Origin of the sequence: Lactiplantibacillus sp. YT640, from assembly GCF_049745435.1 — a bacterium.
In the GTDB taxonomy this organism is placed as follows: Bacteria; Bacillota; Bacilli; order Lactobacillales; family Lactobacillaceae; genus Lactiplantibacillus; species Lactiplantibacillus plantarum.
In genome coordinates this window covers 1-84,533 of sequence record NZ_JBMNVY010000009.1, presented here as the reverse complement: position 1 = coordinate 84,533, position 84,533 = coordinate 1, and the positions used below count along the sequence as shown (strand labels likewise).

73 protein-coding genes, 1 riboswitch and 1 other annotated feature are annotated in these 84,533 nt (G+C 45.2%); of the genes, 11 read left to right on the top strand and 62 right to left on the bottom strand.

Features of this window, described 5'->3' with window-relative positions; translation table 11 throughout:
* Positions 1 to 626: 626 nt before the first annotated feature.
* The 12 genes from lysS to pth all read right to left on the bottom strand — a co-directional run bounded on the left by lysS (position 627) and on the right by pth (position 16,132).
* Positions 627 to 2,126 carry a lysine--tRNA ligase gene (gene lysS / locus ACOV1R_RS08275; protein WP_003642090.1) on the bottom strand — a complete coding sequence of 500 codons (1,500 nt, stop codon included), beginning with the start codon at positions 2,124 to 2,126 and terminating at the stop codon, positions 627 to 629.
* Between the two features lie 103 nt (positions 2,127 to 2,229).
* Complete coding sequence (dusB, locus tag ACOV1R_RS08270) at positions 2,230 to 3,237, bottom strand: tRNA dihydrouridine synthase DusB (RefSeq protein ID WP_003642089.1); 1,008 nt, start codon at positions 3,235 to 3,237, stop codon at positions 2,230 to 2,232.
* On the bottom strand, positions 3,237 to 4,124 hold the full coding sequence (hslO, locus tag ACOV1R_RS08265) for an Hsp33 family molecular chaperone HslO (RefSeq protein WP_003642088.1): 888 nt from the start codon (positions 4,122 to 4,124) through the stop codon (positions 3,237 to 3,239). The genes dusB and hslO overlap by 1 nt, the downstream gene beginning before the upstream one ends.
* 148 nt (positions 4,125 to 4,272) lie before the next feature.
* Positions 4,273 to 6,510 carry an ATP-dependent zinc metalloprotease FtsH gene (gene ftsH / locus ACOV1R_RS08260; RefSeq protein WP_003643854.1) on the bottom strand — a complete coding sequence of 746 codons (2,238 nt, stop codon included), beginning with the start codon at positions 6,508 to 6,510 and terminating at the stop codon, positions 4,273 to 4,275.
* A gap of 79 nt (positions 6,511 to 6,589) precedes the next feature.
* Complete coding sequence (hpt, locus tag ACOV1R_RS08255) at positions 6,590 to 7,132, bottom strand: hypoxanthine phosphoribosyltransferase (protein WP_003642086.1); 543 nt, start codon at positions 7,130 to 7,132, stop codon at positions 6,590 to 6,592.
* Positions 7,133 to 7,151: 19 nt separating this feature from the next.
* A complete protein-coding gene (tilS, locus tag ACOV1R_RS08250) occupies positions 7,152 to 8,498 on the bottom strand; it encodes a tRNA lysidine(34) synthetase TilS (RefSeq protein WP_003642085.1) in 1,347 nt (448 codons plus the stop codon).
* Positions 8,499 to 8,781: 283 nt separating this feature from the next.
* Complete coding sequence (locus tag ACOV1R_RS08245; protein WP_003642084.1) at positions 8,782 to 9,321, bottom strand: S1 domain-containing RNA-binding protein; 540 nt, start codon at positions 9,319 to 9,321, stop codon at positions 8,782 to 8,784.
* Positions 9,322 to 9,445: 124 nt separating this feature from the next.
* On the bottom strand, positions 9,446 to 9,844 hold the full coding sequence (locus tag ACOV1R_RS08240) for an FtsB family cell division protein (RefSeq protein ID WP_003642083.1): 399 nt from the start codon (positions 9,842 to 9,844) through the stop codon (positions 9,446 to 9,448).
* Between the two features lie 120 nt (positions 9,845 to 9,964).
* The gene (locus ACOV1R_RS08235) at positions 9,965 to 10,246 is read right to left on the bottom strand and encodes an RNA-binding S4 domain-containing protein (RefSeq protein WP_024272511.1); all 282 of its coding nucleotides are present in this window, start codon (positions 10,244 to 10,246) and stop codon (positions 9,965 to 9,967) included.
* Between the two features lie 2 nt (positions 10,247 to 10,248).
* Positions 10,249 to 11,853, bottom strand: coding sequence for a putative polysaccharide biosynthesis protein (locus ACOV1R_RS08230; protein WP_003642081.1), 1,605 nt, complete (start codon positions 11,851 to 11,853; stop codon positions 10,249 to 10,251).
* Between the two features lie 174 nt (positions 11,854 to 12,027).
* Positions 12,028 to 15,555 (bottom strand): transcription-repair coupling factor, encoded by a 3,528-nt coding sequence (gene mfd, locus ACOV1R_RS08225; protein ID WP_097557995.1) that lies wholly within the window; start codon positions 15,553 to 15,555, stop codon positions 12,028 to 12,030.
* Positions 15,556 to 15,574: 19 nt separating this feature from the next.
* The gene (gene pth, locus ACOV1R_RS08220; RefSeq protein ID WP_003642079.1) at positions 15,575 to 16,132 is read right to left on the bottom strand and encodes an aminoacyl-tRNA hydrolase; all 558 of its coding nucleotides are present in this window, start codon (positions 16,130 to 16,132) and stop codon (positions 15,575 to 15,577) included.
* Between the two features lie 331 nt (positions 16,133 to 16,463).
* Here pth and ACOV1R_RS08215 point away from each other — a divergent pair, with 331 nt between their 5' ends.
* The 5 genes from ACOV1R_RS08215 (at position 16,464) to ACOV1R_RS08195 (ending at position 23,144) form a co-directional block, all read left to right on the top strand.
* Positions 16,464 to 17,426, top strand: coding sequence for an L-lactate dehydrogenase (locus tag ACOV1R_RS08215; RefSeq protein ID WP_021357235.1), 963 nt, complete (start codon positions 16,464 to 16,466; stop codon positions 17,424 to 17,426).
* Positions 17,427 to 17,644: 218 nt separating this feature from the next.
* Entirely contained in the window at positions 17,645 to 19,039 is a 1,395-nt protein-coding gene (locus tag ACOV1R_RS08210; RefSeq protein WP_022638510.1) for a L,D-transpeptidase family protein, read from the top strand.
* Positions 19,040 to 19,193: 154 nt separating this feature from the next.
* Positions 19,194 to 19,832, top strand: coding sequence for a cyclic di-AMP binding protein CbpA (gene cbpA / locus ACOV1R_RS08205; RefSeq protein WP_003643849.1), 639 nt, complete (start codon positions 19,194 to 19,196; stop codon positions 19,830 to 19,832).
* A gap of 764 nt (positions 19,833 to 20,596) precedes the next feature.
* Positions 20,597 to 21,502, top strand: a complete 906-nt coding sequence (locus ACOV1R_RS08200; protein WP_013355206.1) for a proline iminopeptidase-family hydrolase — start codon at positions 20,597 to 20,599, stop codon at positions 21,500 to 21,502.
* A gap of 16 nt (positions 21,503 to 21,518) precedes the next feature.
* Positions 21,519 to 23,144 (top strand): peptide ABC transporter substrate-binding protein, encoded by a 1,626-nt coding sequence (locus tag ACOV1R_RS08195; protein ID WP_013355205.1) that lies wholly within the window; start codon positions 21,519 to 21,521, stop codon positions 23,142 to 23,144.
* 199 nt (positions 23,145 to 23,343) lie between these two features.
* Here the strand turns inward: ACOV1R_RS08195 and ACOV1R_RS08190 are convergent, their stop codons facing one another.
* The 6 genes from ACOV1R_RS08190 to argC form a co-directional block, all read right to left on the bottom strand.
* Positions 23,344 to 23,850: a QueT transporter family protein gene (locus ACOV1R_RS08190; protein WP_003642074.1), complete on the bottom strand. Its 507-nt coding sequence runs from the start codon at positions 23,848 to 23,850 to the stop codon at positions 23,344 to 23,346.
* Between the two features lie 8 nt (positions 23,851 to 23,858).
* A riboswitch (PreQ1 riboswitch) is annotated at positions 23,859 to 23,904 on the bottom strand.
* Between the two features lie 54 nt (positions 23,905 to 23,958).
* A complete protein-coding gene (gene argF, locus ACOV1R_RS08185) occupies positions 23,959 to 24,981 on the bottom strand; it encodes an ornithine carbamoyltransferase (protein WP_021356429.1) in 1,023 nt (340 codons plus the stop codon).
* Positions 24,974 to 26,143: an acetylornithine transaminase gene (locus ACOV1R_RS08180; protein WP_128485124.1), complete on the bottom strand. Its 1,170-nt coding sequence runs from the start codon at positions 26,141 to 26,143 to the stop codon at positions 24,974 to 24,976. The genes argF and ACOV1R_RS08180 overlap by 8 nt, the downstream gene beginning before the upstream one ends.
* Positions 26,140 to 26,886 (bottom strand): acetylglutamate kinase, encoded by a 747-nt coding sequence (gene argB / locus ACOV1R_RS08175; protein WP_003642071.1) that lies wholly within the window; start codon positions 26,884 to 26,886, stop codon positions 26,140 to 26,142. The genes ACOV1R_RS08180 and argB overlap by 4 nt, the downstream gene beginning before the upstream one ends.
* A gap of 15 nt (positions 26,887 to 26,901) precedes the next feature.
* Complete coding sequence (gene argJ / locus ACOV1R_RS08170) at positions 26,902 to 28,110, bottom strand: bifunctional glutamate N-acetyltransferase/amino-acid acetyltransferase ArgJ (protein ID WP_011101044.1); 1,209 nt, start codon at positions 28,108 to 28,110, stop codon at positions 26,902 to 26,904.
* Between the two features lie 30 nt (positions 28,111 to 28,140).
* The gene (gene argC, locus ACOV1R_RS08165; protein WP_021357494.1) at positions 28,141 to 29,166 is read right to left on the bottom strand and encodes an N-acetyl-gamma-glutamyl-phosphate reductase; all 1,026 of its coding nucleotides are present in this window, start codon (positions 29,164 to 29,166) and stop codon (positions 28,141 to 28,143) included.
* A 268-nt stretch (positions 29,167 to 29,434) separates the two neighbouring features.
* On the opposite strand from argC, the gene ACOV1R_RS08160 reads away from it, so the two are divergent.
* Both ACOV1R_RS08160 and carB read left to right on the top strand, forming a co-directional pair.
* Positions 29,435 to 30,502 (top strand): carbamoyl phosphate synthase small subunit, encoded by a 1,068-nt coding sequence (locus ACOV1R_RS08160; RefSeq protein ID WP_015379825.1) that lies wholly within the window; start codon positions 29,435 to 29,437, stop codon positions 30,500 to 30,502.
* Entirely contained in the window at positions 30,495 to 33,557 is a 3,063-nt protein-coding gene (gene carB / locus ACOV1R_RS08155; RefSeq protein ID WP_097557993.1) for a carbamoyl-phosphate synthase large subunit, read from the top strand. Before ACOV1R_RS08160 ends, carB begins: the two co-directional genes overlap by 8 nt.
* Positions 33,558 to 33,703: 146 nt before the next feature.
* On the opposite strand, the gene ACOV1R_RS08150 is transcribed toward carB, so the two are convergent.
* The 13 genes from ACOV1R_RS08150 to ACOV1R_RS08090 all read right to left on the bottom strand — a co-directional run bounded on the left by ACOV1R_RS08150 (position 33,704) and on the right by ACOV1R_RS08090 (position 49,550).
* On the bottom strand, positions 33,704 to 34,474 hold the full coding sequence (locus ACOV1R_RS08150; protein ID WP_003642066.1) for an ABC transporter ATP-binding protein: 771 nt from the start codon (positions 34,472 to 34,474) through the stop codon (positions 33,704 to 33,706).
* Between the two features lie 15 nt (positions 34,475 to 34,489).
* On the bottom strand, positions 34,490 to 35,503 hold the full coding sequence (locus ACOV1R_RS08145) for an ABC transporter permease (RefSeq protein ID WP_003643845.1): 1,014 nt from the start codon (positions 35,501 to 35,503) through the stop codon (positions 34,490 to 34,492).
* Between the two features lie 20 nt (positions 35,504 to 35,523).
* Positions 35,524 to 36,576: an ABC transporter substrate-binding protein gene (locus ACOV1R_RS08140; protein WP_128485125.1), complete on the bottom strand. Its 1,053-nt coding sequence runs from the start codon at positions 36,574 to 36,576 to the stop codon at positions 35,524 to 35,526.
* Positions 36,577 to 36,630: 54 nt separating this feature from the next.
* Positions 36,631 to 36,878, bottom strand: a binding site (T-box leader).
* Positions 36,879 to 37,271: 393 nt separating this feature from the next.
* The gene (locus ACOV1R_RS08135; protein ID WP_128485126.1) at positions 37,272 to 39,251 is read right to left on the bottom strand and encodes a KUP/HAK/KT family potassium transporter; all 1,980 of its coding nucleotides are present in this window, start codon (positions 39,249 to 39,251) and stop codon (positions 37,272 to 37,274) included.
* Positions 39,252 to 39,542: 291 nt separating this feature from the next.
* Positions 39,543 to 39,935 carry a type II toxin-antitoxin system PemK/MazF family toxin gene (locus ACOV1R_RS08130; protein WP_003637688.1) on the bottom strand — a complete coding sequence of 131 codons (393 nt, stop codon included), beginning with the start codon at positions 39,933 to 39,935 and terminating at the stop codon, positions 39,543 to 39,545.
* A 408-nt stretch (positions 39,936 to 40,343) separates the two neighbouring features.
* Positions 40,344 to 41,471 (bottom strand): alanine racemase, encoded by a 1,128-nt coding sequence (gene alr, locus ACOV1R_RS08125; protein ID WP_003642062.1) that lies wholly within the window; start codon positions 41,469 to 41,471, stop codon positions 40,344 to 40,346.
* Positions 41,471 to 41,833 (bottom strand): holo-ACP synthase, encoded by a 363-nt coding sequence (gene acpS, locus ACOV1R_RS08120; protein WP_003642061.1) that lies wholly within the window; start codon positions 41,831 to 41,833, stop codon positions 41,471 to 41,473. The genes alr and acpS overlap by 1 nt, the downstream gene beginning before the upstream one ends.
* Before the next feature lie 1,132 nt (positions 41,834 to 42,965).
* Positions 42,966 to 44,552: a DEAD/DEAH box helicase gene (locus tag ACOV1R_RS08115; RefSeq protein WP_015379820.1), complete on the bottom strand. Its 1,587-nt coding sequence runs from the start codon at positions 44,550 to 44,552 to the stop codon at positions 42,966 to 42,968.
* 254 nt (positions 44,553 to 44,806) lie between these two features.
* Entirely contained in the window at positions 44,807 to 46,195 is a 1,389-nt protein-coding gene (locus ACOV1R_RS08110; protein ID WP_003643844.1) for a UDP-N-acetylmuramoyl-tripeptide--D-alanyl-D-alanine ligase, read from the bottom strand.
* Between the two features lie 221 nt (positions 46,196 to 46,416).
* Complete coding sequence (locus ACOV1R_RS08105) at positions 46,417 to 47,205, bottom strand: hypothetical protein (RefSeq protein WP_003642056.1); 789 nt, start codon at positions 47,203 to 47,205, stop codon at positions 46,417 to 46,419.
* 60 nt (positions 47,206 to 47,265) lie between these two features.
* Positions 47,266 to 48,165, bottom strand: a complete 900-nt coding sequence (htpX, locus tag ACOV1R_RS08100) for a zinc metalloprotease HtpX (RefSeq protein WP_015379818.1) — start codon at positions 48,163 to 48,165, stop codon at positions 47,266 to 47,268.
* A gap of 11 nt (positions 48,166 to 48,176) precedes the next feature.
* Positions 48,177 to 48,737 (bottom strand): LemA family protein, encoded by a 561-nt coding sequence (locus ACOV1R_RS08095; protein WP_003642054.1) that lies wholly within the window; start codon positions 48,735 to 48,737, stop codon positions 48,177 to 48,179.
* Positions 48,738 to 48,845: 108 nt separating this feature from the next.
* Positions 48,846 to 49,550: a class A sortase gene (locus ACOV1R_RS08090; protein ID WP_003642053.1), complete on the bottom strand. Its 705-nt coding sequence runs from the start codon at positions 49,548 to 49,550 to the stop codon at positions 48,846 to 48,848.
* A gap of 198 nt (positions 49,551 to 49,748) precedes the next feature.
* Here ACOV1R_RS08090 and ACOV1R_RS08085 point away from each other — a divergent pair, with 198 nt between their 5' ends.
* Positions 49,749 to 50,885 carry a hypothetical protein gene (locus ACOV1R_RS08085; RefSeq protein ID WP_003642052.1) on the top strand — a complete coding sequence of 379 codons (1,137 nt, stop codon included), beginning with the start codon at positions 49,749 to 49,751 and terminating at the stop codon, positions 50,883 to 50,885.
* A gap of 132 nt (positions 50,886 to 51,017) precedes the next feature.
* Here ACOV1R_RS08085 and ACOV1R_RS08080 read toward each other — a convergent pair whose 3' ends face one another.
* The 13 genes from ACOV1R_RS08080 to ACOV1R_RS08020 form a co-directional block, all read right to left on the bottom strand.
* Positions 51,018 to 51,263: a type B 50S ribosomal protein L31 gene (locus ACOV1R_RS08080; protein WP_003637671.1), complete on the bottom strand. Its 246-nt coding sequence runs from the start codon at positions 51,261 to 51,263 to the stop codon at positions 51,018 to 51,020.
* Between the two features lie 126 nt (positions 51,264 to 51,389).
* Positions 51,390 to 52,682, bottom strand: a complete 1,293-nt coding sequence (rho, locus tag ACOV1R_RS08075; RefSeq protein ID WP_003642051.1) for a transcription termination factor Rho — start codon at positions 52,680 to 52,682, stop codon at positions 51,390 to 51,392.
* Between the two features lie 29 nt (positions 52,683 to 52,711).
* Positions 52,712 to 53,992 (bottom strand): UDP-N-acetylglucosamine 1-carboxyvinyltransferase, encoded by a 1,281-nt coding sequence (locus ACOV1R_RS08070; protein WP_003642050.1) that lies wholly within the window; start codon positions 53,990 to 53,992, stop codon positions 52,712 to 52,714.
* A gap of 542 nt (positions 53,993 to 54,534) precedes the next feature.
* Positions 54,535 to 54,729 (bottom strand): hypothetical protein, encoded by a 195-nt coding sequence (locus tag ACOV1R_RS08065; protein WP_003643840.1) that lies wholly within the window; start codon positions 54,727 to 54,729, stop codon positions 54,535 to 54,537.
* A 581-nt stretch (positions 54,730 to 55,310) separates the two neighbouring features.
* Positions 55,311 to 56,039 (bottom strand): helix-turn-helix transcriptional regulator, encoded by a 729-nt coding sequence (locus ACOV1R_RS08060; protein WP_003643839.1) that lies wholly within the window; start codon positions 56,037 to 56,039, stop codon positions 55,311 to 55,313.
* Between the two features lie 150 nt (positions 56,040 to 56,189).
* Complete coding sequence (gene sdaAA, locus ACOV1R_RS08055; protein ID WP_128485161.1) at positions 56,190 to 57,089, bottom strand: L-serine ammonia-lyase, iron-sulfur-dependent, subunit alpha; 900 nt, start codon at positions 57,087 to 57,089, stop codon at positions 56,190 to 56,192.
* A gap of 18 nt (positions 57,090 to 57,107) precedes the next feature.
* A complete protein-coding gene (gene sdaAB / locus ACOV1R_RS08050) occupies positions 57,108 to 57,761 on the bottom strand; it encodes an L-serine ammonia-lyase, iron-sulfur-dependent subunit beta (RefSeq protein ID WP_003646512.1) in 654 nt (217 codons plus the stop codon).
* Between the two features lie 369 nt (positions 57,762 to 58,130).
* Entirely contained in the window at positions 58,131 to 59,411 is a 1,281-nt protein-coding gene (locus ACOV1R_RS08045; protein ID WP_217203187.1) for an aromatic amino acid transport family protein, read from the bottom strand.
* Positions 59,412 to 59,762: 351 nt separating this feature from the next.
* Complete coding sequence (gene serS / locus ACOV1R_RS08040) at positions 59,763 to 61,034, bottom strand: serine--tRNA ligase (RefSeq protein ID WP_015379813.1); 1,272 nt, start codon at positions 61,032 to 61,034, stop codon at positions 59,763 to 59,765.
* A gap of 466 nt (positions 61,035 to 61,500) precedes the next feature.
* Complete coding sequence (locus ACOV1R_RS08035) at positions 61,501 to 63,114, bottom strand: CTP synthase (RefSeq protein WP_003642042.1); 1,614 nt, start codon at positions 63,112 to 63,114, stop codon at positions 61,501 to 61,503.
* Positions 63,115 to 63,286: 172 nt separating this feature from the next.
* A complete protein-coding gene (gene rpoE, locus ACOV1R_RS08030) occupies positions 63,287 to 63,895 on the bottom strand; it encodes a DNA-directed RNA polymerase subunit delta (RefSeq protein WP_003642041.1) in 609 nt (202 codons plus the stop codon).
* A gap of 44 nt (positions 63,896 to 63,939) precedes the next feature.
* Complete coding sequence (locus ACOV1R_RS08025) at positions 63,940 to 64,380, bottom strand: DUF1934 domain-containing protein (protein WP_003642040.1); 441 nt, start codon at positions 64,378 to 64,380, stop codon at positions 63,940 to 63,942.
* A 189-nt stretch (positions 64,381 to 64,569) separates the two neighbouring features.
* The gene (locus tag ACOV1R_RS08020; RefSeq protein WP_015379812.1) at positions 64,570 to 64,701 is read right to left on the bottom strand and encodes a hypothetical protein; all 132 of its coding nucleotides are present in this window, start codon (positions 64,699 to 64,701) and stop codon (positions 64,570 to 64,572) included.
* A gap of 41 nt (positions 64,702 to 64,742) precedes the next feature.
* Here ACOV1R_RS08020 and ACOV1R_RS08015 point away from each other — a divergent pair, with 41 nt between their 5' ends.
* Genes ACOV1R_RS08015 through yidA form a run of 3 tightly spaced genes read left to right on the top strand, consistent with a single transcriptional unit; the run spans position 64,743 to position 67,871 of the window.
* Positions 64,743 to 65,675 (top strand): lipoate--protein ligase family protein, encoded by a 933-nt coding sequence (locus tag ACOV1R_RS08015; RefSeq protein ID WP_024971479.1) that lies wholly within the window; start codon positions 64,743 to 64,745, stop codon positions 65,673 to 65,675.
* Between the two features lie 14 nt (positions 65,676 to 65,689).
* Positions 65,690 to 67,042: an HD domain-containing protein gene (locus tag ACOV1R_RS08010; RefSeq protein ID WP_306822920.1), complete on the top strand. Its 1,353-nt coding sequence runs from the start codon at positions 65,690 to 65,692 to the stop codon at positions 67,040 to 67,042.
* Positions 67,043 to 67,061: 19 nt separating this feature from the next.
* Entirely contained in the window at positions 67,062 to 67,871 is an 810-nt protein-coding gene (gene yidA / locus ACOV1R_RS08005) for a sugar-phosphatase (RefSeq protein WP_015379810.1), read from the top strand.
* A gap of 169 nt (positions 67,872 to 68,040) precedes the next feature.
* Here yidA and ACOV1R_RS08000 read toward each other — a convergent pair whose 3' ends face one another.
* The 18 genes from ACOV1R_RS08000 to ACOV1R_RS07915 form a co-directional block, all read right to left on the bottom strand.
* Positions 68,041 to 69,027 carry a hypothetical protein gene (locus ACOV1R_RS08000; protein WP_054519106.1) on the bottom strand — a complete coding sequence of 329 codons (987 nt, stop codon included), beginning with the start codon at positions 69,025 to 69,027 and terminating at the stop codon, positions 68,041 to 68,043.
* Between the two features lie 82 nt (positions 69,028 to 69,109).
* Positions 69,110 to 70,132: a YdcF family protein gene (locus ACOV1R_RS07995; RefSeq protein WP_003646506.1), complete on the bottom strand. Its 1,023-nt coding sequence runs from the start codon at positions 70,130 to 70,132 to the stop codon at positions 69,110 to 69,112.
* Between the two features lie 289 nt (positions 70,133 to 70,421).
* A complete protein-coding gene (locus tag ACOV1R_RS07990) occupies positions 70,422 to 71,402 on the bottom strand; it encodes a ribose-phosphate diphosphokinase (protein WP_003643830.1) in 981 nt (326 codons plus the stop codon).
* A gap of 365 nt (positions 71,403 to 71,767) precedes the next feature.
* Positions 71,768 to 72,592 (bottom strand): serine hydrolase, encoded by an 825-nt coding sequence (locus tag ACOV1R_RS07985; RefSeq protein ID WP_128485130.1) that lies wholly within the window; start codon positions 72,590 to 72,592, stop codon positions 71,768 to 71,770.
* Between the two features lie 235 nt (positions 72,593 to 72,827).
* Positions 72,828 to 74,210 (bottom strand): bifunctional UDP-N-acetylglucosamine diphosphorylase/glucosamine-1-phosphate N-acetyltransferase GlmU, encoded by a 1,383-nt coding sequence (glmU, locus tag ACOV1R_RS07980; RefSeq protein ID WP_003646504.1) that lies wholly within the window; start codon positions 74,208 to 74,210, stop codon positions 72,828 to 72,830.
* Between the two features lie 68 nt (positions 74,211 to 74,278).
* A complete protein-coding gene (gene purR / locus ACOV1R_RS07975) occupies positions 74,279 to 75,115 on the bottom strand; it encodes a pur operon repressor (protein ID WP_003642030.1) in 837 nt (278 codons plus the stop codon).
* A gap of 492 nt (positions 75,116 to 75,607) precedes the next feature.
* On the bottom strand, positions 75,608 to 75,871 hold the full coding sequence (locus ACOV1R_RS07970; RefSeq protein WP_128485131.1) for a hypothetical protein: 264 nt from the start codon (positions 75,869 to 75,871) through the stop codon (positions 75,608 to 75,610).
* 14 nt (positions 75,872 to 75,885) lie between these two features.
* Positions 75,886 to 76,428 carry an ankyrin repeat domain-containing protein gene (locus ACOV1R_RS07965; protein WP_003646503.1) on the bottom strand — a complete coding sequence of 181 codons (543 nt, stop codon included), beginning with the start codon at positions 76,426 to 76,428 and terminating at the stop codon, positions 75,886 to 75,888.
* 5 nt (positions 76,429 to 76,433) lie between these two features.
* Positions 76,434 to 76,550: a GH-E family nuclease gene (locus tag ACOV1R_RS07960; RefSeq protein ID WP_225443011.1), complete on the bottom strand. Its 117-nt coding sequence runs from the start codon at positions 76,548 to 76,550 to the stop codon at positions 76,434 to 76,436.
* Positions 76,551 to 76,976: 426 nt separating this feature from the next.
* Positions 76,977 to 77,138 carry a hypothetical protein gene (locus tag ACOV1R_RS07955; RefSeq protein WP_003642026.1) on the bottom strand — a complete coding sequence of 54 codons (162 nt, stop codon included), beginning with the start codon at positions 77,136 to 77,138 and terminating at the stop codon, positions 76,977 to 76,979.
* Between the two features lie 369 nt (positions 77,139 to 77,507).
* The gene (locus tag ACOV1R_RS07950; RefSeq protein ID WP_003646500.1) at positions 77,508 to 78,305 is read right to left on the bottom strand and encodes a metal ABC transporter permease; all 798 of its coding nucleotides are present in this window, start codon (positions 78,303 to 78,305) and stop codon (positions 77,508 to 77,510) included.
* Positions 78,298 to 78,996 (bottom strand): metal ABC transporter ATP-binding protein, encoded by a 699-nt coding sequence (locus ACOV1R_RS07945; RefSeq protein WP_003642023.1) that lies wholly within the window; start codon positions 78,994 to 78,996, stop codon positions 78,298 to 78,300. Before ACOV1R_RS07945 ends, ACOV1R_RS07950 begins: the two co-directional genes overlap by 8 nt.
* 266 nt (positions 78,997 to 79,262) lie before the next feature.
* Positions 79,263 to 80,207 carry an alpha/beta hydrolase gene (locus tag ACOV1R_RS07940; protein ID WP_003642022.1) on the bottom strand — a complete coding sequence of 315 codons (945 nt, stop codon included), beginning with the start codon at positions 80,205 to 80,207 and terminating at the stop codon, positions 79,263 to 79,265.
* A gap of 309 nt (positions 80,208 to 80,516) precedes the next feature.
* Complete coding sequence (ispE, locus tag ACOV1R_RS07935) at positions 80,517 to 81,383, bottom strand: 4-(cytidine 5'-diphospho)-2-C-methyl-D-erythritol kinase (RefSeq protein ID WP_003643828.1); 867 nt, start codon at positions 81,381 to 81,383, stop codon at positions 80,517 to 80,519.
* A 132-nt stretch (positions 81,384 to 81,515) separates the two neighbouring features.
* Entirely contained in the window at positions 81,516 to 81,767 is a 252-nt protein-coding gene (locus ACOV1R_RS07930) for a Veg family protein (protein ID WP_003642020.1), read from the bottom strand.
* Between the two features lie 104 nt (positions 81,768 to 81,871).
* Positions 81,872 to 82,762, bottom strand: a complete 891-nt coding sequence (gene rsmA, locus ACOV1R_RS07925; RefSeq protein WP_003646498.1) for a 16S rRNA (adenine(1518)-N(6)/adenine(1519)-N(6))-dimethyltransferase RsmA — start codon at positions 82,760 to 82,762, stop codon at positions 81,872 to 81,874.
* Positions 82,759 to 83,322: a ribonuclease M5 gene (gene rnmV, locus ACOV1R_RS07920; protein WP_011101014.1), complete on the bottom strand. Its 564-nt coding sequence runs from the start codon at positions 83,320 to 83,322 to the stop codon at positions 82,759 to 82,761. Before rnmV ends, rsmA begins: the two co-directional genes overlap by 4 nt.
* On the bottom strand, positions 83,309 to 84,085 hold the full coding sequence (locus ACOV1R_RS07915) for a TatD family hydrolase (RefSeq protein ID WP_003643825.1): 777 nt from the start codon (positions 84,083 to 84,085) through the stop codon (positions 83,309 to 83,311). The genes rnmV and ACOV1R_RS07915 overlap by 14 nt, the downstream gene beginning before the upstream one ends.
* Positions 84,086 to 84,533 lie beyond the last annotated feature (448 nt).

Sequence of the window (84,533 nt, the reverse complement as noted above, 5' to 3'; positions counted from 1 at the left end):
CTGAGCCAGGATCAAACTCTCAAATTAATGATGAGTTCTAAAAAGCTCATTTAATGTTGTACTAAAATTTATTTGCTAGCGAATTAACTTCGCAAATGTTTTGCTCTTGATTCAAAATCAAGAGACCCTAAACATTTGATTCGTCGAAACTTTGTTCAGTTTTCAAAGGTCTAAATCGTTCGTTGATTACCTCAACGCAACTTAATCATCATATCAAGTTATCAACATCTTGTCAACAACTTTTTATAATTAATTTTCGTTGGAAGCAAGCGGCTAACCGCTTTGTGCGCCTCAACAACGTATACTAATTTACCAATTATCCTGATAAATTGCAAGCCCTAAAATGCAAAAATAACCAGTCAATAATATCATGTTAATCAATCCACTTTGATAATATACGGTATTTAAAACCATAATCATGTTAATTGACTTCAAATCCTACCTACCACCACCATAAAATCCGCTTTTACTTAAGTTTAGCCTCCAAATGTCTCAACAATGTTCGGGTAAAAATAATCTAACTTTTTTTCAATAAATCGCTTTCCGAACTAAAGTTACTCAATCTGACCCAACAAAAACGGCAGTTAGCTTAGGAAAACCTAAGCTAACTGCCGTTTTAAATCTAATTATTTATCTTCTTCTGGACGCATCGTTGGGAAAAGTAAGACATCACGAATCGAGTCCGCATCCGTCATTAACATAACCAACCGATCAATCCCGATACCTAACCCACCAGTAGGCGGCATCCCGTATTCCAACGCCTCGACAAAGTCTTCATCAATATGTTCAGCTTCGTCGTTACCAGCAGTCCGTTCCGCAGCCTGAGCTTCGAAACGTTGCCGTTGGTCAATTGGATCATTCAATTCACTGAACGCATTGGCGTATTCATTACCTAAGATGAAGAGTTCAAAACGATCAGTAAACCGTGGATCTTCTTCATTCTTCTTAGCTAATGGCGAAATTTCAACTGGATGACCATAAACAAAGGTTGGTTCATTCAACGTGTCTTCAACAAATTCTTCAAAGAACGCATTAATGATATGACCAACTTTCCAGTATGGTTCATACTTCACGTGATGTTCATCCGCCAATTTTTGTGCATCTTCAATTGACATTGGTTGCCAGAAATCAATCCCAGTCTTTTCTTTAATCGCATCGACCATGTGAATTTGCTTAAATGGTTGATTGAAATCAACTTTTTGATCATGATAAGTGACAATGCCATCGTCAGTTACGGCTTGCGCTGCGGCTTTAAAAATACCTTCCGTCTCAGCCATTACATCATGGAAGTCGAAATAGGCGACATAAGTTTCCATCATGGTAAATTCAGGATTATGTTCACGGTCCATCCCTTCATTACGGAAAACCCGACCAATCTCATAAACCTTTTCCATGCCACCAACGATCAGGCGCTTCAAATGTAATTCCAACGCAATTCGTAAGTAGAGATCAATGTTCAACGCATTGTGGTGAGTCACAAATGGCCGTGCTGCCGCACCACCAGCTTGATTATGCAACATTGGCGTCTCAACTTCTGTGAAGCCTTGATCGTCTAAATGATGCCGAATCGCTGAAATGATCTTCGTCCGCTTCAAGAAACGATCAAAGCTATCGCGGTTAGAGATCAAGTCCAAATACCGTTGGCGATAGATCTGTTCCACATTCTGTAACCCATGGAACTTATCTGGCAATGGTCGTAACGCCTTTGATAAGAACGTTAAACCAGTTACTTTAATCGTTAATTCGCCAAAGTCCGTCTTAAAAACTTGGCCGGTAATTCCAAGGAAATCACCAATATCAGAACGCTTGAAGATATGGTAAGTATCTTCGCCGACTACATCTTTACGAATGTATAACTGCATCTTACCTGAGCGATCCCAGATATCAGCAAAACCGACTTTACCCTTACCACGCTTAGCTAGCATCCGTCCAGCAATGGTTGCCACCACTTGTTTAGCGTCTAGCTCGTCCTTATCCATATCCCCATACTTGTCTTGCAAGTCCTGGGCTAAATCAGTCCGTTCGAACCGGTGACCAAAGGGATCAATCCCCTCTTCACGCAGTTCATCCATTTTTTCGCGACGAACCTTCAGTTGGTCGTTCATCGTCTGTTCTTGTCGTGCCACTAGTGTTCCTCCATTTCTAGTTAGCGTACAGATTTATTCCGTACCTAAACAATCACTACATGTTAATTTTGACAATCACGCCGCCAAAATGCAAGTTAATTATTCACTTTACCGCGTGACTAGCCAAATAAGTTGCCGTCTGCTCCTGAAACTGCGTTAAAATGCGCATCATTTCTGCTAACGAGCTTGCCTCCATTAAAGCCACTTTGGTCCGTGCCGACCTTGGGATGCCTTTTAGATAGTACGGCGCTTGTTCACGGAATTCATGACATCCGCCCCGCTCACCTTTTAAAACCACTAACCGCTGCAAATGTTCCATTGCCGTTTGCATCTTAGCCATCGGTGTGGGTGGCGTTAGTAACTCCCCGGTTGCTAAATAGTGTACTGTCTGGGTAAGCATCCACGGATTACCTTCTACCGCCCGGCCAATCATGACGGCATCGGCCCCGACTTCATCAAGCATCCGCGCAGCATCTTGAGGTGTCTGAACGTCACCATTACCCATCAATGGAATCGTGAGGGCATCCGCCACCCGTTTTAACACGTCCCAATCAGCATGGCCTTGGTACATCTGCTTACGAGTCCGTCCATGCATTGCAACGGCAGCTGCACCAGCTCGTTCGGCAGCCCGCGCATTCTCGACGGCATATACGTGCTCTGCGTCCCAACCAGTTCGCATCTTGACCGTCACTGGTTTATTAACCGCAGCAGTCACAGCCGCGACCATCTCGTAGACTTTATCTGGACTTAAAAGCCACTTAGCGCCCGCATCAGTCTTAACCACTTTATTCACCGGACAGCCCATATTAATATCAATAATATCAGCATTGGTCTGCTGATCGACAAACTGGGCGGCTTGAACCAGTGTTGCTTTCGAACCACCAAAGATTTGAATACTCATTGGATGTTCTTTTGGATCAACAAACATCATTTCCAGGGTCTTACGATTATGATACATGATCCCGCGATCAGAAATCATCTCACAAACGACTAACCCCGCACCAAAATCCTTGCAGATTACTCGAAAGGCCGCGTTAGTCACGCCGGCCATCGGTGCCACTACGACACGATTGGGAATCGTCACATCACCGATCTGCCACTCTTGATTCATTAAGCGTCACCCTTGGACCGTGAGAGCACTGCTTCTAGTTCGCGTTCACTGAACTGATACTGGTCCCCACAAAAATGACAAACTGCCGTGGCACCATGATCTTCATCAATCATTGCTTGAACCTCATGCTTGGGCAAAGCCATTAGTGCTTCGGCAAATCGTTCTTTAGAACAATCGCATTCAAACTTAACTGGCATTTTATCTAATACCTTAACGTCACCATCAAATAATAAATCCAAAATATCTTCTGGTGACTTACCATCACGCATCAATTGGGAGACTAATGGCATGTCTTTGAGCTTGTTTTCTAGCGAGCTGATGGCTTCATCCGTCGCATTTGGCAATACTTGCACCAAAAAGCCACCGGCAACTCCAATCGAATTGTCGTCATTTACAAACACCGACAAGCCAACAGCTGATGGAATCTGTTCGGACTGTGCTAAGTAATACGTAAAGTCTTCGCCTAATTCACCAGAAACTAACGCAACCGTTCCGGTGAATGGATCCCCAACCCCCTGATCCTTAGTCACAGATAAAAAGCCATCAGTTCCAACAGCCGCCTTCACATCGATCTTATGCTTATCATTCAAAGGCAAGTGCACATGGGGGTGCTGTAAATACCCCTTGACCGTACCTTTAGCATTGCCATCAACAACGATACCACCAACAGGACCGTTCCCGTTGATTTTAACGGTCATTTGTTCTTCACCCTTTAAAACCGATGATGCTAATAATAACGTACCAACCAAGCTGCGGCCTAACGCTGCTGATGCTGCACTCCAGGTATCATGTCGGCGTTGGGCTTCAGCAACCACGCCCGTTGCGCTAACTGCGTACGCTCGAAACATCTCATTACCCGCGACGCTTTTTACTAAATAATCTGCCATTTAATCATACTCCTATCTCAATCCGTCTTTAATTGCGACCCGACGCTCATAACCGAATTAACGCAATTGATTTATTTTCCTGAAATATCATAACGCATAAAAGGAGCCGAGACAAAGTCCCAGCTCCTTCATTTTACTTTATTCAATACTATGCTTGCGAATTAGTATCATCCTGCGATGATGGTGTGGCACTTTCAGCATTTGGTAAACCGGTGGCTGAAGTTGCGACATCACTGTCGGTAGCTGATTCAGTGGCTGAATTAGCTGTTGAATTGACACTACTGTCAGCACTAACTTCTGAACTAGCATCCGATTCACTTGGGAAACTTGGTTCAGCAACACTCACATTAGTCGTAGTGTCAGCTGAGTCTGCTTGCTTATCATCCGCACTTTGGTTTTGCGCGTGCTTTTCAGCTTCGCGACGTTCCAATTCACGTTTGGATTCTTCGAAGGTAGCTGCTTTCTCACTTGGAAATTCATTACTATCCTTTTCAGGCATCTTACCAGTCTTAAACAGACTGAGAATTTGCTTTTCATCCAATGTTTCGTACTTCAATAAGGCTTCCGCAATTAACTTATGCTGTTCACGGTGTGACTCGATAATATCCGTAGCAGTTTGATGCGCTTCTTGGCTCAAACGCCGGACTTCATCATCGATCAATTGTGCCGTATGTTGTGAAAAGGCACTCGCACCCATACCCTGTTGGTAAGCTGCTTGTTGGTTGGCATTTTCTAACTCAACAGGACCAAGCTTTTCACTCATCCCATATTGAGTAACCATTGCCCGGGCAATTTGCGTTGCCTGTTCAAAGTCATTAGAAGCACCTGATGATTGCGCCCCAAAGATAATTTCTTCAGCAGCACGACCACCCATTAAACCAGCCATTTGTTCCTTCGCATCACGTTTCGACATCAACATCTGATCTTCACGTGGTAACATGATGGCATAACCGCCAGCACGACCCCGTGGCACGATCGTTACTTTATGAACGACCCGTGCATCATTCAAGACCAATCCAACAATCGTATGACCAGCTTCGTGATAAGCCACGGTTTCCCGTTCATGCTTATTCACAACGCGATCATGCTTAGCAGGTCCGGCAATGACCCGATCTTCTGCTTCATCGAGATCCGCAGCGTCAACTTGCTTCTTATTACGACGGGCAGCTAACAAGGCCGCTTCGTTCAATAAGTTTTCCAAATCGGCACCCACGAATCCAGGTGTTTGCTTGGCAATTTCCTTCAAATCAACGTCAGCTGCTAATGGCTTATTCTTAGCATGGACTTTTAAGATGGCTTCCCGACCCTTAACGTCTGGACGACCAACTAAGATCTTCCGGTCGAAACGACCTGGACGAAGTAAGGCAGGATCAAGTACATCAGAACGGTTTGTCGCCGCCATGACGATGACACCTTCATTACCTGTAAAACCATCCATTTCAACTAACAATTGGTTCAGGGTTTGTTCACGTTCATCATGACCGCCGCCCATACCATTGCCACGTTGCCGACCAACCGCATCAATTTCATCAATAAAGATGATAGATGGGGCGTTCTTCTTAGCTTGTTCGAATAAGTCCCGAACCCGGCTAGCACCAACCCCGACGAACATTTCGACGAAGTCAGAACCAGAGATTGAGAAGAATGGGACACCAGCTTCACCGGCAACCGCTTTAGCAAGCAACGTTTTACCAGTACCAGGAGGCCCCTCGAGGAGTACCCCAGATGGGATCCGTGCACCTAAGGACACGAACTTCCGCGGATCTTTCAAGAATTCGACAACTTCGACCAATTCTTGCTTTTCTTCTTCTTCACCGGCAACATCTGAGAAACGAACCTTATTTTGCTTACTATCAGCTGGTTTTGCTTTGGTCTTACCAAAGTTCATAACCCGGTTGTTCCCGCCGCCTTGTCCTGCTTGTCCCATCATCATATAGAAGAGGAATAACATCAGGATGACTGGCGCGATGTACATTAATAACGTGACCCAGATGCCGCTAGATTCTTCGGCCTTAGCCGTAACCTTGACGTCATGCTTAGCCGCCAACTTAGAAACTTGGTCAACCGTGGAGTTGTTTTCCAACATCGTTGTTGAAAATGACGTCGTCTTTGTAGATGCGCTCTTGATACCAAGGGCGTTTGCAGAAGAAGTCGTCCGTGCTTTCCGGTATGAACCAGTTACCTTGTAGACGCCGCCACTAGGCTGGATACTAACGTTTTTAACGTTATTCTTATCTAATTGTTTGACAAATTCGCTATAACGAATATTTTGCGTTTGTGAGCCGGAATTACCGCCAAAGAAAAAGTAGATAATTCCCATCAAGCTCAGAAACATCAAAATGTAAAATAAGCTATTACGAAAGAGTCCATTGCGTCGATTGTTCATATGTGCCTCCTTCATCGAAACTTTTATATACAGTACTTCGATAGTCTAAATAATAGCACATTTGACTATCATTGACCAATTATTTATGCTCGTAAATCGCAGGTTTTAAAATCCCAACGTACGGCAAGTTCCGATAGCGTTCTGCATAGTCAAGACCGTAACCGACCACAAACTCATTCGGTACTTCAAAACCAATATAATCTGCCTTAATATCAACGAGTCGACCAGCTGGTTTATCCAATAACGTGCAGACCTTAACTGAGTTCACATCGCGCCGCTTCAACAAATCGATCAAGAACTTCAACGTCCGCCCGGTATCAATGATGTCTTCAATGACTAACACATCACGACCCGTCACATCAGCATCTAAGTCCTTCGTTAGTTGAACCTCACCACTAGAGATCGTTTCATTACCGTAACTTGATAAATTAATAAAATCAAGATCCGCGTAAATATCCATTTCACGAATAATGTCCGTGGTAAATAAAACGGCACCCTTGAGTACGCAAATAATTAATGGGTTCTTACCAGCATATGCAGTTGTGAGTTCTTTTCCTAATTTTTGTGCAACCTGATGGATATCCTCGCGACTATAAAGTACTCGTTCAATGTCGTTGTTCATCGTTTCAGATGTACTCCTTTCAACTCTCGTGTTTTAAGGCTAAAAATACTGTCTGGGTACCAGTCGTACGATAGCTAAACTTATGACCGACCACCCACAGAACGTTCCCTTGAGCATTCACTAACACTTGCACCTGTTCACGCCGTTCAGCCGGAACTTTTCGATCAATCAGCAGTCGACGTACCAGCTGATGACCACCGCCCTTGAGAACGATTCGATCACCAGCTTGCCACGGCCGCCACACTAGCGGCCAATCGGCTTCTGTTAACCAAAATGGCTGACTGACAACATTTGGCACCCGCGTAAAGATTCCCACCGTTTGGGTTGCAGTAATTTTCTGCCATTGGTTTAAGTCTACCATAATTTTTTCACGGGGCATTAACTTTTTACCCCTTTTTTTTATTGGCAAAGCTTCAATGATACCAGCGTTACGGTACAACTCCCAGGCCGCGTTTACCGTTAATCTACTCGTGGCAGGCCGCGTCCGTTGTCCCCACGAGACCAGCGGTTGTAACTTCGACTCGGTGAATAGTTGTTGCGTCTGCTGCTCGAGCCACGTCGCAAAAACGGCTAACTGCCACTGGCTCGGGAGTGCGCCCCACTGATCAACAACCAACGCCCCTGTGGCCGTTACGACCTGCGACAGTAGTACCGTGACCATTTGCTTTTTAGCCGTCAACAGCGTTGTCAACTGTTGCTGGTAATCGGCCACATGCTTTAATAACTGGGGATTAACCGTCATAAGTTCTGGCACGACACGGTGCCGAATCCGATTACGGGTCAAGGCCACATCTTGATTAGTAACGTCTTCAAAATAAACGACATGCTGCTCGGCAGCATAGTTTCGTAGCTGATCTTTCGACCACGTCAACAACGGCCGAATTAATCGGCCTGTTGCAAAGGGCCGACTAGTTGCGATTCCTGTCAATTGTGAGATGTCACCACCACGCGCAAGCTTCATCAGATACGTTTCGACTTGATCATTGGCGTGGTGCGCAGTCAAAACTGCCGTTGCACGATTTTCCCGCATCACCTTAGCAAAAACATGGTACCGAAACTGACGCCCAGCTGCTTCAATACCACTCTTGGGATGTGCCGCGGGTAGCCAATCGGCCATGACTAGCTTCAAGTTTTGCTGCTGGCAATATTGTCGCAAGTAGTCCGCTTCCATTTGACTTTGTTCGCGTAAATGATGATTAACATGAGCCACCACTACCCGTGGCCGTTCCGCTGCTGGCAATCGTTGCAACAAATGCAACAATACCATTGAATCGACCCCAGTCGACACCGCTACCACCACTGTTTGCTGTGGTGATAACAGTTTGGCTGCAGCTAATTGCCGATTGAACTTTTGAATTGGTGTCATCTTAACCTCCCATCTAACTTCATTATAAATACATTGGATTTATTTATTGTTAAAACTTGCCGATTAGTTGGCTGGTCGTTTGTCACCTATTTGAACATTATTCCGACTGGATAGCATAAGATGAACTAGCCAAGCAAGTTTACGGTAACTCACACCGTTTCCAACGTGTCTCGCTGACTGACCTTGAACAATCGGCAATTTTCAATAAAAAAAGCACGGTCGTGACTCTAAATAGCCGCACCGTGCTTCAAAATTTAACTAGATTAATGGCAAGTCACTAAGTTTAGCTACGACGACCACCACGGCCACCACGCTTACCTTCAGTATTACGCTTTAAGGTTGCTAGCCGATCCTCGCTATCTTTTAAGAAGCCAGACATCAATGAATCAAAGTCCTGCTTCTTAGGTTCATGTTGTCGTGATTGGTAACGACCGCCGCCATTTCCCCCACGACTATGGAAATTATTTGACCGATCGTGATGATTGCCATTGCTTTGACGTTCACCATGACCATGGTTGTTACCTTGATGATTGTTTGGCCGGTTGCCACCCTGATGGTTGCCATGATGTTCATGTTCACCTTGAGGCTTGTCAACCGCTTTACGAATTGACAAGCCAATCTTACCGTCATCACCAACGGATAACACTTTGACTGTAACATCGTCGCCCACGCTCAAGACATCATGAATGTCCTTTACAAAGCCATCGGAAACCTCACTGATGTGTACTAGCCCCGTTTGATTATTACCCAAGTTTACAAATGCACCAAAATTAGTAATCCCAGATACCTTACCAGTGACTTTTGTACCTACTTCAATTGCCATAAAAAAAGTTGTTCCTCCTATGAAATAATGGTTTTAGTATAGCATACTTTGTGAAACGTTGAGTTATACATTTAAGCAATTAATAAAAAGTGGTCTACTCATATAAAGCAGACCACAACCCCGATTAGTTGGCAGTTACATCGGCAGCATTATCATTTGGTAAGCTGTAGACCGTTTCGCCACTCTTCGTATAATCATACTTTGAACGTAATAACTTTTGTAAGTAATCCTTATTATTCAACTGTTTGATCTGACTCTCAAGTTGATTATTTTTTTGCTGCACCTTTTTTAATTTAACTTGACTGGTCGCAACTTGACGGTTTACCTGGTGCAGATTGGACCGCGTATTAATCAACTGAAAACCAAAGAATAGTATCAATGCTCCGAACACCGCAACAATCAAAATAAACCGTCGCCGCCGTACTTGTGCAACACGCTGGGCTTGCCCATGCTCGTCGGTGGCAACTTGACGAATATAATCATTATCTAACTGCTTGATTTTGTTACGTGACCCGTTCGTCATGTTGGTCCAGTCCTTTCAAATTAGGTTGCCTAAATTATAACAACTTCATCGGCCGGTGTAAACGACATCATGCTGATTAAGTCAACGTTTACGACCATTTCGATGAACGGATACACCGACCTAATCACTAAATGGTTGGCGATAATCCGTTTTGTAGTCTTCGCTGATGATGTCATACATCAGCTCGGCATCATTTTTCTTAGTTGTTTCCAATAACTGCGTCACTTTGACTGTTAATGTCTTATTTCCAAAACTAATAATTAGTTCATCATCAACGCTAACATTACTGGAAGATTTCGCTACCTTACCGTTAATTTGAATCCGCCCCTTATCGGCGATTTCTTTAGCAACAGAGCGCCGCTTGATGATTCGTGAAACCTTTAAAAACTTATCTAAACGCATACTCATGAATGATGTTCCTTTCCTTTTGCAACGGCCTTAATTAGCCGCTTTCCATATGGCAACACTAACCACTCGCGAATCGTGAATAATCGGGCATAGACGGCCCCGGCAACAAACACCAGCACACCGATTAGCACCCCAATCACCGTTATAATTCCAGCCATTCCACGCGTATTCGCTAGTATCGGACCTACTAAGGCGGTGATTTGATGACAACTAAGGATCACCACGATACCCATTACGGCACTTAATGCGAGCAATTTTATCAAATAACCACTCTCTAATAGCACCTGCTGCAAGTCTTCCGGCGAACCTAACCACATGACCGCAAACATCACGGCCAAGCTCAATACGGTCACCGCACTGGCACCGTTGATGCCATAGTGGACCACGAAGATGTAATTAGCCAGCACTTTTGTCGCTAATCCAGCAATGATGCCAATAATCATGGCCGTATATTCGTTCAAACTCTGTAACACACTTGTATACGTCGTAATCAACGCTGCAAATAAAATACTAATGATATAGATTCGCAATGCCGTTGTTCCTTCTAATGAACCAAATAACAAGCGATTGATTTGTGGCATCAACGCAACTAGACCGACCGTCGCTGCCATTGATAATGCTAAACTAACGTGAACCATCGCCTGTGTCTGGCGCTTGAATTCAATCGGTTGACGCTTGGCTAACGCATCCGTCAAAGCAGGCAATAACGTTGCTGAAAAGGCCGTCGCCACCACCAACCCTAACTGAACCAAAGGTTGACCACGATCGTAGACCCCTTTTAGTGCCTTGGCTACTTCTGGTAACTGACCTTGATGCACCAAGCCCCGCATAACCGTAAATGAATCCACTAATTGCAGTAAGATAACAACAGCGGCGACAAGACACAGCGTCCCACCTTCAATTACAAATCTTTTGGTTAATTTGCGATAACTAGGTAACGGGTGGGTCGGTGCGGGTGCGGGCGCCAATAAATAGCGTAGACCAAAAGCAGTAAAAATCAGTGATGAACAGATTGCAGCTAGTGGCGCTGAACTCATTGCCCACGTTCCCATCCGATAATTATCCCAACCGAGACGGACACTGAAATATGCAGCCATGATGATAATTGCGACCCGTACGACCTGTTCGATCAGTTGGGACACTGCGGTCGGTCCCATCAAAAATTTTCCTTGATAGTAACCACGGCCGGTTGCTAACCATGGCATAAAGACAAACATCCAAGCCACGGCACTAATGATTGGTGCTAGATTAACGTCACCCATGTGGGCCGCAATCCACGTTGCACCAAGCTGCAAGCCGAAAAAGACGACCAACGATAATCCGGATAAGATATGAAACGCCCGCCGTGCAATCAGCGACTTACTCGTTTCGTCTGGCTGTTCTGCCACTAACTTAGAAATAAAATTTGGAAATCCATTTAATGCAAAGGTCATGCCAATGCCGTACAGCGGATAAATCTGCTGATAAACGTAAAATCCCGTATTACCAACCATGTTCTGTAAAGGAATCCGGTATACCGCGCTTAAAATCTTAGCGACTAATGATGATATCGATAAAATTAACGCACCTTTGAACACGGTGTTCAAGTGATCCTTTGGCATAACAAATCCCTTCTACCGAGCAACTCGGTGTCTCATACTAATTCATTTGAGCCGCGCCCTGACTAGCCAGGACAACGCCCCATCAGACGATAATTCCTGCTATTTGCCATTGGTTCCACTCGATAGCGCTTAACCCACCCCGTGCAACCATGCTTCATAACAACAACTACCGAGCTAAGACGCACTAGCGACATCGTCTTCGGCTAAGATCAAACTCAGTTGTTCGACAAACTGTGTTAATTGCGCCAGCCACTCATCCTGTTGCATCTTTGGCTGAATGACTAATTTAACCTTCATTTTATCATCATCAATTCCAACTGTCGCTTTTAATTTTGTTTTTGCCAAGGCCTTAAAAATATCTTTAGTATCTAGCTTAGCCGTCCCTTGTTTGGATAACGTTAGGTGTAGCTCACTATCGTCACGCTGAATCTTCTCAATCAGCGCGTCATCCGCCAGTAACTTCAGCTTACCTACTGCTAATAGTCCAGCGACTTCTACCGGATAATCACCAAACCGATCCATTAAATCATCCTGAACTTCCATGTACTGATCATTATTCTCCAGCTGGCGAATCCGTTTATAAATTTCGATCTTTTGCCGTTCATCTTCAATATAGCTGGTCGGCAAGTAGGCTTCGATTCCAAGTTCGACCGTGGCATCGGTCTTAACTTTAGCCGCCTGACCACGCTTCTTCGCCACTGCTTCTGACAACATCTGGGTATAGAGGTCATAACCAACTGAGTCAATAAAGCCGTGCTGTTGCTTACCTAACAAGTTACCAGCACCCCGAATCGACAAGTCGCGCATCGCGATTTTAAAGCCAGATCCAAGTTCCGTAAAGTCCTTGATGGCCTGTAACCGTTTCTCACCAACTTCTGTCAAAACTTTATTTTGCTGATAAGTAAAGTAAGCATAGGCAACCCGACTACTCCGACCAATCCGGCCACGCAACTGGTATAGCTGTGACAGTCCCATCCGGTCAGCATTTTCCACAAATAAGGTGTTGACGTTTGGAATATCAACCCCGGTCTCAATGATCGTCGTTGTCACTAACACATCGTACTCACCCCGAATGAAATCGTAGAGAATCCCTTCGAGTTGTGACTCAGGCATCTGACCATCAATATGGGCCACCGCCGCGTCGGGAACCAAGTCTTTGATCTGTGCAACGACTTTATCAATATCATGAACCCGGTTATGCAAATAAAAGACCTGCCCATTACGTTGCATTTCTCGTTCAATTCCCTCTTTAATGACGCCAAAATTCTGTTCCATGACGTACGTTTGGATCGGATAACGGTTCGTTGGCGGCGTCTCAATCACTGATAAGTCCCGTACACCGAGCATCGACATGTGTAATGTTCGCGGAATCGGCGTTGCCGTTAACGTCAAGACATCCACACTAGCCTTCAAGGCCTTCAGTCGTTCCTTGTGCTTGACCCCAAACCGTTGTTCCTCATCAATAATGAGCAGGCCCAGATCAGCAAACGCGACGTCCTTAGACAGTAAGCGGTGCGTACCAACCACGATGTCAATTTCACCACTCTTTAACTGTTGGACCGTCTCTTTCATTTCCTTAGTTGTTCTGAATCGTGACAGCATGCCAACGTTAATCGGGTAGCCTTCAAACCGATTCAGCATCGTTTCATAATGTTGCTGAGCTAAAATGGTCGTTGGCACTAGAAAGGCCACTTGTTTGCCGGCCTCAATCGCCTTAAACGCGGCCCGCAACGCGACTTCCGTCTTCCCATAACCAACATCGCCGACCAATAGGCGGTCCATCGGTTTCGGTCGTTCCATATCATGCTTGATTTCATTAATACTACGAATTTGATCCGGCGTCTCTGGGTACGGAAAATCGTTATCGAAATCATCTTGATAACTATCGTCCGGTGGAAAGGCGTAACCTTTCTCCGCCTCTCGCTTGGCATACAGGTCGACTAGTTCATCCGCGATATCTTCAATTTTCGCCGCGACTTTGCGCTTCGCTTTCGTCCATTCGGTACCACCCAACTTATTGATGCGTGGCGTCTTTGATTCTGACGAAACGTACTTTTGAACTAGGTTTAACTGGGTCACGGGAATAAAGATCTTCGCATTATTTTGATACGCAATCGTAATGTAGTCTTGATGGACACCATCAACTTCCAGCGTCTCCATACCAACGTACTTTCCGATCCCGTGATTGACGTGCACGACGTAATCGCCGGGTTTGAGATCCGTATAACTCTTCAACCGTTCGGCATTAGCCAAGGTCTGACGACGTGGACGCTTCTTAGCCACCTTCTTGAACATTTCTTGCTCGGTTACGATGACTAATTTACCATCCGGAAACTCAAATCCATTTTGCAAGCTACCTTGCACGATTTGAACCGCACCCGGTTGTAAATTAGTGGCCTTAGTCATGACCGCTTCGATTTCAAAATCATCAAGCGTATCACTGACCTTTGTCAGACGCTCAGCCTCTGATACCATCAAGACCACCGTCTGTTTAAGCTTATGCCACCGATCCAGTTCGGTCTTCAACGCTGGGAGCTGCCCAAAAAATTCCTGCATCGGGCGTGTGCGCACGTTAGTTACTTGCGCTAGTTTGACGTTGCCGATGCCCTTTTGAAACAGCGAAATCAAGAGTTGTGCATGTTGGTCATCCCGGAGCAAATCCCGAATATCATTGCCGTAACTCGCAGTTGCCAACACCCGGTGATGTGCCAATTGGTCCGTAACCCAGTCAGCTTCTTGCGTTAATAACTGCTGCTCACTATCAAGCAAACGCGAATATTCTTCGAAGATAACGAGCCCGTCAGCGGCCACATAGTCAAAAATACTCGTTTTCCGGTCGTATAAATAATCGCCATATAATAATAAATCGTTTCCGATAATTCCTTTTTCCATGTCATCTAAAGGTTGTGCTAAATTATCGGCCAAAGTCTGGCGTTCGGCTGGCTTGAGTTTCTTACTTTCAGCCGCAATCGCCGTTTTAAGACGCTGTGCCCCGGCCTGCAGCATAGCTGATGTTAGGATAAAGTCGGTAGCTGGTAAAATCGTATACTCATCCAAGTTTTCCACCGAACGTTGCGTTTCCGGGTCAAAATACTTCAGTGTATCAACTTCAGTATCAAAGAAGTCCAGTCGTAAAGGGTAGTCCGCATCTAACGGGTAAATATCCACGATTGAGCCCCGTACCGCAAAATCTCCTGGGCGTGCGACTAACTTTTCCTTAACGTAACCCATGTCGTGTAGTTGCCGCTGCAAGTCTTCCAAATCAATATCTTGACCAACGGCTACCGGTAACGTGGCTGCTTGAAATTGTGCGACGGGCGGCAAGAACCGCCGGGCACCTGCAACCGAGGTCACGATCACTGCCGGAATGTCACGCAATAAGGCGTTTAAAGCCTGGACCCGTTGCGCTCGTGACTCTGGTGAACTTGTCGCAACCTCCGTCGCAATCATTTCTTCAGCTGGGAATAAAAAAACTTGGTCTTCATCTAAGAGACTCGTTAAATCATCCACTAGCTGACTCGCGTGAAAACCGTTATCGGTCACGATCAGTAATGAATGCGTTAATTGGTGAAATAGCGCGCTTAAATAAACCGTTCGTGCCGAACCGTTCAATCCGGTGATTAGTTGCCGACTACGCGGGCTGATACCTGCTAAAATTGTTTGAAAGTCGGGCGTTTGCTCAACAATCGTTTCAATATCCATTCTGTCGTTTCCTCCCGGGCTAGTTATATTGATTCATAACTGCCGCAAAATCATCATTTGCTAACCAAGCTTCGACCGCCGCTAGCGCCGTAATCTTAGCATCGTCAAACTTCGCCACTTCGGCTGGCGTAAATTTCCCCAACACGTAATCAACAACACTCATCTTCTGAGGATGGTCAATACCAACTTTAACGCGCTTGAAGTGCTGATCACCAACATGACTAATAATGCTCTTGATGCCATTATGACCACCCGCCGATCCCTTTTGTTTGAGGCGTACTTTTCCTAATGGCAAATCTAAATCATCATGTATAACGAGCAAATCAGCAGGATCAACATTGTAATAGCTCATCAACGGTCCCACCGCTCGTCCAGAATCATTCATATAAGTGGCGGGTTTCACCAGTAAAATCTTCTCACCGTCTTGAAAAGCCGTTGCCACCTGTGCTTCAAATTTACTCGTTTGAAACGTAACGTTTAGTTTGCTAGCTAATTCGTCCACAATCATAAAACCAACATTATGACGTGTCTGGGCATATTGCCGCCCAATGTTGCCTAACCCAACGATCATTTTCATAATTTTATCTTCTCCTATTACTTTGCATACCAAAACAGGCCGAACCGGTAATCGACCCGATTCGGCAACTCTGAGTAACGATACCACCTAAGTCGTATTGGCACCACTACTCACACCGTGACCGACGCGCCCGCCAGTCAAGTGTTCAAAAGTTAGCGTTTATTAAGTGCGATAAGTATACCACAAAGGGCTTATTGACGCCCGCCAAAGGGTTTTGCGGACATTGTTAATAATTGTATTAAAAGCATGCTCAATCTAACACTTATTTTGCACAAACATGGTATACTTTAACCGTAAAAACTAAATTTTCACTACGAGAGGATGACTTATTTTGTCAAGCATGCCAAATCATCAAAAAGTTGTGTTAGTCGGCGACGGCGCTGTTGGTTCTAGTTACGCTTTTGCCATGGCACAACAAGGAATTGCTGAAGAATTTGTAATTGTCGATGTTGTTAAAGATCGGACAAAGGGTGACGCCCTTGATCTTGAAGACGCCCAAGCATTCACCGCTCCCAAGAAGATTTACTCAGGCGAATATTCAGATTGTAAGGACGCTGACTTAGTTGTTATTACAGCCGGTGCGCCTCAAAAGCCTGGTGAATCACGTTTAGACTTAGTTAACAAGAATTTAAATATCCTATCATCCATTGTCAAACCAGTTGTTGACTCCGGCTTTGACGGCATCTTCTTAGTTGCTGCTAACCCTGTTGACATCTTAACTTACGCTACTTGGAAATTCTCAGGTTTCCCAAAGGATCGTGTCATTGGTTCAGGGACTTCCTTAGACTCTTCACGTTTACGCGTTGCGTTAGGCAAACAATTCAATGTTGATCCTCGTTCCGTTGATGCTTACATCATGGGTGAACACGGTGATTCTGAATTTGCTGCTTACTCAACTGCAACCATCGGGACACGTCCAGTTCGCGATGTCGCTAAGGAACAAGGCGTTTCTGACGAAGATTTAGCCAAGTTAGAAGATGGTGTTCGTAACAAAGCTTACGACATCATCAACTTGAAGGGTGCCACGTTCTACGGTATCGGGACTGCTTTAATGCGGATTTCCCAAGCCATTTTACGTGATGAAAATGCCGTTTTACCAGTAGGTGCCTACATGGACGGCCAATACGGCTTAAACGACATTTATATCGGGACTCCGGCTGTGATTGGTGGAACTGGTTTGAAACAAATCATCGAATCACCACTTTCAGCTGACGAACTCAAGAAGATGCAAGATTCCGCCGCAACTTTGAAAAAAGTGCTTAACGACGGTTTAGCTGAATTAGAAAATAAATAATCATTTCATACGATTAAATGTATGATGAACGCTCGTCTATAGCAGACGGGCGTTTTTTTGTTTGCTTGAGGGTACCTTAGCGATTCATTAAAGCGCAACACGCACTAAAGGCTATTTTTAAAACTTTCTTATCACGATTACCGGCCTTGAAGTTTGCACTCATCTCACTTCTGTTATAAGGTGAGAATATTACGAATATATGGAGGACCAACTTAATTATGAAACATAAACGTGGACTTATGATTGGGGGCAGTATCCTCGGTCTCCTCGTCATCGGATATGTTGCCACGAGCTTAATCTGGCAACATCAACAAACGTTCCTCAGTAATACGTCGGTCGCTGGTGTTGACGTCAGTGGTAAAACCGCCGCTCAAGCAGCACCGAAAGTTAATCGCGCTTTAGAACATCGCACTTATCGAATTATTGAAAACGGCCAAACAAAGTACTCATTTACCAGCAAATCAGCCGGTATTACAATCAATACTAAAAAAGATTTAACCAAATTAGTGACCAAACAAAACTACTGGCGTTGGCCCCTTGCACTATTGCAATCGGCTCAGGCTGATGATAGCTCAGCGGTTGGACAACTAACCATCAATCACACTGATTTAAAAACCCTACTACAAAAAATCACCACGACTGCCAATCAAACCAAACGAACAAAAACTGAAAACGCCAAGTTAGTTTATCAACATAACCAAGTTGAGATTAAGAAAGAAGTTCAAGGAACCGAATTAGATCAAGCTAAACTTAAGACGGTCGTCACCAAAGCAATTAGTAATGGTGACAGTCATATCACCCTTAAAGACGCCTACGTCACTCCGACCGTTACCAGCACGAGTGCTAGTTTAAAGACGGCCAAAGTAAAATCAGCGAAATACGCTACCGAAAAGGCCACCTATAATATCAACGGTCATAAATTCACGATTCCTCACGACCTAATTCTCAGTTGGATTAAAGTCGATAAGCAAGGCAAAGTGAGTTTAGACCAAAACGCTGTTCTGACTTACGTGAAGCAATTGAATGATAAGTATCATACCTATCATACGACGCGTCAGTTCAAGAGTACGGCGCGTGGGACCGTATCCGTCAGCGGTGGGTTTTATGGCTGGACCATTAAGACCGAAGCAGAGGCCAAAGCCCTTGCTACTGAAATTTTGAAAGGCAAGGACTTTACCCGCTCACCAATCACCAGTGGTTCCGGATATAACAACAAGGGCACCGACATCGGCAACACCTACGTCGAAGTTGATAAAGAAAATCAGCATATGTACGTCTACGTTGATGGGAAGCTCAAAGTTTCAACGGACATCGTTACTGGAAAGCCCGGTAAACACGCTACAACAACGGGTGTTTGGTACATCTGGAATAAGGAAAAGAACGCGACCCTTAAAGGTGATAATGACGATGGCTCAAGTTATTCCCAACCAGTTTCTTATTGGATGCCGTTCGATGACACTGGCGAAGGAATTCACGATTCTTCATGGCAAACTCAATATGGTGGTACTTGGTACAAGAAGCACGGCTCGCATGGTTGTGTGAACACCCCACCTTCTGTCATGAAAAAAGTTTTTGCTGCCGTGCCAGTCGGAACACCAGTCATTGTTTTCTAATTTAAATCTAATTTAACCAAGCCGGTCTGAATGTTATCAGGCCGGCTTTTTCATCCCTTTTAGCCGTCGTTTGATGTCATAATGATACGTGTAAGCGGTCGTTTTATGGTATTATTTATTAAAACAAACTAATAAATCTGGGGGACCAACTGCTATGCTATTAAAAACACTCGTAAAGCCTAAAGAACGCCTCGTCACCATTACGGCGGACGCGACCTTAGAGGACGCCTTAAAAGTCTTGGAGGATTCCGGCTTCCGCTGTATTCCAATCTTAGATGAAACCGGTCATATCTTCCGCGGCAACATCTATAAGATGCACATCTATCGGCACAAGTCACGGGGCGGCGACATGTCGCTTCCCGTGACGACCCTGCTTAAAAATGCCACGAAAACGATTCAAGTCGACTCCGCCTTCTACAACATCTTCTTCTCCATCAAAGATTTGCCATACATTGCGGTGCTCGATGAACACGGCTATTTCTATGGCATTCTCACTCATACGCGTCTGCTCGACATGCTCTCACAATCTTGGAACGTTAATGTTGGTAGCTATGTTTTAACAGTTGTCTCCGTTGGTGAACGTGGTGATCTTGCAGCCATGGCTAAGATTATCACGAAATATACTTCAATCGCCGGCTGCCTGACCTTAGACGTCCAAAACGGGACACTCGGTTATCGGACGCTCTTTACCTTGCCAGAAAATGTCGACAGTGAAAAGCTCAAACGAATTATCGACAACTTGAATCGCAAACAATTTAAAGTCATCGAAGTGGAAGATTTACAAGCTGAATAATCACAGTTGCCCCGAGGTTACCTTGGGGCTTTTTTTATGAGATGAATTTTCAGTTCAAAAGCGACCAGCTTAAGACTGCTGAAAACAGTTCGAATTAGCGTAAACCTGTCTGGCTGAAGCGTCCTACCACCGACTTACAGGCATTTTTGTCAATTGTCGGAACGTGGTGGGCGCAGATTTGAGTCAAAATATCGCGTCTCAAATGCTGGCCGTTCACTCCCTAATGCCATATTGACGAAACGTGTTCGGGTCAGCTGTGTTCCAGCAATTGGCACCCAGCTCCGGAAGTCTTAGTAGAACACACACTGGAATCTTGATGAAGCATTAAATTATCGCTGACTAATTTCAAACTATTTAAATCTACCTGCTAATTTTAACGACCAATATCATTTATCTAAAATCGTTTGACAAACATAATAGTCAATGATAAAGTAGTCAACATTAAATAAAGATTAGAAAATAATTAAACGCGACGATTAGGAAAGTAGCACTTAAGCAATTGTTCAGAGAGGTTCCGGTTGGTGAAAGGAATTCATATTGCTATCTTGTGAAAATCCCCTAATCACGGTAAGTGCGATCATTATTTGTGAGTACTTAATGGCAGCATCCATTATCATGCTAGCGCATCGTCACTTAACTTACCGTGCGTGAAGTGAGGCCAGTTTACTGGCAAATAATAGGTGGTACCGCGGAAACGCCCTATATCAATCAACTACTTGATTGGTATAGGGCGTTTTTATTGTCTAATCGAAGGAGGAATTTCTATGTTAACAGGAACTCATTTAATACAGCTAAAAAATGGTTTTCATTTATTTACTCGGACAGTTGGTCACGGGCCAGTCAAAGTATTATGCGTTCACGGTGGCCCTGGTAGTAATCATACTGAATTTGAAAACTTTGCCACTGAGCTAGGTGAAGAAAATTTTCAAATCAGCATGTATGATCAATTAGGCTCCTTTTACTCAGATCAACCTGACTTTTCAAGGCCTGAAAATCAACAGTTCTTGTCTTTGGATTATTATTTGTCTGAATTAGAAGAAGTCCGCCAGCAGCTCGGACTCGAAGACTTTTACTTACTTGGTCACTCGTGGGGGGGCTTATTGGCTCAAGAATATGCTCTGAAATATGGTCAGCACCTCAAAGGCTTAATTATCATGAGTATGATTGATAACATCGCTGAATACACACCACACGTCAATAAATTGCGCGAACAAACGTTAATAGCGAGCCAAGTTAGCTATATGCAAGATATTGAAAACGCGGAGGCCTTTGATGATCCAGAATACAAAAGCCTTGTCACGACTCTCAACCGGCACTTCGTTTGTCGTCATCCGGAAAATGCGCCTCGTCAATTAGTCTCAACACTAGCTACCCCTGTTTATAATTATTTTCAGGGCAATAACGAATTCGTGATGGTTGGGGCATTAAATGGCTGGGATCAACGTGCAAACCTCCATAAAATCATGACACCTACTTTACTCACTTTTGGGGAATACGACACGATGCCGCTATCAGTTGCCCGGCGTATGCAGCGAACTCTTCCAAAGGCACGGTTAACTTTAACGCCAGATGGTGGTCATTGTCATAGTGTAGATAATCCCACCGCTTTCTTCCATAGCTTGAGACGCTATCTCACCGATGTCGAAACCAATCAATTTACAGCATATTAATTGAGGAGGAACGCTAATGTTGATGAAAAAATTGACAACTATTAGTTGCCTTTTACTAGTACTAAGTAGTCTAACCGCTTGTGGGCAAGCACATGCCAATGTCACAACCACCAGGAAAACCCTGCATTTGATGCAGGATAGTGAATTAACCTCATTGGATACCTCAAATACAGCCACACTTACACAATGGAACGTCTTACAACAATCCATGGAAGGCCTCTATCGCATGAACGCTCAGAATAAAGTGGTCGGTGCAATGGCCACTAAAGTCGTTAAACCAACAAATCATGGCAAAACCTACACCTTTCACTTACGACGAAATGCAAAGTGGAGTAATGGTCACACCGTCACTGCCAAAGATTTCGTAACAGCTTGGCAACGCTCTGTCAGTGCCACTTCTACCTCTGGTTATAGTTACATATACGAAGGTATCAAAAACGCTGCTCAAATTTCAGCCGGACATAAATCTGTTAAATCATTGGGCGTTACTGCAGTGAATAAGCACACTTTAAAAGTTACGCTCAGCCACGCCATGCCATACTTGAGTAAGATGCTCACCATGCCCGCTTTCTTTCCCCAGGATCATCAAGTGGTGTCCAAATACGGGAAAGATTACGGAACTACTAGTACAAAAATGGCCTACAATGGCCCGTTCGCCGTTAAAGGTTGGAACGGGACTAATGATTCTTGGAATTTGTTAAAAAATACATACTATTACGATAAAAGTGACATCAAGTTAAATAAAATAACAATGCAAGTTGTCAAAGACTCCACAACTGCCCATAATCTCTTCTCACAAAATAAATTAGATGACGCTACTGTCACCGGCGTCACCGCGCAGGGTGTTCAAAATGACTCGCATCTGAAACACGTCAGTAAAGCTGGCACTTATTATTTACGTCTCAACATGCAAAAAAATCGGGCTTTAAACAATCAATATTTACGTCAAGCCTTGAATCTTGTGCTTAATAAAAAAACACTCACCAAAAATATTTTGAGTGATGGTTCAACACCTGCTTACAATTATGTCACACCAGGTTTAACCACCGATCCCACTACGGGCAAGGATTTTGGTACTGAAACTCAAAGCACCTACCGACACAATGTTGCTAAAGCACAAGTATTATGGAATAAGGGTCTCAAGCAACTTGACCGTTCTTCTGTAACATTAAAGCTAGTTAGTGATGACACGACGGTCGCTAAGAATATTGACCAGTTTGTTCAAGCCGCTGTAGCACAAAACCTGAAACATGCCAAAATGTCAGTTTCAGCGATACCTTCAAAGGCCTCCGGCGAAGCAGTTACTAACGGAAATTACGATTTGACTTATACACTCTGGCTAGCAGACTACGCGGACCCGATTTCCTTTTTCGACATTCTGACAAAGAACAATCCGCAAAACTACGGGCACTATGATGACACTGTTTTCAATCAACAAATCACCGCTGCACACAACCAGAACGCAACTAACACACAATCATACTGGCAAAATATGAGAACTGCCGCCAAACGTCTCAACCAAACAGCAGCAGTCGTACCGCTTTACAACATGACTGAAAGTCACCTTGTAAATTCTAATTTAAATGGTGTCAGCTATCATGCGGTTGGCGAAAACGATTATACGCGTGCTTACTTCAAATAATTGTCTGGGTTCTGAAATAAACATCAGTCATTATGCACTATATCTGCCCATAATGAACTCTCATCGCCAACTTCACTATGAGTCGATTAGATTATTTTGTTCAACTGACATCGTAATGACTCGACAAAAAAACCATTATTTCAATGACTCATCCTTCATCGAAATAACGGTTTTTAGTCTGATTTGTAAAAATCACACCCTACTGAATCCGGTCACTAAAGTGCAAGACCCGATCCAAGCTGTACATAATTGGCGCGGTGATACTCATGATAATCAACTCTGATAAAGCAGTTGTTAGATACGTCGGCCAGAAAGCGACGCCGCTACTCATCATGGTAATCATCAGTGCGATCATAAACATCGAAACGGTGAATAGCGCGATATTCAGTAACATCCGTTGCCAAACCGTCTTCAACTTAGGGGCCAACCACGTCAATACCAGCAGGGCTAATAATGATTGGCCGCCACCAAAGAGAACGTTGAGGAGACTCGCACCGGGACCAAAAGCGTCAAACAAAATAACGCCAGCAACAATTCCCCAAATATACTTGCGATTGAACACGGCTAAGTGGTTCAACCCTTCAGAAACGCGGAATTGAATTGCGCCCGATGCTAAGCTAAAAGCTGCGGGGCCTAGGCATAGTACAACATACATTGCAGCGACTAGGGCGTTGATAATCCATGGTCGAATTTTTGATTGTGTCATTCGCTTAATTCCTCCTAGTTTTTTTAACGTGGGATGGTTACGAACCACGTATTGATTGAAACAAAGCGAATATAATCGTAGCACGCTCTAGTAGTTCCCGCAAGCTTGCTAATTGAAAATGCTGGTAGGAATAAATAAGTTACCTAATGTAGCCGCCATTACCGCCTTAATTGCTGGCATCCGGTTGCCGGCCTCTTCAAAGACGACCGCCTGCTTACTCTGGAAGACATCATCCGTAATTTCAAACGCCGTCATTCCGTACTGTTCGCCTAATTTGGCTCCCAGCTGCGTCTTTAGATCGTGTAGTGCTGGTAAGCAATGCATGACAATCGTCGATGACTTGCCAGTAGCTGCGAGTAACGCAGTATTAATTTGAAACGGCAATAGTTGCTTGATCCGCTCACCATAGTCGACCTGCTCGCCCATTGAGACCCAGACATCCGTATAAAGCGCATCAGCCTGAGTAACGGCTTGTTGCGGATCAGCCGTAATCACGACCGTGCTCCCAGCTGCCTGCGCATACTGTTGGGCCAACGCGACCACTGCTGGGGCTGGCTGTAACGCTACCGGGGCCCCGATAGCGATATTGATGCCGAGCATCGCTCCCGCCACAAGTAAACTATTAGCCATATTATTGCGACCATCACCAACGTACGCTAACGTCAACCCTTTTAAATGACCAAAATGTTCCTTTAATGTTAAAAAATCCGCTAAAATCTGCGTCGGGTGCCACTCATCGGTCAATCCGTTCCAGACTGGCACACCACTATAGGTCGCTAAGTCTTCGACCGTGCTTTGTTTAAAGCCCCGAAATTCAATACCATCATACATGGACCCCAGTACTTTCGCCGTATCAACAACTGACTCCTTCGTCCCGAATTGGATGTCGTCCTTACCCAAAAACTCTGGATTCGCGCCCAGATCATTAGCCGCCACAGTAAACGCAGAACGTGTCCGTGTCGACGTTTTTTCAAACAGCAACGCAATATTTTTTCCTTGTAAATAAGGGTGTGGGATATGGTGTGCTTTAAGGGTCTTCAAGTGACTAGCAAAGTCAATTAAGTAAGCTAATTCTGTTGGTGTATAGTCGATTTCCTTCAAGAATGACCGACCTTCAAATTGATTATTCATTCGTCGTGACCTCCGTTGTCAAAGTTGTCAGTACCTTTGCAATCAAGGCAATCCCAGCTAATAAATCGGCCGGTTGCATCACAATTAGGGGTAACAAACGTAACGTATTATCGCCAGCTGATAACGTCAATAAGCCTTCTACTTGTAGCCGGGTAATGACTTGATTAACCGGCATTTGTTCATCTAAGTGGATTCCAATCATTAGGCCCTTCCCCGTGATTTGTTTAACTACCGGTATCGGTTCGACTTGAGTCGCTAGGGCTTGCCAGACAAGTTCGGCATGGGCCCGAACCGTCGTTAACAGCGCCGGTGTTAATTGGGTCAAGACACGTTTTGCCGCCGCCATAGCAACAGCATTACCGGCGAACGTCGAGCCATGGCTGCCCGGACCAAAGGCAGTGGCTAATTGCCGCCGACCAACCATTGCCCCCACTGGCAAGCCATTCGCTAAGCCCTTGGCGACCGTGTAGATATCAGGATCCAGGCCGTAACCTTCATAGGCCATCCGGTAACCAGTCCGACCGATTCCCGTCTGCACCTCATCAATAATCAACAAAACACCCGTTGCTTGGCATTTCGCATTAACCGCTTGTAACCAAGCTGTTTGTCCCGCAAAGACGCCGCCTTCACCTTGAACGACTTCTAAAATAACGGCCGCCAACTCTGGTGTGATTTTGTCCAAAGCCGCGTCGTCATTATAGGTTGCAAACGTGATGCCAGGCACTAATGGCGCATAGCCAGCCTGAATATGAGGATTGCCCGTCATCGACATAGCGCCATAGGTTCGACCGTGAAATGAATGCTGAAAAGCTAAGATGCCGGTTTTACCCGTGTACTTCCGTGCGAGTTTTAATGCAGCTTCATTGGCTTCGGTTCCGGAATTTGCAAAGTATACGAGTCGCTCTTCACCATTCGCTAACAGGCCGGCAACGGCATCTTGTAATTCATTTTCGTATAAATTCGACGTATGCCAGATATGCGTCAACTGCTGGGTGACGGCCGCCTGAATTTGTGGTTGGTGATACCCAAAGTTGCAGACCCCGATTCCCGCCGTAAAATCTAAATACGTCTTGCCATGATTATCAGTCAGATGAACGCCCTGACCATCCGTAATGGCAAATGGAAAACGTTGATAGGTTGGAAACACGTGTTGCATGGTCATACGGCCACCTCCTGAATAATTGCGGTTCCTGGTTGATCGATTGCATTCGTAATAATAGCCTGCTTGACTCCCGTCTGAATCGCGGCAATTGCAGCTTGAACTTTGGGTTGCATTCCCGCGGTGATCACAGCTGTTCGAATCAATTGCTGAGCTTGTTGTGGCGATAGTGATGTCATCACATTACCGTGATGTATAATTCCCGGGACATCGGTTAGCAAAACCAATTTTTCAGCATGTAGTTGTTGGGCTAGCACGGTCGCTGCCATATCCGCATTGACATTGAGCCATTGTCCCGTCTCGGTTAAGGCTAAAGGGGCCAAAATACCGATATGATGAGCCAACAATTGCATTAATTGCACTTGATTGACAGCGGTGAGCCGGCCGACATACCCTAGCTGTCGATAATCAATCAATTCACCAGTTAGTAACTGATTATCCGCCGCATTGAGCCCCAACACAGGTAGGTGATGTTGCGTTAATTTTGCAAGTAAGGCTGGTTGCGCATCTCCTAGCAGGGCCAACTTGGTGAGCACTAAGGTCGCCGCATCCGTCACCCGCAACCCGTTCACCTTATGCACGGGCAAAGCAAGCTGAGTCGTCAGTCGATTGATCATTGGCCCCCCACCGTGTACGATCAGAATCTGATAATGCTGTTGGTACCACTGTGCGATTTGGTCAAAGAAAGTGGTGCTCAATTGGCTAATCGCCTGGCCCCCAATCTTAATTACAATTAATTTTGTCATTTTCACCACCTCCGTTTAAGTATGATAGCTCGCGTTAATTTTGACGTAATTGTAAGTCAAGTCACAACCCCAAGCCTGACCACTTGCTGTACCGTGATGTAAATCAACATCGATCATAATCTGGTTATCACGTAAGGTCGCCTGCACCGCTGCCATATCAAAGTCAACGGCCAGACTTTGTTGAACAAGTAAAACGCCGTTCATTTCAATATCGACCGTCGCCACATCGATGTCTGCATCAGTGGCGCCAATCGTGCTAATGATTCGCCCCCAATTCGGGTCTTCACCGAAAATGGCCGCCTTAACGAGGTTAGAGCCAACAATTGCTTTGGCGATTTGCTGACCATCAAACGTTGTAGCGGCGTGGACCACATTACATTCGACTAACTTGGTCGCACCCTCACCGTCAGCGGCAATTTGCTTGGCAAGTTGGCCTAAGACATAGTGCAACGCCTGATTAAAAATATCATAGTCGGTGGTACCCGCTTGTAAACTCGGATTATCTGCCAGACCATTCGCCAACGTGACCACCATGTCATTAGTAGACGTGTCACCGTCAACAGTAATCTGATTGAATGTCTGATCAACGTTAGTACTTAGCATGTCCTGTAAAACTGGCCCGTCTATTTGGGCATCGGTGGTGACAAAACCAAGCATGGTTGCCATCTTGGGATGAATCATTCCAGAACCTTTGGCAAAACCGGTCAAGGTAACTAACTGGCCGCTGAGTTCACACTGCACACAGACGGTTTTGGGATGCTGGTCTGTCGTTAACACGGCGTAGGTCACCGCGTCACTCTTCGTTGGTGTCAATTGCGGCAAGCCGTTTTTGATTTTATCCATGGGTAACTGAGCACCAATCAGCCCAGTTGAAGCAACGCCAATCAAGTTCGGCGCCACGTTTAGTTTATTCGCTAACCAGGCTTGTTCTTGCAGCGCATTCTGCCACCCCTGCTCGCCAGTACAAGAATTGGCGATTGCACTATTCAGCAGCAGTCCCTGTAATTGGTGGCCCTGGTCGATCATCTGTTTAGTTAACTTAGTTGGTGCTGCCTGAAACTGATTCGTCGTATAAGTTCCAGCCGCACTGGCAGGCACTTTTGAAAATAGCCAACCAAAATCTTTTTTATGACGACGAAGACCAATATGAATGCCATCACTGTAAAAACCTGCCGGCCACTGAAAGGCAACCGTTTCAAACTTCGTATTCGTTAAAACTTGCATCTGCATAACTTCCTCTCTTATTGCACCTTATCAGGGAAATACAGGTAACGTCGGTAATCCGGCCGTAACCGCGAAATCAAAATAGCGATTAAAATTCTGAACGGCCTGCCCCGCAGCACCTTTCATCAAATTGTCAATGACGCTCACAACCACGATGGTGTTCGTGACCGGATTATAATCAACGCCTAACGCACAGTTATTAGACCCAACAACGTCCTTGAGCGTCGGCATCCCCGTTGGTAGCACTTGCACGAACGGCTGCTCATGATAGGTCGCGGTAAAAGCTGCGCGGACCTGCGTCGTTGTCAATGCTGACTTCGCTTTGGCATAAATCGTCGTCATAATCCCACGCGTTACTGGAATCAAAGTGGTAGTAAATTCAATCGCAGAAATCGCGGACCACCACTGCTGTAACTGTTGCATCATTTCAGGGATATGTTGATGTTGATTCAACTTGTATAAACTCAAATTATCATTCACAGCGACGTAATGACTCGCAGCTGTCGCTCGTTTGCCAGCACCAGATAAGCCGGACTTAGCATCCACAACAATCGAAGTCGGTTCGACCAACTGTTGCTGAGCAAGTGGCGCTAGTCCTAATAACGTAGCAGTCGCATAACAGCCGGGATTCGCAATGTAGGTGGACAACGGCGCCGGCATATCAGCTAAGCCGTAGCTCGCCTGCGCCAAAGCGGTCGCCGGTGCTGGATCACGTTGGTACCACCGCTGATATTGCTCTGGATCATGCAAGCGGAAGTCACCAGATAAATCGATGACTGGAAAATGAGCAGCGATGAATGGTAATGCCAATTGTCGCGTGATGCCCGCTGATGTCGCAAAGAACACAATCGCGTTATCGCGCATGATTGCCGTCGCATCGAATGGTCGAATAACCGCCGTTTCCTTCTGGTACATGGCTGCCACCGTCTTTAATGCCACCGTAGTTGCTCCCACGTGCCCGTATAATTGGATGCGATCGATCTCGGGATGTTGTTTCAAGAGCCGGTACAACACCATGCCACTGTACCCCGTAACGCCAACTAGCGCGACTTGCATATAATCACCTCAAATATTCAAAAATAGTGTATTAGCTGCATGTTCATGCAGAAAGTATGATTCACACTATATTCTCATCGCTTTAAAATTGCAAGCTTTATTGAAAAAATATTCATTTTTGCTCTATTAATTGCATGTTTTTAGCTTTATTCAGTTGTTTATGCATTTAATATGTATTTTTAATTGACATCCACAATAAAATGATGTTTACTTATCCCATTAACCAAAATGAAATTTTAACCAAATTATCAGAAAGGGTGCGATTGGGATGAACAAATACTTAACTTTAGCAGACGGCACACAGTGGATTGGAACGGCAATTGGGGATTGCCAGCTAGAGGCTGCGGGGCGCATCGTCTTCAATACGGGAATGACGGGTTATCAGGAAACATTGACTGATCCATCCTACCTAAATCAAATGATTGCCTTCACTTACCCATTAATTGGTAATTATGGTATCGATCCGACCGTGGCCCAGGCACCAACGATTGGCGCACAAGCCATCATCGTTCACGAGCTGGCCACTTTTAATGATCACTATACTAGTCGCCAATCACTGGCAAGTTTTCTGACAATCCACCATGTAGCCGGCATTGAAGGCGTCGATACTCGTGACCTAACGATTCACATTCGTCAAACGGGAGCCCAGATGGCAATCTTGAGCAATCATCCCATCACTGATTTTGAAGCGCAACTCGCCACATTCGCACCCCAAGCACTAACGGCTACCCCCCTCCCAGTAGCGACGACCACCATCCGTCCACGCGTCGCGATTCTCAACTTTGGTGAAAAAGCAGCTATCACCGCTGAATTGCAAGCCCGGGGCGCGGACGTTGTTGTCCTTCCACCTACAGCTAGTCTCAAGGCCGTGGCCGCGTATCACCCTGACGGAATTTTGTTATCCAACGGTCCCGGTGATCCGACTGACTATCACACTTACTTAGCGACCATTCGCCAACTCGCACAACGTTATCCGCTGGCTGGCATTTGCCTTGGTCATCAGTTGATTGCGCTCGCCTATGGTGCTCAGACTTACCAGCTTTCCTTTGGTCACCACGGGCTAAACCATCCGGTACAAGCCTGCGCTGACGGTCGTATTATCATGACTTCGCAAAATCATGATTACGCCGTCGATCCGGCATCGATCAAGGGCACCCCGCTGATCGTCACGCACACTGAATTAAATGACGGCAGCATTGAAGGCTTGCGCCTACCGCACCAGGCCGTAATGTCGGTGCAATTCCATCCCGAAGCACACCCGGGGCCCCAGGAAGCTGGGCAATTTTTCGATGATTTCTTACTAACAATTCAAAAGGAGGCGGTTGTTAATGCCTAAAAACAATGCCATTCATTCGATTGCTGTCATCGGTTCTGGTCCAATCAAAATCGGTCAAGCCGCTGAGTTCGACTATGCCGGTACTCAGGCTTGTCTAAGCCTTAAAGCAGCCGGCTATCATGTCATTTTGATCAATTCAAACCCAGCAACCATCATGACTGACACGGCCACCGCCGACGAAGTCTACTTAGAACCTCTGACTTTGACCAGTGTCACTAAAATTCTGCGGGCCACCCACCCTGATGCTTTGCTCCCGACACTTGGTGGACAAACCGGATTGAACCTAGCGATGGCGTTAGATCAGGCTGGCGTTCTTAATGAGTTGAAGATCCAACTGCTAGGAACTTCCCTAGCCACCATCAATCAAGCTGAAGACCGGGCAGCATTTAAAGCACTTATGAAGCGGCTCCATCAACCGATTCCAGCAAGTACCACTGTTCACCACGTGACCAGTGCATTGTCGTTTGCTGAAAAAATCGGTTATCCGGTCATTGTTCGTCCAGCCTTTACACTCGGGGGTTCAGGTGGCGGCATTGCCAATAATGCCGCCGAATTGACCCAAACGTTACAGCGGGGGTTGACCATGTCCCCCGTCACCGAGTGCTTGATTGAACAAAGTATCGCCGGCTTCAAAGAAATTGAATTCGAAGTCATGCGTGATAATCAGGGTACCAAGATCATCGTCTGTTCCATGGAAAACTTCGATCCGGTCGGTATTCACACTGGCGATTCTATCGTGTATGCCCCCGTTCAGACTTTGACTGACACTGAATATCAGCAGCTACGAACGGCGGCTTTGACGATTGTGGAAGCCCTCGACATTAGAGGTGGGTGCAACGTTCAACTCGCTCAAGACCCGAATAGTCGTCAGTACTACGTCATCGAAGTGAACCCGCGGGTCAGTCGTTCATCGGCGCTAGCTTCTAAAGCGACGGGATATCCAATTGCCAAAATTGCAGCCGATATCGCAATTGGTCTAAATTTATCTGAGATCAAGAATCCAGTCACGCAGACAACCTATGCGGCCTTTGAACCAGCTTTAGACTATGTGGTTGCCAAAATCCCCCGGTTTGCGTTTGACAAGTTTCCAACGGCCGACGCTCACTTGGGAACACAGATGAAAGCCACGGGGGAGGTCATGGCGATTGGGTCAACCTTGGAGGAAGCCACGCTCAAGGCGATTGCTTCGCTTGAAATCGATCCCAAGACCCAAGCTTCCTTGACCCCTGACCACCACGTCACCACGACTGAATATATCGACCAATTGACCCACCCGACAGATCAGCGGCTCTTCTATCTATTGGCGGCGCTGCAAGCGGGTTGGCCGTTAGCAAAATTAGCGACGCTAACGCAAATCACGCCATTTTTCTTGAGTAAGTTACAGCACATCGCCCAACTCATCCGGAATATCAAGCAAGTGCCGACGTCCCAACACCTCTTATCGGCGAAAAAGTACGGTGTGAGTCTGGCGACCATGGCGCATTATGCCCAAACTTCGGTAGCGACCATTGCTGCCATGACTGCTGATTTACCCTTCGTTTATAAAATGGTCGATACGTGTGCTGGTGAATTTGCCAGTGTTACACCATATTTTTACAGCACTGCTTTTGGACAAACTAACGAGAGTCACCCACTAGGACACAGTATTTTAGTACTCGGATCAGGCCCCATTCGAATCGGACAAGGCATCGAATTCGACTACACCACCGTTCACTGTGTCAAGGCCATTCAACAAGCTGGCTACCATGCAATCGTCGTCAATAACAACCCCGAGACGGTCTCCACCGACTTTTCTACCTCGGATAAGCTTTATTTCGAGCCACTAACAATCGAACGTTTGATGCCAATCATTGCGTTGGAGCAACCCGCGGGCGTCATCGTTCAATTTGGGGGCCAAACTGCGATCAACCTTGCCCATCAGCTCACTAAATTAGGAGTCACCGTCCTAGGAACCAGTGTGTCCGCTACCGATTTGACCGAAGACCGGCAATCTTTTGCGGACTGTTTACGTCTACTAAAGATTGCCCAAGCCGCTGGAACGACCGTAACTGAGTTATCCGGTGCCCGTCAAGCAGCTCACGCAATCGGTTACCCCTTACTCGTACGGCCAAGCTTTGTACTCGGCGGCCGGGCCATGGCAATCGTTCATAACGATCATGAGCTCACGCCAGTTATTAAATCAGCGGTGGCAGCTGGCCATGGTGCGCCTATCTTAATGGACCAATACTTGTCGGGAACCGAGTGTGAAGTTGACGTTCTCTCCGATGGAACGTCGTGCTTCATTCCAGGAATCATGGAACATATTGAAGGTGCTGGCGTTCATTCTGGCGATTCCATTACAGTCTATCCACCACAGCACCTCAGCCCTGCTGTTCAAGATAAGATCGTCACCATTGCCACCAAATTAGCACAACACCTCCACTGTGTCGGTATGATGAACATTCAGTTCGTCGTCACCGATGATGTCTACGTAATCGACGTTAATCCGCGGGCAAGTCGAACAGTTCCTTACATGAGCAAGGTTACTCACTTGCCACTGGCACAATTGGCAACCCGGCTAATTCTCGGTCAAAGTTTAGCAACCCTTGGCCTAGTCCCCGGACTCTTGACACCCGCTCCACAACAAATTGCTATAAAGGCCCCAGTCTTCTCTTTCAATAAATTGCCACAACCACCAGTCGTTTTAAGTCCTGAGATGAAATCAACTGGTGAGACTCTTGGTATCGGCCCGACTTTCACGACCGCTTGGCATGCCGCCATGGCTGATAGTTATCACTTAGAGACTTGGCACACAGTGGATGGTCTCATCACCGATATTGCCACTGTGGCGCAACCCGCGGTCCAGGAACTGTTCGCGGCTAACCACCTCACCGTCACAACAATCGCTAACACGACTGATTGGCCTGCAAAGACTAAAGCAGTGGGTTTCACACTTAATGACCAAACTGACAATCCCGTGGCTATCGCTGCATTGAATCATGGACAACCATTGATTACGGCGATTGATACGCTTAAGACCCTATTGGCCAGTACGACAACGATGGTAAGCGAATAAGCCTGCTTCTTCGTACTTAGTCCAACTAACGAAGTCCCCTGGATGGCCATATCAAGCTCACCACCATGCGATCCTGTTTTTTCACAGCAAAAATGCTTATCAAGACTGGTATCTCGCCAATCATCTTGATAAGCATTTTTTAGTCATCACCCAGCAACCTGTCCATCATGAGCGCCAAAGTTTAATTTATCTTGAATCCGATGCCGAAATTCAGCAAAATCGACACTCAACCGTGACCGTGGATGTGGTAATGGATTTGTCACAATTTCTTTGATTCTCCCAGGACGAGGCGTCATCACAATAATTCGGTCACTCAAGTAGACTGCCTCATCGATATCATGAGTAACTAAAATCATCGTCGTCTGTGTCTGCTGCCAAACCTGTTCGATGACATTCTGAATATCCGCACGTGTAAACGCATCAAGAGCCCCCATCGGCTCATCCAAAAGTAGGAGCTGCGGGTTCATGATAATTGACCGCGCGAGGGCAGCTCGTTGGGCCATCCCACCAGAAACCTGATGCGGATAAGCATTTTCAAAGCCTTTTAGCCCCATCAATTCAATATAATGGTCGACCAATTGGTGGTCATAATGCCGACCACGCGTCACTTTCAGGCCGACACTAATATTCTCCTTGATTGTTGACCATGGAAAAAGGCTGCCATGTTGGAAAACATAACCGCGAGAATTATCTGGTCGCTTAATCTGCTGATTATCGATCGTTAGCTGACCGCTAGCGGGATGGTCTAATCCAGAAATCAGGCGTAGTAACGTGGTCTTACCACAACCAGACGGCCCAATGATTGCTACGAACTCACCCGGATTGACGGTGAAATCAATATCATCTAGCACGTCGATCTGATGACCATCATTGTCTTGAAGCCGCTGATTAACATGTTGAACTGCAAGTAATCCCATCTTATAAGCTCCTTTCTAGTGAGCACCATCGCGCCAACGTAGGCAGTAATCTTGAACTTTGGTAAACACCGCAAATAACACTGAAAACAGAATCGCCATAATCACAATTGCCGCATAGACTTGTGTATAATTCCCGGTACCCTTTGCCCAGTTGATAAACCAGCCCAGTCCGACCTTAGCACCAATCATCTCGGAAATTACCAGCATTGTAAACGACAATCCCATTGCCGTATAAACGCCAGTAAAGATACTTGGCAACGCTCCGGGAAGGACGATTTTGCGGATAATCTGCCACTCACTAAATCCTAAGGTCTTTGCTGATTCGAAGTATTCCTTGCTAATCCCTTGAACGCCACCAATCGTCATGAAGGCCACTGGAAACCAAACCGAGAAGGCAATCAAGAAGACTTCGGCCATGTAACTAGTCGGAAAGATGACCATCGTCAGCGGCATCCATGCAGCCGCAGGGATAATCCCGATGACCTTCAAGTAGGGGAATGCCCAGTAGTTAAACTCACGATAGCGTCCCATGCCCAAACCAAGTAAGATTCCAAGAATGGTCCCAATCACAAAACTAATCAACCAAAGCGCTAATGATGACAACGTCGAAGCCCAGAGCAAGCCGGCATTTTCGCGCATCTGGTCCAAGATTTGTGCAAAGCTCACGAAGAAAGGCTGTTCTAGAACGGCAAACTTTTCGGTCAGAAGATCCTGCACGATCAGCAAGCCAACTAACGAAACGTTCAACTGGGCAAAATGTCCATTATACCGGCGAATTCGACCATTTGTAACTGCGCCAATCAGCGTAACAATCAATAAATAAGCAAAGTACCCACCTAAAAACCAATGATACGTCTGATTATTAACGGTTTCCTGTGATACAACCAATTGGTTTTCAAAATACGCAATTGCTAATACGACTAAACTAACAATGTTCCAGGTCAAGTGCCAGGGCTTCCAATAACGGCCAGTTGTCTTAGCTGCCTGCACAGCTTTTTTTCGACTCAATTGGACTGCTGTTATTTGCATACTATTCTACCTCCTTGAACTTAGTTCTTAGATAAATCTGGATACCAATAAGCTTGCTTCAACAATTGCTTGTTATTCGTATTCTTCTTCAAATATCCTGCTTGCTTCAATTGCTTGATATAATAACTTAAATCTTCTTTACCTGTCTTAAGATTTAGTTCAAAATGTTCATCTTTCAAGATCTGGGTCACATTCTTCACATTGATAAACTTCGTCTTGGAGACATACCCCTTATTTAATTCAATCTTTGCTGTCTCTTCAGGATGGTTATTGATCCAAGCAGCGGCTTGTTTGTATGAACGGACAATGGCCTTAGCCTTCGCTGGATTCTCTTTGACTAACTTGCTCGAAACGTACAAGTAACAGCAAGCACCCTTTGATTTCATTCCCATTGCAGCCATCTTAGCATTGCCACTATTGTTATTATTATCAATAATGGTCTTAAACCCAGATTCCTTTTGTGCTTGGTAAGCATACGGATCGACCGTCCCAATTGCATCGACCTGCCCCTTTTCAGCCGCCTTTGCCAATAGATCAGTGCTGTAAACCTTCCACGTTACTCCCGTCTTCGGATCAATACCCGCATGTTGAAGTGCAATGGACGTCACGTATTGTGGTGTTGAACCCTGAGCCGGAATCCCAATCGTCTTGCCTTTTAAGTCCTTAACACTCTTAATGATTGAGTTTTTCGGAACCAGCAACTTGATACAGCCTTGGTGGATTCCACCAACAGCTTTGATTTGCGCCCCGTTTTGAATCGCAGGTAAGTATTGAAAATCACCATTTTGCGCGTCATATTTGCCACTCGCAAAACCCGCTTCTAGGTCACTGATATCCCGCGGGTTCGCTACTAGTTTGGCCTTGATACCATTTTTCTTAAAGAACCCCTTCTCATACGCGATATAATTTGGCGCATTACAAATAGAACCGTCCTTAGCTGGTATCGTTACTTCACCATACTTATAGGTTTTAGATGTATCCTTACTACTAGCACTGCTACTGCCGCAGCCAGCTAATACTGTTCCCAGTGCAATAAAACTTAATAACCCAAAAATAATTTCCTTTTTTCGCATACGCGAAGCCTCCCCAAAAATATATAATAAAAAATCGCCCCACTGTCGTTATGACAGAAGGACGATGACTCGTGTTACCACCTTTAATTCGACTATTTTTCGCAAAATAGTCCTCAGCAGGTACGTCAATCTCACTGAATTGAGATACCTTTGTCCGTTTATCGGGGACCACCGTCAGCGCTTAATCATTCGGCACTGAATGCTCCAAGACCATTTTCAACCATGCGGGAATACCGGCTTGCACCTGACCCGGCTCTCTGAAAAACCCACGATTGATTTACTTATCTCATCACCGCATTTGAATAATTAGAATATAATTAGATTATAGTTCTAAGTTCACACTTGTCAACACAAAATTTAATGTTTCTAATTTTTGATTTGAATTCAGTCGTTCTTTTATCGCTGTCAAGTCAACGTTTTGCGCCCAGTATCAGCTATTGAAATTAGTTTTGAGTTATCAGTTGCTCAAGCAAAAATTAAAATTAGATGAGTTGTTAAGCAAGCCGACAGTTAGTTTTCTATTTTTCAGCACTTGTTCGTCCTATTCCGGATTTCGGGGCTAGTTGCCAATTGCTGGAACGTAGCCGACGTGAAGCGCCTTACAATTAGATGTCGTAGAGCGCGTTTACACTACGCTGAACTTTTTCAAGCAAATCTAAGCTGGCTGATTCTGACCCCCAGAAATCTGCATGGCATTACTGTCTTTCAGTGATCGGTAACGCCGGGATCTCATTGAATAGAATTGGAACGGTTTCAAGAGTCACCTCGGAGAATTCTAGGCCGAACCATTTGGCAGGCGTTGTCGCGTATTTTTTAATCATTAATTTCGTCTCGATCACTAATCGATCCAAGCGGGATAACCGACTACCATTTTCTAACTTCTCCTCGATGATAACGAAGCGGAAGTCACCGACATCGCGGCCAGAAGTGACTGAATATGTCTGCTTTTGCGCCGCTAAACGTCCCGTAGCCATTAAGTCGCGGACAATCGTCCGTAAATAGCGGTTAATATCTTGGCGGACACGAAAGCCCAGGTATAACTTAACAGTTACCAAATAGTCCGTTGCTAACGTGTCGACAGTATACTCCGCGGTATACGGTTCATCCGTGATTGTCACATTAACAAACCAGTAGACGTCGGCACGTTTCGGCCACTTGTCTAAAATCGAATATAATACCTTTCGCTCCACTTGGCCGCCATCCATTCGGCTTGTTAGGAAGACCACGTTCGTCTGGAACTTGTCCACCGTCTGATCGTTACGTAACTTAGCAAGCTGGTCCTGATATTGTCGTAAACTAAGCGGGTGGTTATGTTGTCTGACAATTTGTTCGCCACGATACCACACAGCCATCACTAGGAAAATTAGTAAAGCAAGTCCGACCGCTACGTAGCCGCCGTGCCAGAACTTGGCTGCGCTGGCAATCAGGAAAATTACTTCGATGGTCGCGAAGAAACCGGTCAGTAGTCCCGCACCGATTAATGGTAAGCGCTTTTGCCGTAAAAACGCGTAGATCAAAGTGGTCGTCATCAGCATTGTCAGTGTGATGGCTAACCCGTATGCAGCTTCCATTCTTTCACTAGTTTGAAAGAAAATCACCAGCATACTCGTCACGCCCCACAGCCCCCAGTTAACGACCGGTAAATACATTTGGCCCACTGCTTTACCGGGGTAAGTAGTCAGTAATCGGGGGAATAGTTTCAGTCGAATCGCTTCACTAACTAACGTAAACGACCCACTGATCAGCGACTGTGACGCGATAATGGCCGCGAGCGTCGCAAAAATAACTGCCGCTATCGTCAGGCTAGCAGGTAACATTGCAAAAAAGGGATTCACATGGCCCTGAATCGCTTGGCCGGGACCTAAAATCCATGCGGCCTGACCGAAATAGCTGAGTAGTAGGCAAGCTTTGACATACGGCCAGCTCAACCGAATATTCGTTTTGCCGACGTGCCCAAGGTCACTGTATAGGGCCTCAGCACCGGTCGTTGCCAGAAAGACGCTCCCTAGAATCATGATTCCCACTTTGTTCGCCGGGCTGATCAAGAGTAACCACGCATAATAGGGATTCAGTGCACGCAGGATCGTCCAATCCTGCACCAGATTAACGAAGCCACTGACTCCCAAAAGCGTGAACCAGCCCAACATGATGGGACCGAATAACTTACCAATCGTGTTCGTTCCAAAACGTTGTAGCATAAATAATAGGGTGATAATTCCAAGTGTAATCAGTATAATCGTATTTTGGCCGGCACCAAACAGTTGAACATATGCTGGTACATCGCGTAAGCCTTCAATGGCAGTCGTAACTGTCACTGCGGGGGTTAGCGCCCCATCCGCCAGTAACGCAGCCCCACCAATCATGGCCGGAATGACTAACCAGCGCGCACGATGACGCACCAATGCGAATAGTGAAAAGATACCGCCTTCGCCATGATTATCCGCGTTTAACGCAATCAGAACGTACTTAACGGTCGTGAGCAACGTCATTGTCCAAAAAACTAGCGAGACGGCCCCCAACATAAACTTCTCATCAACGGCCTGCATCCCACCTTGACCGGTAATGATGGCCTTCATCACGTATAACGGACTGGTTCCAATATCACCATATACGACGCCCATCGCGACTAACAATCCTGCCACCCGATGCTTATTGAACTGAGCCTGTTTACTCATTATGCCCCCATCCTTTCACCGATATTCACGAGTTACAGCCAATCGTCCCTCGTTATAATGGGTTCAACTAGCTTACCTAATCGTCATCAGAAAGACAATCATAATGCACAATAATGTTAGCTCATCACTAAATGCTCCAACAGGCCCTGTAACATTTACCGATAGCCAATTTAGAAACTAAAAGCGGGTTTCAATCCAGTCATTAACTGAATTGAAACCCGCTGATTATCCATACTCGGTCATCGCACCGAAATAGTTCAATTATGTAAATAATTAATCCCCATCGATTGACTATGATTGAAACGTGCGTTGTGGCCGACGTCGTGTTCGATCAGCTAACCCAATACTAATCTGTAACGCATTATCAACTCGGCGCATCGTCTGATCATCCAAATGAGTGACGCGATCTTTAAGCCGTTGCTTATCAATCGTTCGTATCTGCTCCAACAACACAACCGAATTTTTTTCAATCCCCGTATGGGCAGCGTTGATGTTAACATGTGTTGGCATCTTCGCTTTTTGAACCTTAGCAGTGATTGCCGCGACAATCACTGTGGGACTGTAATGGTTACCGACATTATTTTGCACGATTAGTACTGGACGCATGCCTCCTTGTTCGGAGCCTACGACTGGTGATAAATCTGCATAAAAGATGTCACCACGCTTAATGTCAGCTGCGGCCATCGCCTCATCTCCCTTTATTCGATACCCAATGTATCTGATAGTACCCCAATATAACCATCTTGCTACTCATAATAGCATGAACCATTCACTTTTAGCAACCGTTTACCAATTTAATCCAAAGAACTAATCGCTAAGCACCGTTAAAACTAATACTTCAGACCGATTAATTAAGACTGCCCAATGATGATTTCATCAATGTTTAAAAATAAACGAACTTATAATTAGATGCCGATAAATCACTCGAATCACTGAAAAAAACTTAACAGCCCTCATCAATAAAATAGGAGACTCTAAAAAATGAGCGCCAGAATTTCTCTGGCACTCATTTTATTGGCTTAATCTCAATAACCAACCATGTAACCATAGCCTGTACGAGACAATCTTCGCAAACCTATCGTCTGATAAAACTTAATCTATATAAACTCTCGGCACTCGTGGTGCTAACCCACAAGCAATCTCATAATGAATTGTCCCACAATAGTCAGCAATATCTTGCAACGAAATGGTACGAGCACCGTCCGTGCCAACCAAAGTTACCTTAGCTCCAACCGGTACTTCATGTGGCAGACGAACCATCAGCTGGTCCATGCAGACCCGCCCGACGATTTCGCAAAACTCACCATCAACAAGTACATGGAAGCCTTGTAATCGGCGTTCATAGCCGTCCGCATACCCAATCGGCACCGTGCCAATCCATTCATCCTGTGCGGCCGTATACGTGGCACCATAGCTGACCGATTTGCCCCGAGCCAAGCGTTTAACAAACGTCAAGCGTGCCGTTAGCGACAACGCAGGTTGCAAGGGGTATGGTGCGCTGAGTTCGCGACCAGAAGGATTTAGACCATAGAGTGCAACCCCAAAGCGCACCATGTTGCCATTGCAAGCTTGATGCCAGAGACTGGTGGCCGAATTGGACACGTGGACATAGCGTGGTAGCTCATCCACCACTGCAATCAAGTGTTTCCAATTATTTAATTGATGGGTAAAATACGTATCATCTGCCTGGTCAGCCGTTGCAAAATGCGTAAAAATCCCTTCAAAGTCAAATGGTGACTGCGGTTGACGCAAAGTCGTAACCGCCGTTGCCAATTCTTCGGGCGTCTGAAACCCGATTCGTCCCATACCCGTATCTAATGCAAGATGAACGTGAAGTGGTGTCGTCACTTGATTAGCCGCTAAAATTGCTGCGGCCGTAGTCAGCCAATCTTGCGTTCCAACAGCTAGTGAAATATCCTTTTCAGCTACCAGTGGGGCGTATTCCGGTTCCGTAATTCCAAGTACTAGGATGGGTTCCGCAAAGCCAGCGGCCCGCAACGCTAAGGCCTCATCCAGGATTGCAACACAAAAGCCGGTCGCCCCGGCTTCTTTGGCAGCCTGAGCAACTTGGATAATTCCATGTCCATAACCATTCGCTTTAACGACTGCCCATAACTCGGTCAACTCATCCTTTTGCGCCATTTCATTACTAATATTTGTCTTAATTGCCTGCAAGTCGACTGTGACTTGTGTGTGGCGGTGCTCCCCAATTACAACCATCACAAATTGCCTCTTTCCAATATAACTTGTGTCATTACTAACGTATCCGTGTGTGAAATTGAAATCCACGCTGGACCATCAAACGGGTGGCGCGTAACTTCCGGTTTACCCTGGGCGTTGTCTAAAATTTCGATATCTTGAAATCCAACTGCCGCACCAATTCCCGTGCCATATGCCTTACTATATGCTTCCTTAGCTGAAAAACGCCCTGCCATAAACTCGATCTGGCGTTTAACCGGGTAACGTGAAAACACCGCCAACTCAGCCGGTGTTAAGATCTTTTCAGGCAATCTCAGTCCCTTCGCTAGAATCGCTTCAATCCGACTAAGCTCAGTTAAATCAATGCCGGTACCATAAATCACGCTGTGACCCCCTCTATCTCATTATTATCACGTCAACTTAGGCTGATGTTTCCAATTTACCACAGCTACCGCCGCGATAAAAGGGCCCATACACGCAATCTTTTCATGTCAGCATGAATTATTGTTAAAACGTTCCAATTTAATTGGTTTGTTGTTCGTCAGCACTTGTGCGTCCTATGCCGACCTCCANGGGCCCATACACGCAATCTTTTCATGTCAGCATGAATTATTGTTAAAACGTTCCAATTTAATTGGTTTGTTGTTCGTCAGCACTTGTGCGTCCTATGCCGACCTCCAGGGCTGGGTGACAATTGCTGGAACGCAGCCGACGTCGATTTGAGCTAACGCCCAACCCGCGTCATCTCAAATACGAGTCTTATTCTAAGCCGGAAGCAACCCACTTCCGCCTAAGAATAACTTGGCTACTGAGCATTGTCACCCATCCCCTCCAGTCTCAAGCCTGTGAGAGGCCACAGGTTGAAGCCGAGCATTGCCTAGCCAACATAGGCTTTAGTGGCACCGAACTTAGCACAATCTATCGTTGCCTATTTTGATACTGGAACTTTAAACAAAGCGTTAAGTGCACTAGCACTTTGTTGAGAGATTAAATCTTACTATTTTGATTCAGAATTAGTGAATTATCTCAATATCACTTTCAGTCTGACAGTTGATTGACAAAATTATGGTTTATGAAAAACAATGACGAATTCACCAAAAGTTGGGTACACACATGTCCGCCATTCGAACACTGTCCCGACTGGAAGGCGTTTCGGCCAATGCTCAGCGGTGAAATTCCACTTAGCAAGCGTCCTTTGCTTGGTTAGTGGAAGACCAGTATTTAAGACGTGGTCTGCGGCTTAAATCTGTGTCCACCGCGTTCCAGCAATTGGCAGAAATGCCTGGAGGTCGGTTTTAGGACGCGCTAACCAAACATGTTTACGCTCACTCGACTTTTTTCCAGCGGCCTAAGCTGGCCGACTTTGACTTGACGCGTTTGGAACGTTTTAACAATAATTCATACGAACATCTGCCGACTACTTGTATTCTAACATTGTAGGGCATAAAAAAAGCCGAGCGTGCGCTCGGCTTTTGTGCAAAGTTAATTTAATTCAACTTAATTTGTGCGTTGACTTTAATCATTGGTGCGGATCGTATAGCTCCGCTTGCTGCTTTGCTTGCGACCTTCATCATGGTTGCGGTTGCTGCTCCGGTTATCATCGCGACTGCGACCTTTATAACCATTGCTCTTCCGATCGCCACGGCCACCGTTACGATCACGGTCGCGATTGCGACCATTGTGAGAATAACCGCCACGACCATTGCCATGACTGTTATTGCGGTTGCGATTACCGCCACGATATCCGCCACGCCGGTTGTTACCGCCGCCACCTTTGTGACGAGGTAATGGGCGTTCTGGCGTAATCTTAACAGGTACCGCTGACGAGTCATCCTTGGTTAAGTCATTTAACAAGGCAGCAACTAGATCAGTAGCATCGTATTTTTGTAATAATTCAGCAGCTTGATCAGCATACTTTTCAGTCGAAGTCTTAGCAACTAACGAATCAACATTCGCTTCTGCAGCAGCTAATTGGCCAGCAAAAGCTTCAGATTCAGTTGGTGGCTTCAATGGTAACATCCGCTTCTTGGTCAACTTTTCGATGACCCGCAAATATTCCATTTCGTTTGGTGTTACAAAAGTTAATGAAACACCCTTGTGTCCGGCACGGCCAGTACGGCCAATCCGGTGAACATAACTGTCCGGATCCTGTGGAATATCGTAATTGTAAACGTGGGTCACACCAGAAACATCAAGTCCCCGAGCAGCCACATCGGTTGCAACCAAAATATCCAATTTACCAGCCTTGAATTGACGCATGATTTGCGTCCGACGTTGTTGGCTCAAATCACCATGAATCCCAGCGGCATTATAACCACGTGCTTCGAGACCCTTTGATAATTCGTCAACTCGACGTTTCGTTCGACCAAACACGATTGTGAGTTCAGGTGCCTGAACATCAAACAACCGGGTCATAATATCGAACTTTTCAAATTCTTTGGCTTTAACGTAATATTGATCGACCGTATCAGCAGTCATTTCTTTTGATTTGATCTTAACGTGATGCGGTTCCTTCATGAACTGCACACCAATGCGTTTGATTTCAGGTGGCATCGTTGCGGAGAACAACATAGTTTGGCGTTCATCCGGCACTTGTTTGATAATTGATTCGATATCTTCCAAGAAACCCATGTTTAACATTTCGTCAGCTTCATCAAGAACTAACATCTTGACGTGGTCTAACTTGACCGTGCCCCGGCGAATGTGGTCAAGCAACCGGCCGGGAGTTCCGACGATTACTTGTGGGTTTTGCTTCAGATTTCTGATTTGGCGCCGAATATCAGCACCACCGTAAACGACTTGGACTTTCGCCCGTTCGTCTTTACCTAAGCGGAAGATTTCTTCCTGAGTTTGGATTGCTAATTCACGCGTTGGTGAAACAACTAATGCTTGAATGTTATGGTTGTCAAAATCCAAGCGTTGTAAGATTGGTAATGCAAACGCGGCGGTCTTCCCAGTACCGGTTTGTGCTTGACCAATCACATCTTTGCCTTCTAGAACCATTGGAATGGTTTCGGCTTGAATCGGGGTCGCTTCTTCGTATCCGGCCCGATTAACTGCTTTAAGTAGGCTATCGGATAAGCCTAGTTCTGTAAACTTCAAATATGTTTCCTCCTAAGGATGACACCATGGGATTACTGCCAGCTAGGAAAAAATCCGTTTCCCGTAAGACGCTGTCATGTAAGCCAACGGTCTGACTTTCATATGGTACAACTGAATTATCATACACCGGTTATTCTAAATAAGCAAGCAAAGCCCCTAGCAATACCGGAAGGGAAACAACATTATCAGTCTAATGTTAGCGTCACCATTACCCAGTCATTGCGAGGGGCCTGCTTAATCGAATCACTTAAATTTTATTTTTCAGGAGCAGCTTCCAGCGCCGTCAGAACCTTTTCAAGGTGAATCCCGTGACTCCCCTTCAATAAGACCTGATCATCCGCACTAACCGTCGCCGTTAAGTCGGCAATCAATTGGGGCTGTTGATCCGTTTGATAATAGTGGACCGCACCGGCTGGGTACTTTTCTTGTAGCACTTCTGCCAACGCTCGCATATGTTCACCATTCAAATAGACGCTGGCAATCGTGGCTGGATCCAATTCACTGGCTAAACTCATGTGTAGTGCATCCGACTGGTCACCCAACTCAAGCATATCACCGAGTACAGCGATTCGCTGACCCTTAGTAGGTACCGCCGCAAAAGCGGCTAGGACCCGTCGAGCTGCCGTTGGATTAGAGTTATAAACATCACTTAAGATGGCTTCTCCACGGTAACCAGTTAACCATTCCGTCCGGTTCTCCGTCGGCACAAAACTGGCGATTGCTTGTTGCGCAGCGGCTGGTCGAATGTGAAAAGTATCAGCTACTAAGAGCGCCGCCAATGCATTATTGACATTGTACGCACCCATCATCGGAATTGTGTACGTGTTGTCCGGCCACAGACTCGTCTTAAATTGCGTTTGAGCCCGACTAGTCGTGATATCACTGCCTGCTAAGGTGTTCGTATCATCCAACCCAAACGTCCGTTGATGCTGACTGACTTCCTTAGCACGTTCTTGTAGCAGTGGTTCATCACCATTAAAAATGAACGTGCCATCTTCTTTTAAGCCGTGAACAATTTCCATTTTGGCATCAGCAATTCGATCCCGTGTACCAAAGAACTCAATGTGGGCTTCCCCAATCATGGTAATCACCGCAACGTCTGGTTGAACGAGACGGCTCAAGAAATCCAACTCGCCAAAATGGTCCATCCCCATTTCAACGACGACCACTTCTGTATTCGGTTCCATACTGAGTAACGTCACTGGCACACCAATCTGATTGTTAAAGTTGGCGTGCGTCTTTGTCACGTTAAACTGAGTGCTCAAAACACTCGCAATCATATCCTTCGTCGTTGTTTTACCATTACTACCCGTAACAGCCACGACTTTCGGATTAATTTTTTGTAAATAGTATTGCCCCAGCTGCTGTAGTGCCGTCAATGTATCAGCAACCATAATGACAGGTAAGTCTTCTGGAACGTCGTCGGCATGGTCGCTGGCCCATAAGGTAGCAACGGCCCCGTGCTCGATTGCACTTTGAATATATTGATGACCATCATTAGCGCCCATCAGCGGAATAAATAGATCCCCTGCTTGGAGCTTTCGGCTATCAAACGCCACACCCGTTACATTAACATCGGGCCACGCCTGTTCGGCATTGACCGCTTGAACGGCCTTAGCAATTTCGGCAACTTGCATCTTCATATCGATTAAACTCTCCATTCATGGCGACCACTTGTCGGTCAGCCAAGTTCTGACTAAGGTTCCACTTTCTCGAATCGTAGCCCAATTCAAGCTACGCGCATAAAAATTATACCACTTTGACCCCAGGGACTCTATGGCTAGACCAATTTAGCCCCTAAATCCCGCCCCAAACGACTTAAAAACGCCCGCTGAATGATCAGCCAAGCGTTAAGATGATAATACTATAAATGTTCTTCGAACGCAGCCTGGTCCTGCACTTGCAAGTCCCACACGCCTGAATTCAAGTTAAAAGTAAGGGTCGCGACATGGTGGGTTCGCCGATTCTCTCCACCACGAGCGGGATCAAAAACTTCGATTTCATTGCCTGTCGTCTCCGTGTGCACCGGCACCAATAATTGGCGTTGCCGAACCATTGACTGATCAAAGTAAATGAACAAACCATCTGGCATCAATTGAACGAGTTGCTTGAGAATCGCTTCAGGTACTCGTGGAACACTCAGTGAACGCATAAACATACGCCGGCCACGGTAAGCTGCCAAAGTGTGCCGCACAATGGCAGCACTTAAAATATGGCTAAATGCGGAAATATAATAGAAGTACACTTTGATACCACCATTGCGTTGTTCCAAGAAAACGTAGTGGTTGCGCAGTTTGTAATTAAACGGTGATCGAATTGGACGATCCATATGTCCGAGATACAATAGCTCGGCAATCTCAGTCGCGGTTAGAAAATCCAAATCGCCAACTTCATCATAATCAAGCCACTTAACGGGTAACGCGTGACTCTGTAACAAATATCGCCGAATTTCATTTTCATCATTAATGACGTTCAGACCCGTGTGAGCATTTACCGCATGCTCGTTATCATCAACACCGACTAACGAGACCAAGTTAGCTGGCAAGCGCTTGATACCATGCACAAAGTCGCTCTGGTCGATCCCGTAAGCAAAGACAAGGTTATCCAGTTTTTCCAAATTGGCGTAAATATATTTGCGTTGCAACCGTCTCACTCTTTCAACTTTCTATTTGTTTTCATTATAATCCGTTATTAACCTAAACGCATTTTTTTATTACATGTTTTTTAAACGAGTGATGCGATCAGCCATCGGTGGGTGGGTATCGAATAAGTGCATCCATGATTTCTTCGCCTTAAACGGATCAGAAATATAAAGGGCCGCGCTACTAGGATCCGCCGCTTGCATGGGTTGGCTGTCATCGATTTTTTCAAGTGCACTGATTAAGCCCAACGGATTACGAGTCAGTTCCACACTGCCGGCATCCGCTAAGTATTCGCGATTACGGGATAGCGCCATCTGCACTAAACTAGCTGCTAGCGGCGCTAAAATAATGACAACAATCGCTAGGATCATTAGTAAGACCTGGGCACCGTTGCCGTCACGATCATTATCCCGACTGCGCCGGCCACCGCCCCACCAAAAGGCGTTCATACCCCAATTGACTAACAAACTGACGGCCGCTGTCAGAGCCAAGGCAATGGTCTGTAACCGAATATCATAGTTACGCACATGACTCATCTCGTGACCAATGACGCCTTCCATCTCTTCACGCGTTAATCGTGCCTGAATACCAATTGTCACTGCAACTGCCGCATGCTCAGGGTCATTTCCTGTCGCAAACGCATTGGGGCTCTCATCATCAATAATAAAGACACGTGGCATCGGTACTTTAGCAACCAACGCCATGTCTTCCACAATGTGCCAGAGCTCTGGATCATCGTCAGCTTGATGCAGCTCACGTCCATGATTCATGCTCATGACAATGTCAGTCGACTGACTAATCATTAATACCATATAAAATACCGCTGCAATCAAGGCTACTAGTAACCCTGCAATCGCACTATTAAAAAACACGTAGCCAACTGCTAAACCAATCACTGCAAGTAATATGACAAAAGCGGCCATCACGTATAACGTGTGCCGCTTGTTGCGGGCAATTTGCTCAAATAACATGGGCATAACCTCTAATCTTCAAATGAAACCGTGGGTGCTGCTTTTTCTGCTTCAGGAACAGTTAAGAATTCAACGTTCTTGAAGTGATGAATGCCAGCAATAATATTTGACGGGAATTGTTGTAACTTCATGTTATAGCTGGCAGCGCTAGAGTTGAACAGTTGCCGTGAATAAGCAATCTTGTTTTCTGTATTGGTCAACTCTTCCATCAGCTTACCGAATTCTTGATTAGCCTTCAAATCAGGGTAGCTTTCAGCTAACGCAAAAATACTCTTCAACGAATTTGTCAATTGATCAGAAACTGCCATAGCCTGTTGGTGATCACCGCTCGGCACTTGCGTTAATTGATTCCGTAATGAAATCACTTCCGCTAAGGTACTCTTTTCATGTTTCGCGTAACCTTTGACCGTATTGACCAGATTAGGAATCAAATCAGTCCGCCGTTTTAGCTGAACATCGATTTGGCTCCATGCTTCCTGCGTATACATCCGTGACTTAACTAAACCGTTATAAATTACCACGTAAATTGCGATCAAAACCAATACGACCGCAACGATAATTAAAGCTATCATCAATAGACCCCCTCTAAATTATGTCTTATCTGAGACATGTGACCTTAAGTTATATTGTACCGTGAAATTCCGTTAGAAGATATCGATACCCCTAGAATGTAATAATTGTTAATATTTGTTATTAAAATGACTTGTAAAGGCCTTCTGAACCTGAGTTGGCGCCGACTTAAACGACCATTGCTGTTCGTACTTACCGCGAATCATTAAGCGACCCGCCCCGGTCTTATCACAGGTAATTAGGGTAATCAGCTTCTGACCAGGAACATCATCAATTACTTGGACATCAGTTGCTTTAATGAATGTTCGCTGACTCGTCTTATACGCATAAATCTTTTTGGCATCACTCACATAAATCATTTGGCCAACCTTGCTCTTATAGTACAACGGACTGAATAGTGCGCCATGCTTGATCATATGGTGACCAGCCAACGCGTAGTTACCCTGCCCCATCTTCTGATTAGCTTTCATCGTGCCAGCCGCCAATGCTAACGTTTCATTGCTGACACCATTACCGATTGGCAGGTACAAATCAACGGACGGAATCGCAATCGAGCCAATCACGTTGATTGCATTCTTATTCATGCGGGCCTTGGCAACGGTCTGAAAGTCAAGTGACTTGACCTTTGAGAAGTTAAAATCGCTCTTCTTCTTCGTATTCTGCTTAACCGTCTTAGCCGTAACGGTCGGCGAGTATGAACTCACTAACCAGCTCTTGATCTGTTCATTGAAAATTAATGCCAATGATACTAGCACCAGCAGGACAAAAACGCCCCGACCTAACCACTTTAACCCGGGATGTTGCTTGGACTTCATTAATCCCGCCTCCTAATTTGTTTACGCCCTTTATCAAAGGTTCTATGGTAAATATACCTTAATTAGTTCGCATAATAAAGCCCCGAATTCGTTTAGTTCGTTAGAATTATCTATAGCTTATCATAATCATTATATTTGCGTCCGTAATCGGATTCTTGTTATGCTAATTGTATCAAAAACAGAAAGCAGGTTGGACCTATGGAAACGATGGTAAAAAACGATCTCAATCAACTAATGCAACAACGTGAGGATGGCCCATACATTGCAATTTACCTCAACACGGCCGTTGTGCTCAACGACCTCAATCGCCGCCGCTTACAATTCAAACAATTAGTTAATGAAGCTGAAACCCAGATGGCCCACCACTTTCCGAAAACCGAATTTGCGCCATACGCGACGCAACTAGAGCAATTAATTAATGACAACGCCTTCTGGTTACAGCACACTGGCCCTCAGACGGGCATCATCACTAACAGTCGTGACCTACACATTTTCGACTTACAATATCCCACTGACAACCATGTCAGCGTCAATAGCATGCCAGCTATTCGCCCAGTACTAGCCGACCGCCAGCATCAATTCGACTTCGACTTGCTAGCACTCAATGAAGATAGCATGGCGCTCTACGCCCAACGTGATGGCAGTTTCGTCGAACTTGATTTGCCAGCTGAGGCCCCCCGCACCCTGACAGAAGCATTGGGCACTGAAAAACGTGGCGGTGATCTGAATTTCAACGCCAGCCCCGTTCACGGTGCCAACTATCATGGTCATAATGCGAAGGCCGAAGAACGCGATATTGACCAACGAAATTATTACCAACAAGTGGCGCAGTACGTTCAGGCCCATTCACAAAAGACGCGACGGCCATTGATCTTAATGGGACTACCACATAACCAGGCAGTCTTCCGTGCCGTCAACAAGAATCCGTACCTGTCACAACACCTCATGATCAATAAGTCACCGAAAAACTTAACGGTGGGCGCAATGCAAACAGCCACAGAACCCGTTCAGACGATGTGGCATACCCAATTAGCCGACATTTTACTAGAACGTTATGATCAGGCTAAGTCCCGCCAGTTAGCATTGGCCGATCCTTTTGACATGATCAAGCCAGCACTAAGTGGGCGGATCGACACCTTGATTGTCGCCGCAGACGCGAATGTCGCCGGCTCCTTACCAGCGGCCGATGTTCAATTAACTGATCCAATTGCTGCTCCTGATAATTTAATTGACGACCTGGTCGATGTCGTGATTGCCATGAACGGGCAAATCCGAATCATCCCCGCAGACCGGATGCCCGTAGAAACCGCTGCTCTCGCGATTATGCGCTACTAATCATATCGTAAGTGAGACAAAGCCGCACCAGTTCATTACTCGAACTGGTGCGGCTTTGTTTGTGAGCGTCGATGATTTGCACATACAAAAAAGACGCCCCCGCCGAAGCCGGAACGCCGTTTAATTGTCTGCTTATTTGAGACCGTATTTCTTGTTGAAACGATCGACCGCACCATCGGCCTTGGTAAACTTTTGCTTACCAGTGTAGAATGGATGTGAATCTGACGTAATTTCAACACGGATCAATGGGTAAGTATTACCATCTTCCCATTCAACAGTTTCTGCTGAAGTTGCTGTTGAACCAGAGATGAACTTAAAACCAGTAGTTGAGTCTTGGAACACAACTAAATGGTAATCTGGATGAATTCCTTTTTGCATTGTATTTCGCTCCTTTGCCCTGAATCATTTGCTGAAACAGAGATTATCATAGTTTTAACCAACGATAAACATGTTATCACGAATCACAGCTTCCCGTCAACCTACAAAGTAGCCCGCCTGCCAGTATTAACGACGCGACCGCCGGGTTGATTGACCAGTGAACTTTAAGCTAGCTAAATCACGAACAAACTCAGTGTTGGTCTTCGTGTGTTTTAAAAATTGTAAAAGCTGTTCGGTGTACTCTAACGCGTTGCCAGTCATTGATCGACGAATCTGCCAGACTGGCTCCAAATTCTTACGACTAACCAACAATTCCTCTTTACGCGTACTGGATTGCTTCAAGTCTAGCGCCGGGAAGACCCGCCGCTCAGCTAACTCGCGGGATAGCTGCAATTCTGAGTTGCCAGTTCCTTTGAATTCTTCATAAATCATGTCGTCCATCCGGCTACCCGTATCGACTAACGCGGTGCCTAAAATCGTTAGGCTACCACCTTCCTCGATATTGCGTGCTGAACCGAAGAATCGCTTGGGCTTGTAAAACGCCGTGGGATCGACCCCACCAGACAACGTCCGCCCGCTAGACGGGATAACCAAATTATATGCCCGCGTAAGCCGGGTAATTGAATCCAATAAGATAATCACATCCTGTTTGTCTTCAACTAAGCGCCGCGCACGTTCAAGCACCAATTCCGCAACACGCACGTGATTTTGTGGTTGTTGATCAAAAGTAGAACTCACCACTTCTCCCTTGATTGACCGCTCTAAATCAGTCACTTCTTCGGGCCGTTCATCAATCAGTAACATAATCAGCTTAGCGTCTGGATAATTGGCGACGATGCCATTTGCAATATTCTTTAACAGCGTCGTCTTACCGGCTTTAGGAGGTGCGACAATTAAGCCCCGTTGACCGAAGCCAATCGGGACAAAAGTATCAATCAAACGGGTCGCTAAAACGGCGGCCGTTGTCGATAACTTAATTTGTTTTTGTGGATAAAGTGGTGTTAACGCTGGAAAATGGGGCCGTTGCTTGGCCTCATTAGGATCCTTACCGTTAACCGTCCCTACCCGCATTAAACCGTAATACCGTTCGTTAGGTCGCGGTGGCCGGGCTTGACCAGCCACATAGTCTCCGTTACGAAGACCAAAGCGATGAATCTGCGACTGAGAAATATAAATATCTTCCTGCGAAGGCCCATAATTAATTGGCCGCAAAAAGCCATAGCCCTCTTGGCTAATAATTTCCAAGACGCCTTCCATTTGTACAAAGCCCCGCTTTTTATCCTGCTCACGGAGAACGGCTAATGAGAGTTCCTTTTTATTCATTTGCGAATAATAAGAAATTTTATACTCACGAGCATAGTTATAAATTTCTTTTAACGTTTTCTGCTCGAGATCGTGCATTGTTAAAATTTTTTCCATAACCACTGTTCTTTCTTAGCTGTACATCGTTAGTTTTCGGGAACTTCTTCGTCGGCTGCAATTTCCACATCCGCACCAAGTGTATGCAATTTATCGATGACCCGATCATAGCCACGTAGAATATTGTCAGCGCGACTAATTTCCGTAACGCCACTAGCCGCGAGACCAGCAATCATTAGTGCCGCCCCAGACCGAATCTCACCGGCCTCGACATGTGCACCTTGTAAGTGGGAAGAATGACCCACGACAATCAAGTTATCTTGAACGCGAATGTCCGCCCCCATCTTACGTAACTGTTCAACGTGTTGCGTGCGTTGCGGATAAATCGTATCAATCACCACGCTACTACCGTTAGCACGCAATAATAATGGGGTGATTGGTTGTTGCAAATCAGTGGCAAAGCCTGGGTAAGTCATTGTTTTAACCCGAATTGGGTCCAAATCATTGGACCGTGGGACGTAAATACTATCTTCATTAATCTGTAAATCGACACCCATTTCGACTAGTTTTGCCGTGAATGACTCCATATGTTCAGGGATCACATTCTTTAGCAAAATACCGTCCCCAATCGAAGCAGCCAGGGATAGATACGTTCCCGTCTCAATCCGATCAGGAATAATCGTATGGGTTGCCCGCGAATGCAGTGCCGGAACGCCTTCGATTCGAATTACGTCGGTACCAGCACCCCGAATTTTAGCGCCCATATTATTCAAAAAAGTCGCTAAATCAATGATTTCAGGCTCTTTAGCCGCATTTTCAATCGTGGTCGTACCATGAGCTTTGACGGCAGCCAAAATAATGTTGATCGTCGCCCCAACGGAAACCACGTCTAAAAAGATGCGCGCTCCGTGAAGGCCCTCTGTGCCCGTTGAGATAAAGACAGAGTCATTCTCTTCAACGACGTTAGCGCCGAGCGCCTTAAAACCCTTGATATGCTGATCAATTGGTCGTGGACCAATATTATCACCACCAGGGAAAGTCACCGTTGCACGGTTAAAACGACCGAGTAAGGCCCCCATAAAGTAGTAAGAAGCTCGCAAGCTTTTAATGGCATGACTTGGTAATTCAGATTCTTCAATATTTGTTGGATCAATTGTTAGAACATCATTTTCAAAAGTGGAATGGACGTTCATCGACTCTAAGATGAGCCGTAAGTTGTGAACGTCTAAGATGTGCGGAACCGTATCGAATTGGACCGGAGTGTCTGCAAGAATCGCAGCAGGAATCAGTGCGACGGTACTATTTTTTGCGCCACCGATCGTTAATTCCCCAGAAAGTCGTTTTCCGCCATGGATTATCATTTTTTTCATAACATAACTTTCCTCGCTAAATAAGTGTCACACTGTATCATACAATCATTAACCATAATAAAGAATGTCCGTCAAAAATACAACCAATATCAGGAAACTGTAATCTTTTTACGCAATAAAATCATTAACTCGACTAATTCAAACGCTTTCATGAACGATTTTGTAAGATAATTAAGCTAAATCTGCGTAATTTAAGGTGCCACCAAGACGTGCGATGCTGTACAATTCATTCTGACATCAACAGTTAACATTGTCACGTAATTAACGCCACGATTGGCCACCGATTTTACTACTGTCATACTATGTACTCCATACGATGATTGGGAACGACGTGATACCGAATAATAATTCAACTAAGCGACCTATTTTAATCCTACTCAAGTCCTAAATGATTATTAACACACCGCCCGCTAGAAAAATAGAAGAGTGCTAATGCGCGTGATAAATTTCACTGGCATTAGCACTCTCTGGACTGAATTGAACCTGATGGACTATCAGCATTCATGACTAATCACTTCCTTATTTAATTTAGCAACATTCCGTTACCCGTTAATCGCAAGTAGCTGTTCCATATGTTGGGGTTTCATATTAAGTTCACGCAACTGCAATAACGTCTGCTTTAAGTTTTCATACTCGGCTTCCGTGTATAAACGGCTCTCAAAGCCAATCTGATAAGCTTCGGCAATTGTAACCAAATCGCGTCGTAACCGGCGTCGAATTTCGTTCGGTGTCAACATTGGCATCACCTCCATTTATTATTCACCATAATACCATATAATGCGCCAATCAACGGTCCATGATACGATTTGATAATCTTTGATAATTGATAATAATCGCAATTGACCCCCGCTACATCAGCCTTTCAACTCGCTGTCAGCTAATGAAAATTGCATGAGATTTATTATGATGATAATCAGTTGATAACCAAATTAATAAAATCTTTAATCCCCCTTTTGATAAGACCTAGAAAATTCCCACTGACATCCTCAAAGATGTCATTCTAACCAAATTATCATAAAAAGGGGCTACGTTCCAACCTGAATCACATAAAAACACACGCTCCCCTGGCACTAATCGCCACACCAATTGCGACCAGCCACCACTGAACAACGGGGGATTTGATTGCTCAGTTTATTTAACTACTTAAAATGCGGCAGCCCGCACACAAACTGGTTGTGTTGGCTGCCGCATTTTTACGGTGGTGACCATGATTCTTACCTGTCCAGGAACTCAGAGTAGCTTCCTCACAGTTTCGCCACTATGGCTGAACTAAATTTTGACAGGGTTTCATGACGTTAATCGCTTACAATTACATCGTTTAATCCTGCTGGAGATCCTCATCTTTGACGGTCTGCAAATAACGATAAACACTCGGATCAGAGACTTTGAGCACTTTGGCGGCTTCACTAACTGAATCCTTCAATAGGAAGTAACCTTGGTGGTATAAGCTACGAACGATTTCTAATTTTTCATTTTGCTTTAAATATTCAACAGAGACGCCATACTTAGCACAGACAGCCTGGGTCACTTCCCGAGCTAAATCAGTGATAGAAGTGGTTAGATGTTCCGGCGCGACCGGCGTGTCATGGGCCTTCTCATTAGCTGGTGTTCCTTTGAGTTGATTAATCGTTGGTGAGTTCAAATGTTTGTAACTCGCCATTACCTTCAATACTTGTTCCTGCAGATCGTCTAGGGCACTATCATCCGTATTAATACAAATCATCCCGACGATTTCACCATCTAATCGCAAAAAATAAGTTGACGATCGTAGTGAGTGCTTTCCTTGCGAAACACCCTTGTAGTTGGCTAGATAATCACGCTTTTCAGCTTTACCGGCCTTCATCGTTCGCAACGCTAAGTCAGTTGCAGGATCGCCAACTTGTCGATGTGATATGTGGGAATTACGAATTGCCACAACGGAGTGGTTTAAATCCAACAAGTCGTTCAGGACAACTTCACTACTGGGGCCTAAGATATCTGCTAAAAAATCAACAAACGGAATAAACTCGCGCACGTATTCTTGCTCAGCTGTTAATGGTTTTTGCATAACGGCACTCACCTCACTATTTTTTTACAACGTTATGACTTAATATTATTTTATCACACTGATAAAATGTTAATACATGTAACGATATAAACATCTAATTAAAAAAGATGATACCGCCTTTAGTCAGCTCATCATCTTTCTGCGACATTTTTATGCATGAACTTGTGAATTAGTCGATCGTCCAAAAATCTTTTCCTTCATCCGAATACCGGTTGGCGTCGCCGCTAAGCCACCCAGTCCAGTTTCCCGAAGTGCCTTTGGCAAGCCCTTACCGACTTTATCCATCGCTGCAATGACTTCATCCGCTGGAATCTTGTTCGTGCAGCCAGCCAAAGCCATGTCAGCCGCAATCAACGCATTACCGACCCCAATCGCATTCCGTTTAACACACGGTAGTTCAACTAACCCAGCAACGGGATCACACACTAATCCCATCAAGTTACTGATTGCCATCGCCAAAGCCTCAGCACTTTTTTCAGGCGTCCCACCAGCAACTTCAACCGCGGCCGCAGCGCCCATCGCAGAAGCGCTACCAACTTCAGCTTGGCAACCGCCAGTCGCACCAGCAATCCCAGCATTATTAGCTATGACCATCCCAAAAGCGCCAGCGGTAAATAGAAATTGGATCATCTGGTCACGGTTGAGGTTCATTCGGCCCTTCAGCGTGAAAATCACACCAGGTAGTGTCCCCGTCGATCCAGCCGTTGGTGTCGCACAAACGACTCCCATCGAAGCATTAACTTCATTGGTTGAGATTGCGTTCTGAACAGCTTGCATCATCGTATCGCCGGATAAAGTGTGCCCTTTTTGACGATACTTTTTCAAGAGAACAGCTTCACCACCAGTTAAACCAGTTGTTGAATAGACCCCGTCGCCCGCAGCCCCTTTATTAACAGCTGCTTCCATGACGTCTAGATTCCGGCCCATCGTGTGCCAGATTTCTTCACGACTCGTTTGCGATGTTTCCATCTCTTGTTCAATCATTAATTCGTAGATCGGCTTCTTGGTCTCCTTGGCCGCTGTTACCAGTTCTGCTACGCTCATGTACATCATAACTGACCTCCCTGATTATAAGTAAACTAAATTTGCGTGTCCCTGCGCTAATTTTTTGATTTCATCCTGTTTGAGGCGGCGATCCAAATCATATTCATATAAATTGCCCCGAGCCGTCTTGTACTGCTGCTGGTCGTTTACTTTAGTCAGATCAGCCAACTGTTTGGTTACGTGCTGATGGTCATTCTCACCACCTTGAACTAACAAGATAGGAAGTGGCCCTTTGGGTTTAACATCAAAACCATCCATCTTGATTTCACGAATTTCGATGGTTCCACCCCCGATTGAACATCCAGCGACCGTCACTTGCTTATCATCATTTTTTAAGTCAATGATGGCAGTGTTCGGGTGGTTGATTGGGCTATCACCAGGCTCTTCGATAAAGGTAATATTTATCCCCTGATCTCGGGCCAAACCAATGGCATATGGAACCCGGCTATCATCAGGATCAAAACCAAGAATGCCACTGATAATCGCATAGTCCGTTCCGTGGCCCTTGTGGGTTTGCGCAAATGATTCATAGTAATGAATGACAATATCTGTCGGTTTCTCCTGAAAAATGCTATTCGCTGCTCGACCAATCGCACACGCCCCCGCAGTATGAGAACTGGAAGGTCCAATCATAATCGGGCCAATAATATCAAAAACACTCTTGTAATTCACCGTCATTTTAGTCATCCTCCTATTTGAATCATCACGTTAACTTAAGCTTTGGTACGGGCAACTAGCGCTTCTTTGCGCATTCATCGTCAGTACATCGTTTCGAAACTTTATGAATCTTGAAGTTACGGCACAAGCAAGCACCACAGTTGTACTGATCAGAAAACATAAAGCCGTTGCATCAAAGCTTTCATTTCTGAATTAATTCCGCCGTTGTGATTAATCCAGCCTCCAGTATGGTCATTCGATTCGCGACCCTCACGAACCCCAACACCGTCATGCGAATCTCGTCAATAACACTAGCAACGAGATTTATGACAAAAATTGGCTTCAATAATATTAACCAATGTGAATTCATCTCGTATTTTAGTCAGATTACTAAATAAACAATTTGATGATATTGAACAGGATACCACTAACTGCGATTAATCCAATTACCACAACAAAGACATTGCTGTGTTTGCCGGCATATTGCTGTAACTTAGGACTTTTATGAATGGCATACATTGGCATCAAGAACAAGATAAACGCAATGATTGGTCCAATGATGGTTTCAATCATTCCCATAATGGAAGGATTGACCCAGGCAACTATCCAGGCACTTAGTAGCAGAACAAGATCAACAATTGTCGAAACAGTTCGACTTGAAAGCGTCTTGTTAGATTTTTCTTCCATCTTACGAATAATCCCACGTAAGCCTTCACTCGTTCCTAGATAATGTCCTAAAAAGGACTTGGCGATTGCAATAAAAGCAATTACGGGAGAAACATATTTAATAATTGGATTATTGAAAGCAGTCGCAACGTAATCAAGGATTGAAACATTTTCATTTTTAGCTTCAAGGATTTGGTCTGGAGTCAACGCCAATGTACAACTAATAACAAAGAACATTGCGACAATGACCATCAACGTTTCGGCCGACAATAGAATTGTCGAAATCTTTTTATCGACTTTGTCCTTACCTTCCCCACTATATTCTTTACGTTCGGCAACGGAAAATGAAGAGATGATCGGAGAATGGTTAAACGAAAAGATCATAACAGGAATAAGTAACCACAAGTTTCCTAAAGTGCCAACCAAATGTCCCCCAGATACAGAACTGGAAAATGTTGAGAGGATTGCGCCGTTCCAATGCGGAATAAGATAAAAGGAAAACAGAACGATTACAATAATAAATGGAAAGGCCAGGCCACTCATAACTTTGGTAATCAAAGAGGTACCAAAGCGAGCAATTCCAATGAGAATCCCAACAAGTACTAGCGACAACAGCCAACGAGGTGGTGTTTGCATGTGCATTTGGTCGGTAATAAATTTCGATACAGTATTCGTAATAGAAACAGAATAAACTAATAAGATTGGATAAATGGAGAAGAAATAAATAATGGTAAAAAGCAATCCAATCTTAAAGCCAAAATGTTGTTCAACAACATCAGTAATGTCATCACCATCATTTTTAGCCGACAAGACAAACCTACTCAGGCCCCTGTGAGCAAAAAATGTGGTTGGCAAAGCCAAAATAAGTATCATGATGATACCAAGAATACCTGCCGTGCCAACTCCAATCGGTAAGAATAGCACGCCGGCCCCAATCGCCGTTCCGAACAAACTCAGCATCCAAAAAGCATCATTTTTTCTCCAACCCTTAAATATATTTGTCATTTTTAAATCTCCTTTTTATAACGTTGTTCTGGTCACACCAGAGAATGTGCTAACATAACCTGCATGAATAACCCTCCCATTAGATTTAACGTCTCGACTCGTTGTAAAACGCCACTTTGTGATAAACATCACTTTAGTGCCGTGAAAACCTTTTCTTCATGATAAAATATTATCACGGCGACAATTACCGTTCATGTGATTTCGATTATAAAAATTAAGTATTTTTAACACCAAATTAAAAAGGACTGAGATTATCATAACAGTCCTAGCCTGTATCCATCTCAATCCTAGTGATATTAAGTTTAACATTCAAATGAATTATTTGAATAATAATTTATTCTCATAATAATTTTATTTTATCTCTGTCATACCATGCATGTAAGGTTGGAGCACCTTAGGAATCTTAACCGTGCCATCGGCTTGTTGATAATTTTCCAAAATCGCAGCTACCGTCCGGCCAACAGCAAGTCCAGAACCATTCAACGTATGGACGTAATCGACCGTCCCATCAGCTTTCCGGTAACGAATCATCGCCCGCCGTGCTTGGAAGTCCAAGCAGTTAGAGCATGAACTGATTTCCCGATAAATGCCTTGTTCTGGCATCCATACTTCCACATCATAGGTCTTGGCTGATGAGAAACCAGTATCCCCCGTTGAAAGCTTAATAACATGGTATGCAAGCCCTAATTCGCGCAACACTTCTTCGGCATTATCCGTTAATTTTTCGAGCTCATCGTATGAATTCTCAGGTTTACAGTACTTGACCATCTCGACTTTGTGAAATTGGTGCATACGAATCAAGCCCCGGGTATCACGCCCCGCACTCCCAGCTTCGGAGCGATAACAAGGCGTCATCGCCGTGAAGTACGTTGGCAATTGATCTTCAGATAAGATTTCATTCGCATAGTAATTGGTCAGCGGTACTTCAGCCGTCGGGATCAACGTCATTCCTGAAGATTCAACCGTGTAGACGTCTTCTTTGAACTTCGGAAATTGCCCAGTTCCATACATTGTCTGAGCGTTCACCAAGTATGGCGGAATAATTTCATGGTACCCTTGCTTTTGTGTGTGCAGATCTAGCATAAAGCTGTAAACCGCCCGTTCTAAGAGTGCACCCGCATCCTTATAATAAACAAAGCGCGCGCCCGCGACTTTTGCTGCCCGGTCAAAATCCAAGATTCCTAAGCTTTCGCCCAATTCCCAGTGCGCCTTAGGTTTAAAATCAAACGTTGGAATATCGCCGTGCTTACGCATCTCAACATTGCTATCTTCGTCAGGACCGACTGGTACATCATCGGCAGGTAAATTCGGGAAGCGAATCGCTAAGTAATGAAGCCGATCGTTTACTTCCGTTTGGGCCGCTTCCGTACTCTTAATATCACCATTCAGCTGTTTGACTTGTTGAATGAGGGCTTGGCCCGCTTCCGATTGCGGATCACTTTGCCCAATTTGTTCCGTCAACTGGTTTTTCTGTTTCTTCAATCCTTCAACCTTGGTAATTGCATCCCGGTTTTGTTGGTCTAACTGTAAGTATTCATCAACCTCAGCCGGATCAACCTTCCGAGTCTGGAGCTTAGTCTTAACAAGTTCTGGGTTATTACGAACAAACTTTGGATTTAACATACGAAAAGCCTCCTTAAAATTAAAACGTCCCATAGTCTTCACCTAAAAGACTATGGGACGTTTTTTATCAACGTGGTACCACCCAATTTACTGCTCTACGAGTATATCGTCTCACCGCGACCTCTTAAAAATGAAGTCAAACGCTAAATGGCGGATTCATCAGTCCAATCAACCAACTTTCAGCAACCGTTGGCTTTCTAAATAACCAGATTAACTACTAACCCATTATGTTTGCGCTTTCAATTTACACTTATAATCTAGACCTCCCGCCATTTATTGTCAATAGTTTTTTATTATCATTTTATTTTTCTATTATCAAGAGAACCATTTATTGTTACCATGTATTTTCGCAACACCAGTTGTCACTGTGAATATCGGTGACCTAATCAAGCCCGTGGCCGCCCAACAAAAAAAGCACACCAACAATTCGCTGGCGTGCTTTATTCTTAATTCTACCGTACTAAATTTATGCCTTCACTTTACCAGTCTGGTTAGCGGCATCGATGAATGCCTTGAATAACCCTTCTGGACGGTTAGGCCGTGATAAGAATTCTGGATGATATTGTGAGGCCACGAAGAAGCGCTTCTTTGGTAATTCAATCACTTCGACGAGCCGGTTGTCAGGCGAAGTTCCGGAGAAGACCATGCCCTTAGCAGCCATTGCTTCACGATACTTATTATTGAATTCATAACGGTGGCGATGACGTTCCATCACAACTTCTTCATTGTGATAAGCTTTAGCCGCCACAGTTCCCGGCTTCAGCTTGCAAGGGTAAGCGCCTAAACGTTGCGTTCCACCCATGTCTTCAACGTCTTCTTGGTCGGCCATCAAATCAATAATATTGTCCGGCGTCTTCGGATCGATTTCAGCAGAGTTAGCATCCTTCAATCCAAGTACGTTACGTGCAAATTCGACACTGGCCATTTGCATTCCCAAGCAGATACCTAAGAATGGCACGTCGTTTTCACGGGCATACTTGATTGCCGTAATCTTACCTTCAATTCCCCGATCACCAAAGCCACCAGGAACTAAGATTCCGTCAGCATCGCCGAGTAGTTCTTCGACATTTTCTGGCGTAACATCTTCAGCAGAAATCTTCTTCAAATCAATGTCGGCATCATCCGTATAGCCAGCATGCTTCAATGCTTCCGTTACTGAGATATAAGCATCCTGTAAAGCGACGTATTTTCCGACTAGCGCAATCTTGATGGTCCGTGATAAGTTCTGAACATGATGTTCTAAGTCAATCCATTCACTCATGTCGGCCTTAGGTGCCTGTACATCAAAATGGTCAAGGACGATTTGGTCCATGTTTTGTTTCTGAACATTCAACGGAATTGAATAAATCGTCTTAACGTCTAAGGATTCAATGACTGCTTCTGGTTCCACGTCACAGAAGGACGCAATCTTATTCCGCATTTCCCGCGTAATTGGTTGTTCAGTCCGGACAACTAACATGTTCGGCTGAATCCCATAACTCCGCAATTCCTTAACAGAATGTTGCGTTGGCTTCGTCTTCATTTCACCAGCTGCCCGTAAATATGGGATCAATGTGGTATGGATATAGAAAACATTGTCGGAACCTAAATCACTCTTCATTTGCCGTAGCGCTTCAATAAATGGCAAGGATTCGATATCACCGACCGTCCCACCGATTTCAGTAATCACGATATCGGAATCCGTCGTCGTACCCGCACGCATGATTTTTTCCTTGATAGCGTTCGTGATATGCGGAATCACTTGCACCGTGGCGCCTAAATAATCGCCCCGCCGTTCCTTTTGCAGAACTTCTGAATAAATTTTACCGGTGGTAACATTTGAATATTTATTAAGGTTAATGTCGATAAACCGTTCATAATGTCCAAGGTCTAAGTCAGTTTCGGTCCCATCATCGGTCACGAAGACTTCACCGTGTTGATAAGGACTCATCGTACCAGGATCAACGTTGATATAGGGATCAAACTTTTGAATCGTGACCTTTAAGCCCCGGTTCTTCAATAAACGCCCTAGCGAAGCAGCGACGATACCTTTACCAATGGATGACACAACGCCACCAGTTACAAAAATATATTTGGTCATGTGATAACTCCTTAAAGATTTATTTCGTGGGGTGGTATAAATAAAGAAAGCTCCCTATTTCAGCAGAAATAGGGAGCTAATACGATCGTTTGTCTCAGGTATTTCTACCAGAGAGCCCAAATAAGATAATACAAGGAGATTCCCTTTTCGTCAAGGAAAAATCTTGAAAAGCTTATTTCGATTCGTCGTCTTCGTCATCGTAGTCGTCATCATCATCGTCATCATTTAACTCTGATAATTGACCCTCGATACCGTCTGGCAACGTTTCATCAGCAACATCGTCGTCTGTGTCATCAACACCCGCAAGTTCATCGTACTTGCTGCTTGCTGAATCATCAGTATCGTCGTCCTGATCATCATCGTCATCGTAGTTATCGTCATCTTCGGGATCATCGTCATCGTAATCGATCACGTCGTCATCATCCCCGGCATCGGCCAAGAAGGCGTTAACCTTCTTACGCTTCTTGCGCTTTGGCCGATCCTCATCTTCGTCATCGTCCGTATGAATAACGGCTTCGTCAATGGATTCAAATGGGTACCATGCACGCAGGCCCCACATATTGTCACCGAGCGAAATGAAACTACCATCGATATTAAGATCGGTATAAAATTGTGATAAACGCTCCCGAATTTCTTCGTCGCTTTTACCTAAATATGATTGCACAGCGTTGGTCAAGTCGGCAAAAGCCATCACATCACCATGTTGTGATAAGATCGCGTGAGCAACCTCGATTAAAGATAATTCGGACTTTTTTTGTCCATCAAATTGTTTTAGTTCCAAACTGGTGCACGTCCTTTCCACAGTTTATAGTACATAATACCAAATTAGGCCGTGAATTGCAATCGCAACTTGTAGTTACCAAGTAGCTGCTCACCCGCGTATAAATCGTAATCAACGTTCACCTCACCTGAAAATGGCCGTTCACGTAGCCGTACTCGTAACATCGGCGTCACCGTTTCAACAGGTAGCATCCCCATAGGCGTTTGATAATGAGCACGCACCCGTTTACCATTGGAAAAGTGCAACCGAAGTCGGTTCTCCGCACTCCGCGTCAACACGACGTCCCCATTAGCTGCCAGCTTAATCGTCACTGGAATCGGTTCTGGCGCATCATCGTTAACTTCCTTATACCGTAAATAAAACGCGTCACCCATCTGAACCAATTGACCATCGACATCCAGTGCATAGTTCGCCGTATCGTCATCTTGCCGCGCCTGCGTCTCTAAATGAATCGCCACTGGCACACCAGTTGTTAAATCATCCATATTTGGACCTCCTAATATTTCAAAATCACACGCTGAACGCCCGTCTACGATCACCGTGTTACCACACTCGCTATATCCTTTTCAGCGTTCACGACCGCGCGACTCCCATCACGCCCATCGTAAAACTTCCTGTTTAATTATAAGCCATTCATGCCAAAATAACTAAAAATAGGACTAAAAGCGGTCAGCTTAGATCTGCTGGAAAAAGTTCGAACCCGCGTAAACTTTTTGAGTCGGCTGTGTTCCAACAATTGTCCCCCAGCCCCGGAGGTCGAAATAGGCCGCACGTTGCTGACGAACAAAAAGCCAACTAACTTGCACGTTTCATTATCCTATGATGGTATGCTACAGATTAAGTTGATTTGTCTAAGCCAATGCAACGGTACCATTTTTCTAGTATAATTAGTGATGATACGGACAACGGTGGCGGTTTCATCATGAGACATCCCTCGTGCCCGATAACAACGGATAACGGGGTGGCTTTCTTGACGGAATCAACAATTGCAACTTTGAGTCAAAAATACGAACCGGCAGCGATGCTGGATAGTTTTGCGTACACGAACGCCCTGCTGTGGTTAACGGCGGCTCGTCAGCAACCAATCGTTCATTTCTGGCAGTTACAGCCAACCGTCATTCTCGGCCTATTAGACCAACGCTTGCCACGGCTAACTGCTGGCTTAGCACATCTACACGCTGCCGGTTATCAGGTCATGCTCCGTAATTCAGGTGGGCTAGCCGTAGTTGCTGACCCTGGTGTACTAAACGTCTCCTTATTTCTTCCAGCAACTCGTGAACGCTATTCAATTACAGCGGCATATCAATTGATGGTCGACTACGTTCAGGCAGTTTGGCCACAATTAAATATCACGACTGGTGAGATTACACGCTCCTATTGTCCTGGTGATTATGATTTGAGTATTGCCGGTCGTAAAATTGCCGGAATGTCGCAACGGCGCACTGCCGAAGCGCTGGTCATCATGCTGTATGTCAGCGTTGATGGCGATCAGATGGCCCGTAGTCAACTCATTCAGCGTTTTTACCAAGTCAGCTTAGCCGGTCACCATGACGCGCGGTTTCCAGATGTTGATCCACAAGTCATGACGACCGTTGCTGACGCTTTGGCAGCGCCGACTGACACTACCGCTACACAAGCTCGTTTTATAGCCATCCTAGCTCAACATGGGACGGTCGACACAACAAGTTTGCCGTTAGTCACCGAAGAACCTGAATTTCAAGCACACTTAAATCAAGCCTATCAACAAATGCAACGCCGACAACAACGCTTGCATCACTGAAAGAAGGAATTAATTTGGCCTATCGCCAGCAACTATTACCCATGGAGAAAGTCTTTCGTGACCCGGTCCATGATTACATTTATATCCAACATCAAGTCATTCTCGATTTGATCAACACCTCGGAATTTCAACGACTGCGCCGTATTAAGCAACTCGGTACGACCTCGCTGACCTTCCACGGTGCAGAACACTCCCGCTTTGGACATTGCCTCGGTGTTTATGAGATTACACGCCGTATTTGCGATAACTTCGAACGTAACTACCCGACCCAGGCCCCTGGTGACGGTGGTTGGGATGATCACGAGCGATTGGTCGCACTATGCGCCGCCCTGTTACACGATATCGGTCACGGGCCATACTCACACACATTCGAGCACATCTTTCACACCGACCATGAAGCCCTAACTGTTCAGATTTTGACATCACCTGAAACCGAGGTCAATCAGGTCTTACAGCAAGTCTCGCCTGACTTCCCGGCCCAAGTTGCGGCCGTCATTCAAAAAACGTACCCGAATCCCCAAGTCGTCCAGATGATTTCTAGTCAAATCGATGCCGATCGGATGGACTACCTACTGCGAGATTCGTACTTCACGGGTACGAATTACGGCAATTTTGATTTGACCCGTATTTTGCGCGTTATGAAGCCGTATCAAGGCGGCATTACATTTGCGATGGAAGGCATGCACGCGGTCGAAGATTACATTGTCAGTCGCTTCCAGATGTACATGCAAGTCTATTTCCATCCAGTATCACGTTCCATGGAAGTCATCCTAGATCGCCTACTGGAACGGGCTAACGATCTTTATCAAAGCCATGCGGTCGACGCTGAAGCCACACCAGTGATGTTATTGCCGTTTTTCAATAATAACTTTACGTTACACGATTATTTACGGTTAGACGATGGCGTCTTAAACACTTATTTTAGCCATTGGCGTGATAGCCGTGATCAAATTCTCGCTGACCTAGCAACCCGTTTCTTAGACCGGCGTCCCTTAAAATCAGCACGAGTCGATGCAACGACTCAACCGCTAATTCCAACGTTACAAAAATTAATTGAACAAGCCGGCTTTGATATGCACTACTACACTGACATCAACGACAGTTACGATCTCCCTTACGACGCCTACGATCCTAAGATGAAGAAGCCGCGTACCCAGATTGAACTGCAACAAAAAGACGGTTCCTTACTAGAACTATCCACCGTCAGTGACCTAGTGCGAGCCATCACCGGGAAAGTCTCTGGCGATCAGCGGTTTTTCTTTCCAAAAGAAATGCTCAGCAAAAACGCCGAAAACGATTTATTCAAACCAATTTACCAAGAATTCCAGCAATATATTTTAAACGATCGTCTGGTCGTACCACACTAATTTTGGAGGAATTATTATTATGTCAGTCAAGCTTATCGCCATCGATATGGACGGCACCTTACTCAATGAGCACAGCGAACTAAATCCCGCAACCGTTCAAGCGATTAACGCCGCTAACGCGCAAGGAATCAAAGTCGTCATTTGTACGGGACGGCCATTAAGTGGCGTCACGCCCTTTTTAAAGCAACTTGGAATCGCTGGTGAAGATAATTACGTCATTACTTTTAATGGCTCAATGGTTCAGACAATCACCGGTAAGATCATCACAGGACTTACCCTGTCACATGACGATTACATCGACATTGAAACGCTCAGCCGAAAACTCAATATCCATTGTCACGTTGAAAGTGAAGACCATATCTACACCGCCAATCGAAATATCAGCCCTTATACGGTCGGCGAAAGTGCACTCGTCAATATGCCGATTCGGTTCCGGACACCGGAAGAAATGCGCCCAGACTTACCAATCGTCAAGTGCATGTTCATCGATCACGGCCCACTACTGGATGCAGCCATCAAGCAATTACCAGCGTCATTCTCCAAGCGCTTTACCATTGTTCGCTCAGAAGCGTATTTCCTAGAATTCATGAATCCCGCCGCTAGCAAGGGTAACGCCCTAGCCACGTTGACCGACCATCTGAACTTAACTGCTGATGAAGTCATGGCGATTGGTGATCAAGGTAACGATTTGAGTATGCTGCGTTACGCAACCAACAGTGTTGCGATGGGTAACGCCATTGATGAGGCCAAGCAAATTGCCCGTTATGAAACCAAGACTAACGTTGAAGACGGGGTCGCACACGCCATTAACACTTGGGCACTCGCCTAAGCTACTATTTTTCAAACTAATTCAAGCAACGCTAATGGCTCGTTTTTAACGTGCCGTGAGCGTTGCTTTTTTATCACTGTTATGACCGCTACCCAGCGTTTTCTAAACAATCCAGTCAAGCAAAAAAGTGACGATCAGTCATTACCTGATCGTCACTTTTTAATGCTGGTTATTCGAAACTACCAGTTGCACTATTTTCCTTAGTAACACTACCACTATCCGGATAATAACGATAAGTATCCGTTACTGTCTTGGAAGCAGAAGAACTAGACTCATTCGTCGCATAGATTGCGGTAATCTGATAATAAGCACTGGTCTCCTTAGTAATATTAAATTCGGTATCCGAAGTAAACGTAACACCGGACGCATCCTGAAACTGTTTGATGATCGCCGAAGTTGTCAGCTCTGAAGAACTACTGCTGGCAGACGTGCTGCTATTCGACGAACTTGTCATCGTTGAACTATCGGCACTAGTACTACTCGTACTGCTGGCAGACGTCCTACTATCACTCGCACTAGCCGCAGAACTCGAACTGACAACCGTTGAGCTATCACTACCAGAACTAGTTGATTGCGACGCCTCATAATTCATAATGGCTTGTTTCATTGCCAAAGCTTTTTTCTGTAATTTTTTGATAACCGGATGTGTGGCTTGCACATCGTCCAACTTATCAATATTGGCCTTCGCAGTGGCCAAATCATGAATACTTAATTCATCACGGGCAGCGTTATAGTAACCATTGGCTAGCTTGACCGCCTGGTACTGCTTGACGAGCTTTTGCCGAGCAGCAATAAAACTGGCGTCAGTCGTGCCATCATAACTACTTAACGTGTCAAAATAACCCTTTGCTAGACTGAGCTGATTATTATCAAGTGCTTCTTCAGCTTCCTGATAATACTTTAACCCAAGGGCTAACTTTTTGATCGCTGGAGTTGATTCAGAAGCACCCGCTAAAGTCTTCTGGGCAGCGGCAATTTTTTGTTGCGAAATTTGCTGATCAGCTTTGGTTAAAACGGCCGTTGTACTGTTACCAGTTGCGGTCGTTGCCGAACTTGCGGTTACGCCTCCGGTATTTTTGGCACAGCCTGAAAGTGTAATCAATCCGAGTAGGACGATTACAATCAGTGGCCAAGATGATCGATAGGCATGATCCACGGCAAACCCCTCCTTTTTATCATTCTCCATTATACCATTAATCGCAATGTCATTTTTTTCAAAGCTCTGAGTAGCGGCTTTGTTAAATTAACCTAACTAACGCTGCGACATAATAAGCCGCTAAACCAAGTACCACCACTAAGTTGGCCCAGCGATACATCACAATTAAGGCCAAGTATTCCCGAAACATAGCAAACGGTAAATAATACAGTGGCGTGTGCGCACCGATTCCCGTTAGGTTCAGGTGCAGTTGCCGAGCAAAAATATTAGCCCGTAAAACGTGATAGCCACTCGTGACAATCACGGCGCGATAAAACGGTTGTTGCCGCACAATTAATGCGTGCGAAAATTTTAGATTTTCAATTGTCGACGTTGACCGATTTTCTTCTTGAATGGCATCACGGGGGACCCCTTGATCCACTAAGTACTGCCGCATTGCGGTACTCTCCGCCATAACCTCATCCGGTCCCTGACCACCAGAAACAACGATCGTGATTGGTTGATGATAACGCGCCCGTTGCACCCGATAGTACTTCGCTGCCGCCTGAAGCCGATATGCCAGTGTTCGCGTTGGCTGCCCATTTGGCATCAACCCTGCTCCTAAGACGATCATATAATCGATCTGTCGATGACGTCCTAGTCGGGTCATGACGCAAGCTAATAGATACGCGATAAAGCTGAACGCAAAATACGCCGTCAATAATAACGCTAGGCCTAATAACTGCCACAAGCGTCGCGAATGCCAAACTCCTAAGTTGATTACTGATAAGACCAGCATTATGACTAATACACCACCGACGATTGCTAGCAAGCTGTAATGAAACGCCCAGCCCTCCTTGCGAATCAATCGGTAACTATACCTGACAAAACTAATGCCCACAATCAAAATTACAATTGGCAACAACGTATAAGCCAAAATTTTTGCACCGACCAACATGAATTGCCAAGTAGGACTTGCCTGCGCACTGAATCGATGGTAAGCGCTTAACAAAATGCCAATGACTGCAATCAAAAAAAGATGTCCCGTTAACCAATGCCGCCGGTCCGTCAATTGCAAGGTCAACGCACTAGCAAGGGCCAAACTACCCCAATAAAACGGTGTCATCGCAACACCCCCTTAACTTATATTGTAATCATTTTAAGGATTCGTGCTAGTGTTTATTGGATAAAAAAAGGACGCCGGTAGCCCGACGTTGGTCCGTTATCCGTTCCGCGCCATCACCTAATTAATGTTGAAGCACGCCAAAACGAAAGATTCGTTGATATACGGCGTCCAGTCCAACCTTGACTAGGTCATAATGCCCACCAAACAACACCTTTACTCTATCACTTTTAGAAATTACTGCAACTTAAAAAGCGTCAAATCAGCAATTGCCAATTTGACGCTTCGTCAATTAATTTTCTTCGTTATGGAAACGATTCTTAAATAATGGACTAACTGGTTTATTTTCATGGATAAACTTGATTGCTTGACCCATTAATTGACCAACTGAAACTTGTTCGATCTTATCGATTCGCTTAGCAGCTGGTAATTCAATTGAATCCGTCACAACTAATTTCTTAATTGGTGACTTTTCAATCCGTTCGATGGCAGGACCAGACAGAACTGGATGCGTACAACTGGCGTAAACTTCAGTTGCGCCCGCATCAACCAGTGCCTGTGCACCTAAAGTAATCGTCCCAGCCGTATCGATCATATCATCGATCATGATGGCCCGCTTACCCTTGACATCACCGATAATATTCATAACTTCGGCAACGTTGGCCCGTGGTCGACGCTTATCAATAATCGCGATTGGTGCCTTCAAGAATTCAGCTAATTTACGTGCCCGAGTCACACCACCATGGTCAGGTGAAACAACCACAGCATTTTCATCCAAGTGGTGGTTCAGGAAGTAGTCAGCTAACAGTGGCGCACCCATCAAGTGATCCAACGGAATATCGAAGAAGCCTTGAATTTGGGCAGCATGAAGATCGAGTGCCAAAATCCGTGTTGCACCGGCTGTTTCCAGCATGTTTGCAACTAACTTAGCGGTAATTGGTTCGCGAGAACGTGCTTTCCGATCTTGACGCGCATATCCGTAATAAGGAATAACCACGTTAATGGTCTTAGCACTCGCGCGACGTAGGGCGTCAATCATGATCAATAGTTCCATCAAATTGTCATTAACGGGAGCGGAAGTTGATTGAATGATATAAACTTGATCACCACGAATACTTTCCTCAATGTTAATGCGAATTTCGCCATCACTAAAGCGATCGACCGAAGTCTTACCCAACTTAACCCCAACGGCGTCCGCGATTTTTTCTGCCAATGGTTTATTTGAATTCAAAGCAAAGATTTTTAACTTTGGATCAAAATACTGTTCTGACATAATTTCCTCCATTCGAAAATTTATTACTTACTAAATAATAGGCATTTTGCTAGTGAAAATCAAGTCCCAACAACAAGGCAAAATTGCGTGAGACTGGGCTGGAAGCACGACTTTCGGCAATCTAAGCCCCTTCGTGATTAAAGATTAAAGTTTCGTGAGCCCCGATTACCGAACAATCTTAGTTAATGAGACCGCTATCAGTTGTAATTGGTACTGACACACGCATTGCACTAGTTATTGTCTTAGTTGGTACTTGACCGCTGCCGTTTCTCGCGTTCAAAAGTAGCCAGTACTAGAAGTCGGAATAGAGCGCACACCGGCTGACGAACAGGAATCTACTAGACTGTTCAGTTATCTAAACACACTCAGTGGTGCTGATTTAAATAAGTCACGACATCGCACCCCAAGCGATTCATCCCTTGATATTGTTGGTACTGCTTGCCATTCTGGGCCATGACGACAATGCTATAAGTGCCTTGTTTGGTCTTAAAAATGGCCGCATCGTTTTGGACACCCTTATCGGGATATTCGCCAGTTTTATTATAGACCGTGGCGTGTTTAACTAAGTATGGTAGCTTGCTGTGGTTGCGACAGCCCTTAAGTAAGGTCAGCATCTTCTTATCATACGTCTTACCTAATAACTTATGTTGATATGTCAGCGTTAAAAAACGAGTTAGATCAGCCACCGACGTGTAATTATCGCGTCCCCAGCGTAGCGCGTTCGTATCAAGCATATACCGTTGTAAAACCGTCTGCTTGAATCGATAATGCTTAATGGCCGCATTAACGCTCCTGAAGCCCCCCGCACGTTTGATTAACCGGTTAGCCGCGTTATTATCGGAATTATGAATCATTAATTTTAAATCATTTTGATCTTGCTGTGTTAGCCGTAACTTTCGTTGTTGGACCCGTCGATAAATCGTCAGCATAACATAAACTTTGATCGTACTAGCAGAACGTTGACGAGTCATGCGCTGATTTCCCGTTTGCACGGTTAGTTTTCGTCGACCTAATCGGGTCACCTTGACCGACCAGCGCCCACCTAGTGATTTCAAATCACGTTGCGCGATCTTTTTAACGGCTGTTTGCTCACTTTTAACGCTAGTTGCGTGTACTGGTAATGCCCAGCTCCAACCGCCAAGCAATGCCAGACCACAAACAAGGCCGCGAATCCACTTCTTCGTCTGCATCTAAATGCCTCCAAACTTCCCCGTCCCGTAAACTCCTCGCCAATTATACCAATTTCGTGACTTAATTAAAATCACTCAGTTGCCCTGAACTGACACAGTCAAATCAACTTTGTCCTATTTAGCAGCTAAATAGCCCTTATTACACCACAAGTCACGCCGATGAGCTAACAAAAAGAGACCATCCCAGCAACAACGCACTTGGATGGTCTCTGAATTCAATTATCAATGATAATAATTACATGTTTTCTGGTTCATGTGGTAAGCGGCCCCAGAAGTCAGGCTTGTTCGTCTGACGTGCCCGGGCAATTGCCATATCATGGAAGTTAACATCATCAGTAATGGTCGAACCAGCCGCGATAAACGAGTGGTCAGCCACTTCAACTGGCGCAATGATGTTCGAGTTACTACCAATAAAGGCGGAATCGCCGACATTCGTGTGGTGCTTGTTGACTCCGTCATAGTTAACGAAGACCACACCACAACCAACGTTAATATCTTGACCTAACGTTGCGTCACCAACATAAGTCAAATGGCCGACCTTGGTCCGATTACCGATCTTAGCCTTCTTGACTTCGACAAAGTTACCAAGATGGACGTGTTCACCAATCTCAGCTTGCGGCCGCAAATGGCTATACGGGCCAATATTGCTGTCAGCGTGCATGATGGAATCTTCCAAGAAGGAAGCCGTCACCCGAACACGATCTTCAATCACCATGTCATGGATCTCGGAGTGCGCGCCGATGAAGCAATCTTCACCAATTGTCGTATGGCCCTTGATCAAGACGCCTGGTTCAATAATCGTATCAGCACCAATCTTAACGCCCGCTTCAATATAGGTATCGTCAGGGTTGATAATTGAAACCCCATTTTCCATATGCTGCGCGTTGATCCGTTGTTGCATCACTTTGGTTGCTTGGGCTAGAGCTGCACGGGTATTTACCCCCATTGATTCATCAAAATCATCCATTTGATAGGCGGCGACCACATCACCCTGATTCTTCATGATCTGAATCACGTCAGTCAAATAATATTCGCCCTGTGCATTATCGTTGGTCACTTCATGTAAGGCGGCAAACAACTTCTGATTATCGAAGCAGTAGACTCCCGTGTTAATTTCATGAATTTCTTGTTCTTCCTTAGTCGCATCCTTTTGTTCTACAATCTTTTCAACGATGCCTAACCGATTGCGAACAACCCGGCCGTAGCCTTGAGGATTAGGTGCCTTGGACGTTAAAATCGTGCCAGCAGCACCCTTAGCTTGATGATATTCAAATAGTTCTTCAAAAGTTTCAGCTTTAAATAAGGGTGTGTCGCCACTGACGATCAGCGTCATCCCATCCGCATCTTTTAAGAGCGATTCGGCTTGTAATACTGCGTGACCGGTTCCTAATTGTTCCGTTTGAACCGCGTACTCAGTTCGGTCGCCTAAGGCTGCTTCCACATCTTTGGCACCGTGGCCTACAATGGTCACGATATTTGCCATGTGGGTGGCTTCAACTTGGGTCAAGACGTGGTCGACCATAGATTTGCCACAGACCTGATGTAATACTTTGACTAGCTTGGATTTCATCCGGGTCCCTTTACCAGCGGCCATGATGATTGCATTTTTGGTTGTCATTACAAATTACTCCTTAGTCCTCAGATAAGTCCATCATATCAAAAAACTGGTCTGGATAACACACCAGGCTAGACTTCCGCACCGAAAACCTTCTCCAAATAGTTACCAGCAACGACTTTAATCGCCTTGTCACTATCACTCACGTTGGTTACTCGTAATAACGACGTGTAGTCATCGATTAAACGATTGCCAACAAAACTGGCTTCGGCAAAAACGGTGATGCCAATTAAATTAGCATCAAATTCTTCAATCAAGGTCTTCATCCCGTTGATTGTGCCGCCGCCCTTCATGAAATCATCCACGATGAGCACGTTGGCGCCTTCCGTTAGGCTTCGCTTGGAAAGTTCCATCTTCTTGATCCGTTCTGAAGAACCCGAGACATAGTTCACACTAACGGTCGAGCCTTCCGTAATTTTAGAATCATTGCGGACAATCACAAACGGCACGTTTAAATAAGTCGCAACACTTTGGGCAATCGGAATTCCTTTAGTTGCAACGGTCATAACAGCGTCGATTTTTTGATTCAAGTACTGAGTCGCAATCACCCGACCCACTTGGCGCAAAATATCTGGTTGGCCTAAAATATCAGATAAATAAACATAGCCACCCGGTAACACCCGACTCTTGTCGGCAACCTTAGTGGTCATCTCGTCAATAAATTCTTGGGCCTCTTCCTTTAAAATATAAGGAATAAACCGTGCACCACCAGCAGCACCGGGAATGGTTTCCAAGATTCCTGTTCCCCGGGCCTGAAACACTTTCTTCAAAATCGTTAAATCTTCACTGATTGACGACTTTGCGGATGCGTACCGTTCCGCGAAGTATGTCAATGAAACTAATGTATGGGGACGTTCCAACAAATAGCGCGTCATATCTATTAAACGTTCGCTTCTACGTACTTTCATAACTTCCACCTCAACCTAAATCATCATTTTTAAAGTCTATGCAAAATGATAACACAAACGTTCGGAAATAAGCTAATTTTTTCACATTTTTTTACTAAACCATCGGAATTTCTTAATATGTTTGCCAATTATCTTGTCTGTACAGCTCATATTTGGCGAATTCGAGAACAATAAACTTAGGCAACTTATAACGGAGTAGATACGGAATGTGCCAAGGGAATCCATCGTTCACACGACGTAGCGTCCAGAAAGTTCGATTGATTGGTCGCTACTTACACCTAAAAAGCCCAGAACGAGTAATTTTGGAATCGTTCTGAGCTTTCAAGCAATTTATTTTATTGGCTTCTGCTTATTGAATCGTTGTCGTCCCCAAACAATAGGATATAGACAACAGTAATTACCAAATTACCGACTAAACTTTTCTATAAAATAACCGATACTCGGCAATTAGTCCTTGTCGAATATCGGTTATCTTAATCTGACTAATTCATGTTACTTATTGGCCCGGTGCTTATCCCCAACAAATAAGCCATAGTAAATCAAACTGAATAACAAGCTACCGAGTAATGACGATACTAGCCCATGTGTCGTAGTTTGTGTCATCACAGCTAAGATTGCTCGAACAGCAAAGTAAGCTACTGGAATAATAGGGCCAACAAAATTAGATTGATTCCTTTTTCCCAGTAAATAACTCCAGTATCCTAATCCCAGCGTAATTCCTATAATTACTACTCCAATAATTATAATCGTTGCCATTTTTCAACCTGCAATCATTTTTTGCCGTTTTCATACTCTTTTACAATATCTAAAAAATCAGTCCTCTCGTTGGTTTCTCGTGCATAATCTATAATGGATTTCCCAAATGGATCACGCAAACGATAATCTGAGCCCGCCTTTAATAGATAAAAATATAACTCTTCATTTTCCTTAGTATCCAAATCATTATCAAAAACCGCATAAAACAGTGGTACATGTCCATACTTATCAACGCTATTTACATCGATGCCGTTCTCGACTAATAGTTTCGTAATTTCCATAGCAAACTTAGGATTTGGACGCCATACACAATTGTAAAAATAATGTAATGCGTTTCGATGTTCACTCTTGGTGACAAAGTTAACATCAATACCTGCTTGTAACAAAAAATGAACAATCTTTAACTTTTCCTCAGGATTGTCATCGTTTGTCATTGCCATGCATAATAAATTAAGTCCTTCAAACTTATCAGTCTCATCCACATTGCCAGAATAATAATTTTTAAACTGATCAAATGTTCCATCTCTTACCGCACTAAAAGCATTGTAAACTAGCACACTTTTTACCTCGTTTCATATTTATGACTCCGATTAGCAGACGGAGTTTCTAATCTAGAGTTTTTGGGATTAAATTGAAAATCCTTCAATGTCATCTTCCTATTTTTATATAGATTGAACATTTCCTTATAAGACTTACCCGGTAGATGTCCGAGATCGACCTTTCCTTTTCGGGGTTAGCCCGGCTTCCAATGTATCACTTGTTTCGTATTTCGATCAATAAGCACTCCATCTTTAGCTTGCCTATTATATACTTCCTGCTCGAATTCGAGTTTTTTCTTCCCGGTTAATGTTGGTCGTCCATAAGGTTTTCCGTTCCTAATATAAGAGCCATTTTCCAATGGGACATTATTTGTCTTTTTATCTTTCCCATCTTTTGAAGATTTTTCCTTGCTAGATTTCTCCTTTTTCCCATGACTATCTTTATTCTGCGAGGATTGTTTTCTCTGAGAAGCTTTTCTTGCCTTGCCCGCAACTTTTTTCTTATTGTAGCGCTTCTGTTGTGCTTCTTGGTCTTGTGTTTTGTCGCATGAGAAGTCTTTTGGGGCTTAGACTTTTGATGTCCCATGCTTGGTCTTTGTAGTTTTGTGAGACTTCGTGGCTGCTTTCTTGGTCGTCTTCCTAGCCGGCTTACGTTTGGCCAATTCCTCAGCCGCACGCTTCATTGCCTGCTTAGTTGCCCGACCGGCACAAAGTTCAAGGCTGTCCAAAACGCACCCTTCAAACGAGAACGCTTCTTACCAGTAGCGCATCTTTCCCCGTAATAATGGTATAAATATCATTATACCCAATCATATCCGTCAAAAACGAAATGATACCTTTACTGATTCCCGTCCTACGACTAAGTGTGGCAATTACAGCGCTACCCTTGGACTTATGCTTTTAGAAAACTTCTTGTGTGACTTGCCCCCCCACGCAAACGAAAAGTTGCAACCCCAACACGAACAAAAAACTAGCCGCTCTAGAATTCCCAATGAATTCCAGAAACGACTAGTAACATTTTAGCGTGTCACAACGAACCACTTAATTCTGTAAACTACCTACTTTTAACGTGATACAGCTGAACAAGAATAGCCCCACTAGCTTCCGACCCGAAGTCGCTGATAACCCAGCGCGGCAAAGTAGAAGATACACTCGATTGCAGCGATGAAGAAACTGACTGGTAAATTCGTGACGTAACTCAAGTACAGCCCCAGCCAAACCCCAATCAACGCGAAACCAATCGCTAGAAAAATCATCTTGCTAACCGTATGGACAAAGTATCGCGCTGCCGCTGCTGGTAACGTGAGTAAGATAAAGATCAGTAATGACCCCACAATTTGGGCAGCCACGCTGACGCTCATCGCAACGAGTACCAAGAAGACCACTGAGATGCCGGTCGTCCATAAGCCGCTCACCCGGGCGCCAATCGCATCGAAGGAATCAAATTTGAGTGGCCGGTACAAGCCCAACATCACGAGTAGGACGATGGCCGATAAGATTGCGACCCGGATGACATCCGCACTGGCAATCCCAATCACACTCCCAAACAGGATGCTCGTCGCATAACTCGAAGTTTGATTAGATAACGACAGGAATAGAATCCCTAAGCCGATAAACAGAGCGGAAATTGCAGAAATCGAGGCTTCGCGTCGTGATTGTTTCACACTCATCTGCCCCACGATGACCGAACTAATCACGGTAAAAATCAGCATCCCACTCAACGCGGTCCAGCCCATAAAAATCCCGAAGGCTGCACCGGCAAACCCAATTTCAGACAGTGTGTGTGTCAGAAATGAGAGGTTCCGGGCAATCACGAAAACGCCAATCGTCCCACAAATAATTGCAATAAAGGTTCCTGCTAAGTAGGCATTTCGCATAAATACTAAGCTAAACATTGACATTAGTGGCCTCCTTTAATTGCTCTACCGACATATCAGCGATATTGCCAAATTGCTGGTGGCCGGGCTTTAAGGCCAGATAATGTTTGGCGTATTGCTTCGCTAATGGCAAGTCGTGCGTCACAAAGAAGACGGTAATGTTGCTAGTTTGGTTTAAGTTCTGAACGAGGTCCAACAATTCATACTTCATTTCATTGTCCAAACTAGCCGTCGATTCGTCTAAAATTAATAGCTGCGGTTGTTGCACAATTGCTTGTGCTAAGTAAGCCCGCTGCTTTTCACCACCAGAAGCCATCCCAAGCGGTCGCTGACGGAGTTTCTTCAAATTGGTCACGGCTAATGCTGTCGCTACCTGACGATGTTCAGCTCGAGACAGCCACGGCTGCCACCCTTTTAGGTTCAGCCCGACAAAGTCCTCAATCGTTAACGGATACTCCTGGTCTAAGTTGCGAAATTGGGGCACGTAGCCAATTTTAATGGCTTTTTTATTCGGATAATACTTAATTTGACCGGCTGTTGGCTTCAGCATGCCAAGCAAGGCGCGAATTAAAGTGGTTTTCCCCACCCCATTCTCACCAATCACGGTCAAAAAGTCACCTTGTTCAATGTTAAAATTCAAATCTTTAAACACCTGGTTGTTTGGAAAGCCAATTCCAAGGTGTTGGACGGCAATTAACGGTTCCGTCATAACACTACCCCAACTTTCTAAATTAAAGTAAATCGTAATGATTACTATTTTAGTTTACCTGAATGCGGTGATTTGTCAATACCTGAGTTCAAAATGCCGTAATCATTACCAGCTGCGGCAATCATCGGGGCCTAATCAAATAACACCTTGACCACTAGTTGAATGCGCTTATCACTAAGACGAGATTGCAAAAAAAAGACCGTTTTTACCATTAAGCCGGTAAAACACGGTCAATTCATGTTTATCATTACTTTAATTTAAGGTGCTTAAGCCAACCCCGCCTGCTCATGCAAGAATTCATCCAACACTTCTTGATAGCGATCCGGGTGCGTTCGGATGGCTTCAACGTGACCAGCATCGGGGTCGATATACAGGCCCTTTTGTTGTGGTAACTGGTCGTACAAGGTATGTGCATTGCGGACAGGCACCGTCTGATCCTTGGAACCATGAATCATCAAGATCGGTAACCCACCATCAATCACCCGTTGCAGAATCCGGCCATCCTTAAACCCATAGCCCGCGCGAACGTGTGCTAAGCGATTCGCCACCGGCATAATCGGATAGGCTGGCAAGTGGAACTTATGAGTCAGTCTGAACTTCGCTTCATCATAAAGATCCGCATAACCGCTATCCTCCACAATAGCTTTAACATTCTCCGGTAACGGCTCACCACTAGTCGCCATGACCGTGGCGGCCCCCATCGAAATTCCCATCAATACGATGTCAATATCCAGACCTAATTGACTAAGCGCCATCGTAATCCAACGTTCATAATCTAGTCGGTCTAGCCAACCATAACCAATCGTATGGCCTTGACTATCACCAAATGACCGGGCATCAGGCATTAAAACGTCATACCCCAAGCTCATAAAGATGCGCGCATACGGAATCATTTGTTCGCGCGAATGTCCTAGACCATGCGCCAAAATCGCCAAGCGGCCAATTGTTTTCGGATTAGGGATATATGTTGCCACTAAGTTCAGCCCATCAAAGGACTGGATCATCCACTGCTGTTTAGGCTGCTTAAAATACCAAAAATTCTCAATTTCAGTGTTTTCTGCCCGCGAACGTTCGCGGCCCTGCTGCTTCTGTGCGTCACTCACGTGCATCGCGACTTGATACGCCGCTAAGCCACCAAGTAACGTTCCCGCATAAGTTGCAGCACCAATGACGCCCGCCAATTTCAATCCAAATTTTGTCGACTGCTTCATCCGAACACCTCCGTTACTCCTTATTTAATCATAAACGCGCATAAATTGCTTACAAAAAGAGATTGCGTTGTCCGAATAACCGATGATGCGTTGAAGGCAACGACCATCTTCGCGTGTCAACCTGCAAGCAAAGCCGCGGCTACTCGCATTCCGGTGCCAATTGCACTGCTACACCATCTCTGGCTGGACACAGGTCGTGATGACAAATGGCTCAGCGCTACCGTTTAAGCGTAGCAGTAAATTAGAGACTCGGCTCACCTAACCCCGTACCAATAAAAAAAGCCCACCATCACGGCGGACTACTACGGTCTAATGTTCATTTAAATTAACTGGCCGCACAAGGTATACTTCCCGACAAAAACCCTTCAAGGAATTATACACGCGTTGCGCCCGCGATTGTTTGCGACACACACCGAACACAGTTGGTCCGGTGCCGCTCATCTGGGCCGCATCCGCCCCAAACGTTAACAATTGCCGCTTGATCTGTAAAATCTCGGGGTAGCGTTTTGCCGTGATTGGCTCTAAAACGTTGCCCATATTCGCAAAAATCTCCGCGAAATCCTGCTGTTGAATACCAGCCAACAAGGCCTCAATATTGGGATGCTGGTCGATGCGCTCGTAATTGACCTGCCGCAAAATATTTGGCGTTGACACACTGACTTTCGGCTTCGCGAGAATAATCCACATCGGCGGCAACTTAGGCAGTGGGGTAACCACATCGCCTTTTCCCGTCACGTGGGCCGTCTGACTGTAGACACAGTATGGCACATCCGAATCTACTTGCAATCCCAAACGTGCTAACGTGGCTAAGTCCAAGTGGAGATTCCACATCCGGTTCAAGCCCCGTAAAACAGCGGCGGCATCAGATGAGCCGCCTCCTAGACCAGCCGCTACCGGAATGGCCTTTCTTATTTTGATACGGACACCCCGATCAACATGACAATACCGTTTTAAAACACTCACCGCTTGAAAAGCTAAGTTACGGCGATCATTCGGCAAAAAGCCACTATCGGTGACCACTTCGATTCGGTTCGTATGCAATGATTCTAACATGACATAGTCGGCCAGATCGACCGACGTCATCACCATGTCCCACTCTTTATCCCCATTTGGATGTTCAAATAAGGTATCCAGTCCTAAATTGATTTTGGCCGGTGCTTTTTCAACGATCTGCACGCGTCTCACCCTCTTCCATGACCGCGATTACCCGGGGTCGCTGACTTACTTTGATACAATTATACTAATATCAAGGCAAAATAAAAAGACCTTGCTTGGGGGTCTTAATATTGAGAATTCACGAGACGCGAATTAAGCTTCAGTTGTTTCATCATCAAAAGCGATTTGAACGTTCTTTGTCAGAACATCAGTATAACTGTAGGAGACCCGTTCAAATGCGTTTTCTTGTTGATCTAAATCCACAACGAACACCGAACGATAAGTTTCTTTCAAGATACCGTGGCGTTCAGTTGTTTTCTTACGGCCAGCCTGGGCAACGACCTTCATGCGTTGGCCGATCCGTGAGTCAAGTTTATCTTTAATTGCAGCTAGTGAAATTGGCATTGAGAATCCTCCTCATGAAAGACACTATACTAGCTTTTCACAAAAAAGTCAATATTATATCACAAGGTTTTCTAATGTGCAACCATTTTATAAGCATAGATAACTTAAAGTAAGTCAGCCTGATGTAACGCATCCGTCAATGTAATAAATTCATCGACCGTCAACCGTTCGGCACGAATCTTGGGATCAATCGTCGCGATATCAAGAGCCTGTTGAATGGCCGTCTTCGTCTCAGGTTGTTTACCAAATAGGCTTTGCAAATTATTCCACAGATTTTTCCGACGGTGCGCAAAGCCCGCTTTAACGACCTTGAAAAAAGCTGCTTCGTCAAATGGCACGTGTGTCCGCGGTGGCAATGCCGTCAATTTCACGATTGCAGAATCGACATTCGGTGACGGCACGAAAACCGTCCGGGGAACGACCATCGCCATCTCAGCAGCCATCCGGTACTGCACAGCAATCGTTAACGCACCATACGCCTTCGTACCCGGTTCAGCTGCCAAACGGTCGGCAACTTCCTTTTGCATCATCACAACAATATTTTCAAAAGCAACGTCCCCCGCCAAAATGTTCATCAGAATAGGCGTTGTAATATAATACGGTAAATTGGCGACGAGCTTCAACGGCCGCTCGTTATCTAAATGTTCACTGATCATCGCGGCTAAGTCGGCCTTCAAAATATCTTGGTTAACGACCGTTACATTGTCATAATCAGCTAGTGTCTCATCCAAAATTGGCAGTAACCGATCATCGATTTCAAAGGCCAGGACGTGGTGCGCATCCCGTGCCAAATACTCAGTCAAGGCGCCGATCCCAGGGCCAATTTCAATCACGTCATCATTGGTTCCAATGTCAGCAGTGGCAACAATGTTGTGTAACACGTTCTGATCAGTTAAAAAATTCTGTCCTAAACTCTTCTTAACTTGTAACCCGTACGTATGCATAATTGCCCGTGTGCGGGCGGGATTCGCAATATCTAAATCTCTACTCATCATTTCTCCTCTGTGGTTAGTTGGTCAACAGCCGCCCAAAAATCAGCTGGCTGAATTTGAAATAGTTGTAACCGTTTGGGCAGCTGTTTACCGTTGACGTATCCGATACCTAAACGTTCACCCAACTGTTCGCGTCGTTGACGCGCCGTGGGACCCGCTAGTAAGCCCGCCGCAATCAAATCATGGTGACTGATCAACTGTTGGGGCTCGTCGATTTGCTCCGTATATAGATGGGCGAGTGCAGTTTGGATCGCCGCTGGGCTCGCGTGTTCAACGCCCAGGCTCCCCCCAGCCTTAGTTGGTACACCAGCTTTGCGGGGCAAAAAGGCGTGCTTGACACCCGGAACAGCCGCCGAAATCGTCTTCCGAATACGTTCACCGGAAAAGTCTGGGTCGGTGAACACGATCACGCCGCGACTGGCCTGCAACGTTTTGATCTGGGCTAAGGTGGCTTCGGAAATCGCCGAGCCATTCGTTTCAAGTGTATCTGCATCGACAGCTAGGGCGAGACGCTTCGTGTCATCTTTCCCTTCAACCACAATTACTTCTTTAATCTTTTTCAATCTTAAAAAATTCCTCTGCATTTTGATAAGTTTGGGCCGCTATAATTTCCGGCGTCGTTTCACGTAACTTGGCAATTGCTTCAACAACGTACCGCGTGTAACCGGGTTCGTTCTGCTTTCCCCGGTATGGTTCCGGCGTTAGATAAGGGGCATCCGTTTCAACCAGCATTTGCGTTAGTGGCGTTTGCTTGACGGATTCATGGACTTCACGCGCATTCTTAAATGATGCGACACCACTATAGGAAATATGCATACCTAAGTCCAAGAACCGTTTGAGCCACTCAGGGTCACCATTAAAGCTATGCATGACGCCACCCGTGTCACGAATATCAGCTGCTTTCAAGATCTTATAGGTATCTTCGAAAGCATCACGATTGTGCACGGAAATTGGCAATTGCATCTCTTTAGCAATGGCGACTTGGCGGGCAAAGACTTGCCGCTGAACGTCTTGTGGCGACGTATCCCAATGGTAGTCCAGTCCAATCTCACCTAACGCGACGACTTTCGGGTGTTGGACTTGTTCAATCAACAACTTTTCAGCCGCCTGATCATAGTTTTTGGCATCTTCCGGGTGCCAACCAACAATCGCGACTAACTGAGGATACGTTTCCGCCAGTTTAATCGCATCGGCGTTCAGTTGTGTATTCGAACCAACGATTGCCATCCGCGTAACATCAAGGTCAGCCGCTTGTTGTAAGTAACGTGGCACTTCCTGGATGAATTCTTCACTATTTAAATGGGTATGAGAATCAAAAATCCGCATGTAATAACCCCTTTTCGACTTTTGTTATCTTAGTTGATTTTACCATGGGACGCAAGTTTTCGGAAAAGAAGACGGGCCATCCAACCTATTTCTTGCAAACTAATAACGACATACTAGTCATTAGCCATAAAAAGAGGCTGCACTAGGCACCCTCTTAACTAACTATATTCTAACTAGAATGATTGACAAAAATTCACAGTACTTTTCTTCAATCTCAGCCCATGCCAATCATTGAATTCACGAGCACTGCCTTATCCACCAAATAGGACGATCCAGCTAACCATAACAGTTTCAAAAACCAGGATAATATTCAACGTTCGATACGCTGATAATCGGTCCAGTTTATATTGGAAAAATTTCCGAATACTAGGGACTGTCTGAAAACTAAAAATTCAGGTATAATCTGAGGAAAAACGAATCGAGGCATTCCGATGACAACACCTAAACG

Excerpts from the sequence above, each read along its gene's own strand:
- dusB (WP_003642089.1), bottom strand. The coding sequence starts at position 3,237 with ATGAATCAAGAGTGGCAGATCGGTGATGTGACGATTCCCAATCGTGTC.
- hslO (WP_003642088.1), bottom strand. The coding sequence starts at position 4,124 with ATGGCAGATTATTTAGTAAAAAGCGTCGCGGGTAATGAGATGTTTCGA.
- ftsH (WP_003643854.1), bottom strand. The coding sequence starts at position 6,510 with ATGAACAATCGACGCAATGGACTCTTTCGTAATAGCTTATTTTACATT.
- hpt (WP_003642086.1), bottom strand. The coding sequence starts at position 7,132 with ATGAACAACGACATTGAACGAGTACTTTATAGTCGCGAGGATATCCAT.
- tilS (WP_003642085.1), bottom strand. The coding sequence starts at position 8,498 with ATGACACCAATTCAAAAGTTCAATCGGCAATTAGCTGCAGCCAAACTG.
- ACOV1R_RS08245 (WP_003642084.1), bottom strand. The coding sequence starts at position 9,321 with ATGGCAATTGAAGTAGGTACAAAAGTCACTGGTAAGGTATCTGGGATT.
- ACOV1R_RS08240 (WP_003642083.1), bottom strand. The coding sequence starts at position 9,844 with ATGACGAACGGGTCACGTAACAAAATCAAGCAGTTAGATAATGATTAT.
- ACOV1R_RS08235 (WP_024272511.1), bottom strand. The coding sequence starts at position 10,246 with ATGCGTTTAGATAAGTTTTTAAAGGTTTCACGAATCATCAAGCGGCGC.
- ACOV1R_RS08230 (WP_003642081.1), bottom strand. The coding sequence starts at position 11,853 with ATGCCAAAGGATCACTTGAACACCGTGTTCAAAGGTGCGTTAATTTTA.
- mfd (WP_097557995.1), bottom strand. The coding sequence starts at position 15,555 with ATGGATATTGAAACGATTGTTGAGCAAACGCCCGACTTTCAAACAATT.
- pth (WP_003642079.1), bottom strand. The coding sequence starts at position 16,132 with ATGAAAATGATCGTTGGGTTAGGCAACATTGGGCGGCAATATGCCCAG.
- ACOV1R_RS08210 (WP_022638510.1), top strand. The coding sequence starts at position 17,645 with ATGAAACATAAACGTGGACTTATGATTGGGGGCAGTATCCTCGGTCTC.
- cbpA (WP_003643849.1), top strand. The coding sequence starts at position 19,194 with ATGCTATTAAAAACACTCGTAAAGCCTAAAGAACGCCTCGTCACCATT.
- ACOV1R_RS08200 (WP_013355206.1), top strand. The coding sequence starts at position 20,597 with ATGTTAACAGGAACTCATTTAATACAGCTAAAAAATGGTTTTCATTTA.
- ACOV1R_RS08195 (WP_013355205.1), top strand. The coding sequence starts at position 21,519 with ATGTTGATGAAAAAATTGACAACTATTAGTTGCCTTTTACTAGTACTA.
- ACOV1R_RS08190 (WP_003642074.1), bottom strand. The coding sequence starts at position 23,850 with ATGACACAATCAAAAATTCGACCATGGATTATCAACGCCCTAGTCGCT.
- argF (WP_021356429.1), bottom strand. The coding sequence starts at position 24,981 with ATGAATAATCAATTTGAAGGTCGGTCATTCTTGAAGGAAATCGACTAT.
- ACOV1R_RS08180 (WP_128485124.1), bottom strand. The coding sequence starts at position 26,143 with ATGACCATGCAACACGTGTTTCCAACCTATCAACGTTTTCCATTTGCC.
- argB (WP_003642071.1), bottom strand. The coding sequence starts at position 26,886 with ATGACAAAATTAATTGTAATTAAGATTGGGGGCCAGGCGATTAGCCAA.
- argJ (WP_011101044.1), bottom strand. The coding sequence starts at position 28,110 with ATGCAAGTTTTAACGAATACGAAGTTTGAAACGGTTGCCTTTCAGTGG.
- argC (WP_021357494.1), bottom strand. The coding sequence starts at position 29,166 with ATGCAAGTCGCGCTAGTTGGCGTTACGGGGTACAGTGGCATGGTGTTG.
- ACOV1R_RS08160 (WP_015379825.1), top strand. The coding sequence starts at position 29,435 with ATGAACAAATACTTAACTTTAGCAGACGGCACACAGTGGATTGGAACG.
- carB (WP_097557993.1), top strand. The coding sequence starts at position 30,495 with ATGCCTAAAAACAATGCCATTCATTCGATTGCTGTCATCGGTTCTGGT.
- ACOV1R_RS08150 (WP_003642066.1), bottom strand. The coding sequence starts at position 34,474 with ATGGGATTACTTGCAGTTCAACATGTTAATCAGCGGCTTCAAGACAAT.
- ACOV1R_RS08145 (WP_003643845.1), bottom strand. The coding sequence starts at position 35,503 with ATGCAAATAACAGCAGTCCAATTGAGTCGAAAAAAAGCTGTGCAGGCA.
- ACOV1R_RS08140 (WP_128485125.1), bottom strand. The coding sequence starts at position 36,576 with ATGCGAAAAAAGGAAATTATTTTTGGGTTATTAAGTTTTATTGCACTG.
- ACOV1R_RS08135 (WP_128485126.1), bottom strand. The coding sequence starts at position 39,251 with ATGAGTAAACAGGCTCAGTTCAATAAGCATCGGGTGGCAGGATTGTTA.
- ACOV1R_RS08130 (WP_003637688.1), bottom strand. The coding sequence starts at position 39,935 with ATGGCCGCAGCTGACATTAAGCGTGGTGACATCTTTTATGCAGATTTA.
- alr (WP_003642062.1), bottom strand. The coding sequence starts at position 41,471 with ATGGTTGTAATTGGGGAGCACCGCCACACACAAGTCACAGTCGACTTG.
- ACOV1R_RS08110 (WP_003643844.1), bottom strand. The coding sequence starts at position 46,195 with ATGAAGATGCAAGTTGCCGAAATTGCTAAGGCCGTTCAAGCGGTCAAT.
- htpX (WP_015379818.1), bottom strand. The coding sequence starts at position 48,165 with ATGTTATTTGAGCAAATTGCCCGCAACAAGCGGCACACGTTATACGTG.
- ACOV1R_RS08095 (WP_003642054.1), bottom strand. The coding sequence starts at position 48,737 with ATGATAGCTTTAATTATCGTTGCGGTCGTATTGGTTTTGATCGCAATT.
- ACOV1R_RS08090 (WP_003642053.1), bottom strand. The coding sequence starts at position 49,550 with ATGAAGTCCAAGCAACATCCCGGGTTAAAGTGGTTAGGTCGGGGCGTT.
- ACOV1R_RS08085 (WP_003642052.1), top strand. The coding sequence starts at position 49,749 with ATGGAAACGATGGTAAAAAACGATCTCAATCAACTAATGCAACAACGT.
- ACOV1R_RS08080 (WP_003637671.1), bottom strand. The coding sequence starts at position 51,263 with ATGCAAAAAGGAATTCATCCAGATTACCATTTAGTTGTGTTCCAAGAC.
- rho (WP_003642051.1), bottom strand. The coding sequence starts at position 52,682 with ATGGAAAAAATTTTAACAATGCACGATCTCGAGCAGAAAACGTTAAAA.
- ACOV1R_RS08070 (WP_003642050.1), bottom strand. The coding sequence starts at position 53,992 with ATGAAAAAAATGATAATCCATGGCGGAAAACGACTTTCTGGGGAATTA.
- ACOV1R_RS08065 (WP_003643840.1), bottom strand. The coding sequence starts at position 54,729 with ATGTTGACACCGAACGAAATTCGACGCCGGTTACGACGCGATTTGGTT.
- ACOV1R_RS08060 (WP_003643839.1), bottom strand. The coding sequence starts at position 56,039 with ATGCAAAAACCATTAACAGCTGAGCAAGAATACGTGCGCGAGTTTATT.
- sdaAA (WP_128485161.1), bottom strand. The coding sequence starts at position 57,089 with ATGTACATGAGCGTAGCAGAACTGGTAACAGCGGCCAAGGAGACCAAG.
- sdaAB (WP_003646512.1), bottom strand. The coding sequence starts at position 57,761 with ATGACGGTGAATTACAAGAGTGTTTTTGATATTATTGGCCCGATTATG.
- ACOV1R_RS08045 (WP_217203187.1), bottom strand. The coding sequence starts at position 59,411 with ATGACAAATATATTTAAGGGTTGGAGAAAAAATGATGCTTTTTGGATG.
- serS (WP_015379813.1), bottom strand. The coding sequence starts at position 61,034 with ATGTTAAATCCAAAGTTTGTTCGTAATAACCCAGAACTTGTTAAGACT.
- ACOV1R_RS08035 (WP_003642042.1), bottom strand. The coding sequence starts at position 63,114 with ATGACCAAATATATTTTTGTAACTGGTGGCGTTGTGTCATCCATTGGT.
- ACOV1R_RS08025 (WP_003642040.1), bottom strand. The coding sequence starts at position 64,380 with ATGGATGATTTAACAACTGGTGTGCCAGTGGCGATTCATTTAGAGACG.
- yidA (WP_015379810.1), top strand. The coding sequence starts at position 67,062 with ATGTCAGTCAAGCTTATCGCCATCGATATGGACGGCACCTTACTCAAT.
- ACOV1R_RS07995 (WP_003646506.1), bottom strand. The coding sequence starts at position 70,132 with ATGACACCGTTTTATTGGGGTAGTTTGGCCCTTGCTAGTGCGTTGACC.
- ACOV1R_RS07990 (WP_003643830.1), bottom strand. The coding sequence starts at position 71,402 with ATGTCAGAACAGTATTTTGATCCAAAGTTAAAAATCTTTGCTTTGAAT.
- ACOV1R_RS07985 (WP_128485130.1), bottom strand. The coding sequence starts at position 72,592 with ATGCAGACGAAGAAGTGGATTCGCGGCCTTGTTTGTGGTCTGGCATTG.
- glmU (WP_003646504.1), bottom strand. The coding sequence starts at position 74,210 with ATGACAACCAAAAATGCAATCATCATGGCCGCTGGTAAAGGGACCCGG.
- purR (WP_003642030.1), bottom strand. The coding sequence starts at position 75,115 with ATGAAAGTACGTAGAAGCGAACGTTTAATAGATATGACGCGCTATTTG.
- ACOV1R_RS07970 (WP_128485131.1), bottom strand. The coding sequence starts at position 75,871 with ATGGCAACGATTATAATTATTGGAGTAGTAATTATAGGAATTACGCTG.
- ACOV1R_RS07960 (WP_225443011.1), bottom strand. The coding sequence starts at position 76,550 with ATGTTCAATCTATATAAAAATAGGAAGATGACATTGAAGGATTTTCAA.
- ACOV1R_RS07950 (WP_003646500.1), bottom strand. The coding sequence starts at position 78,305 with ATGTTTAGCTTAGTATTTATGCGAAATGCCTACTTAGCAGGAACCTTT.
- ACOV1R_RS07945 (WP_003642023.1), bottom strand. The coding sequence starts at position 78,996 with ATGACGGAACCGTTAATTGCCGTCCAACACCTTGGAATTGGCTTTCCA.
- ACOV1R_RS07940 (WP_003642022.1), bottom strand. The coding sequence starts at position 80,207 with ATGAAGCAGTCGACAAAATTTGGATTGAAATTGGCGGGCGTCATTGGT.
- ACOV1R_RS07930 (WP_003642020.1), bottom strand. The coding sequence starts at position 81,767 with ATGCCAATTTCACTAGCTGCAATTAAAGATAAACTTGACTCACGGATC.
- rsmA (WP_003646498.1), bottom strand. The coding sequence starts at position 82,762 with ATGATGAGTAGAGATTTAGATATTGCGAATCCCGCCCGCACACGGGCA.
- ACOV1R_RS07915 (WP_003643825.1), bottom strand. The coding sequence starts at position 84,085 with ATGCGGATTTTTGATTCTCATACCCATTTAAATAGTGAAGAATTCATC.